The following is a 115,343-nucleotide window of genomic DNA, read 5'->3' as shown; positions in this document are numbered from 1 at the left end:
CGCGAAGATCACCACGCGCGGTACGCGTTTGGCATCAGGATCCTGCAACAGACGGTTATAACGCGTGATCACATGCAATACGTTCAGCAATTGCCGCTTATATTCATGGATCCGTTTGATCTGTACGTCGAACAACGCGTCAGGGTTCACCACCACGTTGAGCTTTTTCGCGATATACCCCGCCAGCCGCTCTTTATTCTGCCGTTTGGCAGCCTGTACGGCCTGCAAGAAGCTCGGGTAATCCGCATTCGCTTTGATTTCGCCAAGCTGGCTGAGATCGGTACGCCAGTTGTGACCAATACTGTCATCCAGCACTTTGGATAATGGCCGGTTAGCCAACCCCAGCCAGCGGCGCGGCGTGACCCCGTTGGTTTTATTGCAGAAGCGATCGGGGAATACGTGAGCAAAATCGGCAAACAGGGACTGTACCATCAGTTCGGAGTGCAGTGCCGAGACGCCATTCACCTTATGGCTGGCGACCACAGCCAACCACGCCATACGCACTCTACGCCCGTTGGTTTCATCAATGATGGAGACCCGTGCCAGCAATTGATTATCGCCCGGCACCACTTGCTGTACCTGCTTGAGGAAATGGTCGTTGATTTCGAAGATCAGTTGCAGGTGGCGCGGCAGGATCTTGCCCAGCATATCAACCGGCCAGGTTTCCAGCGCTTCGCTCATCAAGGTGTGGTTGGTATAGGAGAACACCTTTTCCACCACTTCCCAGGCATCCAGCCAGCTGAATTTGTGCTCATCAATCAGCAGGTGCATCAGCTCAGGGATCGACAACACCGGGTGGGTATCATTGAGGTGGATGGCAATCTTGTCGGCCAGATTGTCGAAGGTTTTGTGCATCGTCCAATGGCGGTTGAGGATGTCCTGGGTAGTGGCTGAAACCAGGAAATACTCCTGCCGCAGGCGCAGTTCACGCCCGGAATAGGTGGAGTCATCGGGATAGAGCACGCGCGAGACGTTCTCGGAGTGGTTTTTATCTTCCACTGCGGCAAAATAATCCCCCTGGTTGAACTTACCCAGGTTGATTTCATTACTGGCCTGAGCGCTCCACAAACGCAGCGTGTTGGTGGCATCGGTATCAAAGCCCGGGATCACCTGATCGTAGGCGATAGCGATAATCTCTTCGGTTTCCACCCAGCGGGCCTTCGCCCCTTCCTGCTGAACGCGGCCACCAAAACGCACTTTATAGCGGGTATTATGGCGCGGGAACTCCCACGGGTTGCCGTATTCCAGCCAATAATCCGGCGACTCCATCTGTTGGCCATCGACGATGTTCTGCTTGAACATGCCATATTCATAGCGAATACCGTAGCCCCGGCCAGGCAGCGCCAGCGTGGCCAACGAGTCCAGGAAGCAGGCAGCCAAACGCCCCAGGCCGCCATTGCCCAAGCCAGGATCGTTCTCTTCCTCAAGCAGCTCACTCAGGTTCAGACCCATCTCATCGAGTGCGTCCTCAATATCCTGGTAAATCCCCATCGATAACAGCGCATTCGACAGCGTACGGCCAAGCAGAAACTCCATCGACAGGTAATACACCTGCCGGACATCTTGTGAAAGCTGGGCGCGATTGGATCGCAACCAACGTTCCACCATCCTGTCGCGCACCGCAAACAACACGGCATTAAGCCAGTCGTGCTGGGTGGCGATAGCCGGATCCTTACCGACAATAAACATCAGTTTATAGGCGATGGAATGTTTCAGCGCTTCGACACTGACCGTGGGTGAGGTGTAACTAAACGGTGAAGTCATAGTAATTCAATCCCAAGTACGTGATTACAACAAGCGTTGATAAAGCGACAGATATTCCTTTGCCGCGACTTGCCAGCCAAAATCCAGACTCATGGCATGGCGTTGTACGTGATGCCAATGTCTCGGCCTGCTCCACAACACCAGAGCACGCCGAATGGCATTGCCTAGGGCAACAGCATTACAATCATCAAACATAAACCCGCTGGCAGTACCGTCAGCCAGGTTCTCCAGCGCACAGTCCACCACCGTATCTGCCAACCCACCGGTGCGGCGCACCAGCGGCAACGTGCCATATTTCAGGCCATAAAGCTGTGTTAACCCGCAAGGCTCAAAGCGGCTGGGTACCAGGATCACGTCCGCTCCGCCGATAATGCGGTGCGAGAAGGCATCGTGGTAGCCAATCTGCACACCGACCTGTTCCGGATAATCGGCCGCAGCCGCCAGGAAAGCCTGCTGTAATACTGCGTCACCGGCCCCCAGCACGACCAACTGCCCCCCTTGTTCCAGCAACGCTGGCAGGGCTTCCAGCACCAGATCCAACCCTTTCTGGTTGGTCAAACGGCTGACCACCGCAAACAGTGGCAACGATTCATCCACCTGCAGCCCCATGGCTTTTTGCAGATGAACCTTGTTCTTGGCCTTGTTTTTCAAGCTGTTGGCATCATAGCGTGCCGCCAGGCGCGCATCGTGTGACGGGTCCCAAATCTTGTCATCAACACCGTTGAGAATACCGCTCAATCTCCCCTGCCGCTGCCGCTCCTGGAGTAACCCTTCCATCCCGTAACCAAACTCCGGCTGGGTAATTTCACGCGCATAGGTCGGGCTGACGGCGGTGATATGGTCTGCGTAGTACAGGCCTGCTTTCAGGAAAGACATCTGGCCGTAAAACTCCAGGCCATAGATATTCAAGAATGACGATGGCAACCACAGCTCCGCCATATGGTGGGCGGAGAATAGCCCCTGATAGGCCAGATTGTGTACGGTAAAGATCGAGCGTGCCGGGTGGCCATTCGCCGCCAGATAAGCGCAGGCCAAGCCAGCATGCCAGTCATGAGCATGGACCAGTTTTGGCCGCCAGTAATGATCCAGCCCCTTCGCCAGCTCACAGGCCATCCAGCCCAGCAAGGCAAAACGGCGGTGGTTGTCCGGGTAGGCATACATCGACTGATCGTGGTACGGGCTGCCCGGCCGGTCATACAACCAGGGGGCATCGATCAGGTAAACACCTACGCCATGATAGGTACCATAACGTAGGCCTACGCGCCCGGCAAAAGAGTCGATCTCGGCAACCAGTACCGTGTCCGGGATACCGTTGCGCACGTCAGGAAAAGCCGGTAATAGCACCCGAACATCAGCTCCTGCGGCAATCTGCGCCGTCGGTAATGCGCCAACCACGTCTGCAAGCCCGCCGGTTTTAAGCAGAGGGAACATCTCGGAACATACGTGTAAAACCTGCATTATCACTCCTGAAATTCGGTAAAAACGTCTTTACGGAGATAAGGGGCGCGGCTTGCCACGCCCAAGGTTCCGGCCGGAATGGCTACAGTTTTGCCAACATTTCGCGCGTCACCAGCACGATGCCCTCTTCCGAACGGTAAAAACGCTTGCTGTCTTCCTCGGCGTTTTCACCAATCACCATGCCTTCGGGAATATGACAGGCGCGATCGATAATGCAGCGGCGCAGGCGGCAGGAGCGGCCAACGTTGACATCGGGCAGTAATACAGAAGAGTCGATAGTGCAGAAGGAGTTCACCCGCACCCTCGAGAACAGCACTGAATGCACCACCACCGAACCGGAGACAATGCACCCACCGGCCACCAGCGAGTTCATGGTCATGCCATGGCTGCCGGAACGGTCTTGCACAAATTTGGCCGGTGGCAGTGGCTCCATGTAGGTACGGATCGGCCAGGAACGGTCGTACATATCCAGCTCAGGCGTTACCGAAGCCAGATCGAGGTTGGCGCGCCAGTAGGCTTCCAAGGTCCCGACATCACGCCAATACGGCGGTAGATTCGGACCACATCCCACACAGGAAAGAGTAAACGGATGCGCCCAGGCAGCGCCCTGCGCGGTAATTTTGGGGATCAGATCCTTACCGAAATCGTGGGTGGAGTCAGGGGTCGACATATCCTCTTCCAGCAGTTGGAAGAGGTAGCTGGCGTTGAAAATATAGATGCCCATGCTGGCCAGTGACATATCCGGGTTGCCAGGCATGGCTGGCGGATTGTCTGGCTTCTCCAGGAATTCGAGGATCAGGTCGTTATCGTCCACCTTCATTACGCCAAACTCGCTGGCTTCCTTGCGCGGTACCGGAATACAGGCCACCGTGCACTGCGCCCCTTTCTCGACGTGATCGATCAGCATGCGAGAGTAGTCCATTTTATAAATATGGTCGCCCGCCAGGATCACCACGTATTCCGCTTCATAGCGGCGAATGATGTCGAGGTTCTGGTAAACCGCATCCGCGGTGCCTTTGTACCAATGTTCGGTGCTGAGGCGCTGCTGGGCAGGCAGCAGATCGACAAACTCATTCATCTCTTCGTTGAGGAACGACCAGCCCCGCTGAATATGCTGCACCAACGTATGGGAATGATACTGAGTGATCACCCCCATACGGCGGATCCCTGAGTTCAGGCAGTTGGACATGGCAAAATCGATGATGCGGTACTTGCCACCGAAGTGAACGGCTGGCTTGGCGCGGGTAGAGGTTAAATCTTTCAAACGCGAGCCACGGCCGCCTGCCAATATCAGGGCAACGGATTTATTCGGCAGTTGGCGCGCCAACATCAGAGGGTCTTTATTTTCGTGCTTAACCATAACTGACTCCTTTTAATTTTTCTCTACCAGCACGCAAAGCGAATGCGCAACCTGGCACCAGGCGGGTAAAACCGCCCGCGAATCTTCCTGAGTAAAGGGGGCGACAACCTGCCAATCACCCTCGGGTAACGTCATCTCAACGGTCTGCTGGGTGGCGTTGATCACCATCAGCCAGCGTTGCGACAGGCGGATCTGCAAGCAGCGATCGCCCTGTTCCCACTGTTGCGCACTGAGCGGCTGCCCCTGCGCGTTTAACCACTGCACGCTGCCGTCTCCCTCCTGCCACCAGCGGTCTGCCTGCAAAGCAGGAATTTGCTGGCGCAAGCGGATCAGCGCGGCGGTGTATGCGGTCAGTGACTCATCCGCATTGGCCCAATCGAGCCAGGTGGTTGCGTTATCCTGACAGTAAGCATTGTTGTTGCCTTGCTGGCTATTTCCGTGCTCATCACCGGCCAGCAGCATCGGTGTCCCCTGTGCCAGAAGCAGCGTGGCAAGCAGTGCTCGCTGGCTGGCCTGGCGGCGTTGCAAAACGGTTTCGTCGGCAATCAGGCCTTCAACTCCGTGGTTACAGCTAAAGTTTTGGTCGCTGCCATCACGGTTTCCCTCTCCGTTAGGCTGGTTATGTTTCTCCTTGAAACTCACTACGTCCTGCAAGGTAAAGCCGTCGTGGGCCGTCAGCATATTGATGCTGACATAAGGCGCACGCCCACGTTGGTTGAATACCTCGCTGGAGGCAGCAAAACGCTGGGCAAACTGACCCAGTGACAGATCTCCCCACAGCCAGAAACGGCGGATATCGTCACGAAAATGGTCATTCCACTCAGCAAAACGGCCTGGAAACGCGCCAACCTGATAGCCCCCTGGGCCTATGTCCCAGGGCTCGGCGATCAGTTTGCAGCGCCCCAGCGTATCGTCCGCCAGCATCGCCTGAAACAGCGGTGCATCGCGGTCAAACGCTGGTGTACGGCCTAACACGGTGCCAAGATCGAAGCGGAAACCGTCGACATGGCACTCCCGAACCCAAAAGCGCAGGCAATCCATCACCCACGCCACGCCCGCTGGCTGATCCAAGCGCAGCGTATTGCCACAGCCGGTGAGGTTATCGTAGCCACCGTCAGGGGTTAGCCAGTAGTAACTGGGGTTATCGATACCACGCAGCGACAACGTTGGCCCATCCACATCCAGCTCTGCACTGTGGTTGAACACCACGTCCAGGATCACTTCGATCCCCGCCCGGTGCAGTGCTTTCACCGCATCGCGGAGCTCACGGAGCGGCGTCGTCCCGGTGCTCAAACTGCTGTAACGGTTGTCTGGCGCGAAAGGAGCCAGCACGTTGTATCCCCAGTAATTGATCAGCCCCAGGCGCTGCAAACGCGGCTCCGTGGTGTGCTGCTGCACCGGCAAAAGCTCGAGCGCCGTGATCCCCAACCGCTTGAAGTAGGCAATCATCGCCGGGTGGCCAAGAGCCGCAAAGCTGCCACGCAATACGGCCGGGATCTCCGGGTGCGTTAATGTCAGCCCCCGGACGTGGGCTTCGTAGATCACCGTTTTACCCCAAGGGGTGGCTGGCGGGCGATCGTCTTGCCAATCGTAGCTTTCATCGATCACTACACATTTGGGCATCAACGGGGCGCTGTCTTGCTGGTCCGGTTGATCGTACCCCCCATGCAAATTCACATGGTCGGCAACCGGCCCTTCGACTGCCCGCGCCGCCGGATCGAGCAACAGCTTGTTGGCGTTAAAACGCAACCCAAGATGCGGCTCAAACGGGCCATGCACCCGAAAACCATAACGCTGCCCCAACTCGCCCCCTGGCAGATATCCATGCCAGATATCACCGCTGCGGGCAGGCAACGGCAGGCGTGTTTCACGATATTGCACATCGAACAGGCACAGCTCAACCCGCGTGGCATGCGCAGAAAACAGGGTAAAGTTGATGCCATTACCGTCGTAATAAGCTCCTAAAGGCGCGGCAAGACCCGGCGTCAGCTCTACCATCAAGCCTCCCGCCGTAGATAAACGGTGGCCAGCGGTGGCACCATCACGCTGATCGAATGTTCACGACCGTGGCTGCCGATCGGCTGCGAAATCACCCGCCCCTGATTACCCGCGTTACTGCCGTGATAATGGTGTGAATCGGTATTGAGGATTTCCTGATATTCGCCAGCGCGCGCAATGCCGATGCGGTAATGAGGGCGCGGCACCGGGGTAAAGTTGCTGATGGCTATCAGCTCATTGCCCTGCGAGTCGTAGCGTGCGAAAGCAAATACCGAGTTTTCGTGATCGTCGACCACCAGCCATTCAAAGCCATCTGGACGATAATCGCGCTCATACAGCGGCGCATTCTCCTGGTAGCAGTGGTTGAGATCGCGTACCAACCGTTGCACGCCGTGGTGCCAACCGTCCAATCCATCCAGCAGATGCCAGTCCAGGCTGTTATCGAAATTCCACTCACGCCCTTGAGCAAATTCGCTGCCCATAAACAGCAGTTTTTTGCCCGGGTGCGCCCACATAAAGCCGTAATAGGCCCGCAGGTTGGCGAATTTCTGCCAGGCATCTCCCGGCATCCGATCCAGCACGGAGCCTTTGCCATGTACCACTTCGTCGTGCGAGATCGGCAGCACGAAGTTTTCGGTATAGGCGTAGAGCATGCCGAAGGTCATCAGGTTGTGGTGGTATTTACGGTGCACCGGATCGCACTTCATATAATCCAGCGTGTCGTGCATCCAGCCGAGATCCCACTTGTAGTGGAAACCTAAGCCGTTGGCATCCGGCGGCAGCGTAACCCCCGGATAGTCGGTGGATTCTTCCGCCAGCGTCACCGCCCCTGGCCGCTCTTTGCCCAGCGTCTGGTTGGTGTAACGCAGGAAGGAAATCGCTTCCAGGTTCTCATTGCCGCCATAGTAGTTTGGCACCCACTCACCGTCGGCACGGCTGTAATCACGGTAAATCATCGACGCCACCGCATCGACACGCAGGGCGTCGATACCAAAGCGCTCCAGCCAGTAAAACGCATTGCCCGCCAGATAGTTACGCACCTCGTGGCGGCCATAGTTGTAGATCAGCGTGTTCCAGTCCTGGTGGAATCCTTCACGAGGATCGGCATATTCATACAGCGCGGTGCCGTCGAAGTTGGCCAGGCCATGGGCATCGCTGGGGAAATGCCCCGGCACCCAATCCAGGATCACGTTGATCCCGGCATCATGAGCCGCGGCGACAAAAGCCTTGAACTCCGCTGGCGTGCCAAAACGCCGGGTTGGCGCATACATTCCCAACGGCTGATAGCCCCAGCTGCCGTCGAACGGATGCTCGTTGATCGGCAACAGTTCAATATGGGTGAAGCCCATATATTTAACGTAGGGGATCAGTTGCTCGGCCAGTTCTTGATAGCTGAGCCAGAAATTATTGTCGGTATGGCGACGCCAGGAGCCCAGGTGCACTTCATAGATGGAAATCGGACGGTCAAAGTCATTGGCCCGCTGCCTTTCCGGCGTGTTTTCCACCACAGCAGGCAACGGTGTGATCAACGAGGCCGTTTCCGGCCGCATCTGCGCTTCGAAAGCATAAGGATCGGCTTTCAGCTGCACGTTGCCGTAACAATCGATAATCTCGTATTTATACAGCTGCCCGGCCTTCACGCCCGGTAAAAACAGCTCCCAAATCCCGTTCTCTCTACGCAGGCGCATGGGATGACGCCGTCCATCCCAAAAGTTGAACTCCCCCACGACCGACACGCGCTGGGCATTCGGTGCCCAAACGGCAAAGCTGACCCCATCCACATTATCCAACGAGCCAGGATGCGCCCCCAGCCGCTCATAAGGCCGCAGATGGGTGCCCTCGGCCAGCAGCCAGCTGTCAATATCCTGCAGCAGGGTGCCAAAACGGTATGGGTCTTCAAGCAGTTGTTGATGGTCGCGCCAGCTGACTTCAAGCTGATAGCGGAAAGGGGTTTTACGACGCGGTACGAGAGCGCTGAAAAAACCACGAGCGTCATCGCAATTGAGCTGAACCAGACGGTTTCCGGTTTTACTCTCTACCAGCCACACGGTGCCCGCATCCGGCAACAGCGCACAAATCTGTAGGCCGTTTTCGGTTACATGCATGCCGAGCAAGGAAAAGGGATCGGCATAGTGACCGGAGATGAGCTGATTGATCACGTCACGTTCGGGAAGTACAGGCATAGCATTCTTCCTTTGATTAAGAGCATGACTTTTAAAAGGCTACGCTGAACAAAAAGCAGCCGTTGCACCTATCATGCAATTCATTTGCTACCTAAAGCGTGATTTCAGTCGGTTATTGATTAATCGATCGCCTTCATGCTCGCAGTTTCGCTCTTTATGCTTAATTTTTAGGCGAATTTTCACCATTGATGGAAAACTTTTCATCCACCTAATAAGCATAGTCATGTCTGCTAAAAACACGGTGACATTACCAAGGAAAATTTTTAGCCGGAAAACCGGCAGAGTGGGCAACCTTCGCTGGCTGCGTCTGATATACGACAGGCATGACGTCACCTTGCCTGCATCACCTTGACTACTTCTGCAATCGAGACCAGAAACGTGAAAAACAGGGCATTGGTGGGCTGAAAGAGATCAGCCCTCGGGAAGTTCAAGGTTATAGCAGCCACATGCAGTTCATGGGGATGCACTCACCTTCATAATGTGACCCTCCCCCTACTCAGTAAAAACACCTAGCCAAGTAGGTAATCAAGACAATAGATTACGTCAATGACACCCTCTATTCTCTTTGTTACAACAAGGGTTTATTCAGGAGCAAGCCAAGATGAAACGTATAATCTCATGCGCCATTTTATTTAGCAGTATGCTGTCATTCACCAGTACAGCCAGTGGCATTCTGACCGAAAAGAATCTCTCCCTAGAATTGGCTGATAAGTTGGCGCAAAGTGCTATCCAGGCCTGTAGCGCCAATAACTACAATGTTGCCGTTACCGTTGTAGACCGTGCCGGAATTCCTCTGGTTATCAAGAGAATGGATAACGCTGGTCCTCATACCGTGGAAGCCAGCCAGATGAAAGCATTTACCGCACTGACCACCAAAAACCCTACCGAAAATGTAATGAAAAATGCCCAGGCAAATGCTGGAGCAGCAAATCTACGTGATATCCCTGGATTTTTATTACTGGCCGGTGGAGTACCAGTGAAAAGCGGTGAAGAAGTCGTTGGCGCTATTGGTGTCGGCGGCGCACCAGGTGGACACCTTGATCAGCAATGCGCACTTACCGCATTAGAAAAGGTGCTGACGAAATAACACGGCGGGCTTGAATCGGTACCCTGTTTCAATGACATACCGCCAGGCAGGTGCCACACAGCCCCCGCATTACGTTGCCCCCTATCGACCTGTCCCCAAAGTACGGCCTTGGGGATAACCAACATGTGCGTTTTGGTAATGCTATCCACATAAAAAAGCCCGCTTTTCAGCGGGCTATCGGGATTTTTGCAGCTTAGTGATTCTTCATGCCACGCAACTAAATATCCTACAGCAAGATACGCAACATGCGACGTAGCGGTTCGGCCGCGCCCCATAACAGCTGATCGCCAACGGTGAAGGCGGAGAGGTATTCCGGCCCCATATTCAGCTTGCGCAGACGACCAACTGGCGTGTTCAAAGTACCGGTTACGGCAGCAGGCGTCAGCTCACGCATGGTCAGTTCGCGGTCGTTAGGGATCACCCGTACCCAATCGTTGTGCGTGGCCAACAGTTGCTCGATTTCCGGCAGCGGGATGTCTTTCTTCAGCTTCAGGGTAAATGCCTGGCTGTGGCAGCGCAGAGCGCCGACGCGCACACACAAACCATCAACCGGGATGATGCTTGACGTGCTGAGGATCTTGTTGGTTTCCGCCTGGCCTTTCCACTCTTCGCGGCTTTGGCCGTTATCCAGTTGCTTGTCGATCCAAGGGATCAGGCTGCCCGCCAGAGGAACGCCAAAGTTATCGGTTGGCAGCTTACCGGAACGGGTGGCCTCCGTGACTTTACGTTCGATGTCCAGGATCGCCGAGGCCGGGTCCTGCAACTCCTTCGCCACATCCGCATGCAGCATGCCCATCTGAGTCAACAGCTCACGCATATGGCGCGCACCGCCGCCAGAGGCAGCCTGATAGGTGGCAACAGAGGCCCACTCCACCAAGTCGTTGGCAAACAGACCGCCCAGCGACATCAGCATCAGGCTGACGGTGCAGTTACCGCCAACAAAGGTCTTGATGCCTTTGTTCAGCCCTTCCTGGATCACCGCATGGTTGACCGGGTCGAGGATGATAATCGCATCGTCTTTCATACGCAGAGAAGAGGCCGCATCGATCCAATAGCCCTGCCAGCCGGTAGCCCGCAGCTTTGGATAGATTTCATTGGTGTAATCGCCGCCCTGGCAGGTAATAATAATATCGAGAGCGCTTAATGCTTCGACATCATACGCATCTTGCAGTGTGCCTTGCTGCTGACCACCGAAAGCCGGGGCGGCAGCACCGAGCTGCGAAGTGGAGAAGAATACCGGGCGAATGGCGTCAAAATCGCGCTCTTCAGTCATGCGTTGCATGAGAACCGAGCCGACCATACCACGCCAACCAATGAAACCAACGTTTTTCATATTTACTGTCCTGCCTTGGAGGATGACTATGCTCTATACCCTTTCAGGAAGGATATGAGATAGAGTTAAGTTATATGTTGTGTGCAATATCTACCCACCTTACAAAAAGTCGGCGCGAGCGCAAAGTGAATTTATTCGATGAACAAACAATTCTCAGCAATGCCGCTTATACCCGTCGTCTTTCAAGCTGCAGCGTTGTTACCTGCACTTACTCACCCCAGCCACTTACTAAACGTAAGCTCCTGGGGATGAGTAAGCTTGTCGCCTAGCTGCAGCTTGAAATCCATAGGGTAAATATCGGTCGTTTTTTCTGATTTTGAGGCCTTAAATGACAGAAATGATTGCGGCAACGGTGTTGCTGTTTTTAATTATGGATCCGCTGGGTAACCTGCCGATTTTCATGTCAGTGCTGAAACACCTGGAACCGCGCCGTCGCCGGGCGGTGGTGATCCGCGAGTTACTGATAGCTTTGGTATTGATGCTGATCTTCCTGTTCGCGGGCGAACACATTTTGGCGTTCCTTAACCTGCGCACCGAAACCGTGTCGATCTCCGGCGGGATTATCCTGTTCCTGATCGCCATCAAGATGATTTTCCCTTCTCAGGAGGGCAGCGGTAGCGATCTTTCCGCCGGAGAGGAGCCTTTCCTGGTGCCGCTCGCCATTCCGTTAGTCGCCGGGCCGTCGATTCTGGCAACCTTGATGTTGCTTTCACACCAGTACCCCAACCAGATTTCGCATCTGGTCGTGGCCTTGCTGATTGCTTGGGGATTGTCGGCGGCGATCCTGCTGATGTCGAACGTGTTCCTGCGGTTACTGGGGAGCAAAGGGGTGAGTGCACTGGAACGACTGATGGGGTTGATTCTGGTGATGCTGTCCACCCAAATGTTCCTGGACGGCGTTCGGGCCTATCTGAACCTTTAGCAGCCAGGGCGCAGCAGAGACTGCTGCGCCCCACCGTTAAAACTTAAACCACCATCGCCAACAGCAGGCAGCCAATCAGGCCGCAGACTGAAATGATGGTTTCCAACACGGACCAGGACCTAATGGTTTCCATAATGGTCAGGTTGAAATACTCCTTGAACAGCCAGAAGCCCGGATCGTTAACGTGAGAGAAAATCACGCTGCCTGAACCGACGGCGATAACCATCAGCTCCGGGCTAGCCCCGGTGGTAGCAATCAGCGGAGCCACAATGCCCCCGGCGGTGATCGCCGCTACGGTCGCGGAACCCAGTGCGATACGCAGCACTGCGGCAATCGACCAGGCCATCAGGATCGGTGACACGTCGCTGCCATGCATGATGCCAGCAATGTATTGCTCAATGCCGCTGTCCACCAGCACCTGTTTGAACGCCCCGCCACCGCCGATGATTAACAGCATCATGGCGATGATTTTGATGGAGTCGCTGACGGTGCCCATCACTTCGTCCATGGTGCGGCCACGGTTCAGGCCGAAGGTAAAGATGGCAATCAGCACCGCGATCAACGTTGCCATTACCGGGTCACCAAAGAACTCGGCGTAGGACAGGAATGGATGGCCTTTAGGCAACACCATTTCCGCCACGGCACGCAACGCCATCAGGATCACCGGAACCAGTGCAGTCGCTACGCTGACGCCAAACCCAGGCATTTCTTCTTCGGTAAAGGTTTTTGGGTTATATAAACCGACCGGAACCGGCTTATCGATTCCTTTCAGGAAACGGGCATACACCGGGCCTGCCAGGATCACGGTTGGGATCGCCAGCAAGGTGCCATACAGCAGGGTTTTACCCATGTCCGCATGGAAAATGGTAGCAATGGCCGTTGGGCCTGGGTGCGGCGGCAGGAAACCGTGGGTAACGGACAGCGCCGCAGCCATTGGCACGCCGACATACAACAGCGGGATACGCGCAGAGGCAGCAATGGTAAACACCAAAGGCAGTAACAGCACGAAGCCCACTTCGTAGAACAGGGCAAAACCGACGGTAAAACCGGTCAGCACGATGGCCCATTGGATATGCTGTTTACCGAACTTGTCGATCAGCGTGGTAGCAATCCGCTGTGCACCGCCACAGTCCGCCAGCAGCTTACCGAGCATGGCACCAAAGCCCATGATCAGCGCCAGACCACCCAGCGTTCCGCCCACGCCGGCCTTGATGGAACCAATCACTTTGTCTACCGGCATTCCCTGCATGATACCAACCGCCAGAGCGACCAGAATCAACGAGATAAAGCCGTTCAGCTTAAAGCGGATCATCAGCAGCAGCAGCATGGCTACGCCGATGGCAACAATCACTAGTGGCATAATTTTTCTCCAACCCTTTTATCACTTGGCCTCTTTACGCAATGGCAGCGAAAGAAGGTGCTTTGTTTTATTGTACGACCCGATCCTGGTGGTCTAAATAGGCAGCTGAGTACAGTGGTATAACCAATGGATGCAGATTGCAGCCCGCCACGTGGCGACATGAAAACGCCGGGCATGTTCCCTGTTCTATGCTGTGTGATGACAATCACATCTCCATTTGTTACCCGTATCATGATACCGGTAACATGATAAGATCCGGAACCAGGTAACCCAGCAAAATTCGCATTCTGAGATAGAGATCAAACTTATGGCGGGAAAAAGCATCATCCTGATGGGCGTCTCCGGCAGCGGCAAATCCACGATTGGCGCGGCGGTAGCACGGGAAATCAAGGCAAAATTTATTGATGGCGACGATCTGCATCCACGCGCCAATATCCAGAAGATGGCCAGCGGCCAGCCGTTGAATGACGAAGACCGCGCGCCTTGGCTGCAACGCCTCAATGACGCGGCGTACAGCCTTAATCACAAGAACGAAAGTGGGATTATTGTCTGCTCGGCGTTAAAGCGCCGCTACCGCGATCTGCTACGCAAAGACAATGACAATATGGTGTTTATCTATCTGAAAGGTAGCTTCGAGGTGATCCTGGCCCGTCTGCAAGCCCGCTCCGGGCATTTTATGCCCACCGAACTGCTAAAAAGTCAGTTTGAAGCATTAGAAGAGCCAGGGGCCGACGAAAAAGATGTGATTTGCGTGGATATCGATACAGACGTTGAAGGCGTAGTTGGCCGCTGTGTCGCAGCGCTGAAGCAATAAACCAGCCGTGCTGGGCGCTGGCTATTGCGCCCAGGTTCAGATGCTGCCACCGGGTGCCACGGTGAAACCCACGTCTACCATACGTGGGGAAACAACTTCTCCACGCAGCCGTGCCAACAGGCGCTCAGCGGCGAGCTGGCCCATATGTTCACGCGGTGTCAATACGCTCGCCAGTTTTGGCACCATCACCTGGCCGATATCGTGGCCGTGGAAACCGGCAATCGCCATATCCTGCGGGATAGATAACCCCTGGCGCTGACACTCGAAGGCCGCACCGATCGCCAGGTCATCGTTGGTACAGAAGATACTGTCAACCTGCGGATAATCGCGCTGTGCCTCGCGCAACATCTCACCACCGGCCGAATAGGAAGAAGAACGTGCGGTCATGATGCTGTAGGCTTCAAGACCAGACTCACGCATGGCCTGTTCGTAGCCCTGCTGTTTGATAATGGTGCGTTCATCCTGGCGCGCGCCAAAGTACACCACATGACGATGGCCGCGAGCGATGATCTGCTGGGTCATTTGGCGGGCCGCTTCAAAGTTGTTGAACCCGACCGCCAGATCGATACAGGGTGAGACACAGTCCATCAACTCCACCACCGGGATGCCTGCAACTTCAATCATCTTCAGGGTACGTGCGGTATGGTGGCGTTCGGACAGGATCAGCCCATCGATATTATAAGAAAACAGCGATGTCAGACGCTCTTCCTCACGCTCCGGCAAATAGCCGTAGTGCGCCAGCATGGTTTGATAATTGTGGGCATCGGTAACGCTTTCGATACCCCGCAACACTTCGGCAAATACCTGGTTGGTCAGCGACGGCAGCAACACGCCGATCGCCCGGCTGGTCGCATTGGAAAGGATATCCGGGGCGCGATTGGGAATGTAGCCAAGTTCGTCCAGCGCTACCGCAATTTTTTGCTGTAAAGCGGCAGAAACCTGATCGGGATTGCGCAAATAGCGGCTCACCGTCATTTTGGTGACGCCAACCTGATCTGCAACATCTTGAAGCACCGGCCGTTTTTTCTTCATTATCACTGAACTGGCTAACCGTGAATGGGCGGCCATTTTAGCAAATAAAACGCCTTTCCGATATTGTTGGTTATCCGGCCAGCAGACACAAAAAAGGCCCGGTATTGCACCGAGCCCTCGCCATTACTCTGTCATCACACCGGTGGCAGATCGAACAGTAAAATCTCGCTGTCTTCATCGGCATGAATAGACAGCGCTGTCTCATCCCAGATGGCAAAAGCATCGCTAATACCCGCTTTGTGGCCATTGATAGAGACATTGCCATGCACCACCTGGATCCAAACGCGGCGTTCTGCCTGGATTGGATAAACGGATTGCTCGTCTTTCTTCAGCGCCCAGCGAGACAAAGTCATATCCTGGAACACCTTCAGCGAACCTTCGCGAGCGTCTGGCGACAGCACCAACTGGCGGCCCTGAGGCGCATCAAACATCCGTTGCTCATAACGTGGCTCCAGCCCAACCTGATCCGGAATAATCCAGATCTGGTAGAGATGCAATGGCCGATCGCTATTGGCATTGTACTCGGAGTGACGCACACCGGTCCCTGCACTCATAATCTGGAACTCACCGGCATTGATCTGTTCTTTGTTGCCCATGCTGTCCTGATGCTCCACCGTGCCGCTCAGCACGTAGGTCAGGATTTCCATGTCTTTATGGGGATGAGTACCGAATCCCTGGCCTGCATCAATCACATCTTCGTTGATCACCCGCAGCGCCGAGAATCCCATAAAGTCGGGATCGTAATAGTCGGCAAATGAGAAAGTGTGCCAGCTGTCGAGCCAACCATGATTGGCATGACCGCGATCTTGTGCCTTACGTAAATCAATCATATTCAACTCTCCTCAACGTTTTCTACAGTCTAGACCTGACGGAGGAATATGAAAGCGCAAAAATCTCACCCCTCTGTTCAAAAAATTAGGTGGAGTTTGGCAGCCAGTAGCAAAGGGTTTGTGGGATGGGTTAGCCGCTGAATTTGGGCAAAAAAAAAGCCAGCACCCGAGCTGGCTAAGTAAACACTGGAAGCAATGTGAGCAATGTCGTGCCTTCAGCAAACAGTATCAAAGGTTGATACTCTCTCTGAACGCATGACAATAATAATCATTATCATTCGCACCTGTAAAGCGTTTTTTTGACCAATGGGAAATTATATTGACTCAGGGGAGTAAACGGATAATTTGGGAGGTTATTCAAACGGTAAACGCGAAAGAGAGGAAAAAATGAGCGAGATTGTAGTTCGTCACGTGGAAAGTAACGATGCTGAAGCCTTGCACCAGCTATATTCCCACCCGACCGTTTACCGTGACACGCTACAACTACCGCTACCGTCAAAAGCCATGTGGCAGCAGCGTATTGCTAACGTGCAGCCCGGAACCTACAACATGGTGGCCTGCATTGACGATCGCGTGGTGGGGCAGCTGTTCGTGGAACTCAACCAGCGGATACGCCGCCGCCATGTGGCCACTATTGGCATTAGCGTGGATGCCGGTTACCACGGCAAAGGCGTTGGCAGCGCGCTGATGAAGGCGATGATCGATATTTGCGACAACTGGGCCGGTATTGAGCGCATTGAGCTCACGGTGTACACCGACAATCAGGGTGCCATAGCGCTGTATCGTAAGTTCGGTTTTGAAATTGAAGGCACCAGCCGCCGCTTTGCCATGCGCGATGGCGAGTTAGTGGATGCCTACCATATGGCCCGGTTTAAAACCCCATAATCAGAACTGCTTTGTCGGTGGGGCGCTCATACCAACGCCCCACCCGTTAGACTCAGCAAACCAATAACTGACTTAAAGCCCGGCCGTTTCGCGAATATAACGGCGCGCTTTCACTGCGTATTCAAAAGGGTTGGCCAACGCCGGATCCTGCTCTGCTTCCACCACCATCCATCCCTTATAGCCACGCTCATCCAGCAGCTTGAATACCGGCCGGAAATCGATCACGCCATCCCCCGGCACGGTGAAGGTGCCTTTTTTCACCCCGTCCAGGAAGCTCAGGTGCTTGGCCTTAACCTCTGCCACCACCTCGTCACGCACGTCTTTCAGGTGCACATGGTTGATGCGCGGCAGGTATTTCTCCAGGATTGCCAACATTGCCTGTTGGCTGCCTTCGGAGTAATAGGCATGCCCGGTATCAAACAGCAGGTAAACATCGTCGTTCACCATGCTCATATAGCGATCTATCTCTTCGGTGGTCTGGATACCCGTGCCCATATGATGGTGCAGGCAGACCTGCATCCCCTTCCCGGCGGCAATTTTCGCCAGCTCGTTATATCCCTGCGCCACCCGCTGCCACTCTTCATCGCTAAAATAGGGCTTCTCTTCAAATACCGCCTTGGTGGTGCCCTGAATGCTCTTGCTCTGCTCGGAGCAGCCAATCACTTTGGCCCCCATCGCATGCAGGAAATTCATGTGGTTAACAAACTCATCGATGGTCTTTTCCTTCAGCCCATCGGCAAAGAACGTGCTGAACCAGGCATTACAGATCTGGATCCCGCGGATGTCCAGCATCGGTTTCAGCACCTCGGGATCGCGCGGGTATTTACTGCCTACTTCGCTGCCAGTGAACCCGGCAAGCGCCATTTCGCTGACGCACTGCTGGAACGTATTCTCGTCCCCTAACTCAGGCATATCGTCATTCGTCCAACCAATCGGGGCGATTGCCAGCTTTACGTGGTCTTTGTTCATTTTCAGCCTCAGTCATGTAGGCACTTACCGGCTATCTTTCCCACCGGCGTGGCCTGGAAAGTTATTTGCCATAGAAGCCAGGGCGAGCGGGCAAGGTCACTGGCACCACTTCACCGCTGTTCTGCGCGGCGATACAGGCATCTGCCGCCACCGCAGCCGCAAAGCCATCCCAAGCAGAAGGCCCGGTGAGCTTGCCGGCCTGGACGTCATTGATAAAGGCTTGCAGCTCAACGTCATAAGCACCGATAAAGCGGTCTTTCCAGTCAACCAGGATCTCGGTGGACAGTTTGGCACCGCTACGCATTTGCACCGCGGAAGGTTCTGGCAGCTTGGCGATGCCGGTTTCCCCCACCACCTCACACTGAATGTCGTAGCCGTATTGGCAGTTAACAAAGATTTCGACGTCAATACGGGTGCCCTTGGCCGTTTCCATCAGCACAATTTGCGGGTCTCTCAAATGTGGCAAGGCTTTGCTGCTCTTACGTGGGAAAACCACCTGTACCGAAACGTAATCATCGTCCAGCAGCCAACGCAGGACGTCTAACTCGTGAATGAGCGTATCGGTTATGGCCATATCCGTGGTGTAGGCTTCACCGACCCTTGGGTTGCGGTGGGCACAGTGCAGCATCAGCGGCTCGCCAATCTGACCGCTGGTCAGCACCTGTTTCAGCGCCCGGTAGCCCTGATCGTAAGGACGCATAAAGCCCACCTGTACCAGGCGTTTGCCATGCTTGGCTTCGGCATCCACGATGTTCTTGCAGCCCTGTGCCGTAACCGCCAGCGGTTTCTCGCAAAATACCGGTTTGCCTGCGGCAATGGCGGCCAGCACAAACTCTTCATGGCTCGGCCCCCATGACGTGACCAGCACCGCCTGTACGTCTGAAGAGTTGATCAGATCGTGGGCATTGTCATAAACCTTGGCGTCCAGTTTCAGTTCACTGACCACCTTGGCCGCACTGTCTCGATTGATGTCATTCACCGCAACCACGCGGCTACCCTGCAACACCTGGCTACAACGGCGAATATGATCCCTACCGATAGCGCCGGTACCAATAACCCCAATGTTCAATGTCATTTTCGTTATCCTCATGGACTGTAAACGGCAGACGCAAGGTCTGAGGTAGATCCGATTGTTTATGTGAGCGCGGCGTTCTCAGCCGCACCTACGATTGCCAAGGCATTGTGTTATCAGTAGTCGCGGGCTTTATCGATGTTCTCTTGCAGCTTGCGGGCGACGGCGATAATTTTTTCACTTTCGGCCACCTGGGCACCGCCCACGCGCCACCAACTGAGATATTTGTGCACCATGGTTTTTGGCAGCACTTTGATATCCAGCAGGGTAGAAACCTGTTGCTTGCGGGCATCTGCCAGCGCTTCGATTAGCTGTTGTTCGGTAGTTATGCTGTAGGTTTTGCAACCATAGGCCGCTGCCAACATCGCAAAGTTGACCGGAACGAGCTTGCCATCCAGTTTGCCGCCTTGCGGATTACGGAAGCGGAACTCGGTGGTATAGCTCCCCATGCCGTGCTCTATCTGCAGGTTGTTGATGCAGCCGTTGGTCATGTTATCGAACAGCACCACGTTGATCTTGCAACCTTCCTGGATCGAGGTGACCAGCTCAGAATGCAGCATCATGAACGCCCCATCCCCTACCATGGCGTAAACTTCGCGTTGTGGCTCCGCAAGCTTGACGCCTAACGCGGCGTTAACCTCATAGCCCATACAGGAGTAGCCGTATTCGACGTGATAGCCGTGCTCACCCCGGTTTTGCCAGACACGCTGCAGATCGCCTGGCAAACTGCCAGCAGCGGCAACGATGACGCTATCCTGCGGTAAATGCTCATTCAGCACCCCCAGCACTCGGCTTTGGGTTAATACGGAGTCGGTTTTTTCGATAAACTCGGCAAACACCTGTTCACGATCGAGGCTATCGTCGATTTCCGGCACAAAGCCTTCGCCGCTATAGGTCACTTGGTAGACACGCTCGGTCTCTTTTTGCTGTTCGCCAAGCGCCTTGCTGATAGCGTCTTGCCAATTGGCACGATAATCCGCCTGAGCCAACAATGGGCTGAGAGAGGCCAGCGCCGTACGGGCATCCGCCAAGACTTGCAGACCGTCCAGCTTGCCAGCATCAAACGTGCTGACGTTGATATTAAGGAATTCCACATCCGGATTTTGGAATAACCATTTGGACGAGGTGGTGAAATCGCTGTAACGGGTGCCGATGCCGATCACCAGGTCTGCCTGCTTCGCCAGCGTGTTGGCCGCCAGACAGCCGGTTTCACCGATGCCACCCACGTTATAAGGATGAGCGGAAAGCACCGTACCTTTACCTGCCTGAGTTTCGGCAAATGGAATATGGAAGCGTTCAGCAAACTGCTGCAACGCCTGCCCAGCCTGCGAATATTTCACCCCACCACCGCAGATTATCAACGGCTTGCGTTTACCCACCAGCAACGCCAAAGCATCAACCAGTGATTCTTGGCTGGCCGGACGACGTTCAAGGCGATGCAGCCGTTTATGGAAGAAATAGTCTGGGTAATCGTAGGCTTCGCCCTGAACGTCCTGTGGGAGGCATAGCGTGACGGCACCGGTTTCTGCCGGATCGGTCAGCACGCGCATGGCATTAATGCAGGCGCTCATCAGCTGTTCCGGGCGCACAATGCGATCCCAATATTTACTGACGGCGCGAAATGCGTCGTTGGTGCTGATGCTTAAATCGTAGGGTTGTTCGATCTGTTGCAATACCGGATCGGGCTGGCGAGAGGCGTACACATCGCCCGGCAGCAGTAGTAGAGGAATGCGGTTAGCCGTGGCAGTGGCCGCAGCGGTGATCATATTGGCCGCACCGGGGCCGATGGAAGAAGTACAGGCGTAGATCTGCTGGCGCAGCTTCTGCTTGGCAAACCCGGTAGCAGCATGCGCCATCCCCTGTTCGTTGCGCCCCTGATGCACCACCAGATCGCCACAGTCTTGCTCCAGAGCCTGCCCCAGGCCGAGGACGTTACCGTGGCCGAAAATGGCGAAGATACCCTTTACGAATTTGGTTTCGACACCGTCTACCAACAGGTACTGGTTGTCGAGAAATCTGACCAATGCCTGTGCCATGGTCAACTTGATCTTACCCATTTTACTCACCCTTTCATTTGGCGTTATCCCGAGCCTGCTGCAGATGGTGATTTGCAAGCAGGCAGGTGTATCCGAGTGGCGTAGCGCTGACTTTCGTTACACAAAAGCAGTGATAATCTTGTCTGGGTTGTTACACACTGCTCATGCAATAAGCGGTTTGAAACGTGCATTGATTATAAACAAATATATTTTTCATAAAATATCAATACAGAAAAAACATTTCATTTTGCGATAAAGATCGCATATTACCAAACCACCCAGGTTACAGTTATTTATATAATTCAATTGATTAAGTAATAAGTCGTCATAACTCTCTTTCGAACGATGCGCTCACTCGACGATCGAGCCTGCAGCCATCAAGATGGCGCTCGCTTGTGCAGAAATTTCATCAAGTCACTGTTATATAAATAATAATACACCAGATCGGCAGACCATCCGTTGTAGGCTGCTTTTAAATGCATCACATTTACGGGGCGTAAATTTCATTTCATATTGAAATTGAAATTTTTATTCCTCATACTTCGAACTATGCTTCCTACATAGCTCCTTTACCGGGTCGCAATCGGTTTTGCTTAATGACAGAAGGAAACGGGTATGGCCACACAACAAAAACAGCTTGATGTCATTTGCCTCGGGCGCATCGCTGTCGATTTCTATGCTCAACAAATCGGCGCACGCCTGGAAGATGCCAGCTCATTCGCCAAATACCTCGGCGGCTCCTCTGGCAACGTGGCCTATGGCACCGCGATCCAAGGGTTAAAATCCGGCATGCTGGCTCGCGTAGGGGATGAACACATGGGCCGCTTTCTGCGTGAAGAACTCCAGCGCGTCGGCGCGGACACGCAGAGCCTGATCACCGATAAACAGCGTCTCACCGGCCTGGTGATCCTGGGCATCAAGGATCAGGAAACCTTCCCGCTGATTTTCTACCGTGAAAACTGTGCCGACATGGCGCTGACACCTGAGGATATCGATGAAAACTACATCGCATCATCACGGGCTTTGGCGATCACCGGCACCCACCTTTCCCACCCCAAAACGCGCGCAGCGGTGCTTAAAGCGTTGGAATACGCCCACCGCCACGGGCTGCGTACCGCATTGGATATCGATTATCGGCCAGTGCTGTGGGGATTGACCTCGTTAGGCGATGGCGAGACCCGCTTTATCGAATCGGAAAAGGTGACCCGCGAGTTGCAGGAAGTACTGCACCATTTCAATCTCATCGTGGGGACTGAAGAAGAGTTCCATATCGCTGGCGGCAGCACCGATACGCTGATCGCGTTGCAAAACGTCCGTAAGGTCACCCAGGCAACGTTGGTGTGCAAGCGAGGGGCGCAGGGGTGCTCGGTATTTGAAGGAGATATCCCCACCGATTGGCAGCAAGTCAAACTGTATTCTGGCGTTCGCGTTGACGTTTTGAACGTGCTCGGCGCGGGTGATGCCTTTATGTCTGGCCTGCTACGTGGCTATCTGAACGATGAGGGTTGGGAGCAGGCTTGCCGTTACGCCAATGCCTGCGGTGCACTTGTGGTGTCACGCCACGGCTGCGCCCCGGCAATGCCGACCAAGCTGGAGCTGGACGATTACCTGCAACGCGAACAAGAGGTGAAACGCCCGGATCTGGATGCACGGCTGAACCACCTGCACCGCGTTACCACACGAAAACAGCAATGGCCTGAACTGTGCGTATTTGCTTTTGATCACCGCAAGCAGTTGGCAGAGATGGCGCGAGAGGCGGGAGTGAGTACAGAGCGGATCCCACAGTTAAAAACGTTGTTGTTGGCCGCCGCACAGGCTGCCGCTGCCGAAGCGGGGTTACACGGCAACAGCGGCATTCTGGCAGATACTACCTACGGCCAGGCGGCATTGAATGCCATTACTGGCCAGGGCTGGTGGATTGGCCGCCCGGTAGAGCTGCCAAGCTCCCGCCCTTTGCGGTTGGAGCACGGTAATATTGGCTCGCAGCTGATCGACTGGCCCCAAGAGCACGTGGTCAAATGCCTGGTGTTTTATCATCCACAGGATGCCGAAGCGCTGCGCCGTGAGCAGGATGAGCTGATCGTTGACGTGTATCGTGGCTGCTGCAAATCGGGCCATGAGCTGTTGCTGGAAGTCATTTTGCCAGAAGGTCATGCCGACAAAGACGAGAGCAACTATCTACAGGTGATGGAACATTTCTACCGGTTGGGCGTTCTGCCAGACTGGTGGAAATTGCCGCCGCTTAGTGCCGCCAACTGGCAAAAAGTGGGTGAATTGATTGAAACTCACGACCCATTCTGCCGCGGGGTGCTAATCCTCGGGCTAGACTCTCCACAGGAAACGCTGAAAGCCGGGTTCGCCGCAGCCGCAGATGCCCACTGGGTAAAAGGCTTCGCGGTTGGCCGCACCATTTTTGGCACTTCTTCACGCCTTTGGCTACAAGGTGAGATCGATGACGCCGGGCTGATCGAACAGGTGAAACAGAAATACCTGACGCTGATCGGTTTCTGGCGGCAATATCGCCCGCAGCCTGCGAGTAAAACCAGCCGTAGTTAAGCTGGCGTGGTTAACGAACCTACCCCTTAAAGTGATTTTCGCTGCTTTAAGGGGATTTTTTTGCCCATTTTCTGTGAAGTAACGCAACTGGCGACGAAATAAATCGCTTTTTGTAGAAATGAAATGTCCACTCCATCTGTTAGAATAACCAGACAATATTTTCAGCGTATAAACCAATACGCCTCAGCCAATACTGCGAGCCGAATGGATGACTAACCCAACTCAACTTTCGCTGTTACAGGACGAGATCCGCCGCCGTTATGAAACGCTGAGCAAGCGCTTGAAACAGGTGGCACGCTACATCCTGGATAACAGTAACAGCATTGCTTTCGATACCGTTGCCTCCATCGCCGCACAGGCCAGCGTGCCACCTTCTACCCTGATCCGTTTCGCCAACGCCTTTGGCTTCAGCGGCTTCAACGAAATGAAGCAGGTCTTCCGCCAGCATCTGATGGAAGAAACGGTGAACTATACCGAGCGCGCACGCCTGTTCCGCCAAACCTCTACCGACGACAGCGTTGCCCCGGAAAAGCCGGCAGAAATCCTTAACGTGTTTACGATGGTCAACTCGCAGGCGCTGCAACAGTTGGCGATGCAAACCAGCGCCGAGCAGTTGGATCGGGCGGTAGAGCTGTTGAATAATGCAGAAAATATCTACGTGATTGGCCTGCGCCGCTCATTCAGCGTGGCTTCCTATCTCACCTATGCCCTGCGCCACCTGGAAAGGTGCGCCTTCCTGATCGACGGGCTAGGCGGGATGTTTACCGAACAGCTCAGCATGGTGAAGCCCAAGGACGTGGTGATCGCCATCAGCTATTCGCCTTATGCCAAAGAAGCGGTAGAACTGGTGGAGTTGGGCGCCAAGCAGGGCGCACAGCTTATCGCCATTACCGACAGCCAGGTCAGCCCGCTGGCCGCCTTCAGCGATGTCTGTTTTGTAGTACGCGAAGCACAGGTAGATGGGTTCCGCTCGCAGGTGGCCTCCATGTGTTTGGCACAAACGCTGGCGGTATCATTGGCACTGAATAACGCCAAAGAGCTGTAACTTTCGACAAGGCACGGTTAAAAGGGGCGCAGGTTTGCGGAGCGCCCCCACCTTGTCAGTATCAATAGCTTTCGCTGTTGATCCAGGCGTGATCTTTTTCCCAAGTGAACTTCCACAGGCGTACCGGCCCCGCCATCACATTGAGATAGTAATTGTCGTACCCGGCCAGGGTAGCCACCGGATGGTAACCGCGCGGCACTTTTACCACATCGCGGTTATAGACCGGCATACACTCATCCAGCGAACGATCGTCGGTATAGACACGTTGCAGGCAGAACCCCTGTTCAGGGTTAAGACGGTGGTAATAGGTTTCTTCCAGGTAGGTTTCGTCCGGCGAGTTTTCCTGGTCGTGCTTATGGCTTGGGTAGGAGCTGGTATTGCCTTCGTCGGTATAGACCTCAACCACCAGCAGGCTATCGGCCGGTTGGCTATCCGGCAGAATATTGTGTACCAGCCGTTGGTTACGGCCTTTACCCCGCCGCTCCACGCCGACGTCTGCCGGGGTGATCAAGCGTGAAGGTAGATGCCCGTTACCCGGCGCGCTGCATACCGCCAGTTCCAGATCGGTCTCTGCCCGGACTTCAACATGGTCGTGATGGGGTACATAAACGGAATAAGGTGGCGTGCGCTCAAACGGGCTCATCCGCTTACCAATATGTGGATACTCCGCTCGTTGCGTTGCCACAGAGGCAATACCTGCCACCAGCACCAGGCAAAGCTCCTTGTCGCCACTCTCCAACCGCAACGACTGCCCGGCCGCTAACCGATAGACCTCAAACCCGACAAAACGCCAACCGGCATTTTCCGGGGTGACGGACTGAATACGCCCCTGCGCATCCGGTTGCTGACATTTCGCAAGTAATGATGACATGACAATGCTCCTTAAATCCCGTGCTTATGAGTGTGGCTGCAATGCATTGATACCAGCGACAGCGGCCGTTATCCCGGTGGAATAACGGCCTCGGCATGCCTGGCTGCGGTTTAGCCCAGCGTTGGCATACTGTATTCGGATACCGTTTGCTGGCCGGTTGGCCAACGTGCGGTGGCCGTCTTCATGCGGGTGTAGAATCGCACGCCGTCCGTGCCATGTACGTTAAGTGCACCGAATACTGAACGTTTCCAGCCGCCAAAGCTGTGGAAGGCCATCGGTACCGGTACCGGCACGTTAACCCCCACCATCCCTGCCTGAACCTCATGCACAAACTGGCGAGCATAGTGACCATTATTGGTAAAAATGGCGCTGCCGTTACCAAACTCGTGGCTGTTCACCGTATCGATGGCCGTTTGGTAATCAGCCACACGCACAATGCCCAATACCGGCCCGAAGATCTCCTCGCGGTAGATACGCATATCAGGTTGTACGTTATCGAACAGGGTGCCACCCACGTAGTAACCCTCCGGATAACCCGGCACCTGATAATCACGACCATCGACCACCAGCGTTGCTCCCTCTTTAACGCCAATATCAATGTACCCCAATACTTTTTTCTGATGGGCGGATGAGACCAACGGCCCCATTTCATTTTCCTCACCACCTTGCTGCATACCGGGGCCAACCCGCAGCTGGGCGATCAGCGGTTTGAGTTTGGCAATCAGTTTATCTGCGGTGCTATCACCAACCACGACGGCCACCGGCAGAGCCATGCAACGTTCACCGGCCGAGCCAAATGCCCCTCCCATCAGCGCATTGACCGTGGCATCCAGATCCGCATCCGGCATAACGATAGCCTGATTTTTGGCGGCCCCAAAGGCCTGTACACGTTTGCCATGTGCGCTGGCGGTGGTGTAAATATGCTCTGCAACGGTGGAGGAGCCAACGAAGCTCACCGCCTGAATGCGTGGATCGGTGCACAGCTGCGAGGCTTCTTCATTGCCGCAATGCACGACGTTGAACACCCCATCTGGCAGGCCCGCCTCTTTCAGCAGTTCTGCCAGGCGCACGGAGGCCGAAGGCACCAACGCCGGAGGCTTGAGGACGAAGGTATTGCCGCAGGCCAGCGCGATAGGGAACATCCACATCGGCACCATGGCCGGGAAGTTAAACGGCGTGATCCCGGCCACTACGCCCAGCGGCTGCATCAGCGAGAAACTGTCCACGCCGGTGCCTACGTCCGGTGAGTATTCCCCTTTGATCAGGTGCGGAATACCGCAGGCAAACTCCACCACCTCCATGCCTCGGGTCAATTCACCCAGCGCATCGGAATAGACTTTGCCATGTTCACTGACGATCAGTTGCGCCAACTCTTCGCGGTGCTGCTCTAGCAATGCTTTGAAATTGAACATGATACGCGCCCGGCGCAGCGGCGTGGTACGCGCCCAGTCGGTAAATGCCTGATGGGCGACATCAATAGCCTGTTTCACCTCGGCGGCGGTGCTCTGCGTCACACGGCGTTCAACCTGACCGCTGGCCGGATTGTGCACGTCGACGGTTTGGTTACTGCTGCTCAGGCAAACCTGCCCACCAATAAAGTTACCCACGGTTTTCATGTTTCACCCTCTCTTAAGTCCGCTATCGCCACCGGATTGAAGCATTGCCGCATACCGTGACGTTCATCGTGCCACCTGCAAGAGTACGGCCCACAGGCAGATTAAATCCTGACCAGATGAATCAAACTCTATTCTATTGAAAAAAAAGTTTCAAATAAAAGTTTTTAGAAAATTTATTTTTAGTGCCGCCGATCGCAAATTTGCCATGCCCGTAGGCAGAGCGGGTGGTGGCAAACGACGCTATCTGCGATCCGCTAGCTGCGCGGCCTTACGCAGTAATCCCTATTTTTTATACAGATACGTTTTCCCGCCTGGACGAGTCAATTTTCCAATCTGCTATGCAAATCGGGGAGAACATTTGCCCTATTTATGCTCAATTTTTTGAACTGGATCTAAAAATCAATATTTCATTATTCACTAAATATGAAATAAATGTTCTTGTCTGCCAAAGGCCCACTGAAAAATACCGCCTTGATGACAGGCACGGTTCACCCTTCTGCCTCCCTACCCCCTACAAGTCACTTAAGTAGGCAGAAGCCAGGATAAAAATCGGAGCAACATATGTCACATCAGCGTAAACACAATACTGGGTATATTCTGCGTATCTGCGGAATTGCAGCACTCGGCGGCATTCTGTTTGGTTATGACACCGCCGTGATTTCTGGTGCGATCGAAGCCCTAAAAGCCTACTTTGACCTCAGCCCGGCAGAAACCGGCTGGGCAGTATCCAACGTGGTGATCGGCTGCGTGGTCGGTGCCTTCGGCGCTGGGCCGCTGGCCGGGCGCTATGGGCGTAAAAAGGCCCTGGTGGTAGCCGCCTTCCTGTTTACCGTCTCTGCAGTCGGTGCCGCTCTGGCCAGCACCTTCACCTGGTTTGTTATCTATCGCATCATTGGGGGGTTGGCCGTCGGGCTGGCCGCAACGGTATCCCCCATGTACATGTCAGAAGTCTCACCGAAGGATATGCGGGGCCGGGCGCTCAGCATGCAGCAGTTCGCCATCGTGTTCGGTCAGATCGTGATTTTTTACGTTAACTTCAAGATTGCCAGCTATGCCAGCGAAGCCTGGCTGATTGAAATGGGCTGGCGCTGGATGATTGGCTCAGAGGTTATTCCCTGCCTGTTGTTCACCGCCTTGGTCTTTGTCATCCCCGAATCACCACGCTGGAGCGTGATGGTAGGCCGCGACGATCAGGCTTTAGCCATGCTGACCCGCGTTTCAAATGCTGAACATGCTAAAAGCGTTTTAAGAGAAATCAAGGAGTCGCTTCGCCAGGACGAGCAGCACCGTAAGCAAAAGCTGAATTATGGCGACGTGCGCGTGCGCTTCATCCTGTTTGTCGGCTGTATGATCGCCATGCTGCAACAGGTGACGGGGGTTAACGTCATGATGTATTACGCCCCGGTGGTGCTGAAAACCGTGACCGAAAATGCGCAAGAAGCCCTGTTCCAGACCATCTGGATCGGCGTGTTACAGCTGGTCGGTTCGGTGATCGGTGCCATGCTGATGGATCGTTTAGGCCGTATCCCACTGATGCGCTGGGGCACCCTGGGCACCATTGTTGGCCTGCTGATCACCTCTTACGCCTTGTATACCCAGGCAACCGGCTACTTTGCGCTGTTTGGCATGCTGTTCTTTATGGTGTTCTACGCCATGTCATGGGGCGTAGGTGCATGGGTACTGGTCTCCGAAATCTTCCCCAACCGTATGCGTTCGCAAGGGATGAGCATTGCCGTTGGCTGTATGTGGCTGGCCAACTTCGTCGTGGCCCAGAGCTTCCCGATGATCAATGACCAGCCTTATCTGTTCTCCACCTTCCACGGGGCGTTCCCAATGTGGGTCTTTGCCGCCTGCTGCCTGTTCAGCTATTGGTTTATCGCCCGCTTTATTCCAGAAACCAAGGGCATTTCACTGGAAAGAATGGAAGACGTCGTGATGGCAAAACGCTATCGCCAACCGCTATCTGAAATCGTCACGGTAGAAGATGGCAAAGCCTAAAGCCAGCAAACCCAGGAGTGATGCATCATGGCCATTTCATTGGAACGTTTTTGTATCAACCGTAAGATCGCCCCCAATCTCACGCTGGAGAACTTCTTCCGCCTGGTGAAAAGATGTGGGTTAAGCAAGGTCGAACTGCGCAACGATATGTCGGGTGGCAAAGTAACCGACAACCTGAGCAATGAGCAGTTAAACGCGCTGGCCGAAGAGTTCGGCATTGAGATCGTCACCATCAACGCGCTGGGAATGTTCAACCTGCTGGAAAATCAAGCAGCACTGCTTAAAAACGCTGAAGCGTTGCTGATTCAGGCGAAAGCCATCCATAGCAAGGCGGTGGTGATGTGCCCACATTGCAACGCGAGTGACCGGCGTAGTGAGTCGCAAAAGAGGGAAGATACGCTGGCTGCACTACGACTACTCGCTCCGCTGTTCAAACAGTACGGCGTTGAGGGCTACGTGGAACCATTAGGGTTTGGCATGAGCTCACTGCGCTCTTCCTTGTTGGCACAGGCAATCATTCGTGATTCTGGCGCACCCTATAAGATAGTGCTGGATACGTTCCACCACTATCTGAGCGACGTAGTACAACCAGAGTTTGATGCTCAGATCCGGGTTGAGCAGATTGGTTTGGTGCATCTCTCTGGTGTTGAGGATCCGCTCATCAAAGGCGCATTGAGCGATGAAGAACGCATTATGCTGAGCGATAAAGATCGGTTGGCAAGCGTAGCCCAGGTACAGAACCTGGAACGCTTGGGCTACCGGGGGATCTATGCCTTCGAGCCGTTCTCTTCACAGCTAAACTCCTGGACAGAAGGCGATATCGAACGCGAGATCCGCCACAGTATTGCATTACTGCAAGGATAAACGCATAAGCTGCCCGTAGGCACAGGGAGCCTTGCTTTACACATACTGCGTAGGGCGAAAAGTGCCTATTTGAGCGTATGAACCACCAGTTGCTCACGCTGGTTGTAAAACTTCCGATAAGCCAGATAGCAGGCGATGATGGTTGACAGGCTGGCGGTAGAAAGCAGCATAAATGTCACCATGATCTGATACTTGATGGCTTTTACCGGATCGATACCGGCAAAGATCAAACCGGACATCATTCCTGGCAGGCTTACCAACCCAACCGTTTTAGCGGAGTCTATCGTCGGGATCAGCGAGGCACGAATACTGTCACGGATCAGAGCTGCAGAAGCGAATTTGGGGGAAGCTCCCAGGCTGAGCATCTCCTGGATCTTCTGCTGTTGGTCTTTAAAACGTTGCCCAAGGTTGTTGTAGCACAGACCCACCGCCACCATCGCGTTGCCAGCAATCATGCCGGAAATGGGGATCACCTGCATTGGCGTAAAGGCAATCGAACCGCTCAGTATCAGCACTACCAGCGTCAACGTCGCCCCTGCAGTAATGGCAATAAACGAAATGGTAAACGCGTTATCGATATACTTACTGCGTTTTTTCGCGTTATATGCTGCATTGAAGCAGATAAACAGCACCATCAACACCGTTAATATTCCATTATCCAAATCAAAGATATATTTTAAAACGTAGCCGACGATAACCAACTGCACCACCGCACGGCAAATGCTCCAGATAATGTCTTTTTCCAGCGCCAGTTTCTCTTTGTGGCTGATCAGAATGGCGACAATCACCAGGAGCATCGACAGGCCTAATGACTCGTTGGTGATATTATGCTGGTTCATGGACTTTCTCCTGGCTATTGACGCGGCTCAGCGGCAGGGTGATCACCTCGTCCGCATGCGCAATTTCATCCTTATCGTGTGTAACCCATAGCACTCCCAGACCTTGCTCGGCTACCAGACGGCAGATCAACTCGTTGACGTTACGTTTGTTGTCTTCATCCAGAGCACTGGTGATCTCATCAAGCAGCAGTACCTTTGGCATAAATTGCAGATTCCGAATCAAGGAAATACGCTGTTTCTCACCGCCGGAGAGCTCATTGATACCTTTTTTCAACATGCTATCCGGCAAGGCCAACAGCGCCAGATCCTGGCGTATTTTCTTCTCATCGGGTTTCAGTTTGCGAATTTGATAGGGTAACGCGAGGTTATCGTAGACGGTGTCACCAAACAGGGCTGGAGTTTGGAAGCAGTAAGAAACCTGCTTGCGGTATTCTTCTGGGGCAACGTCATCAATATTTTTACCGTTGAAGGTGATGTTGCCACGAGTTGGGCTAAGCAATGAGGAAACGATCTTCAACAAAGTACTCTTGCCACACCCCGAAGGCCCGGTGATCAACTTAAATTCGCCCGACTTCAGGGTGAAAGAAACGGCATCCAGAATAACCTGCTCGTCAATTTGATAATGGATGCCTTCCAATACCAATAATTCATTACTGCCCTTCATGCTCACTCCGGCCTGTTGCGCGACACTCCTCTTTCAGCGGCGAACTGCTGGCAGCCAGCTGAAATCCATGAAGGTATTTTCTGCCAGTAAAAACATTCAGGCAAGTTGTTAATCGGTCTGCGAACCGGCCAGCTCAGCGCATGGGGAGAGCGGTTGATGCAGTGTAGAGCCAAGCTGAACAAAATGTTGCTGAGCCGAAAGGAGTCGAGGTCACTGTTGGCACATTATTAATAATGTAGTATTAGTTTATCCCCTCAACGGCACGACAATAGGTATACGTGTAGAAGCAATTAATAAAACTTCCGGCGAAAATAGAATTATATCGATAAAATACCCGGGCGCTCCACCCTATATTGGCCCGCCCCCCTTATCCAACACGTCAATGACTGCATAAGTTCAAAATACGGTGAAATAAATAGCTCGTTAATAATGAGCCGGTACCGTACGCACCAAAAAGCAACCCCTCGCTAAAATAGAGGGGTACTGATGGAACTGTCAGGGTTCGATTTGCGCACGTAAATACGCCAGTGCACTTTGACTGTAGCTCTCCCCTTGAGTCAATTTCTTGATCAGGCCTTGGGCCTCCAGCACCATACCAAGACGATGTAATTCCTGATGCTGCGGAAGTACATCCGCAAACGCATTAAGCAGGATAATCGATGGCATGATTTTTTCTGCGCAAGTACCTACTGCGCCAGGTTCATCCCCCCTGGCAGGACAGGGCAGGCTGTCCGAATGGCGATGTTGGCATGCCTGTAACAAGGTAATTGCCTGTTGAATTTCATGACTCCATGGCATAACCACTTTCCTCTAAGACTGATTGCCTTGCCTAGATATGATTAATAATCAGCACGTTAACATGTATTAACGACTCACAACAAACCACAAGCGCCCCTAACCAAGCTGGCCCTATACAAGATAGGTTTTTCCAGCCGTGGTTTATTGATATAGGTCACATTGCGTAAAGATCGCCAAATTTTTATATCCCACCAATGACTAGGATAATTCGCACAATTTCTATGGTGCAACATTTTTTACTTAAAAAAAGATAAAATTCCTACTGCGAATTGTATCTATCCCTAAGCTAAATTGGGTAAAAAAAACCAGATTTTCCGGTAAATTACCCGCTAAAAACAATAAAAAAGGCGTTCGCAAGATATAGAAGCATAATCTGAAAAAGCACGATAGTTGTAAACGTAAAGTTATTACCAACCAGATTATTCCTGCACACCATTTATTATCTCGAAAACTGCCAATAGCAAAGTCTTCCTGGCCGAAAGGTAAGCGTTCACCCTGCGATGAAGCGATAGCAGCTACGGGGGTCAGGAGATGCCGGTGTGTTTAGGATGTCTGAGGATACTGGAAACAGGCCCGAAGCCTGAACATGGCCTCAGATTTTGAGGCCATGTTCACGCAATTACGGTTTCTTGCAGGGAGCAGGGGCGTATTTAGTATCCCCAGGAAACGCCTGCGGTTGGCAATCAGGCAGGCCCGGCAGCGCCATTTCATAAACCGCCACGCCAATCACGCCGGTATTCTCTTTTTCGCCCGCCAGTGAACTCGCAGCGTAGGAGTCATCCGGTTTTGCAAAACGGAATGCGGCAACGGACGAGTCACTTTTACGGAAGCCCTCAATCACCAGAGTTCCTTTTGGTGAAACCAGATAGCCAGAATTGCGCAGTGAGCCACTGCGGCCAGAAATCACGTCAAGGCCGTCAACAGCGGTTACCACCTCATAGGTTTTGTTTGGGCTGGTGTTATAGAAGAACAGTTGGTAGCGCTCGCCATCATTGGCAGAGAATGAAAACTCGCCATTTTTATAGCGATTGAGCGCGAAATCCCGATTATTTTCGGTCTGCACCCGCATTCTGACGGAAGACAACACGATCTCATTGGTGTACTGCCCATTACTGGACGCTGCCGCGCTGTAAAACACTTTGGCGACACTGTCTGGAGAGGAATGCATACGCTTCGCGTCAACGGTGGTCACTTTAGAGTAAATATCCTCACCCCATGCCGTTCCCAGTTTATTTTCCTGAGCTACAGGAGCCGGAGCAGAGGCGGATTCAGCCACCGCGCGTGAAGAGGAAATCTTTTGGCTACAGCCGGAAACCAGCACCAGAGAAGCCAGTAATGCTAAACCGCATTTGATTTTCATCAGCAGAACTTTCCTTGTTATTATTTGAATAAGAGTGCGCTTGTCTCAACGCACGAGCCGAGCCCATTATTCTGAATTACGTCCGATGTTCCTATCTCTAAAGTTCTTAAATTAGACGATTGATTATCTGAATGGGCGCAGCATACCGCGCCTCTTCATGGCGAGCCGTTTTCAGAAATGCCTGCCATCTCTTTAAGATTTCTGCGCAGCCAAAGCCTGTGCACAAGCCCACGCCGAACTCCAGGCCCACTGGAAGTTATACCCCCCCAGCCAGCCTGTCACGTCCACCACCTCACCGATAAAGTACAGGCCCGGTACCTTACTCGCCTCCATGGTTTTGGAAGAAAGCTCTTTGGTGTCCACACCGCCCAGGGTCACTTCCGCAGTACGATAACCCTCGGTGCCATTGGGTTGTACGCGCCAGTCTTGCAAACTATCAACCAACGCTGCCTGCTGCGTTGGAGTGAGTTGCTTCAACGTGGCCTCCGGCAGTTGCCCCAACTCTTGCAGCAATTCCACCAGGCGCTTCGGCAAGTGCAAAGCCAGGGTGTTTTTCAGGCTCTGGTTAGGATGTGCCTGGCGCTGTTCGTTAAGGAAGCCCACCAGGTCTAACGTCGGAAGTAAGTTAATGCTCACAAACTCACCAGGCTGCCAGTAGCTGGAGATCTGCAAGATAGCCGGACCAGAAAGCCCCCGATGCGTAAACAGGATGCTTTCACGAAAGCTGGTACCATCTTCCGCCGTGACCACTGCGGGAACCGAAACGCCAGACAACGCCTGGGATTGCTCCAACAGCGGCTTATGCAGCGTAAAGGGCACCAAACCGGCCCGGGTCGGTAACACTTTCAGGCCAAACTGTTCCGCCAGCTTATAACCAAAGGGAGTGGCCCCCAGGCCCGGCATGGAAAGCCCACCGCTCGCCACCACAAGTGAGCGAGCACTCACACTCTCGCCGTTAAGTGCTAATTCAAAGCCTTGGTCGGTTTTTTCGACGCTCAGGACCTCGCTGCGCAGGCGCGTTACCACCTGACCCAGTTCGCACTCTTGCACCAACAGATCGACGACCTGCTGCGCAGAATCATCACAAAACAGCTGCCCCAAGGTTTTTTCGTGATAGGCGATGCCGTAGCGGTTAATCAGATCGATAAAATCCCATTGGGTATAGCGTGCCAATGCCGATTTGCAGAAATGGGGGTTATGCGAGAGGTAGGCCGCCGGTTCAACGGACATGTTGGTGAAGTTACAGCGCCCACCGCCAGACATCAGGATCTTGCGGCCCGGTTTTTTGCCGTTGTCGAGTAATAGCACCCGGCAACCCAGTTGCCCTGCCTGCGCAGCACAAAACATCCCTGCGGCACCCGCGCCAATGACGACAACATCAAACTGTTCCACCCAAACCTCTCTTTGCAATAACCACAACAATCGCGGCAACAAGAGCGTATTTTACGCCTTTTACCTGCCTGTATACCGCTAAATCCGCGGTGAGGGATTGTAAAGGCATCGGCAGGACAACGCCAACGTAAGAAAATGTAACGGGCATAAACGGCAGTAACATGCTGAAATTGCATCGATTCAGCCGTGACGCAACTCTCTCGGCAACAGGTAAATTCAAAAAACGTCATATTTTCCTTTTCCCGGACACCGGTTGTCGCCGATAATGCGCGGCGTTCATGTCCACAAACCTGGCGTAACGCTTATGCTGCATTTGTTCACTGGCCTGGATTTCCATACCGGCCTGATGTTAATTCTCGCATTGTTGTTCGTGCTGTTTTATGAGGCCATTAACGGCTTCCATGATACGGCCAATGCGGTCGCTACTGTAATTTACACCCGTGCTATGCGCTCGCAACTTGCGGTCGTTATGGCGGGCCTGTTCAACTTTCTTGGCGTGATGCTCGGCGGTTTGAGTGTTGCCTACGCCATTGTGCACCTGCTACCAACCGATCTGTTGTTGAACGTCAGTTCAGCACACGGGTTAGCCATGGTCTTCTCCATGTTGTTGGCGGCAATTATCTGGAACCTCGGTACCTGGTATCTTGGGCTACCGGCCTCCAGTTCCCACACCCTGATTGGCGCCATTATCGGTGTCGGCTTGACCAATGCGTTGGTGACCAACACTTCCGTGGTCGACGCGCTGAACGTGCCAAAAATGATCAGCATCTTCCTGTCGTTAATCTTCTCCCCGTTGATCGGGATGATAATTGCCGGGCTGATGGTGTTTATGCTGCGCCGCTATTGGAGCAATACCAAAAAACGTCAGCGTATTCATATGACACCGGCGGAACGCGAAAAGGTCGATGGCAAACGCAAGCCACCATTCTGGACACGTATCGCTCTGATTCTGTCGGCTATCGGCGTGAGCTTCTCACACGGTGCCAATGACGGTCAGAAAGGTATCGGCCTGATTATGCTGGTACTGATCGGTGTTGCCCCTGCAGGCTTCGTCCTCAACATGAGCGCGACCGGTTATGACATCACCCGTACCCGTGATGCCGTGAGCCACCTGCAGCAGTTTTACCAACAGCATGGCGACTCTCTGGCACATGTGGCCACACAGACGCCGTTGGTTCCTGCGCCTCAGAATACGGCTCCAACGCCTGATCAACCGGTTGAGTTCCACTGCGACAGTTCACGTGCCCTGATCGCCGTTGAGCGCTCTCTGGACCTGCTGAACAATCTGCAAAGCTACGATCAGCTGACGGTAGAACAGCGCAGCCATCTGCGCCGCCTGCTGATGTGCGTGACCGAGACTGCAGACAAGGTGGCCAAACTGCCGGAAACCTCAGTGGACGATCAACGCTTCCTGAAGAATCTGCGTTCAGATCTGTTGGAAACCGTTGAATATGCACCAACCTGGATTATCGTCGCGGTAGCCCTGGCGCTGTCTCTCGGTACCATGGTGGGCTGGCGACGCGTTGCTACCACTATCGGTGAGAAAATCGGTAAGAAAGGCATGACCTACGCCCAGGGGGTGTCGGCACAGATGACGGCCGCCCTGTCGATTGGCGTGGCCAGCTATACCGGTATGCCGGTTTCCACTACCCAAGTACTGTCTTCGGCGGTTGCCGGAACGATGCTCGTGGATGGCGGTGGCGTGCAGAGCAAAACCATCAAGAACATCTTGCTGGCCTGGGTTCTGACCCTGCCAGTCTCGATTTTGCTTTCCGGTGGCCTATATTGGCTGGCGCTGAAGGTGATTTGACGATTGCCCGATACAACAATGGCGGCCAAAGTGGCCGCCATTTTTTTGCCTTGCTATCGCCGGGCTAATACCAGATCGCCAACGCCACCAGGCTGATCACCACTAGCCCACACAGCGATGAAGTCAGCACAAACTGGCTGCGGACACGCTGACAGCGGCGAATGAATTCCGGGTCGTGGTGCTCCATATAGCGTTGCGTAAAGATATAGCGCACCAGCCGTATCTGCTTGCTCGGCTGGCCGTGCGAAGTAAAGAACCCTCCGCCATCGACGTATTGGTAAAGTAACGGGTCGCAGCCGCGTAAAACAAATAGCAGCGCACGCAGAGAAGAAAAATACCGGGCCATGTTAATCACACAGACCACACACAATGCCCAAAACAGCGCGACGGTACTAATCATGATAGCCCCCTCAAGGCGTTGTTATCCCGGACACCCGCCGGGCCAACGGCCCTACTTCATACCTTATGCTGCCGGAGCCTTGGCTCCCATCCCCCTAGCACCTTACGGACCCGAATCTACCCACAACCTCTGACCGCTTGATGAACAGGCCTTACAGCGATCAGAGGAAATAAGTGGGGTCCACATTCACTAGTGTAGAATAATGAAACGCAAACAGATCCCGGTGGCGTATAAAATTTACAGTCAGGGCCAAATTCTTCATCTACCCGCTCTCCGCTCGGATAACCGTCATAAGCTATACTTTGAGCAACAATGCTTATAATTCAATCGGTCAAACGGCGGATAGCCGTATAAGCCATAGGATTTTTTGCCCCGGCGGTGTAAAACGGATGGGGTAAACGTATAAACAAGGGTGATTGATGCGGTGCAGTGTGATCGCCCCAACATATCATTATGTTATCTGGATGGTACTATGCAGGTAAGGCGAAAGCGCCAAGCTGGAACACTGAATGCCTGCCCCCTTTAATCGGCATTATATGGAAGGAGTATTCTCATGGCTTACAAACACATACTGATTGCGGTTGACCTATCACCGGAAAGTAAAATCCTGGTCGAGAAAGCGGTATCAATGGCGCGGCCGTACAATGCCAAAGTCTCTCTGATCCACGTTGATGTAAACTATTCCGATCTGTATACCGGCCTGATCGACGTCAATCTTGGCGATATGCAAAAGCGTATTTCCGAAGAAACCCACCATGCGTTAACCGAGCTGTCGCAAAATGCGGGCTATCCCATCACCGAAACCCTGAGCGGCAGCGGCGATCTGGCGCAGGTACTGGTTGATGCGATTAAAAAATACGATATGGACCTGGTATTGTGTGGACACCACCAGGATTTCTGGAGCAAATTGATGTCCTCTGCGCGCCAGTTAATCAATACGGTACACATTGATATGCTGATTGTGCCGCTGCGCGACGAAGAAAAGTAAGTATTCGCTAACCTGTTTGGCCAACGCCCGCCCTGCGCGGGCGTTTTTCATGGTTTCCTGTTATTTATTGCTTGTTAATCAGCCACCCCACAGTGATATAGTCGAGGGAGACACAACATCCTCCCCAACTGTGAGACACATCATAAAAACAGGGGAACCAATATGCTAAACAGGAGCTATCCATGGAACAGGCTGTATCGCTAGAATCCTTTCTAAAATCCTTACAACGTCATAACTCGCATCAACCGGAATATCTGCAGGCAGTGCGTGAAGTCTTTACCTCTCTGTGGCCATTCATCGAGCGTAACCCCCATTATCGTGACCACGCCCTGTTAGAGCGCCTGGTAGAACCTGAGCGTATCATTCAGTTTCGCGTCAGTTGGGTCGACGATCAGGGCAAAGTACGGGTAAACCGCGCCTACCGTATCCAGTTCAACTCCGCCATTGGGCCGTACAAAGGGGGGATGCGTTTCCACCCTTCGGTTAACACCTCCATTCTGAAGTTCCTCGGTTTTGAACAGACCTTCAAGAATGCCCTGACCACGCTGCCTATGGGCGGCGGCAAGGGGGGGGCAGACTTTGATCCCAAAGGCAAAAGCCAGGGCGAAATCATGCGTTTCTGCCAATCGCTGATGACCGAGCTTTATCGTCACCTGGGCCCAGATACCGACGTGCCAGCCGGGGATATCGGCGTAGGTGGCCGCGAAGTGGGCTTTATGGCCGGCATGATGAAAAAACTGTCCAACAACACCAGTTGCGTATTCACCGGCAAAGGCCTGTCGTTCGGCGGCAGCCTGATCCGCCCGGAAGCTACCGGTTACGGCCTGGTGTACTTCACCGATTCAATGCTGCAGCGTCATGGCCTGGGCTTTGAAGGGATGCGTGTCGCGGTTTCCGGCTCCGGTAACGTGGCGCAATACACCATTGAGAAAGCGTTGGAGCTGGACGCGCGAGTGATCACCGTTTCCGATTCCGGCGGTACCGTAGTGGATGAAGCTGGCTTCACCACTGAAAAACTGGCACATCTGGCCGAAATCAAAAACCAGCGCTATGGCCGGGTTGCCGATTACGCCCGCGAGCGTGGCCTGACCTATCTGGCCGGTGAAAGCCCGTGGAACGTGCCGGTGGATATCGCCCTGCCTTGTGCCACCCAGAACGAGCTGGATCTGGAGGCCGCACAGGTGCTGATCCGCAACGGGGTCAAAGCCGTGGCAGAAGGCGCTAATATGCCAACCACCATCCAGGCTACCGATGCCTTCCTGGAAGCGGGCGTGCTGTTCGCACCGGGCAAAGCCGCCAACGCAGGTGGTGTTGCCACTTCCGGGCTGGAGATGGCGCAAAACGCCGCACGCCTTAACTGGCGGGCAGAGAAGGTCGATATCCGTTTACGTCACATCATGGCGGATATCCATCAGTCCTGCGTCGAGTACGGCGGTGAAGGCAAGCAAACGCATTACGTTCACGGCGCCAACATTGCCGGGTTCGTCAAGATTGCCGATGCGATGCTGGCTCAAGGCGTGCTCTAACCTTACCCTCTGTGACTATGCCGGTTTACCACCGGCATTTATCCTCTTTCGCCTTCGTGCCCGTCATTCCATCCTGTGAGTGAAGTACGCCCCCATTTCTCTCTACCGCTATTGATCATAGACTGGCTACATCCCCCTGCCGAGATCGCGCCATGAAGAAAAAAGAGTTTGTTATCCAGGATTTGCTGAGCAAAATTTATCAACACAGCACCCTGGAAAATCGCAAACTGCCGCCGGAGCGCCAATTGGCGCAAGAGTATGGCGTCTCACGATTTACCATTCGCCAAGCGCTGGAAAAACTGGTCAGCATTGGCGTGATTGAAGTGATCCAGGGGTCGGGGATTTATATTAACGAACGTGCACGCACTAACCCGCTGGTGTACAACTCCATCACCGAAAAGCGCTTTGCACGCATTGCTTTCCTGATGCTCAGCCTGCATAAGAAATTGCCCGACAATAACGATCGGGTGGTCTTTGGCCTGGCGGCAGAGGAGTATATTTGGCAATTCAGCCGGTTGCGTTACGTGGATGGAGTGGCCGTGCAGATCGAACACTCCAAACTGCCCGCCAGCACCTTCCCCGATCTGAACCGGCGGGCGATCGAAAGCTCTATCCAAAACTATGTGCTGGGCAAAGGCCTGACTATCTCACATATGCTTACCCGCTATCAGGCCATTGTCATTGATCGCCAGCAGGCGGCCCTGCTGGGCTGCAAGAAAGGTATTCCGGCCATGCTGATCCACAATCGTGGCATCCTCGAAGGTGGCAAGGTATTCGAAATCAGTGAAGTTATTGATATCGACTACGCCTGCACCTACGTGATCCCGTTTAACCGCAATCATCTGGAATTTCGCCAAACGCCTCCTCAAGGGGTATGAATGGCACCGTTCGGCAGGCGACTTTGCGTCCATTCATGCGGGCGATACTCCACCGGGAAGGCATCCGCCGCCTGCGGGTTAAAGCCAACCCCGATGCCGGGCCGATCGATAGGATACATGTAACCCGCCTCAGCCTGCGGAGCGCCTGGGAAGACCCCAAGGGTGTTCTCCTGTGCCGGAATATATTCCTGGATGGCCGCATTATGCAGATGAATATTCAGATGGGTATTCACCGCCACGCCGATAGGCGTCATATCTGGTGGCCCATGCCAGGCCAGCCTGACCCCGAAGGCCTGGCACAGCACTGCCAGTTTCAGCGCCGGGGTAATGCCCCCCAGCTGCGAGACATGGCAACGAATAAAATCAATACGCCGCTGCACGATCAAATCCTGCCATTCCGCCGGGTTATTGAACAGCTCGCCCAACGCCAGCGGCACCGTGGAGTGCGCCCGAACCTGTTCCAACCAGGCGCTTTGCTGCGGTGGAAGAATATCTTCAATAAAATAGGGTTGATAAGGTTCCAGCGCTTTGGCCAACTGCACGGCCTGCTGGGGGAACAACCGTTCATGAACGTCGTGCAGAATATGGAAAGCCTGACCGTATTTTTCCCGCAGCGCTTTGAACATGGCGACAGTGTTAGCCATGTACTCATCCTGATCGTAATACGCGCCAGGGGTGGGCTGACGGGTGGTGTGCATCTGCTGTGACGTACCGCCATAAAAACCAAGCTGACAGCGGATATGGCGATAGCCAGCCTGCAAGAGCGGATCAATCTGCGTGTACAGCGCCTCCAGGCTTTCACCCGCCACATGGGTATACACGGCAATGGCATCCTTCGACTTACCGCCAAACAGTTGGTACAGCGGCATCTTCGCCAGCTGGGCCTTGATATCCCATAGCGCCATGTCTACGCCCGCAATGGCGTTATTAATCACCGGGCCGTTGCGCCAGTACGCGTTGACCATCATCATCTGCCACAGATCTTCGATGTGGTTGGCATCCCGCCCCAGCAACAGCGGCTTGAGGTATTCATCAACCATGGTTTTGACCGCCAGCGGCCTTTGCTGGAAGGTGGCACAACCGTGGCCGATCGCGCCCTGGTCCGTGGTCACCCGCACCACAATCAGATTATGGCGATCTGGTTTGGTAATAAAGCATTCAATGTCTTTGATCAGCGTTGGTAACATTCTTTCTCCTGCACGGAGGCAACCCGTAAATATATAACTCCAGTGATACTCTCTTTTTACTATTGCCTTATTTTAAGGTTCTCTGCAATTCACTTTTACTATTAATTTTTTTGGTTCAAAAAACACGTTTAATTCCGCATAAAAACCAGACCAATTTACAAAATCCCCCAACACAGCCCGCTTTAAATGCAATTATGTGATTATCATCAAGCTTTATTGGTTTGTTTTTTACTTAGTGATTCCCTACCATCCAATGCTATCTTCCCGCTAACAGACAACATAAAACCAGGACCATTTCATGGTGAATACCTCAGTGGTAAATAACATCATTCACTTGGTGGGTGGCTCAGAAAATATCAATAAAGTCTGGCACTGTATGACGCGCCTGCGCTTTGACGTTATCGATGAGAATAAAATTGATCAGCAGAGCATTAAATCGCTGCCGGGTATTTTGGGTGCACAAATCCAAAGCGAGCAGTTCCAGATTATTATTGGCCCGCAGGTGAATCACTGGTACCAAGCCCTGACTCAGGTACTGGCACCGCGCGAGCCAACGGATGGCGATACGCTAGCTGCACGCAAGCCGAAGAAAGGCCTGATTTCGCTGTTTATGGATACCGTTTCCGGCGTGTTCGGCCCCATAGTCCCGGCCATCGCCGGGGCCGGGATGATCAAGGGGCTTTTGGCTGGGCTGATTGCGTTAAAACTGGTTTCCGCCAAGAGTGACACGGTGATCGTTATCGATCTGATCGCCAGCGGCGTCTTCTATTTTCTGCCCTTTTTCCTGGCGGTTTCTGCCGCGCGAATTTTCAAAACCAACGAATACCTGGCCGCCGCCGTTGCGGCCAGCCTGATGTATCCTTCGCTGATCGAAGCGGCAAAAGCGCTCGCCAACCATACGCCGGATGCGGTGAGCGCCTTCTATTTTCTCAACCTGATCCCGGTATCGGTGTTCAACTATGCCTCCAGCGTGATCCCGGTCATTTTCTCCGTGCTGGCACTGAGCTATATCCACCGTTGGGTCGATAAGCTGATGCCTGCGGTGCTGAAAACGGTCTTTACCCCCACGTTTTCGCTGTTCTTTGCCGCACTGGTGGCGCTGGTGATCATCGGCCCGGTGGGAATCTGGCTGGGCAAGGGACTGGCGCTTTTTATCGAGGGCTTGTTCAGTATCTCTGCCAGTTTTGCCGGTCTGGTGGTCGGTGCCATTCGCCCAATCGCGATCCTGACCGGAATGCACCACGCCATGACGCCCATCGCCCTGCAAAACTTTACCGACCGTGGCTACGACATGCTGATGCCGATGATGTTTATGGCCAATATGGCGATTGCAGGTTCAACGTTTGCAATCTGGTTGCGCAGCAATACCCGTGAAGAGAAATCGGTGGTTGTTTCGGCCGCCATCTCCGCCCTGCTGGGGATCACCGAACCTGCGCTGTTCGGGGTGCTGACGCGTTATAAAAAAGCATTTATCGCTACCACGCTGGCCAGTTCATTGGCCTCGGCCTTTATTGCCTTCTTCGGCGTGCGTATATACGGCTATATTCTGTCCAGCATTTTCAGCCTGCCTGCCTATATCGGCCCATACTTTATCTTCACCGTTGTGGGCATCGCCCTGGCCATAGGCATCTCTTTCTTCCTGACGTTGTTCCTGGTGGATAAACAGACCATCCAGTGAGCCACACTCCCCCTCCTGTTTTATTGGGAGGGGGAAACCCAGCTTTGGTTAGTTAAGCGCCTCGATAATCACCACGCGTTCCTTCAAGCGCTGTTTGATGACTGGATCGGTCGCCTCTTGCGCCTGTTTTTGCAGCGCCGCAACCTGTTGCTTCATCATTTGCGGATCGCTAAATAGCAGTTCTTTGACGTTGATGGAGGCCACGTTGGTATAGCGCCCATCATCGGTGGTTGGCACGCTGATTTTGCCGTCATTGAGCAACTTGTCCACAATCTTGCGCTCACGTTCATACCCTTCCAGCCCCACCAGCTTCCAGCGGTGCATCGCTTTGCCCTGGTATTCGCCCTTCTTCACCTCGGTCAGATAGCGAATAGTGAGATTACGGATAGTCCCTGCCTCCTCGCCGAACTCCGCTTTGGTATCTGACAGCACCGGAAACTGCATACCCTCCAGTACGCCACCTTTCTGCGTCAGGTGACCCATGCGATAGCTGTTCATCCCCAACTGGATCGGCGTGCTGTCGGTCACCGGGGTGCCATCGTTCAATTTCAACTCGGTAATGCGCTGCCCAACGGGTTTACGCAGATCGATGGTATAGGTCACGCCGTCAAAGAAGTCATTGGTTGAGTATTTGGACGATCGGCGCTGTGGGTTAAAGCTGTAGGTGACATCGCCATCATGCTGCTGGTTGAAGTAGTCCGCTGACCACTCCATGTACTTTTTCAGCTCTTTACCGGTCAACTTGTAGACGGTAATTTCGCCACCGGCATATTGATAGTTGAAGGCGATATCCTTGGCGGTGATAGTGCCTACGTTCAGTTTCGGCCTGTCGTTATCAATCTGCAACGCGATCACCTGGGCCTTAGGCGCATAGTGACGGGCAGCCTCCTGATACAGGGCGCTGATGCCGGTATCCTGAATATGTACCTGTGGAATACCTTTCACCGCATCCGGCGGCACCAGATCCTGGCCGGTCAGTTGTGCAATCGGCCGGTTGGCGTTGGCACGCAGGATGGTATGGAACGGCTGGTAGATCTCCTCGAGCTTTTTGTCGGAGCTGACGCCTTTGATCGGGTAGGTGTAGCTGTCTTTATTGATCAGCACGTATTTGCCGTTTTGCTGCTCAAATTGCAGATCGATTCGCGACAGCGCACGGCCGTATTTGTCCGGCTCGGTGACGATCACGCCGTTGATCACCTCTTTATCCACCTTGACGTGCATATGCCCGGCAACGATCGCCGCCAGCTCTGGGTTGGCCCGCGCGATATCGCCCACGCCGGTACCCGGCCGCTGGTTCTCATTATCGATCCCCATATGGGCCACCAGCACGATGGCGTCCACCTGGCCGTGGATCTGCTGGATCACCTTTTTCACCGCCTGCACCGGATCGGTAAACGTCAGGCCGTCGATGCGATCGGTGCCCTTGGCAAATTCGGCGGTCATCGGCGTATCCATACCGATAATGCCAATCTTCACCCCCTGGCGCTCAACGATCTTATAGGCAGGCAGGTAAGGCTTGCCGCTGTCCCAGAAGATATTCCCCGCCAGCGCGGTGCCTTTGAACTGGCTGAGTGGGGTTGCCAGCGCCTTCAGGCCAAAATCGAACTCGTGGTTACCCATCACCCATACGTCGTAGTCCAACGCGTTAAAGCCGAGGATCATCGGGCTGGTTTTGTCATTCTTGAAGGTTTCAACAAAGTTGCCCTGAATGGTATCCCCGGCGTCTACCAGGATCACGTTCGGCTGTTGGGCACGGACTTTATGCACCTGGGTGGCAATCTGGCTGAGGCTGCCCGCCAGGTTCTCGGTGTCGGTAGAGTAATCCCAAGGCACGAAGGTGCCATGCAGATCGGAGGTGCCCAGAATGGTGATATTTACCGGTTCAGCGGCCATGGCAGAGGTACTCAAGCAAAGCAGCAGGGAAAGCAGCGTCTTTTTCATCATGTCGTTTCATTATAGTTGATTGTAATTAAACAGGATTATGCGACGCACATCTCAGCGTTACCAGTGACATTGCAGAATGAGCATAGGAAATGTGAGGAGGGTCGATGAATTCCACCTCACGTTTAGCTTACAGCGGCATATAAATATCAAAACGGTGATTCTTGGTGGTCGTGGCTGCATGAGCAGGAACGTCGGCCAGCGGAGGGGCATAATCCGGTCGTTTCACCACGACCCTTTTGGTAGCCAGCCTTCGGGCTGGCTCCAGCAAGCCATCGGCATCATCATCACTGCCCACCAGCGACTGAAATACCCGCATCTCTTTTTTCACCAACGCGCTCTTCTGCTTATGCGGAAACATTGGATCGAGATACACCACTTCCGGGCGTGGATCGAGATCGCTCAGCGCCGTCAGGCTGGAGGCATGAAGCAACGTCATGCGTTCACGTAGCCAAGGGCCGATCTCCGCGTCCTGATAGCCCCGTTGCAGGCCGTCTTCCAGCAACGCAGCTACGACTGGATCACGCTCCAACATGCGAACCTGGCAACCCAGCGATGCCAAAACAAACGCGTCACGCCCTAACCCGGCAGTGGCATCCACCACGCTAGGCACATAGCTGCCTTTGATGCCTACCGCTTTGGCCACAGCTTCGCCACGGCCGCCGCCGAAACGCCGCCGATGGGCCATCGGGCCAGCGATAAAATCGACGTAGATAGCGCCAAGCTTTGGCTCGTCGCGCTTGCGCAGTTCCAACCGTTCTGGCGTTAGCACCAGCGCCATCGTCGCATCTTCGTCGCTGGTTAGCTGCCAACGATCGGCCAAAATAGACAAGGCGCCGGGGTCGGCGCCTGCTTCACACAATAAAAACACGCTCACTTGGCGGGTTACCCTTTAATACCGTAATGGCGCAGCATAGCATCCAGCTTCGGTTCACGGCCACGGAAGCGTTTGAACAATTCCATCGGCTCTTCGGACCCCCCGCGTGACAGGATGTTATCGAGGAAGGATTGACCGGTTTCAGCGTTGAAAATCCCTTCGTCTTCAAAGCGCGAGTAGGCATCTGCCGACAACACTTCCGCCCACAGGTAGCTGTAGTAACCCGCCGCATAGCCACCAGCAAAGATATGGCTGAATGCGTGTGGGAAACGGCCCCAGCTTGGTGAAGGCACCACCGCCACCATTTTCTTCACTTCGGCCAGGGTTGGCAGGATCTGCGCCCCTTTTTCCGGGCTGTATTCGGCGTGCATACGGAAATCGAACAGGCCAAACTCCAGCTGACGCAGGATAAACAGCGCTGCCTGATAGTTTTTCGCTTCCAGCATTTTGTCCAGCAGGGCTTTCGGCAGTGGTTCGCCAGTCTGGAAGTGACCAGAGATAAATGCCAACGCCTCCGGCTCCCAGCACCAGTTTTCCATAAACTGGCTTGGCAGCTCTACCGCATCCCAAGGCACACCGTTGATACCAGAAACCCCGGCGGTATCGATCTGCGTCAGCATATGGTGCAGACCGTGGCCAAACTCATGGAACAGCGTGGTGACTTCGTTATGAGTAAACAGCGCCGGCTGGTCGCCCAGCGGGCGGTTAAAGTTACAGGTCAGATAAGCCACCGGCTTTTGCAATTCGCCATTGGCTTTGCGCAGGCTGCCGACGCAGTCATCCATCCATGCACCACCGCGCTTGTTCTCGCGGGCATACAAGTCCAGATAGAAGCTGCCACGCAGTTCACCTTTGGCATCGAACAGATCGAAGAAACGCACCTCCGGATGCCAGGTATCGACACCCTGACGCTCTTTGGCGGTGATGCCGTAAATACGGTTAACCACTTCGAACAGCCCTTCCAGCACGCGCTGTTCCGGGAAGTATGGGCGCAGTTGCTCATCACTGATGGAGAACAGATGTTGCTTCTGTTTTTCTCCGTAATAACTGATATCCCAAGCCTCTAGCTCATCCACACCATAGTGCTGCTTGGCAAAGGCACGTAGCTGTGCCAGTTCCTGTTCTGCCTGAGGACGAGCGCGCTTGGCCAGATCGCTCAGGAAACCGAGCACCTGCTCCGGGCTTTCTGCCATCTTGGTCGCCAGTGATTTATCCGCATAGCTGGCAAAACCCAGCAGCTGTGCCAGTTCGTGGCGCAGAGCTAGCGTTTCCGCCATCACTTCGCTGTTATCCCACTTACCGGCATTTGGCCCCTGATCGGAGGCGCGGGTGGTGAAGGCACGATACATCTCTTCACGCAGCGCCTGGTTATCGGCATAGGTCATCACCGGCAAATAGCTCGGCATGTCCAGCGTCAGCAACCAGCCTTCCTGCTCCTTAGCCTGTGCCATCGCCTGGGCTTGGGCCAGTGCGCTTTCCGGCAGGCCGCTCAGCTCATTCACATCGGTGATCAATTTGCTCCAACCCATGGTGGCATCGAGCACATTGTTGCTGTAGGTCGAACCCAGTTCGGACAGACGCGCCACGATCTCGCCGTAACGCTTTTGTTTTTCCTTTGGCAGGCCAATGCCCGACAGCTCAAAATCACGCAGCGCGTTTTCTACCGACTTGCGCTGTGGCGCAGTCAGTTTGGTAAAACCTTCGCCCTCTTTCAGATTACGATAGGCCTGGTACAGCCCTTCATGCTGACCCACCCAAGTACCGTATTCGGAAAGCAGCGGCAGCGCCTGTTCGTAAGCTTCGCGCAGTTCCGGGCTGTTTTTTACCGAGTTTAGGTGACCAATAGGTGACCAGATGCGTGACAGGCGATCGTCAGATTCGGCCAGCGGCTGACATAGATTTTCCCAGGTAAACGGCCCCGGTTGTGCCACGACGCGCTCAACCGCAGCACGGCAGTCGGCCAGTGCGGATGTCACCGCGGGGACGATATCTTCAGGGCGAATGGCAGAAAACGGCGGTAAGGCAAACGGTGTCAGCAACGCATTGGTCATAGAGGAAGTCCTGATTAGGGTGGTGGACCCGATGCGCACATCAGGCCAGACAAAGATAAACTTCTATCTAACATGGTGCCAACTGACGGGAAAATCAATGGTCAAGCGTGTGATTGCATCCGTTTCTTCACTAACGCGGATCGTTTAGTGAAGAAGATAAGCCACGATTGCATTAAGTAGGAAGGCGACCCCGCTAAGGACATATAAAACACTCTCATTTTCATTAATACCCATTTCGAGACACGTGCATATGCATACAATGCACTTGATAAATCATTTTTATTTATTGATAAAGCTTATATTCTGAGTTAAAAAAATCAAGTCTATGCGCTAAAAACCATGTTAATTAAGCTTAATTTGATACAGAATGGTTTGGCGTTCTTTTTAACCGATCTCAGTCAATTACATTACAAGGAGTTTATGATGGCAAATAATATTTACGTGGCGATTAACGGAAAACAGCAAGGGTTGATATCGGCAGGGTGTTCTACAGCGGATTCAATCGGCAACAAGCACCAGTTAGGCCACGAAAACCAGATACTGGTTCTTAAGCTCGCGCATAACATCAGCCGGGGCGAAAATGTGATGCATAACCCAGTGATTTTTGTTAAGCCTCAGGATAAATCATCCCCTTTGTTTTTGCTGGCTATTTCTAATAACGAGTTGCTTAACCTTAAGTTTGATTTTTACCGCACATCGCAAAATGGTGCTCAAGAGTTGTACTACACGATCGAACTCAGAGAGGCGACCATCGTAGATTTCAACATAAACTATCCCCACTGCTTAACGCATTCTAGTGCACAACCCGAAGAAATTATCTCTGTACGTTATAAAGATATTATTTGCCAGCACCATATCGCTGGCACATCAGGTTATAGCGTATGGGACGACAGAGTTTATTAACGTCTAGTTGGGTCTCTATTACCAAGAGACCCTAACGTCTATAAACTGCTCAGGGTCTTTTAAGCACTTGGGTTCCTCTTTTTTTACATTCGCTGACATCTTTGATATAGAGTGTCTCCCCATATATACTTTTTTTCCAACAGATACCATAACCATGTTGATCCAATGCGGTGGTAAAATGCCAATTAAATAGAGTCGCAACAATCATACCAAGCATGGTGATTCGACAAGACCATATCGTTATCATTTTAAATCTAATGAAATCCTTATCACCAGTAAAAAAAGAATACCCTCCTATAATGATAAGCAAGACACTGACTGGCCACGCAGAGATAATATAAGTGCCGAGTCTATTGAACGACACGACTGAGGGAAAACTAAAGCTAACCATGTAGTTACCTACCAGCGGGAAAATCAATAGAATACCCATAACACCGATGAACAAAACTAATAATGCACTTAGTCTTTCTTGCATTGTGGCCTTTATCGTATTTTTCCTTTGTGATTTTTTCATATTTTATTATAAATCAATTGATTATTGATTGCTTACTCACCACATTTATTACATCACCCACTATATTCGCAGTAGACAAAAGAGACAAAAAATCTATTTTATTCCTATGATCAAGACCCTACTACCACCTGCACAATTTGCATATTTTTTAGTAAGCTGATCTTGGTTTTCTAAGTACCTCTGACCCTCTTTTTTTACATTCCTCGGCATCTTTAATATAGACCGTCTCCGAATACAAGCTTCTTTTCCAACAGGTGCCATAGCCATGCTGATCCAACACTGTGGTAAAATGCCAATTAAAAATAAAGGCGACAACAAGCAAAAAAGCGGTAAGGCGCAAAGAGTATATAAGTATAGGCTTGAATTTAGCTAGATAATTTTTGCCGGTAATAGACAAATGGAAGAACATAAGGAAATATACGGCACTTGCAGGAATGATTGCTAAAATGAAAGTTTCTAACCTGTTAAATGAAATAACATCAGGATAGGTAAAGCTGATGATATAGTTGCTAATAATACTTGGTGCAAAAATGCAACCTAAAGAAAAAATCCCGGCGACAAGCAAAGAACTTAAACGCTCTTTTATTGTAACTGTCTCGCCCACGTTGGCTATTAATTTATTCTTCATGGTTTATTGTATAAAATTTGGCTATTTGTTCCTAACACACTTGAAACTCTTGGTGTCTGCGCTTCCATTTCCTTTATTTTTTCTATAATTTTATTAGTGATTCCATATTCCCGATCTAAATACTCTAGACCCATCGTAATAAAAAATGCCACAATGGCGACACCAATAATAGCACCACCTAAGGAAACAGCCGCTCCTATTAACAACGCGGACGATGTTGCTCTCATGATAACAGTAACGACAACCGCTTTGACAATATCACTAGTTACATTTCCTAAAAAACTAGCCGCAGTGCTTTCATCCTTTAGTATAAACTCCAGGCTACGGTAGGCCAAAGAGACATATATACTCCATTTCATACCCTGTATAGCAGTATGATTAAGCCCTTTTACCCCGACCCCAATCTGCACAATTTGCATATTATTTAACGAATAACGCGTTCCATTTAAGATCCGTCTAATACCTGGGTAGCCGGTGATCTTGATTAGCTTCTCACCGTTTCTTCCGACATAAATGATAGCGGCTATCCCAAAGCCCCCCAACTTCCTGACCAGATCCGCCGCAGAATAAAAATCCTTCGCGTTACCGCTATAGGTGGCAGCATATCCCAGATAGTCCAGGCCTTCATCACGGTTGATATTGAGAAAGCCCTCATCAAGCTGCCGATCGCCTCGGCCAAACTCTCCAAAGCACTCCAGAACATCATAGGCTTCTTCTTTGGTAAGCAGCATGATGTGACGCTGTTCGGCATTCATGCAAGCCTGGAATTTTTCTTCCGCAATTCGTCGGGCATAGGCACCATGATCGGGTGGTGTGGGGAAAAGAGTGGAATTATTTCCCGTGAGATAGTTGGGGTATATTCTATCTTTCATCGCGGCCTCCGGTTGCCTTATAAGAAAGTATCTCCATTTACTCATCCACTAATATAATTGAAATTCAGCATTGTATAAAGAACAATCAAAATAATTCCCTTATAGCTATCGCCCATTTTTGCCTATACCGGCGTAGATCCCTCCAGGCTGCAACGCTTTTCGCTTTTTACCAGCAAGGCGGTTTATACTTGGTAGCTTAAATTCGTTGATCTACGAGTTTGCAGTAAACACGCAGAACTCTTTTGCATTTAATGAGTTGATTTTATTGAAAATAACTCGAAAATCAGGAAGCACAAAACGCCATGTTAAGTTACCGCCACAGTTTTCACGCCGGCAACCACGCCGACGTGCTCAAGCACACCGTTCAGAGCCTGATCATTGAGGCGCTGAAAGAAAAAGATAAGCCGCTGCTGTACCTGGATACCCACTCCGGTGCCGGGCGCTATCAGCTGAGCGGTGAGCATGCCGAGCGTACCGGGGAATACCTGGAAGGCATCGGCCTACTGTGGCAACGTGACGATCTGCCAGAAGAGCTGGCGGCCTACATGAGCGTGGTGCACAACTTCAACCGTTCTGGCACCCTGCGTTACTACCCTGGCTCTCCGTTGATCGCCCGTCAGTTACTGCGCCCGCAGGATAAAATCCATCTGACAGAGCTGCACCCAAGCGATTTCCCGCTGCTGCGTAACGAATTCCAGAAAGACGAGCGCGCCAAAGTGCAACGTGCCGATGGTTACCAGCAGTTAAAATCCCAGTTACCGCCTCCGTCACGCCGTGGCCTGATCCTGATGGACCCGCCGTATGAGATGAAAACCGATTATCAAGACGTGGTGAAAGGCATTCAGGAAGGCTACAAGCGTTTTGCCACCGGCACCTATGCCCTGTGGTATCCCGTAGTGATGCGCCAGCAGATCAAACGCATGCTCAAAGAGCTGGAAGCGACCGGCATCCGCCGTATCCTGCAAATCGAGCTGGCGGTGAAGCCCGACAGCGATCAACGCGGGATGACGGCTTCAGGCATGATCGTGATTAACCCACCTTGGAAGCTGGAACAGCAAATGAACAACGTGCTGCCGTGGCTACACAAGGTACTGGTGCCGTCCGGTATCGGTCACCACCTGGTGAACTGGGTCGTACCAGAATAAGTTCGATGATGGTCGCCTGCCTGGGCGGCCATCCGCTTTTCCCTTCGCTATCCCACCCTGCTTGCTCCTTATTTTGCCTCGATCTTTTGCCGATCCTCATCACAACCGCAAAATAACTGTTTGCTTATTTTAACTTTCGATTAGATGATGATAACCGAAAGATAACGTAACAAAAAAACAGGAGGCAGGCGGTGTACATCATTTCGACCAACAATATGCTGCAGAAGGCACAACAACAGGGCTATGCCGTACCAGCCTTCAACATTCATAACCTGGAAACCATGCAGGTGGTGGCTGAAACCGCCGCGCACATGCGCTCACCGGTGATCCTGGCCGGTACGCTCGGCACCTATCTCTATGCGGGAACGGCTAACGTAGTCGCCATTGTCAAACAGTTGGCCACCGAATACCGCATCCCGCTGGCGGTGCATCTGGATCACCATGAGGCCCTGCAAGATATTCAAACCAAAGTACATGCAGGGATCCGCTCGGCCATGATTGATGGCTCGCACCTGCCCTTTGCGGAAAATATCGCGCTGGTGCGGCAGGTGACCGAGTTTTGCCATCGTTATGATGTCAGCGTTGAGGCAGAGCTGGGGCGGCTTGGGGGCGTTGAGGATGGCATCAGCGTCGATGCCAAGGATGCCCGCTATACCTCGCCGCAGCAGGCCGAGGAGTTTGTGCGTTCCACCGGCATCGATTCACTGGCGGTGGCGATTGGTACGGCACATGGGCTTTATCAGGGCAAGCCAGAGCTGGATTTCATCCGCCTGGGGCAGATCCGCGACAGGGTCAGCGTGCCATTGGTGCTGCATGGTGCGTCGGGTTTGCCAGACGCTGATATTCAGCAGGCGATTCGGCTGGGGGTCTGCAAGGTGAACGTGGCGACGGAGCTTAAAATCGCCTTTTCCGATGCGCTGAAACAGCATCTGGCGGAGCATCCGCAGGCCAACGACCCGCGCCACTATATGCAGCCCGCCAAGCTGGCCATGCAGCAGGTGGTGCAAAAGGTGATTCAGGTTTGTGGCTGTGAAGGCAAGCTGTGACCTGCGCCAACACAGTGATTGCCCCCCCCTCTCCCACAGGGTGAGGGGACCGATCGAGAGTGTCTGAAAACTCAGTGACGCACCTTGAATAAGGGGACGATCGCGTTAATGAGATGACCTCTTTACTTCCAAAAGAGCAGGGGCTAACAGCTCCCTCTCACTAAAGGAGAGGGTTGGGGTGAAGGGCATCCTCTCGTCACAATAACCGCTTTCACTTTATTGCGCATGCCGACTCCTCCTTTCACCATTATTCTGTAATAAACTGATTTTAAATAACTAAATCTACCCTACCCGTTAACTGACCCCCTCACACTGAAAGCACCGGCACGGAAAAATAGCGGTAAAGTTTTCGATCTTGATCACGAATAATAGAAAAGTGCATTGCTAACCTTTCGAAACATTACGATTATATTCGTAAGAAAACGGAGGGTAGAATGAAAAATATAATCGCACGACATAAAGCAGGGGAGCCGATCGGGATCTGCTCTGTCTGTTCGGCACACCCATTAGTCATTGAAGCCGCATTACGCCTGGATCTGCACAGCGATCGCCAGGTGCTGATCGAGGCCACATCCAACCAGGTTAATCAGTTTGGCGGTTACACCGGCATGAAACCGGCGGATTTCCGGCAGTTTGTCTGCGATATTGCGGCAACCGTCGGCTTTCCGCTCTCCCGGCTGCTGTTAGGGGGCGACCATCTAGGCCCGAACTGTTGGCAAAATGAACCCGCCGCCAGCGCAATGGCGAAAGCGGAAGTGTTGATCGCCGACTACGTCATCGCCGGATTCAGCAAGATCCATCTGGATGCGTCCATGTCCTGCGCCGACGATCCGACCCCGTTAGATCCCCACGTGGTGGCAGAACGCGCCGCCCGCCTGTGCCAGGTCGCCGAACGGGTCGCTACCCCAGAGCAAAAACAGCAGCTGACCTATGTGATTGGGACCGAGGTGCCAGTTCCTGGAGGAGAATCTTCCGCCATTGGCAGCGTACATATCACTCACGCGACGGATGCCGCCGCCACGCTGGACACTCACTATCAGGCGTTCCGCCAGGCCGGGTTGGCAGCGGCGCTCCCGAGGATCATCGCCGTAGTAGTGCAGCCAGGAGTGGAGTTCGACCATTCACAGGTGATCGCTTACCAACCACAGCTAGCCCGCAAGCTCTCCCAGTTTATTACCACCACGCCGCTGGTCTATGAGGCGCACTCTACCGATTACCAAACGCGTGAAGCCTATCAGCAGCTGGTGCGCGATCACTTCGCCATTCTCAAAGTTGGCCCGGCCCTGACGTTCGCCCTGCGCGAAGCGGTGTTTGCTCTGGCCAATATCGAACAGGCCCTGATTGCCCCGGAAAAACGTAGCCAGATCCTGGCGGTGATTGACGCCGTCATGCTCGACGAACCGGATTACTGGAAAAAGTATTATCACCCGACGTTCAGCCGCTCGCTGATCGACCTGCATTTCAGCCTGTCGGACCGTATCCGCTACTACTGGCCCCACCCGCGTATCGCCCAAAGTATGACGACGCTGCTCAATAACCTCGACCAGCAAGAGATCCCCGCTGGCCTGCTGAGCCAATACTTCCCGCTGCAGTATCAGCGCGTGATGGAACGCAAGCTGGCGAAACAGCCCCACGCACTGATGATCGACAAAATTCAGGATGTGCTGCGCGCTTATCGCTTCGGCTGTTCCCCCGCAGAGCAAGCCAAAAACGCCGAGGAGATGGCCCATGCATAACAGCCAACTGTTCGTTCGCACTGGCATCAGCTTTGCCGACGCGCAGCAGGCGCTGGAGCACATTGGCGTCACCATGCTCAACGCCGGGGTCGTTCACAACAGCTACCCGCAGGCATTGCTGGTGCGTGAGAGCGCTTATCCCACCGGCATCGCCCTTGAGCAGCACGCGGTCGCCATCCCCCATTGTGAAGCGGAGCATGCACGTGCCCCGGCTATTTATCTGATCCGCCCTGACCAGGCCGTGCCCTTCGCTCAGGCGGATGATGACGGCACGATCGACGTTGCCCTGATTATCGCGCTGATCGTCACCGACCCGGCGGCGCAGTTGGTTTTACTGCGCACGCTGTTTGGCCAGTTGCAGCACCCCGAGTTTATCGCTGCACTTCTGACCGCCCCCGAGGACCAATTGGGCGAAATTTTTGCCCAGCGGGTTTTCACTTCGCCCTCCCGACCACAACAAAAAACAGAATATGAAGGAGCCACACTGTGAAACGTAAAATTATCGTTGCCTGCGGCGGTGCCGTTGCCACCTCGACCATGGCCGCAGAAGAGATCAAAGAGCTGTGCGCGGAGCACAACATCGAGCTGGACTTGGTGCAGTGCCGCGTGACCGAGATTGAAACCTATATGGACGATGCCGACCTGATCTGCACCACCGCCCGCGTCGACCGGCAGTTTGGCGATATACCGTTGGTGCACGGCATGCCGTTTATTTCCGGTGTCGGCATCGAGGCGCTGAAACAAAAAATACTGACCATTCTGACGGAGTAGCCCATGTTTACCGACATCATGCGTTATATCCTCGATCTCGGCCCTACAGTGATGCTGCCTATCGTGATCATCATCTTCTCGCTGATTTTAGGGATGAAATTAGGGGATTCATTTAAATCCGGCATTCATATCGGCATCGGCTTTGTCGGTATCGGGCTGGTTATCGGCCTGATGCTGGACTCGATCGGCCCGGCGGCAAAATCGATGGCCGAGCAGTTCCAGATCAACCTACACGTGGTGGATATCGGTTGGCCAGGCTCATCACCGATGACCTGGGCCTCGCAGATTGCCCTGATCGCCATCCCGGTAGCGATTGCGGTCAACATCGTGATGTTGCTGACGCGTATGACCCGAGTGGTTAACGTGGATATCTGGAACATCTGGCACATGACCTTTACCGGTGCCATGGTGCATCTGGCTACCGGTTCATACTGGCTGGGTATGCTGAGCGTGGTGGTGCATGCCGCTTTTGTCTACAAGCTGGGGGACTGGTTCGCCAAAGACACCCGCGACTTCTTCGGGCTGGAAGGGATTGCCATTCCGCACGGCACCTCCGCCTATATGGGGCCGATCGCCGTACTGGTGGACACCATTATCGAGAAGATCCCCGGCCTGAACCGTATTCACTTCAGCGCAGACGACGTACAGAAACGCTTTGGCCCATTCGGCGAGCCGGTGACCGTCGGCTTTGTGATGGGGCTGATTATCGGTGCTCTGGCCGGTTATGACCTGAAGGGCATTCTGCAACTGGCGGTGAAAACCGCTGCCGTGATGCTGCTGATGCCACGGGTGATCAAACCGATCATGGATGGCCTGACGCCCATCGCCAAGCATGCCCGTAAACGCCTGCAAGCACGCTTTGGTGGCCAGGAGTTCCTTATCGGCCTCGACCCGGCGCTGCTGCTGGGCCATACCGCCGTGGTCTCCGCCAGCCTGATCTTTATCCCGCTGACCATTCTGATCGCCGTGATCGTCCCAGGTAACCAGGTGCTGCCGTTTGGCGATCTGGCAACCATCGGCTTCTTTGTGGCCCTCGCCGTGGCGGTGCATCAGGGCAACCTGTTCCGCACGCTGATCTCGGGTTTTATCATCATGAGCATCACGCTGTGGATCGCCACCCAAACCATCGGGCTGCATACCCAACTGGCTGCCAATGCTGGTGCGCTGAAAGCGGGCGGCGTGGTGGCCTCGATGGACCAAGGCGGCTCACCGATCACCTACCTGCTGATCCAACTGCTCACCTGGCAAAACGTGGTGGGCCTGGTCGTTATCGGCGTCATTTACGCCATTGGAGTGTTCCTCACCTGGCGCCGTGCCCGTCAATTTGCCCAGGCTGAAGCCACCGCCAAGCAACAGGCCAGCCAAAGCCTCAACGCCATGTCCTAATCCTTCGGGGGAGCCCGCCTCCCCCAATCTATTCTCTACGGAGTTCAAGCTATGCAATCAGTCGTGATCCACACGGAGGGAGAAGTGCGCGTTGAAGAACGCCCTACTCCTGCTATTGAGGCCGCCGATGAGGTGTTGGTTCGGGTGGCGTATTCCGGGCTATGCGGTTCGGATATCCCCCGCATCTTTGCCAAAGGCGCGCATTTCTACCCGATTACCCTGGGGCATGAGTTCAGTGGCCGGGTCGTGGCCTGTGGCGAGCGGGTTACCGATCTGCAACAGCATGATGCCGTGGCCTGCGTCCCTTTGTTACCGTGCTTTAACTGCCCGGAATGCCAGCGCCATTACTATTCTCTGTGCAAGCATTACCAGTTCGTCGGTTCACGCAGCCACGGTGGCAACGCCGAGTTTATCGTGGTCAAACGCGCCAATCTGGTGAAATTACCTGCCAACGTCAGCTTATTGCAGGGGGCGTTTATTGAGCCCATCACCGTCGGCCTGCATGCCATTCAGTTGGCTGGGGGCTGCCAAGGCAAAGAGGTGATCATCATTGGTGCCGGCACCATCGGCCAACTGGCGATCCAATGTGCCCGCGCAATGGGCGCACGCAGCGTCACGGCGATCGATATCAATGACGACCGGCTCAAGCTGGCACGGCAGATCGGTGCAGAAAGCGCGTTTAACAGCGCGGAACTTAGCCCCTCCGAGATAGCCGAACGCTTGCAGGAAAAGCGCTTTGATCAGTTGATTCTGGAAACCGCTGGCACGCCACAAACGGTCGGACTGGCGCTAGATATCGCCGGACCACGGGCACAAATCGCGCTAGTGGGGACGCTCCATAAGGACCTCCATCTGTCTTACAGCACTTTCAGCCAGATCCTGCGCAAGGAGCTGACGCTGCTGGGCAGTTGGATGAACTATTCGGCCCCGTGGCCAGGGGAAGAATGGCAACAGGCCATGAAGCTGTTCCAATCGGCGGATCTGGCTCTGGAGCCGTTGATTGCCAGCATCGATCGCCCGCAGCAATACGCCGCCAGCGTTGCAGCCCTGGCCGGTAAGCCGATGCAGGGAAAAATCATGCTCAAGCTTGGCGAAGGGTGATATTTAGCCAATGGCTGCACGGGTGCAGCCATTATTTTGCCTCAAATCCCATCTCCTTGATCTTTATGCTCCCCTTTCATATCCCTTTCGCATAAAATAAAAGCAAAACATTTCGATAGGTCAGGATGATGAACTCTTTTGAAAGACGAAATAAAATTGTCGACCTGGTTCAGCAGAACGGCAGCATCTTGGTTAGCGATCTTTCGAATTCCTTCGGAATTTCTGAGGTTACCATCCGCGCTGACCTGCGCCTGCTGGAAGAAAAAGGTCTGCTGATCCGCTTCCACGGCGGTGCAGCCAGGCCGGGCAGCCAGTTGGAGCAGGAGGCCGAGGTGCCGAAAACCACCGGTGAGGTCATCCTGGAGGAACGCTACCAGCTGGCTAAAGACCCGAAAAAGCGCATTGCCTTAAAGGCAGCAGCCATGGTCAATCCCGGTGATACGGTGATCCTCGACAGCGGCAGCACCACCATGCTGATCGCCGAAGAACTGGTGAAGATGGGCAATATCACGGTGATCACCAATAACCTGCCCGCTGCCTTTGCGCTTTCCGACAATAAAGACATCACGCTGGTGCTGTGTGGCGGCACGCTGCGCCATAAGACGCGCTCCATGCACGGCTCCATCGCGGAGCTCTCCCTACAGGGCATTGCCGGTGACGTGATGTTCGTCGGGGCCGACGGATTGGACGCCACCAACGGCATCACCACCTTTAATGAAGGCTACTCGATCAGCGGCGTGATGGCTCAGGCAGCCAAGCGCGTGGTCGCGGTGGTCGATTCCACCAAGTTCGGCCGCAGGGGGTTCAACCTGGTGCTGTCGATGAGCCAGATTGACATGATCATTACCGATACCGGCATCAGCAGTGCCGATCGCCAAGCGCTCGATCGGGCAAAACCCGAACTGGTTATCGTGTAAAATCAACCGGGCAGAGGATCAAGCCTCTGCCTATTACAGCCATCGACGCAATCTTTGCGACAACCCCCAGTCAGGCGTTAAACTCTTACCCTTCTCGAATCACACAACTCATGGAAAACCCAGATGACGAAACATTACGATTATCTAGCAATTGGCGGCGGCAGCGGCGGTATCGCATCGATCAACCGGGCAGCCATGTATGGTCAGAAATGCGCACTGATTGAAGCCAAAGAACTTGGCGGCACCTGCGTTAACGTGGGTTGTGTCCCGAAAAAAGTCATGTGGCATGCGGCGCAGATCGCCGAGGCCATCCACCAGTACGGCCCGGATTACGGCTTCGATACCACCGTCAACGCCTTTGACTGGAAACGCCTGATCGCCAACCGTACTGCCTACATCGATCGTATTCATACTTCCTACGACAACGTGCTGGGCAAAAACAAGGTCGACGTGATCAAAGGTTTTGCCCGTTTTATTGACGCGCATACCGTAGAAGTTAACGGCGAGAAAATCACCGCCGACCATATTCTGATCGCTACCGGTGGCCGCCCGAGCCATCCGTCGATCCCTGGTGCCGAATACGGCATCGACTCCGACGGCTTCTTTGAGCTGGATGCCATGCCAAAACGCGTGGCAGTGGTAGGTGCTGGCTACATCGCGGTAGAAATTGCCGGTGTGATGAACGCGCTGGGAGCGGAAACGCATCTGTTCGTGCGTAAACACGCCCCGCTGCGTACCTTCGATCCGATGATTGTAGAAACCCTGGTTGAGGTGATGAACACCGAAGGGCCAACCCTGCACACCGAATCCATTCCAAAATCCATCGTCAAAAACGCCGACGGCAGCCTGACGCTGGCGTTGGAAAACGGCAAAGAGTTCACCGTGGACAGCCTGGTCTGGGCCATCGGCCGCGAACCAGCGACCGATAATCTGAACCTGGCAGTGACCGGCGTGAAAACCAATGCCAAAGGTTACATCGAAGTCGACAAATTCCAGAACACCAACGTGAAAGGCATCTACGCGGTAGGTGACAACACCGGTGCGGTTGAGCTGACCCCGGTTGCCGTTGCCGCTGGCCGCCGCCTGTCCGAGCGCCTGTTCAACAACAAGCCGGACGAACATCTGGACTACAGCAACATCGCCACCGTGGTGTTCAGCCACCCGCCAATTGGCACCATTGGCCTGACCGAACCGCAGGCGAAAGAGCAGTTTGGCGAGGATAAGGTGAAGGTTTATAAATCCTCCTTCACCGCCATGTACAGCGCCGTGACTCAGCATCGCCAGCCGTGCCGCATGAAGCTGGTATGTGTGGGTGAAGAAGAGAAGATTGTTGGCCTGCACGGGATTGGCTTTGGTATGGATGAAATCCTGCAGGGCTTCGCCGTGGCAATCAAGATGGGCGCGACCAAGAAAGACTTCGACAACACCGTGGCGATCCACCCAACCGCCGCAGAAGAGTTCGTTACCATGCGGTAATGGTGCATTCCTAACTGTAAAACCGACTGTAAAAGGTCGGTTTTTGCTTTTATTCAGCTTATAAATGCTGATTTAGGCAAATGAATATCCCCGCCATAGTGTTTATATCACTGCAAAATTAACGTTCATTAAGATAAATCGTTCGTTTAAATATAACTTCTTAAATATCACCTCAACGAGTTGCCGATTTTCGAGCACTATCGCTCCCAGCACGCCTATAATCACCGCGTAGTTATATGCAGTATCTCGTTTGGCGAGGCTCCTATACAAACACAGGTTACTGATCTGACGACATCGAGAGATGCCCAAGGTTAAGACAGGCTTTATCGGATTAAGGTTCAGCCCAAGGTAACTTCTGAAATTTTTCAGATACGTTGTATAGTGCTAAAACCTGGACGCGGAGATAGGCTTTCTGCACTCCCCCTCTTTGGTTTACTCCCCTATGCGATGCACTGTTGAAGTTTAAACAGCAATAGGGTCAATGACTTCCAGACTCCTCAGCGATGACCGCTACCGCGCCAGCAGCACAGGCGGGCCAGCCATTGCTAACTCTTTGAACGCTGACTTTTTCACCGCCGCAGATACCCTGACGGTGAATGAAGCCAGAGACTACGTTGCACACTTACTTTTAACCACAGAGGTCGTTATCGATTACAGTTAACCGAGGATAAAATTATGGGAAATATGATGTTTTTTATGGGATTTTTGTTTTTCATCAGCTCAATGGGGCTGATCGCAGCCTATCTGAGCACCAAATGGGATGACTAATGAACGAAAAAGATCCGCCTAGCATCATCCTCCCCGTAGCCTCATCAATCATTGCGGGGAGGATGAATAACCGCAATAAACTGACGGTATTTACCGCGCGTGATAATGATGATGATTTTTATTCTTGGGTTGCTGTACGCTATTTTTATGATCTCGGCAGGTATTAATGAGATTTATTTACATTCCACCGGTCAAACTGCATTTCTTTCCTGTTTATTGCTGACAGCTACCGCAAGCTTCCTGCTCGTTGCTTTTGTCTGGCAATGTTCCGTAAAAACCAAACGCTGATTTTTTTAATTCAACTATGAGCTGTGCTATGCAAAATCAAAAACAGGCCGTCGCCCGAAACTCGATGATTATCAGCGGATTGTTGGCGTTAGGTAAATTTATCGCAGGTATATTTACCGGCAGTATTGGCCTGATATCCGAAGGTATCCATTCATTTACCGATTTTATTGCCACCAGCATCACCTGGTGGGCGGTGAGCGTCAGCGATAAGCCTGCTGATGATGACCATCACTTCGGCCATGGTAAGGTTGAGAATCTGGCAGCACTGTTTGAGGTACTCCTCCTGTTGGCGGCAGGCGGCTGGATCGTCTTTGAAGCAGTAAGCAGCCTGATAGGTGAGGCAAACCAGATTGTGGCTGCACCGGTAGTGATTGCGGTACTACTGGTGTCCATTGTGGTTGACTTCTTCCGCGTCCGGGCCTTGAACCGCGTGGCCAAGGCCACCAACAGCGCGGCTCTGGAAGCCGATGCTCTGCATTTCTTCTCCGATATGTTGTCTTCTGGCGTGGTGCTGTTGGGCATGGTTTTTGTGCTATTTGGTTTTGCCCGTGCAGATGCGCTGGCAGCCCTGATCGTCGCCTGCTTTATCCTGACTGCCGCCTTGAAGCTAGGGAAACGCTCCTTTGATTCCCTGATTGATACTGCACCGGCTGGCACGCGGGAAGATATCGCTACCCTGCTTAACGATTTCCCAGCGGTGTTGTCTACGGAGAATATTCGCCTGCGCAGTGGCGGAGCCACGCTGTTTATCGAGGTAAGCGTCGGGGTATGCCGGACGCTACCGCTTGAGCGGATCAAGGAGTTGAAGCAGACCGTTACCGCCAAACTTGAACAGCAATACGCCAACTCGGAAGTGAGGGTGATTGCCATCCCTCAAGCCAGAAGTGATGAAGATCTGGCAACCCGTATTCGCATGCTGGCCGCCAACCATGGGGCCGTGGTGCAGAGCCTTTCGCTACAACAATTGGCAGACCGAGTGGCGATCGGTATGGATCTGTTGGTTCCGGCCAATGCCAGCGTAGAGCAGGCGCATGATATTGCCAGCGAGGTGGAGGAGGCTCTACGCCAGACGTTGGGCGAAAATACGGAGATCGAAACCCACCTGGAGCCCCAGATGCTGGATTGGCTGGCTAGCCAGGATGTGGAACACGGCGAACTGGCGAAGATTGAACAAGCATTGACGGTTTCAGCGCAAAACAGCGGATTGGTGCAAGACATCCATGATATCCGGGCGCGAGAAACGCCACAGGGCGTGATTGTGAATTTTCACTGTCGGGCCCTTCCGGCCTTGTCGATTTCTGCGGTGCACGATGCGGTGGACCATATTGAACGGCAATTGAGAATGCAATTCCCGATGGTATCGCGGGTGGTTGGGCATGTTGAACCGCTGTGATCCCTCACAGCGGAATGATTTGTCAAAACGCGGAAAGGGCTAATTCAATTAACCCTTTCTTTGCCTTATAAGAAAACTCACTTCGCCACCAGCTGGTTTTTTACTATCTGGCCGCCTTTCATAATGACAGTCAGGTTTTTGCCAGGATCGGCCAGCAGGCCGATATCAGCTATCGGATCGCCGTTGACCAGTAATAAGTCGGCTAAAGCGCCGACTTCGATAACGCCCAGTTTTCCTGGATAGGGGTTGCGTCGATCTGATAGTGCCAACAATTTTGCATTATCAGCCGTCGCCATTTGGAGCACTTCGGCTGGGGTGTACCACCGCGTCATGGTAGAAAGCTGAGAGCCTTGCCTGGCTGCCAAATTGGCATCAAATAACACGTCCGTGCCAAATGCGACTTTCACACCGTATTTTTTTGCCAAGCGATAGGCATTATCCGTTCCGGCAAACACTTGTGCTGCCCTGGCTTGTCCGGCTGCATCGGGCAGTTGATTGGCGTTTTCATCAGCCAAAAAAGGTTGCAGACTCCACCATGTTCCCGTATCTGCCATCAGCTTTGCCGTTGCATCATCGGCTAGTTGACCATGTTCAATCACTTTTGCACCAGCCTGAATGGCATTACGAATGGCTTCCGGGGTATATGCATGGACTGTCACATAGGTCCCCCAATTCGCCGCTGCCTCAACTGCGGCGTGAATTTCATCGACGCTAAGCTGTACCGTATCTATCGGGCCATAGGGAGAAGATACGCCCCCGCCCCCGGTCAGCTTGATCTGGCTGGCTCCTTGCAATAATTGCTCTCTGGTACGCTTGCGAACCTCATCGGGTGAATCCGCTATCGCTGATATGCCAACTCGCTCTGGATAGCTCAATTGATCAGGGGTAGACGGTATCTCTGAAAGCATACGAAAATCACCATGCCCCCCCGTTTGTGAAATCATTGCCCCCGATGGCCAGATGCGTGGCCCTTTGATGACGCCATTATCAATAGCGAGTTTTAAGCCAAACGCTGGACCACCCAAATCGCGAACGCTGGTAAATCCACGCATAAGTGTTGACTCTGCTTCAGCACCGGCCAGCAAAGTAATAAAAGTTAACGGAGCCATTGATGCCTGTGCCATGGTAGGGCGCACCATAAAGGTATGCCAGTGAGCATCGATAAGGCCAGGCATCAATGTTTGACCATTACCAGCGATATGCACTGCATCAGTGGGTGAACTAATCGCTTGGGAAGAAATTTGAGTAATTTTATTGCCTTCAACGGCCACATTCATCTTGGCAGTTAAACTTGTGCCGTCAAAGATCCGCACATCCTCGAAGATGGTCATTGTCGATTGAGCAACGGATAATGAGGGTTGGAGCAGGAGGCCGGTCAGACATGTGGCCAAGAATGTTCTTTTGATTGGATCTAACATCAGTAATGCCCTCTCGGATCCCTGTACCAGATAGTGTTTATTATTCATAACCGATAGATTCTTCCTCTGAGATCCAAAGAGAGCACGGGAAGACTTTAGTCTCGATAGAGTTTAGAACTTTTTTATCTGGTGAGTGAAAAACCCCCCATTAAAATGCAATGTATTAATTCTTTTCAGACAAAACTAATCGCTTTCTCGGGAGAGGAAAATAGCTGGCAGCGATAGAATACTGGAAGTGATAATCAGAGCCGAGGAGGTTGTTGCAACCGCTCCACCCAGCTCACAGACAACACTCACCATTTTCTATACTCTCAGCTATCCGACTCCAGACCAGACGTTGAGATGCCTTGGTGAACAGTTTTGACCTGTCATTGTTGAAATATATTCAGGAACACAGCCCGGTGTTAATCGAGGATGTCACCTCCAGGTTTGGCAAAACCACGTCGACGCTGAAGCGCTCCATGAAGGAGATCAACGAGTTCCTGGAACCAGATTGCCACCTGCATATCGATGGGCTGTGGATCGTCACAGCGATCGGCTACCGGGAATACATCGCCTTTCTGGAGCAGATCCCGTTTAACCGCTACATCACCACCGCCGATGAACGCATTAAAGATCTCAGCGTGGCGCTCTGCCTGCAGGACGTGGTAAACAAAAGCGAGTATTACCGCAAGTTTAACGTCAGCCCAACCACGCTCAAAAACGATAACCAGGCGCTGTCGGCATTTTTACAGGCCAATCATCTCACCGTTACCGCCATTCCCAAACAGGGCTCGCGGCTGGATGGCGACGAGATCCTGCTGCGCATCGCCATTTGCCTGACGATCCTGAAAACCATCGAGATCGGCGAAGATCACCTGCTGGTGCCGCACAAAGCCAACGAGCCGATTAACCGCTCCATTGCCACGCAGTTCTTAAAGGTGTGCCAACAAGAAATCAGCGCCGCCGCAGAGCTGTACCAACAGCGGCTGAGCCAGCGGATCACGCTGGGCTATAACAGCAAAAAATACTTCCTGGTGTATATGAGCATTGCGCTACACCGCATGCGGCGCGGGCATTTCATCACCCACAGCGATAACCTGAGCTTTATTCAATCCTCTGACTTTGGGCTGCTGGATGGCGAGCACGAAAATCGCTTCCTCGACCTGCTGATTTCATCGCTGACCTACACCTGGCGGCCGTTCGATATCTACGATCCCACGCTGATTACACTCGTTGGCCGCCTTTGTGAAACCCTGACCCCGTTGCTGCGGGCAGAAATCCACAACCGTTCGCCCTTCTTCGCCGAGATCTACCAGTTCGTCTATTCGACCATCGTACAAAACAAGTTCAATCTCTACTTTGACGATAAAAAGCTGCATCAGGTGCAGACCCGGCACGCGCTGCTCTATCAGGGCGTCACCCAGGCTACCGCGCCGATCGCGCAGCACTATCAAACCACCTTTTCGCCGGTGCATCTGTCCACGCTGGTGTTGATCCTGAAGAAATACGAGCTGCAAAACCGAGTCCACAGCGAGGAGAAAAAACGCGTCATTATCGTGACCAACTCTTCGGAAAGTAAGGTGGGCTATTTCAAGGAGGTGTTGAAGTCGCACTTCCATATTGAGATTGTTGGCTACGTGAATATCAATGAGATACACACGCTCAAGCAGATCCCCTTTGATTTGCTGATCACCTTCACCAATAAAATCTCGAGCTATCTGAAGTATTATCAGTGGGATTACATCAATGTGAATTTCTATCTCAGCCGCGATGATATCTCGCTGCTCAGCCAGCACGGGCTTTCCCGGGCGAAGAAGAAGATCCCGGCAGAGGGGTTTATTCAGGAGATTGAAGGATTGGATCGGCAGCAGCTGCGCGCCGTGCTAGAACAGAGATATCCTGACTTTTTCATTTGATCGGGAACAACCACCAGCCTTGGCCAGTGGTTGTTTTATCGCGTTATAACTCTAGAAATCGATTTTTAACTTGGCGTAAAAGCCGTTTGAAGTGATATCGCTATTATAGGCACCGGTGTATGACAGACCGAAGGTGGTTGCTTTACCGAGCTTGGTTTCAATACCTAACCCCACGCCAACCAGGTTAGATAATTTGCCACCCTGGATCCTGGCTACTCCGCTATCTGCAAGAGACATTGTCGCTTCTGGAGTGGTGTCACCGAAGAAGTGGGTACCATACAGATCGCCTTTCACTGCCATATCCAGGTTAGCCAAGGTAAATGGCACCGCGGTACGCACGCCAAGGGTGGTGACCTGCAGATCCTGGTTATCAACGTTGGTGGTAAACACCATATTGTTAACCGTTTCCACATAGCCGTCGGATTTGATATGCATCCAGCTGATACCGAAATAAGGCTCAACGGAATAGCTATCGGTATTGAATCCTGAATAGGCCGCTTCTGCAAACAGCTGGGTAATATCCACATTTGGGGAAACAGAATTTGTGCCAACCTGATCGAGGACACCCAAAGTACGATTAGCATCACGATCCTGCTTGGTGTACATCGCACCATAATTCAGCGAAGCCGCATCAGCGATTTTGGATACGCCGTAAACCCCGAAGTGCAGGTCGTCACTGTCGATTTTACCGCTGCTTCCCCCTTTGAAATCGGTGCTACCCGCCCCGAAGTACAGCCCGAGTTTAGTGCTGCTGCTCACATCGATTTCACTGCCGATTAAGGCCGCGAAGAAATCGACGTCCATGCTGGATTGGCCGTAATCCACATTAGACCAGCTACCTATAGGTGCCATCCAGAAGCGGCCCGAACCATCGGCCGTTTCGACATAACGCCCTCCACCTATGCCAACCGCCTGATCCTTGATAACACGGGACATAGTCATTGAATTAACGATGCTGGCATTTTGCGTATTGAGGTACATATCATTGCCGAGTGAGTTGTAGGTATTACTAACCTCCTCGCCAGATGCCATAAGCAGGGAGTTGAAAAGTATCCCCCTACCCGTGCCCTCAATCGTATTGGCAATAGAGCGGCCATTGTGGTTTGAAGCGTAAGAGGCAAACGTCACATCATCATTGCGGCCAAAACTGGCGGTGAGGGCATTACCAGAAACCTCGACCTGGGTGTTGAAGAACGCGTACTGAGGTGTGGCAATGGCCTTATCAACACCGGTTAAGGCATCAGCGGTGACCGTGCCAACAGCGACGGTGCCATTATTAAACACGTCTGCGTACACGTCCCTGTCGTTGGAGCCCACAGTAATCATCGAACCATCGTTAAAGGTCAACTGACCCACATTGACATGTTCATCCGTGCTGACGACGTAAGTGCCCCCGGCATTGACGTCAATATTAGCCTTATGGCTTGCTGTCGATGTCAGTGGCCCCTTCAGCGTAAACGTATCGTTATAGTGGCCAATGACCCCGAACTTACCGCCATTCACCGCCACGGTGCCGCTACCAAAGGATTCAGTGAAGCCATACAGGGCGCCGTTCTCCACGGTGGTATTCCCCTGATAGCTGTTATCACCGGTCATGATCAACGTACCCGTACCGAGTTTAACCAGGGAACCGGTATAGAGATCGGCGTCAATTTTGGCCTCAATAGCAGCAGCACGCGCAGCGTAATAATCCTGCCGCCATTTCTCTGCATCCTCCTGGCTAACGATATGATCCGTCGGATCGCTGTTACCGTCATTGACTACGAAGCTATTACCCAGCTCATAGGCTCCACCTGCCGCAATACCCTGATCTTTATAGTTCTGTATCCAGGCCAAATCTTCTTGTTTACGCGCATCCAGCGCTTGCTGGCTGATGTTATTACTCCAGACATCAAGCGGTGTTGTGGCCATGTTGTATTCAACCTTGCCAAGGAACTGACCGGGCCCATACATACCTTTATCAAGATCGGGCACTCCCCAGCCGTAGCGAACATCGGGAACGCCGTCAGCCGCAGTCCAGTTGGCCAACGTACTACCGTCTGGGTTCTGGTGGCTGGCGGTGGTGAACATCACATCACGAACCTGAAGAGCGCTCATATCCTGATAGCGTGAAAGCAGTACGCCCATGGCACCAGCCACATGGGGAGCCGACATGGAGGTACCTGATGAGTTCCCCCAGCCCGGAGCCCCGGTTGTCGCATTCACCGTGGTTGAGTAGATGCCATTTCCCGGCGCAGCCACGGTCCACCATTTGGCCTCACCAGCCTCATTCCAGGTATAAGAGAGAGAGTATTTATCGGTACCGGTTACCCGTTGCAACCCGGCAACAGCAATCCAGTGCTGCTCGGCTTCAGGGTGATAATAAGGGTAAAGTGCACGATAGAATGGATTGGCAAAATCGCGGTTGCCCGTGGTAAATATCTGCACCACCGTAGTGTCTTTCACGGCATCATAGGCAGCATCAACAAAGGACGGATTATCTTCGTAGACTTTATTGAAATAAAAGTACTCATATTCTGACTGGGTCATGTTATTGGCCGGTATATGCACACCGGTATTGCCACCGTCACTGCCGGTTGACCCGTTGTCGACAATACGAATGTTGGTGCCCCAGCTGTTGTTAATCACCTCTGCACCGGAATCAACCAGCGCTTTCCAACCGGTATAGAAGTACTGATAATCCTGGAACGGGCCATAGTTATTGCTATCTGTGCCACCGGTATTAGCGACATAAATATTGGCGCCCCAGGCAACACCGTGCATGCCTTCACCATCACGATTAGCCCCAACGGTGCCGGTTACGTGGGTTCCATGGCCATCGTTAACACCGGCTACCCATTGGCCGCTGATATCAAATGCTTCACCCTCGATATATTCGCCCTGTAACCCCGGAGCCGATTGTGGGTAACGCAAACCGGACGAACCGTAGATGCCATTAGCCTGGACGGCATGGAAGCGATCGCCGTTAAGATCTTGATGAATAAATAACAAAGCACCAGAATCCATTACGCCAACGTTAACCCCTTGCCCAGAGTACCCCAGCGCATAGGCGCTGGATGCTTTCATCGCAGTTATGCCCCAATCCTTGCTGTATTCCTCTGTTTCCCAACTGGCTTTATCGCCAATTTGCCCTGTTTCCACATAAGCTGCGGTGGCCACACCGGCCATCGGCGAGATTGCGGCGGAAATAGTCAAGGCAATGAGTGACTTGTTAAGCGTTACTTTTTTCCCCTGTTTTTGATTTATTTTGTTGGGTTGTTGACAAGCCTTGTGAAAAAATACCTTTGAAATCAAATTCATGTTGATATTCCTTTCAATAATGCTCACAGAGATATTTCTTTGTGCCAAGTTGGCCACACCTTTTTTATTGATTTGTATACCATTTCAAACGAGCACCCGCAGTTTGCTCACTTTTTGAACTGACACATATTGATAAATATCAACATATTTTTTTACAGTCCCTCAAATAATTAGATTATGTGACGGCCTTCATCAATAAAATCGCCGAAATTTTTTGAGGTTGTACCGCTGGGAGTTTTGGCTAGGAGGGATTGGAGGGCACAACGGCCAACCAACGTTGGCCGTGCATTAGGTAAGGTTACAGTGTCTGACGAACGCCCCGGCAGTAGACCTCCACCAGATCCAACCCTTCATTCAGCACCAGAATATCGGCATCTTTCCCCGGGCAAAGTGACCCTTTCCGGCTCTGCGCGCCCGCCAGAAACGCCGGGTTTTCGCAAGCGATACTGGCGACGGACATCAGACCATTATCCAGACGATCGACGATGTTCTTCACTGAATCGAGAAAGTTCATCTCCAGTTGCTGGACCGCACCGTAGTCACAGGGGCAAACGTGGCGCGTATCGCCACCGTCTGAGGTAATCTCTAACTGCCCCTGTTTAATACGGAAGGTCTCTTTGCGCAGGTAATGGTGAAACTCATAGCCTTCCGGGAAATCAACATAGCCCATACAGTCACTCATCAGCACCATGCGCCGATCGCGTTTCAGGCGATAAAGCAGATCAAATGCCTCCGGTTTGATGGTGATACCGCTCTGTTTCGCAACTTCCGCATAGGTATCCTGATAGTACATCAGCGCACCAACCACCCCGAGCTCACGGTGATGGAAGCCACGCATCCCGCTATAAGCGTGGGTGAAGTGATTTAATCCCGCCTCTATCGCTGCCGTAACCTCAGCAAAGGTGGCATCGGTATGCCCTGCCGACGCGGTGATCCCCTGCGCCCGCAGATGGCGAATCAAATCCAACGCCCCTTCCAGCTCTGGCGCTAGCGTCATCAGGCGGATGTTACGGCCCGCCAGATGGTTAAAACGCTCGAATCCCTCAACGCTTGGCCGTTGCAGGCAGTCGGCTCGCTGCATACCGAGATGTTTTTCACTGATGTAAGGGCCTTCCATATGGATACCGATGGCTTCGGCTCCGTTCGCTGGCGTTGCCGTGGCAATATAGTCGGCTGCCTCCATTAACGACGTCTCAAGGAAATCATTTGGCATCGTGCCGGAGGTGGGCAGGTAAGAAGTGACACCAGCCTTGATCAAATCGTGGCTCATCCACTTCAGCGACGCCTTATTGCCCTTGTAGCCGAACGAACCCCGCCCCCAACCGTGCACATGGATATCGACAAAGCCGGGCATGATGATCCGCTCGCTATGGTCGATGCAGCTACCGGAAAAGTGGCTTACAAACCCGCTGATTTGCCCTTGCTGCACCAATAGATAACCGGCCTTGATACCGTCGGGGAACACGATCCGGTTGGATTTGATAACTCCGGAGCGCTGGTCATCCATGGCTTCTCTCCAAGACCCGGTCTGCCAGTTCATCGGCCAAGACGGCGCAAAGGCCAGTATAAGCACCGGGATCCAGCAGCTCCGCAATCTCCTGCGCCGTGAAGTTTTCGGCCATGACCGGATCCTGGCTTAGTATTTCACCGTATTCGAGGTGTTCATGGGTACTGCGCATCGCCATGGTGTAAACCAGCTCATGGGCCGGATCCTTACCCAGCTTATCCACCAGCTTCATCATGATTTTCTCGCTGTTGATCAGCCCGTGCGTCAGCATCACGTTTTCATGCATCCGCTCAGGGTTAATCACCAGCGTGCGCGTCAGCTCCTCCGCACGCAGGATAATCTCGGCCATCAGCTCAATGCTTTCCTGTAGGCTGGCATCAAAGATAAAATAAGCCGAGCTGTCTGCCTCAAACGGCCTTGGACAGACGTAGAGCACCGCCGTCATCACCGAATACAGCTTCTGGGCGTTGGCAATGATGCCCTTTGCCAGCTTGGGATTGACCTTCTGCGGCATGGTGCTGCTACCCACGGTGCCTTTGGTGAACGCCTCGGAGACTTCGCCAAACTCCTCGCTGGAAGTCTGATAAACCTCTTCGGCAATTTTATGCAGGGTGGTTGCCAGCAAACACAGGTTGCTGATGTACTCGGCGCGGAACACTCTGGCGTTACGTGAAGGCACCAGCATCGAATGCATCCCGAGCTGTTCGGCGACCAGATCCTGCACCGTCCTGCCCGCTTCCCCCGTGGCGTGAAAGGCCCCCACGGCACCGCCCATCATCACGGTGAAGACGCGCTTTTCTGCCTCTTGCATACGCTCCACCGCCGCCAGCAACTCATAAATCCACACGGAAACCTTATAACCATAGGTGATGGGCAAGGCATGTTTGCCATGGGTCCGCCCCGCCATCAGGGTATTTTTATGTGCCTTTGCCAGGCGGGCCAGATTGACCAGCGTGTCATCGACAAACTTCATAAGATGACGGTGGAATTTCTGCACGATCAGCAGATGGGCCGTCTGTTGGATGTTTTGGGTCGTCACGCCGTAGTGCACGTACTTGCCGCTTTCTGCATCACAAGCCTTGACCAACACCTTGATCACCGGCACAAACCCGTGGCCAATCTGGCGCATCAAACGGTCGATCTCCGCCAGATCGATCCGCTCCAACTGGCAGTTGGCGGCGATATTTTCTGCCGCAGCAACAGGGATCATACCGACCTTAGCCTGCGCCATCGCCAGAGCGCCTTCCACATCAAGCCATGATTGTACTCTGGCTTCATGAGTAAACAGGTCTTTCATACCCTGATGGTCGATGGTTTTACTTTTGGAATCATAAAGTGCGCGCATGCTGTGTTCCTCTTAACGTTGCTGGATGCCAGCAAGATTGTCATCTACCGCGTTACGGACAAACTCGACGTGTGGCCCGAAGACAACGTGAATATGGTTGCTGGAGGGAATAAAGGTCCCCAATGAGCCCGCCTCTTTCAGCAACTCCATGTTCATCAGCTTCTGGTCGCCAAGGTCGATACGCAGCCGCGACACGCAGTTTTCTACCCGCTTGATGTTCTGCCTGCCGCCCAGTCCTTCTACGACCAGCTCCGCCACCTTGTCGTACTCTTTGTTATTGAGCAGTGCACTGTCCGCCATCTCTTTCTCGCGGCCTGGCGTTTTGATATCAAACTTGCCAATGGCGTAGCGGAACACGCCATAGAACACCACAAAGTTAATCGCGCCCAGCAGCAGCAGGTTCGGCCAATGGGTGTTTTCGTACATCAGCCCAAAGATGCCGAAGTCAAAGATGGTGCCGCGAATATAGCCAATCGAGACGTCCAACATTTGCAGAGGAATGGTTAACAGGCCGCACAAGATCGCATAGATAACAAAGAGCTGCGGCGCAATAAACAGGAAGGAGAATTCAAGCGGCTCGGTGATATTGCCGAGGAATGCCGTCAGCACTACGGTCAGGATCATCCCTTTGGCGAATTTCTTGTTTTTGAAATAGGCCATGTGGTACATCGCCAGCCCGATAGCCGGGACGCGGAACAACGTGGTCAGCATCTGCGACGAAGCCAGGTAGCTGGACAGCGTTGGCATGAACTCATTCCATGCCGGATGGTTAGGCCCCAGTTCAAACAGGATCTTGTTCATGGCGGGAAGAATGCCAACGTAGGTTTGCCCATCAATCAGGTAGGTGCCACCCGCTTCGGTAAAGCGCACCGTCGAACTCAGGACATGGTGCAAGCCAAACGGGATCAGCAAACGGTTCAGGGTCATGTAGATCCCGGCACCGATGTTCGGCGCCATCATCACGGTCGAGATACTCCGCATCCCATAGGTAAACACATCCCACACGAATGGGATCAGCAGGCCGACCGGAATGGTGAAGGCAATCGATAGAATGGCGACCGATTTCTTCCCGCTAAAGAAGGCAAAGGCCAACGGCAGTTGCAGCCGATAGAACCGGTCTGTCACCTTGGCGGCAAGCAAACCGGCAATGATCCCTCCCAGCGCCTCTATTTTCAGCGTGTGGATGCCGAGCACCATGCCCTGCCCGACCAACGCCATATTCTCCGTCACCAATTGGTCCATCACTTTCAGATGCACGTGCATGGAGATCAGTAAGGTTAGATAGGCGATGACCGAAGCGAAGACCGCAATGCCCTTTTCCTTCTTCGACATGCCATAAGCGACCCCCATGGCGAACAGCAATGGAATATTCTGGAACACCACGCTGCTGATTAATCCCACCGAAGAGAGGATCGCCTTGCAGTAGGCATTGCCCAAAAACGGCAGTTTATCGATCATATACGCCTGGCCCAGCGCGCTACAGATCCCCATTAGCATCCCCACCGGGGCTAACACGGCGATAGGCAATAATAGGGAACGCCCAAACGTCTGTATTTCGTTTTTAAAGTTGGATTTCATTATCTGGCCCCTGGTTTACTTTACCGCTCTATCAAACAATGCCGACGCTCCCGCCATCAAGGCCAAATACTGGCCGATTCAAGGCTCATTTTTTGCCCGTCAAAAAACAGGGCGAAGGCCGAAAACAGGAGCTCACCTGACCACCATACTGCATATGTATGGCTACCAGCCTTCTGGCCTAGCCCTTATCCCCTGTTTTTTGCACAGTCTTCTGCATCTGGCATCGTTGATTTCTGGGTACCGGTGCTATGATCGGCATAACTCAACCCGACAATGAGAGTTGGCTCTTGATCAGATCGCTCAAACCGGATTGAGTTCCTCAATTGAGCTACTATTGTGAAAAGCTATTGAGAGAAAATGAGCCTGGCATATAAGAAGAATTTAGGGGTGATGATATGGATAGCGAGTTTGTTTCTAATAATATAGCCAGCGTTAGCGTATTGGCAGTTTGTATTGTTGCTATTATTGGATTGACTATCTATGACCGTGAAAGAGAAAAGGGGAAATTTGGCGTTATCGTTCACGCTGCTCAATTTATTATTTGGGTATGTATTATTACCATACTCGGTGGCTACGCAGAAATTGCCGTTGCTGCGTATAAAATCTCATTTATTTCATCCCGTACCATCAATTTTTTCTGCACCACTCTCATTTCTTTGATTTTGCTTAGAAAACTGTTTTTAATGATCAATCGTCTGGAAAAGAATCAAATCCAAAAAGGGCGAGACATCACGACTACGCACATTATTTCCCGCATATTAAAAGCCACGATTGTCGTTATCATGATACTGCTGTATGGCGAGCATTTTGGCATGAGCGTGTCGGGGTTGGTGACGTTCGGCGGGATTGGCGGCATTGCCATCGGTATGGCCGGAAAGGACATCCTAAGTAACTTTTTCTCTGGCATCATGCTGTACTTTGATCGTCCCTTTTCAATTGGTGACTGGATACGCTCACCGGATAGAAACATCGAGGGTACGGTTGTCGAGGTGGGTTGGCGAATGACCAAGATAACCACCTTCGATCAGCGGCCATTATATGTTCCAAACTCTGTGTTTTCATCGATCAGCGTTGAAAACCCGAGCAGAATGACCAATCGCCGTATCGAAGCCTCTATCGGCCTGCGCTATGAAGATGCGGACAAGATAGCAGGCATTACCCAGGATATATTGGCTATGCTAAAATCGGACGGTAATATCGATCAGAGCAAAACCCTGTTGGTTAATTTTAATTTATTTGGTGATTCATCATTAAATATCATGATTTACTGCTTTACCAAGACAACCGCTTGGGGTGAGTGGCTGACGGTACAACAGGCGGTTTACCTAAAGATCATTGATATCGTCCATCAGCATGGCGCTGACTTTGCTTTCCCAAGCAGCACGCTTTACTTCGACAACCAGAAGAACGAGATACCCGCAGGTAAGGAAGAAGCGAACGACAAATCGCCACCCCGGTCGCTTTCGGACATGCGGTGATTTGTCATTTATTACAGGTGGCCTTCAAGTAGGCAACTTACGGATTTGAGACAGCGGGTACCGGGATCTCCAATCCATAAAGGCGCAGCATGGCTGGCGTATCTTCAACGCCGGCAAAAACATAACGCGCCCGGATTGCCGCATTTTCCGGGATGGTAATATCCGCGTCTCCTGGCACCAATGCGGTTTTTAGCGGTGAAACAAAACCTTCCTTGTCTAACAGCATCAATGATTTACTTTCGTTCAGATTACTCAGGCGTACGATTTTGTCGGTTTTATTGCGTAGGGAAAGAGTCACTTTATATTCTTGAGCCGCAACTTTCTCAATGGAGGAAACCGAGGCGGTGACATTTTTAACCAGATTGTCTTTGTCGGTCACAATGATGGCTCCATCAACGCTGCTACCTGACTGACGGCCATCATCCACGCCATCTTTCAGGCCGCTGAGCGCATCTTTACCTGAAGCAATAACGCCAGAGACCACGCTTTTCACGCTGTCTTTCACCACGGCGGTTTCTTCGGCCCTAACGCCAGGGGTAGTAATCATCACCAAAACCAATGCCAGTACGCTCTTTTTCATCTCATTATCCTGCTTATCATTATCCATTGAAGACAATCTAGCGGAAAAAAACATGGTTGGCATCTTATCTATTGATTTGAGAGGCTTTCTTGCTGTTATTCGGATAAAGTTCACACTCCAGTCTTTTTAATGCTATTTAGCTTATTCTGACCTGCAAAGTGCGGCATTTTCTGCCATTCTTTTGCCTATTCCTCCAAGCCTTAGCCGCGCCTTCGTAGACAGGACAAATAATGGAAGTGTTAACAAAGGATGAAGTGTTATATCACCGGGGAAGTTTGCTGACAGCAGACGGCGTCATGGTCGCCTCATGGGATCTTGAGCAGCAGGAGAGTTTTTCCGGTGATTATTTTAGCCTGGCTGGCTACCGCGGTATCCGCAACGCCGCTGCGGCTCCTTTCAGCGTGGATTATTGTAATGAATCTGTCGTGCACATCATTAATGGCATGGGCGTAACGCTGGGCGATTCCATTATTGGCCTGACCGCGCTTGAGGCGCTGCGCGAGTTTAATTCCAACCTGCACACTATTATCTACCGGCCAGGGCGCGCGCCCCACTATGTCGATCAGCTTTATCATCTGGCGGCAGGCGTGGTGGCGGATCTCCGTTGGCTGCCGTGGAAGGCAGAGCATATTCCAGAGCAAGAACTGTGTATCGATGCCGGTAATCAGCTGTTCTGGCCAGCCTTCACCACGTTGCCGATGATTGATTTCTTCCTGCAGGCGCTGGGCGTTGAACCTGCCGCTATTCCTGCCGCGGCGAAAGCCAACCGCTGGATGCAAAAACTGTGTCTGCCGCCATTACCTGAGCGCTGGCAGAATAAGCCCTACGTGCTGTTTTGCCCCACCGCCAGTACGCCGTTACGCAGCATCCCGGCCAGTGCCCATGTGCCATTGGTGAACACCCTGTGGGAGAAATTTGCCTGCCCGGTGCTGGGGTTCGGCGCGGTGGATCATCCGCATTATGTGGATATTCAACCGCTTTCCACCGCTACTGCTGATTTCCTGGCCTGGGTGAAGCATGCCCGCTATGTTCTGACATCGGATACCGCTGCGGTGCATATTGCCGCTGGCTACGATGTCCCAACCACCGCCTTCTTTACCTCAATCGCTCCCGAATTGCGGGTGCGAGACTATCCTTTATGTCAGCCTGTCTATTTTGCCATCCCCGAGCTGAACAACGTGCAGGCCAGCGCCAGAAAGCATGACCTGGAGCAGGTCGAACTAGCCTTTACTACCCTGATGCTAAACGAATTGCCGTGGGCCTGATCCCCGGTCTGGAGAACTACCGATGCTGTTGACCGCAATAAGAAATACCGCGTTTGCCCTGCTGGCTTTGGTCATTACCCAAACCAGCGCTCTCAGTTTCACCCTGGAAGTCGGCGGCAAGATTAAAAACACCACCGACGCCGAGAATAAAACCTATGTCTTTACCGATAAAGAGCTGTTTGCCATGCCGGTCCACAGCATCACGACCACCACTTCGTGGACGCCCAGAGTAAAATTCGATGGCGTATTGCTGGCTGATATTTTGGCTAAAGTGGGTGCCGAAGGCACCATGATGACGCTCTACGCGCTGAACGATTATTATATTGATGTGCCCATCTCGGACGTGGCTAAATACAATATGATCCTGGCCTATAAAATGGGCGGGGAAATGTTAAAGGTGCGCGATTTCGGGCCGCTGTTTCTGATCTATCCTCGCGATGCCGGGGGTGCGGAGCTCAACTCTCCGCTGTATAACTCGCGCTTTATCTGGCAGATCAACAGGATCGTCATTAAATGAAGTTAGTCAGGTTCAAAGACAGTGGCAGATTGGCTATTCCGGCCATTTTTGCCGCCTTATTCCTGCTCGCCTCGACGGTGACGCTGTATTACTACAGTGCCACCTTGTCCAAAAAAGGGCTGTATGCCGTTGCCGGTACGCAGGAAAACTACTCTTGGTCGATCGCCAAGTTCGCCATCAAGCTGGCGGAATTTGAAACCCTGGTGGAACAGCAAAAAAGCACCAATCAGGTGGATATCGATAACCTGAGGCTAAGGTTCGATATTCTCTATTCTCGCTATTCGGTGCTCGCCCGCCCGTCAGAATCGACCCTGCCGCTGTACCACGAACCTGGATATCCCGAGCTCGTTGAACGGATGCGCGAAGAAATAACTCAGCTGGATCAGTTGGTCAACAGCCCTCAGGTAGATCTGGGGCTGATTTCGCAGGCCATGCAACAGATCAAACCCTCCGCGATTATGATGGCCAACCTGGCGGACCACGCTGAAGTGAAGCAGCGTACCGGGGCTTACGAAGATTTTATCGAGAAAAGGCACATCATCTTTTATGGCCTGGTGATCATCATGTTCTCGGTGATCGCGCTGATTGCCATCACGCTGATCGTCATCCGCCAGCAGCGTCAAACCATCAGCCAACAGTCGAAGGCCATTCGCGCAGAGCAAAAGGCTATCCGCACCAAAAACGCCTTCCTCGGGGCCATCGGGCATGAACTTCGCACCTCGCTGCAAAGCATTATGTCCGCCATTGATGTGCTGACCAATACCCGCGTATCCCATGAGCACAAGGATACCTTCCACCGGTTGGAAACTGCCGCCGAGCAGATAGAAAGCCAGATGAAGGATCTCACCGATTATGCACGCCTGGACAGCGGCATGATGGAGCTGCGCATTGTTCCCTTTAATGCCCAACAGGTGATCGACGAAACGACGGATGAAATCGCCATGCTGACCCATAAACCAGGGGTCAAACTGGTACGTGAAGTGGAGTTTACCCATGCGCAGGTCTATTCCGACCCGCAGCGGCTAAGGCAAATCGTGGTTAACCTGCTGACCAACGCCTTTAAATATACCGAAAGCGGTACCATCACGCTGCACAGCTGCCTGCGTAGCCAACCTGCGGGGAGTTCGTTAATCATTGAAGTTACGGATACTGGCATCGGTATCGACAATGCCCTGCTACCGCAGATTTTTGAGCCCTTTACCCAACTCGATCAGTCAAATACTCGCCAATACAGCGGGGTTGGCATGGGGTTGGCGATCGTCCACGGCCTGGTTGAATTGCTCGATGGCACGATCACGGTGTACAGCGAAGTAGGAGAAGGCAGCACCTTTATCGTCAGCATCCCTGTTGAGATCAGTGAAGAACAGTTGCCAGAGCAAAGCCCACGCCCGGTAGCGACGCTGTTGAAAAAAGAGCAGCACATCCTGGTGGTGGACGACAATCCTGCCGCAGGCATGGCCTTTATCGCCCTGCTCGACAAATTGGGCTATCAATATGAGCTGTGTGACTCGTCGGAACGTGCGCTGCAAAAGCTGTTGCGGCGGCCTTACGATGCCTTGCTGCTCGATCTGCAAATGCCCGGCATCGATGGTGTGGCAGTGGCACAACAGCTGCGTGACCAGCGTGGCCCGAACCGTAATATCCCGATTATCGGTATCAGCGCCTATACGCCTGAGCTGCTGCCTAGCGAGCAACGCGCCATGTTTGACGATTATCTGATGAAACCGGTACGCATGGAGGCGCTATCCACCTCACTCACGTCGCTGTTTGTCGCTACAGATTAAAGCACCGTTGCAGTGCGGCTTCGATCACATGGAGCCGCACCGGCTTTTCATACGGGCCTAGCACGTCATAATCGCGCATCGCTCTGGCAATCTCTGACTCACGCAAATCGGTGCCCAACTGGCCGGTCAGCACCAGGATCGGCGCATCTGCATGATCGGAAGTGCGAATGGTTTCAATGCATCTCTGCGCCGTCTCATGGCCTATCAACCAATCCACCACGTAGCCATCAAACGGGTTTTTGGCCAGCGCCTGGCAGAAACTGCTGACGTCATAGAAAGCCACGGCGTTGAATCCTTGACTATTGAGATACTTGGTTAGCTCATCAGCGGCCTGATGTGCATCATCCAATACCGCAATGCTCAGGCGATCGTCTTCGATATGGCCGGGACGGATCTCGATCAGTTCGACAACAAAACGCTTGCCCTGTGGAGCCTCGCTGGCTCGATAAACGATCCACTGCCCATCCTGCTGCAAGCCAACAAATTCGGCCTGCTTGCTGCCCAATAGCTCGCTGCTAATGTGCGCCACACAAGGTAACGCCACCCCGGCCACAGAAAAGATGGCACCCTGTGCCACAGTGGACCCAACAGGCTCGCTTTCGGGGAGAATGTCGACGATGGACGCCGGCGTTTCTCCCAAGGCCAGTGCCACGCTGTTGATTTGTTCCAGCGTCCATGGGCTCTGGCCTTTCAGCTTGCGGTGAGCATGGGAAAAACTCAGATCCAAAATGCGGCTGAGCTCCTTGGCATGTTGTCGCTTGCCGATCCCATGCTGCAAAAAGAGTTCCCTGACCTTGCCTGCAATCGACTGCGAATCGAATTTTTGATGATTGTTAAACATTTTATCCTTCGATATATCTCGCTGATTTTTCAGTCGCTTTGACACCCATACGTACAAAAACGTTATCGAAATCTCGCATACTATACAATCTTAGCCTAATAGCTTGCTTGACATACCATCTTTTATGGTCAAACATGGTATCAGAAGTGATGTATTATAAAAACGATAGTAGAACGATAAGTCAGTAATAACCATACCGACACCAGGGAAATTATAAGCCGGCCACAACACCTGATTAAAGTATCGACAGGGAGTTGCAAGCTGAGCAAGTTTAACCGCAGAGTTAATTGCTTCACCCCTCGTTAAGCCGGGGCCCGCAAGGGTTCCGGTTTTTTATTTGCCCAAAACCCAATGAAAAGGCCGGAGAACACTCCCCGGCCCGTCAGCATGGCCAACCTCGATCGGCAGATTACCCTCCAGCGTTGGCATCTTCCTCAGCCTGGCGAATGATGGCTTTGGCCATCCACTGGGTCACATCTTGAATATCATCGAGCTCTAAACCCCAAATGTCCTTCAGCACCAGGAACACCTCGGAACCATAAATCAGCGAAAAGGCGTGGATCACGCGTTGCAGGGCTTCAGCAGGGAGTTTGTTCTGCAAGGGCTCCACCGCCAGCTTCAACAGCCGCTTGCGATTGCCACGCACAAACTTTTCGCCGGGCGTCGCGTTAGCCCATTGCTGGAGCGATAGTTGTAACGCCGCACGTAGCGCGCCTTCATGCTGCTCCATCTGTGGATAGGCAAACGCCAACAGTTGATGAATGCGCTTGAGCGCATCGTTATCCTGCGGTTGCCATTCAAGGATCGGCCCCAGGCTTTTCGCCACAACGGCGGAGATCAGGGCGCTTTGGGTGGGAAAATAGCGATAAGCGGTGGCACGGGAGACCTGCGCATGCGCCGCTAGCTCTGTAATCGAAGGGAAGACACCACCATCGTAGAGCTCCATCGCACAGGCCAGCAGCAAGCTGCGGGTTTTGGCACGAGTATGTGTCAAAGATTCATCCCGCGGAGCGGGAAATGCGGATATTGGCACGTTTTCCTCGAACTTCCTCGTATCTTCCAGCCTTGGAGTCAATACGATAGACAGCCTCACCGACAGATCCTGGCCCATCGGCAGCGTAAAAAATCATAGCTAAGATAGCCAAAAACGGGACACAAGTCTCACTTTAAACAAATTAATGCTTGCAAAAATGATACGGCAGTCTCATTATGACCAACAAATAAACGATAGTACCTTATTGTCCGACACCAGGGTTCACAACCTACAATAAAAAATAGCATTAAAATCAATTTGTTCAGACTTTTGTCTGAACCTTTTTCAGGAAAAGATGATGAGCAGCACCCCAGGTTTTGTCTATATTGCTACCACAGCAGATACTAAAGGACAAGAACTGGAATATGTCCGTCATCTGATCGCCAATCTCGATTTACCCGTCATCACCCTCGATCTCTCCACTTCCGGTAAGCCTTCTCTGTATCACGCGGACGTTTCTGCACATGAGATCGCGGGTTACCATCCGGAAGGTGAACAAGCCGTTTTTTGTGCTAATCGCGGGCAGGCGATTGCGGCCATGGCTATCGCTTTTGAGCGCTTCATGCTCTCACGCCGTGATATTGCTGCACTACTCGGTTTGGGCGGGTCTGGTGGCACCGCAATCATCACGCCCGCCATGCAACAGTTGCCCATCGGCCTGCCAAAGCTGATGGTATCGAGTATGGCTGCGGGTGATGTCGCCGGCTATGTCGGCTCCAGCGATATTGCCATGCTGTATTCCGTCACCGATATCGCCGGGCTAAATCGCATTTCACGCAAGGTATTGTGCAATGCCGCCAACCAGATAGCCGGGGCCATCCGCTTTCATATCGATGATGATGCCGACAGCAAACCCGCCACCGGCCTGACCATGTTTGGCGTCACTACGCCTTGTATCAAGGCCGTGACCAGCGCCATTGAGCACGACTGGGATTGCCTGGTGTTTCACGCTACCGGCAGTGGTGGCCAGGCTATGGAAAAGCTGATCGACAGCCGCTTGCTCAACGCCGTATTGGATCTGACCACCACCGAGGTGTGCGACTATCTGTTTGATGGCGTGTTGGCCTGCAACGAAGATCGCTTTGGGGCCATTGCCCGCACTGAGATCCCTGGTGTGATGTCATGCGGAGGGCTGGATATGATCAACTTCGGTCACCCGAAAACCATTCCGGCCCGCTACGCCAATCGTCAATTTTATTGCCACAACAGCCAGGTAACGCTGATGCGCACCACGGCGCAGGAGAATACCCAGTTGGGGCGATGGATTGGCAGCAAGCTGAACGCCTGTGCCGGGGAGGTATGCTTTGTAGTACCGCTGGGGGGCTTTTCAACCTTGGATGCGCCAGGGCAGCCCTTCTGGGATCCACAGGCGCTGGGCGCTTTCGTTCACTCGCTGGAACGGACGCTGGTACAGACCGCAAAACGCCGGTTGCTCAAAGTGCCGTACCATATCAACGATCCCCTGTTCGCCGCGGTTATTATCGAACAATTTAATGCCATTGCTGCTACGTCTAAATAATCCTGTCAGAAAATAAAATAAAAAAAGCCGGGCAAATAACCCGGCATTTTTATTTTGACAGCAATGTTAATTATTCAGCAGCAGGGACATGATCGCGCATTTTTTTCATATGCTCCATCATCTTCTGCTCACGTTTCTGATAATTCTCATTGTATTGTTTTTTCTGCTCTGGCGTTAGCAGGTTATACATTTTGTTTTCCGCTTTGGCGCGTTCCAGCATGTGCTCAGATTGCGCTTTACCGATCGCATCGATCTGGGCTTTTGCCTTGGCTTCGTCGAAGCTTTCCGAAGCGATCATGCTGTGCAGTGCCTGGCGCTCGTCTTTAGCACCCGGGCCGCGTTTTTGATGCGACTCTTTCATGATATCGCGCATCTGCTGGCGCTGCTCTTTGGTCAGGTTCAAGCCAGCAAAAGGACTGTCTCTTTTTGCGTCTTTATAGTGCATCATTTTCACCGGGGCGGCGGTTGTGGCCGATGCGGTTGCCGGGGCGGTAGTTGTGTCGGCTGCGAAGGCGGCAGAAGCAGAACCCAGAGCTAACGTTGAAGCGACAAATAAAGCAGTCAGTTTACGCATAATTATTTCCTTAAAAGTTATTCTTCATCAGGAGCGCTGTACGTTAACAGGCTCACTATCTCGTCGTCGGAAATAATAGTATGCGCATGAATATATAGTAATGCGATGGAGTGTAAATTTTTTAAAATCAAAAATGGTAATATTCGTCAATTATGAATAAATTATGGAGAAGGCGTCTGTTATTTGGAAGATTACATTGCCCAAGCGTAATTATTAGTGTGGCTTTTGTCCACCTCCAGCCAGGGATTAATTTAGCATCCCTAGCCACAACCCTGGCTCAACGAAGCCAAAAACTGATTTTCGCACACTGCGCGGTTCTCTTTTACACTCTATACAGACGTCGTTCACGCGATCCCCATCGTCTTTCAGGTTGCAGCGTAGGGTCCGGCTGTCCCTTTTTGAGGAATGAACATGTTCGCAGACCAAGGCCCGATACTCCTAAACACCCATTTTGGCACCAGCAGCCCTTACTGGCATCTGGCGTTTGACAGTAATGCCCTGCAGTTGACGGCAATCAAAGGCAAAACACACCTTGCCGTGGCCCTCGACGAAATGCAGGCAGCGAAAATCCGCCGTCTGAGCGGGGTCACCGCCAGCCTGGATCTAACCATTCTGCTCAGCGGCCAACCCATCCACCTGCATTTGGTCGGCCGCCGGGTCAATAAATTAGAGTGGGCGGGTACCGCCTCTGCCTATACCGATACCGAGGCCGTGGCACGTGATTTGGTGCACGGCCTATCGTTTGCCGAACAGGTGGTGTCAGAGGCTAATTCCGTCATTGTCATCGTTGACCAACACGGCCGCGTCCAGCGCTTTAACCGCCTGAGCGAAGAGTATACCGGCCTGCAGGAACAGGATGTGATCGGCAAAAACGTCTTCAAGATGTTTATGAGCCCCGAAGAGGCCGCTGCATCCCGGCGCAATATTGCCACCTTCTTTCGCAACGGGGCCTCCTATGAGGTGGAGCGCTGGATCAAAACGGTCAAAGGCGAGCGGTTATTCCTGTTCCGCAACAAGTTCGTCCACAGCGGCAGCGGCAAAAAAGAGGTGTTCCTGATCTGTTCCGGCACGGATATCACCGAAGAACGCCGCGCCCAGGAACGCCTGCGGCTATTGGCCAATACCGATACCATCACCGGCCTGCCAAACCGCAACGCCATTCAGGATGATATTAACCGGGCGATTAGCGAACGCGGTGACAGCCACATTGGGCTGGTCTATCTCGATCTGGATAACTTCAAAAAAGTGAACGACGCCTATGGGCATATGTTTGGCGATCGCTTGTTGATCGAGGTGTCCCACGCCATTCTCAGTTGCCTGGATCATGGAGAAAAACTTGCCCGTCTGGGAGGCGATGAATTTCTGGTGCTGGTTACCCAGGCCGACCGGATCATGCTGCAAGAGCTGGCACAGCGCATTATCGATCGCTTGCAAATGCCCTTCCGCATCGGCCTGATCGAGGTCTACACCGGCTGTTCGATTGGCATTGCCCTGTGCCCGCAACATGGCCACGATCTGGACAGCCTGATCCGCAGCGCCGATACCGCCATGTACGTTGCCAAGGAACACGGCAAACGCACCTTTATCGTCTTCTCGCCGGAAATGAACCGCCGCGTTGCCGAATACATGTGGCTGGATACCAACCTGCGTAAGGGGCTGGAACAGGAGCAACTGGTGGTGTATTACCAACCCAAGATCACAACGCTCAACGGCGCCGTGCACAGCGTAGAGGCGCTGGTCCGCTGGGATTCGCCGGAGCGCGGGCTGATCCCACCATTACAGTTTATCTCCTACGCCGAAGAGTCCGGGCTGATTGCCCCACTTGGCCGCTGGGTGCTGCAAACCGCCGCTAAACAGGCAGCCATTTGGCAACAGCAAGGGCTGAATCTGCGCATCGCGGTTAACCTTTCCGCCAGGCAGTTAGTGGATGACAGCGTGGTAAACGATCTGGTTGAGGTACTGCGAGAAAATCAACTTTCTCACTGCACGCTGGATTTTGAACTGACCGAAAGCAGCCTGATAGAAGATGAAAACCGGGCGCGTGAGGTGATCGCCCGACTACGGGCCTTGGGTGCACAGGTACATCTGGATGATTTTGGCACCGGCTACTCCTCTCTGGCCCAGTTGGCACGTATCCCGCTGGACGCCATCAAGCTGGATCAAAGCTTTGTTCGCGGCGTCAATCTGGCCCCGGTATCACAATCACTGATACGCGCCATCGTCGCGGTCGCCGCAGCGCTACAGTTCAAGGTGATTGCCGAAGGGGTTGAGACAGACAGTGAAAATCGCTTCCTGGACTGCGTAGGAGTCGATGAAAAACAAGGATTCCTGTTCGCCCGGCCGATGCTGCCCGAGCAATTGGAACAGTGGCTGAAAACCTATAGCCCGCAATCACCAAAGTGATGCGGGCGGGAATTAACGCTTAGCCAGCGTGACGCTGATTAAGCGTGTGCCGATCCTGCAAGATCACCAACCGCTCAATGTACAGGCGATCCTTCTCCTCGATGGTAAAGGCCGAATGCACCCAATCCTCGGTAATATCCATCAGCTCGGAGCGGGTTAACTGCAATACCCGCTGACGAGCGCGCAACATGGCACGCATACCGTTCAGCTTGGGCCTGATGGTGTCGATAAAGGTACGAGTCGCCATATAGGCATCCCCCGGTTGAAACAGCTTATCCACCAGCCCATAGCTTTCGAACCATTCGGCAGTATGAGATTCCCCGCTCCAGATCAGTTCTTCTGCCAAGCGCATGCCTGCCTTGCGGGCTACCAGTGAATAACCCCCCATACCGGGAAACAGATTGAAGGCGATTTCTGGGAATCCCATCCGCACATTGTTCTGCGCCAAAACAAAATGGTGCGCCAATGCCGCCTCAAAACCGCCCCCTAGCGCGCTGCCCTCCACCATGGCAATGCTGATGGCTCCGGTATCAAAGCCTCGTGCTGCGGCATGCACACAGTCGATACAGGCCCGGGCATACGCCATCATCGCCTCACGCTTGCGGTTTTTGATCGCTTCGGCAAAAAAGCTCAGATCCCCGCCGACGTTAAACATGTTTTGCACCAGCGAGCCGGTGACCCAAAAGTCGAACTGCAACGTCGACTCTTTCGCCGCCTGCGCCAGCGTCATGATGTCTTCGATCAGTGCCTGATTGAAGCAAGGGCGAGGCTCTGCACGCATTAGCATCCACATAATGTGGCGATCTTCCTCGTAATAAGCGGAAAGTTGCGACAGGTTGCCCGCTTCGGTAAATGGGCGACAGGTGGGATGATTGAATAATTTCATAAGACCTTCCATTTTATCTATTGATTCAGGAGATAACCGTTCCAGCCCCTACGGCTGCAGTAGGCGCAAACCGGGTAAAAAAGCGCGCGCCATAAGATGAGTAAAAGCCTTCCTGGCGCTGAGATAGATAAAATTGCAGGGATCCGGCAGAAAAACAGACGTGTGGTGAAGAGGACAAAATCGAACGTTCTTGCTCGCAGCGGTTGGTAGGAGCCATCATCAGAATTAACCCAATCTCGTCCATTAGCGACCAAATCGAGGGCATATTTGGCTATAATCAAGCACATGCCCATTGATTTACCTGAAGGATACCGTGACGTAATGCAGAATAAAGCCGCTCCAGAGCAGCCTGAGGCCATTGAGAAACCGACGATCGCCATCAAAACCGGCAACCAAAAACTGGATAAAGGCCTTTCGGGGTTCGCTCGCCTGATAGAGCGCGTTAAAGCCTGGCCCACCATCGCTCACCTGCTGCGAGCCACCGAACGCTTCAACGACCGTCTTGGCAGCCAGTTTGGCGCCGCCATTACTTACTTCTCGTTTCTCTCTCTGATCCCGATCCTGATGGTGTCGTTTGCCGCCGTGGGCTTTGTGCTGGCATCTAACCCGGATTTGCTGGCCGAATTGATCAACAAGATCGTCAATAGCATCAGCGATCCCACGTTGGCCAGTACCTTGAAGAACACGGTGAACACCGCCATTCAGCAACGTACCACCGTCGGCCTGACCGGCCTGGCGCTGGCGCTGTACTCCGGCATCAGTTGGATGGGTAACCTGCGTGAGGCGATCCGCGCCCAGTCCCGTGACGTTTGGGAACGTAATCCGCAGGATCAGGAGAAAATCTATTTTCGCTACACCCGCGATTTTATTTCATTAACCGGACTGGTGGTGGCACTGATCGTCACGCTGTCGTTAACCTCGATTGCGGGTTCTGCCCAGGCGGCCATCGTGCATGCGTTGGGGCTGGATGGCATTGAATGGCTACGGCCGGCGATGACGCTGATCGCGCTGTCGATCTCCATCTTTGCCAACTACCTGCTGTTTCTGTGGATCTTCTGGATGCTGCCGCGCCATAAGCCGAAGAAAAAAGCGCTGCTGCGCGGTACGCTAATCGCCGCAATTGGCTTTGAGGCGATCAAGTTTGTGATGACCATGACGCTGCCGCAGGTCGCCAAATCGCCTTCCGGTGCCGCCTTTGGCTCGGTGATCGGGCTGATGGCGTTCTTCTACTTTTTTGCCCGCCTGACGCTGTTTTGCGCCGCCTGGATCGCCACGGCACAGTATAAAGAGGACAAAACCCTGCCGCAGGGCAAGTGAATATCCGCCATCAGCATTGCATTCATGCCAGTCGCAAGGTTGCGACTGGTTTTTTATTTCGATAATCAAACCAAAAAGCAGTCAATAGCTCTAAAACCAGACTAACCAACCGGCCAAAACCAGCATAACAAACTACCCTATAACTTTTCTTTGCACCTTTTCCAGTCATTCTCTCTGCTTATAGCTCACTTCACCACGTTAACGACCATAGAACATCAACTCGTTAAAACATTAGTCTTTTTAACAGTTTATTTGCCAGATAGTACAAAATCTCCCCGTTGAAAAGCCATTTTGCTATGACTAAGATGAATTTTTCCCTAGTCAAAATATAAGAAATAACTATGCAAGCCACCATCGCAACCCCCTTGGACGCCGATGCCGCGTCCACACCGGTTAACTCCCGGGGAAAAGTCATCGTCGCCTCTCTGGTCGGTACCGCCATCGAGTTCTTTGATTTCTATATTTATGCCACCGCTGCGGTGATCGTGTTCCCGCATATCTTCTTCCCACAGGGTGACCCGGCTGCTGCAACGCTACAATCGCTGGCCACCTTCGCCATCGCCTTTGTGGCGCGGCCAATCGGTTCTGCCCTGTTCGGCCACTTCGGCGATCGCGTCGGGCGGAAGGTAACTTTGGTGGCTTCACTGCTGACCATGGGGATTTCCACCGTGCTGATCGGCCTGCTGCCAAGCTATGCAACCATTGGCATCTTTGCACCGATCCTGCTGGCGCTGGCACGCTTTGGCCAAGGCCTGGGTTTGGGTGGCGAATGGGGTGGTGCCGCGTTGCTGGCCACCGAGAATGCGCCTGCCAATAAGCGGGCGCTGTACGGCTCGTTCCCACAGTTAGGGGCACCGATAGGCTTCTTCTTCGCCAACGGCACCTTCCTGCTGCTCTCCTGGTTGCTGACCGATGAACAGTTCATGACCTGGGGCTGGCGCGTACCGTTTATCCTCTCTGCCGCGCTGGTGCTGGTGGGTCTGTATGTGCGTATTTCGCTGCACGAGACTCCGGTTTTTGCCAAGGTGGCCAAAGCGGGCAAACAGGTGAAGGTCCCGCTCGGGACGCTGCTGAGCAAGCACAAAAAGGCCACCATCCTGGGTACCTTCATCATGCTGGCTACCTATACGCTGTTCTACCTGATGACCGTTTACTCCATGACCTACGGCACGGCCGCAGAGCCGCTGGGGCTGGGCTATTCGCGTAACAGCTTCCTGTGGATGCTGATGGTGGCAGTGATTGGTTTTGGCGTGATGGTGCCGATCGCCGGTTTGCTGGCCGATGCCTTTGGCCGCCGCAAGACCATGATTGTCATCACCCTGTTGATGATCGGCTTTGCCTTCCTGTTCCCGAGCATGCTGGGTTCCGGCAACCAGCTGTTGGTGATGGCTTTCCTGCTGCTTGGGCTGAGCATTATGGGCCTGACCTTTGGCCCGATGGGCGCACTGCTGCCTGAACTGTTCCCAACCGAAGTGCGCTACACCGGGGCCTCGTTCTCGTATAACGTGGCCTCGATCCTGGGGGCTTCGGTAGCGCCTTATATTGCGACCTGGTTAGCTAACAACTACGGGCTGTTCTACGTTGGTATGTACCTGGCGGCCATGGCCAGCCTGACGCTGATCGCGCTGTTGCTGATGAAAGAAACCCGCCACACGTCGCTGTAATCCTCTCCCGGCCCCCTACCTATGGGGGCCTGTTTGTCTGTTGTCACAAATCCCGGCTATGCTATCCCCCCATTTGCTGAGGAAACCCGCCCATGTCGTTGCGCCGTTGGCTCTGTTTGTCTGTTACGTTGCTGATTATTATCGCCATTGCCGCCTATTTCTGGCTGAAATCGGCCCACCCGGATGCACTGTGGCATATCGTCAACCAGCAATGCCTGCCAAATCAGCAACAAAACCATAATCCGGCCCCCTGCGCACAGGTAGATGAGCAGGCCGGGTTCGTAGTGCTGAAAGACCGCAATGGGCCCTTGCAATACCTGTTGATGCCAACGGCCAAAATCACCGGCATTGAAAGCCCGCAGGTATTACAGCCCGACACCGCCAACTTCTTCGCCTTAGCCTGGCAGGCCCGGCATTTTATGGCAGATAAACTCGGTAAACCGATCGACGATGCCGTCATCTCACTGGCGATCAACTCTGAATACGGCCGTACGCAAAATCAGCTGCATATTCATATTTCCTGCCTGCAACCGGCGGTAAAAACCCGGCTGGCGCAGCTGCAAGGGGATTTCAGCGAAAGCTGGCAGCCGCTACCCGGTGGATTGCTGGGGCATGATTATTTGACTCGCCGCGCCAGCGCTGCTGAACTCAAGCAGCTTGGGGCATTCCGTTTGCTGGCTCAGGGCGTTGAGGGCGCACGTGAAAGCATGGGGAGCTACGGCATGGCGATGACGGCCTTGCCGGGAGGGGATTTCCTGCTGTTGGCTGTGAAACGTAACCTGTGGCAGCTGAATCTGGCCTCCGCCGAAGAGATCCAGGATCACAGCTGCCAGGTACTACAGTAATCTTGGATCACTTCTTGTTCTTCATCTGCTGCAGGATCTTGCCACACTGGTTTTCTTCGCCACCGTCACTCGGTGAAACCAGGGCCAGCAATGCCGCTGCCGGAGCAACGACAACGCCTAACGCCACAGCAGCCACCCCGCGGGCAATCAACGGCCCGGCCTTCACGCCCGCGTCCGGTTTTTTGAATGTCCCTTTAACATACAGCGGCGAACGCAGGGTCAGCACCCGCATCCCTTTGCTCTCCGGGTCGATGGACAGATCCAGCCGCTCGGTGGCGAAATTGATGTTGCCGGTGATGTTGATAATGGCGTTTTCCGTATCAAACACGAACAGCCGCGGCGTCGCCAACCCGCTGCGAATGCCGACATCCGCCGCCGCACAGTTGATCCCCACCTCGTCATCGCCAAACAGTTGAGCTACCAGGTAGTTGCCTACGTTCAGGCCCAGAATTTCCATCAGGCTGCGGCTGATCACGCCGTCATTGATCAGCAGGCGCAGGTCGCCGCTGCTGGTTGCCAGCAAGTCGGCTACCGAGTTGCCGCTGCCTGTCAATTTGGCATCGCCGTTCAATTCTCCCAGGCTACGCTTCATCGACTCCACGTTCGGCAGCAGCTGTTTCAGCTGGAACTTACGCGCATGCATATCCACCCGGCCCTGCATCGGGCTCTTGCTACCATCAAGACGGACGGTGGCATTCAGGTTCCCCCCGGCCACGCCGAAGCGCAGCGGGTCCATCAGGATCACCGCGTTATCCAGCTTAAGGTGGGTATTCAGATCGCTCAGCGGCAGCGAACTGCCATGCTCAATACGTTTGGCGGTAAATTTGACGTCGGCATCCATTACCCCCCAGCTTTTGGTTTCGAACTTCTCAACCGGCAGCACTTTGTCGCTCGGCTGGCGGGTCTTCTCGCCGCGATTGGCTTTCTGCTGATTGGAGTCCGCACCGATCAATGGCGCAAGATCGGCAAAACGCAGCTGTTTGGAAAGCACTTCACCACTCAACTTGGGCCGAGGGTGGCTCGCAACGTACTTCAAATCCCCATGGATATCGCTGTCACCGATCTTGCCGTCAAAGCCCTGATACTGGAATACCGCGCCGCCCGGTTGATGCAGCTGGGCGATCAGATGACCATCGGTAGAATAAGGAGGGGTATTAGGTAACAACACGCCGGTCAGCGCATACAGGTTTCCCAGGCTGTCACCGGAGAATTTCAGCCGTAGATCCAGACCGCCAAGGTTCAGCGGATCGGATAACGTCCCCGCGACCTGCACTCTGGTATTGCCGGAACGGACATCGGCCTGCAGTGGGAACGGTATATCAGCGCTTTGCAGTGACAGCATGCCACCCATCTTGCCGCTGCCTGACAGCGCTTCACCGTGGTATTTTCCTTTAACCTTCCAGCCGAAAACATAATCCGGCGTCGTCACTTTATCCCCCGGCTGTTTACCCGCAACTTCACTAAAGGGCAGAGGCTTGCCAAGCGGGTCGATCAACGCCTGGAAATCGGCCTTGAGCGTGGCGTCTTTAAAATCAATCTGGCCGCGATCGAACACGATATCGTGAATGCTGACCGACCAGTCTGACTGTGGTTGGTTGGGGTCTTTATCGGCGCTGTTGGCCAGGTTGAAGGTCCAGTTATTGTCACCGTTCGCCAGGCGCTGTAGCGAGGCATTTGGCTGCTTCAACCAGATACGCGGGATCAGTACCTCTTTGCCCAGCAGCGCCAATGGCGCGATCGAGGCATCGACACGTTGCAGTGTGACCATCTCGTCGCCCGGTATTTTGGCCGGGTTGCCCAGCATAATATCTGCGGCGTGGATATGAGGCCACGGTACCCAGGCACGCCAGCCCCCCTCATCCTGGTGACGTTCCCAGTTAACGCCCAGATCGCCACGAATAGCAAACGGGCGCTGCAGCTCGGCAGAGACTTTGCTATTGATGGTGGGTTTGAGACGGTTCCAATCGAAGGTGGCAATGAACACCACCAAAACCACGACGATCAGCAGCACGATGCCGCCAATCCAGCTAAACGTTTTGCCTGTTCTTGTCATAACGGTTCCCTCGAGGCGATAGCAGACTGCTCAAATTGATAAGCAGCCTTACTGAAAGCCTAGTAGAGGATAGGCTAGAGTTCACGCTTTGGGAACTAATGGATCAGGGAGTAGGGGCAATAAACCGCATAGGCAGGGTTTTAAGCTGGTCAAAATGTGCAGGGCGGCTAAGGTAATACCCTTGGGCGGCAAACGCGCCAGAGCGCTGTACCAGTCGCCATTCCTGCTCTGTTTCTACCCCTTCGACAATCACCCCGTCGCTGTGCTGGCTCATCAGGCGCACCAGAGTAAAAAACAGCTGGATGCCCTCATCGCTCTGCTTGAGCAACATAAACAGCTCGCGCGCCACCTTGATATACTGATAACGCCAACTGCTGACCGCGGAGAAATTCGCCAGCCCGCTACCGAAATCATCCAGCCACAGGCGCTCCGCCCCAGGGATATGCTGCAGCGGCCCATTCAACGCCCTGTCTGCCTGCTCCACCAGCTCAAAACGCAGGTAAGGCATGACGCTGATTTGCCGCTGCATCGCCGGGTGCAGTTGCAGTGCCTGCAATGCCTTACCGTCGATATTGATGGAGACCATTAGCGCATGACGGGTAAACAGGGGCTGCCATTGCTGCAGTAAATCGAGCTGTTCCTGAATAACCGCCAGGCGCTGGCGTAGCCCCAGCGCAGCAAAGTAATGTTCTGGGGATACCGGCTTGCCCGGTGACGCCGGATGATGTACCGCCGTGAGCAACTCCACCGCCAGCAGTTTGCCGCAGGTGCGGTAAATAGGTTGAAAAGTATACAAACGCCGACACTGCCGCCAGTAATGGAAGACCTTGGCACGCTGCCAGGCGGCAAACAATGGCGTCAGTAAACCAGAGATCATGTTGGTTATCATCGGTACTATCGCCATTAGGGAATGGGAACGATAACGTTGCCGGAAATTTGTCGATCTTGTTATCGGCAACGCACAATAAAACTTTAAGCTTGGGTAAAAGGTCCCTACATTAAGCCATTACCTACATGCAACGTTTCTATAACAAGAGGAAATTTTAATGCCCTACGTAAATATCAAAATTACCCGCGAGGGTGCAACCGCGGAGCAGAAAAAACAGCTAATCGCAGGCGTAACCCAACTGTTGGTCGATACGCTCGGCAAAAACCCCGCCACTACCGTGGTGGTGATCGATGAAGTGGAGACCGATAACTGGGGGATTGGTGGTCAATGCGTCACCGATCTGCGCGCGGCAGCCAAGTAGTTTTTCTTCCTCAACGGCGGGAAACTTCGCGTTTCCCGATCGCGATCATAAACTAATTAAAACGCTGTTTTATTCCTATTGACTCATTTCGCCCTTGCGTTGAGACTGGACGTATTCGCAGCAACCAGACTCATTATCAAGCCAGGGATTATCATGAACAGCAAAAACCTCGCCGTGATCGGCGAATGCATGATCGAACTGTCGCAGAAAGGCGCCGATCTCAGCCGTGGATTCGGTGGCGACACTCTCAACACTGCCGTCTATATCGCCCGCCAAGTGCCGCAACAGGCTCTGAACGTGCATTATGTCACCGCGCTGGGCACCGACAGCTTCAGCCGGGAAATGCTGCAAACCTGGCAGCAGGAGCAGGTGAAAACCGATCTGATCCAGCAATTGGACAACAAGCTGCCGGGGCTGTACGTGATCGAAACCGACGATACCGGCGAGCGCACCTTCTATTATTGGCGTAACGATGCTGCCGCCCGCTACTGGCTGGATGGCCCACAGGCAGAGAGCCTGTGCGCGCAGCTGGCGCAGTTTGATTACCTGTATCTGAGCGGTATCAGCGTAGCGATCCTCAACCCTGCCAGCCGGGCCAAATTGCTGACCCTGCTGCGCCAATGCCGGGCCAACGGCGGCAAAGTGATCTTCGATAACAACTATCGGCCACGGCTGTGGCAAAGCCAGCAAGAGACTCAGCAGGCCTATCGCGAGATCCTGGCCTGTACCGACATCGCCTTCCTGACGCTGGATGATGAAGATTTACTGTGGGGCAAGCAGCCGGTTGAGCAGGTGGTGAGCCGTACCCGCGACTTTGGCGTAAGTGAGATTGTGATTAAGCGTGGTGCAGATTCCTGCCTGGTCTTCTGTGCCGATGGGGAAACCCACGACGTACCAGCAGTCAAACTGCCAAAAGAGAAAGTGATTGATACCACCGCCGCTGGGGACTCCTTCAGCGCGGGCTATCTGGCAGTGCGCCTGACCGGCGGTGATGCCGTTAGCGCGGCCAAACGTGGCCACCTGACCGCCAGCACGGTGATCCAGTATCGCGGGGCCATTATCCCACGCGAGGCGATGCCGCAGTAATTTCCGTCGTCTAGATAGGCGAAAGGCCAGCAACGATGCTGGCCTTTTTAGTTGGCCCGATAAATCGGGCCGCTACAATCTTGGTGCTTAACCAGCTACTGCGATACGTTTCATATCGGTCATGTAGCCACGCAGTTTACGGCCTACGGATTCGATTGGGTGGTTGCGCACCGCTTCGTTCACGTCACGCAGCTGCGCGTTGTCAACGGTGGTACCAGCAACAGATTTACCCAGATCGCCCGCCTGCAGAGTGGTCATGAAGTCTTTCAGCAACGGTACCGCCGCATAAGAGAACAGGTAGTTACCGTATTCTGCAGTATCGGAGATCACCACGTTCATTTCATACAGACGCTTACGCGCGATGGTGTTGGCGATCAACGGCAACTCGTGCAGTGATTCGTAGTAAGCAGACTCTTCGATGATGCCTGAATCCACCATGGTTTCGAAGGCCAGCTCAACGCCCGCTTTTACCATTGCTACCATCAGTACGCCGTTGTCGAAGTATTCCTGCTCGCTGATTTTGCCTTCAAACTGCGGCGCGGTTTCGAAAGCGGTTTTGCCGGTCTCTTCACGCCAGGTCAGCAGTTTCACATCGTCTGCGGCCCAGTCTGCCATCATACCGCTGGAGAACTCACCAGAGATGATGTCGTCCATGTGCTTCTGGAACAGCGGAGCCATGATGCCTTTCAGTTGCTCAGACAGCGCATAGGCACGCAGTTTCGCCGGGTTGGACAGGCGATCCATCATCAGGGTGATACCGCCCTGCTTCAGCGCTTCGGTGATGGTTTCCCAGCCGAACTGGATCAGTTTTTCTGCGTACGCCGGGTCGGTACCTTCAGACACCAGCTTGTCGAAGCACAGCAGAGAACCCGCTTGCAGCATACCGCACAGGATGGTCTGCTCGCCCATCAGGTCAGATTTCACTTCTGCCACGAAGGAGGATTCCAGCACGCCTGCACGGTGGCCGCCGGTGGCTGCCGCCCATGCCTTGGCAATCGCCATGCCTTCGCCTTTTGGATCGTTTTCCGGGTGAACCGCGATCAGCGTTGGTACACCGAAACCACGTTTGTATTCTTCACGTACTTCGGTACCTGGGCACTTAGGCGCAACCATCACTACGGTGATGTCTTTACGAACCTGCTCGCCCACTTCAACGATGTTGAAGCCGTGGGAGTAGCCCAGCGCAGCACCGTCTTTCATCAGCGGCTGTACGGCACGAACTACTGAGGTGTGCTGCTTGTCTGGCGTCAGGTTAACTACCAGATCGGCCTGCGGGATCAGATCTTCGTAGGTGCCAACCTTGAAGCCGTTCTCGGTGGCTTTGCGCCATGAGGCACGCTTCTCGGCAATCGCTTCTTTACGCAGCGCATAAGCCACGTCCAGGCCGGAATCACGCATGTTCAGCCCCTGGTTCAGACCCTGAGCACCACAGCCGACAATCACCACTTTTTTCCCTTTCAGGTAGCCAGCTTCATCCGCAAATTCGTCACGCGCCATGAAACGGCACTTACCCAATTGCGCCAACTGCTGACGCAGGTTCAATGTGTTGAAATAGTTAGCCATGGTGATGCTCCAGTTAGATGTTGTGTCGTGCAATATTATTCTCATCCCCACCCTGTCGGTACGGGATCCGTTGAAACCAATGTATAACAGGAATTGCGTTGCTTAAATTGATATATTACGAACGTGACGTTGCAATTTCTGCAACACCCCGCTGCGAGCGTACTGATTATGGACTTACGTGATCTCAAGCTGTTCCTGCACCTGGCGGAAAGCCATCACTTTGGCCGTACCGCCAAGGCGATGCACGTCAGCCCCTCCACGCTTTCCCGCCAGATCCAACGGCTGGAAGAAACGCTTGGACAACCGCTGTTTCTGCGTGATAACCGCACCGTAGAGCTGACCGATGCGGGTGAACAGCTGAAAGTGTTCGCACAACAAACGCTGCTGCAGTATCAGCAGTTGAAACATTCGCTTGGCCAGCACGGCCCATCGCTGAGCGGCGAACTGCGCTTGTTCTGCTCGGTCACCGCCGCTTACAGCCATCTGCCGCCGATCCTCGATCGCTTCCGTGCTCAGCATCCCCTGGTTGAAATCAAATTGACCACCGGTGATGCCGCCGATGCGGTGGACAAAGTGCAGTCCAACGAGGCCGACCTTGGTATCGCCGGGCGGCCTGAAACCCTCCCCACCAGCGTCGCTTTCACCCAAATCGGTGAGATCCCGCTGGTGCTGATTGCTCCCGCTCTGCCGTGCGCGGTTCGAACGCAGGCTTTTGCCGAGCAGCCGGACTGGGCCAATATGCCGTTTATCCTACCGGAGCATGGCCCGTCACGAAAACGCATCGAGCTGTGGTTCCGCCGCCAGCACATCACCAATCCGCTGATTTACGCCACCGTCGGTGGGCATGAGGCGATTGTTTCGATGGTGGCATTAGGCTGCGGTATCGCGCTGATCCCCAGCGTGGTGGTAGACAATAGCCCAGAGCCAGTTCGCAACCGCATTTCTCAGTTGGAGAATATCTCGATGGTCGAACCGTTCGAACTGGGGGTCTGCGTGCCGAAAAAACGCCTCAACGAACCGCTGATTGAGGCGTTCTGGCAACTTTTGTGAATAGCAGTGCGATCCCCACTCAAAACTCAATGAGGTTGTTTATCACAACTTAATAATACCCTATGGATTTCAAATCACAGCTAGGCGGCCAGCTCGCTCATCCCCAGGAGCTTACTTTTGGGTAAGTGACTGGGGTGAGTGCAGCCAACAACGCTGTGGCTTGAAAGACGACGGGTATTCATAGGTCTTGGGGATCGACCTGCTTCATCGCTTCTACCTGCATCAGCCACTGGTACAGCGGCTCCAACTGCTGGAAACTCTGGGTCAAGGTTGCGACCAGATCGGCGCTGAACAGCTTTTCCACCTGATTATCTGTGGCCATCACCGCAAAGGACTTACGGTTGTACCAGGTGGCAATCTCCGGTGCCTGCTCCAACACTCGCGGGCGCTTATAGCTTTCCCCCACCAGCTCGAACGGCGCGCGGCAGCACTCGGCCACCTCCAAAAACGCCTGTGGCCTGCGCAGCAAGGTATGGCGAAACAGATCCATGGTGGCTTTGTCGGCGCTGTAATAGCCCAGGCCATAACGCAGCATGTCCGGCCCCAGCTCAAAGAAATACACCGGTGCCAGCTTCCAGTCTTTGCTTGGCCGCTTGAAGGTCAGCCACATACGGCTACGATAGCGGGATTTATCATGGGAAAAACGCGTGTCGCGATGAATGCGCGACAGCGTTTTGCCAATGGCCGGACGGGTTTCAAACTGCGGGTCAATCATCAGCATCGCAGGACTCAGCGCATCCACCAGCGAACGAAACGGCGTTAACAGCTCACGGTCATACACGCCCCGATTGGCATCAAACCACTCCTTGTCGTTCTCGATCCGCACCTGTTGCAGGAAGTCCAGCCCTTGTTGGCTGAACCCGGTGAACTCATTACTCATACGCTATCCTTGTCGCCGATGTTAGCCTTGCAGGAAGAACCGGAAGGCCGGGTTGTCGGTCTCATCATGGCAGTCGTAACCCAACGCCTGCAGGTGCTGCTCAAACTCTGGCTCGGTCTGCGAAAGCTCAAACCCTGCCAACACGCGACCAAAATCGGTGCCGTGGCTGCGGTAGTGGAACAGCGAAATATTCCAGTGCGTGCCCAGCGTTTGCAAGAACTTGAGCAGAGCACCCGGTGACTCTGGGAACTCAAAGCTGTACAGACGCTCACGCAGCGGTTTCGAAGGCCGCCCGCCAACCATGTAACGCACGTGCAGTTTCGCCATCTCATCGTCGGACAGGTCCACTACCTGATAGCCATCACGGTTGAGCTCATCGATGATTTCCAGCCGCTCGGTATGGCCTCGGGTCAGGCGGACACCGACAAAGATGCAGGCGTTGTCGGCATCGGCATAGCGGTAGTTGAACTCGGTAACCGCACGGCCGCCCAACAGTTGGCAGAACTTCAGGAAGCTGCCCTTCTGTTCTGGAATGGTCACCGCCAGCAGCGCTTCGCGTTGTTCGCCCAGTTCGCAGCGTTCGGAAACGTAGCGCAGGCCGTGGAAATTCACATTGGCACCGGAAAGCACGTGGGCCAGCCGCTCACCCTGAATATTGTGCTGCTGCACGTATTTTTTCAGCCCTGCCAACGCCAGCGCGCCGGAAGGTTCAGCGATGGCCCGCACGTCTTCGAACAGGTCTTTCACCGCTGCGCAGATCGCATCGCTATCAACGGTGATCACGTCATCAAGGTATTCACGGCACAAACGGAAGGTTTCATCACCGATGCGCTTTACCGCCACGCCTTCGGCAAACAGCCCAACGCGCGCCAGATCGACCGGCTGCCCGGCATCCAGCGCCGCACGCAGGCAGGCCGAATCCTCGGCTTCCACGCCAATCACTTTGATTTGTGGCATCAACTGCTTGATCAGCACCGCCACACCGGCCGCCAGGCCACCACCGCCAACCGGGACAAACACCCGGTCCAGGTGCGCGTCCTGCTGCAACAGCTCCATCGCCAAAGTGCCCTGCCCGGCAATCACTGCCGGGTGATCGAACGGTGGCACGAAGGTCATGCCCTGCTGCTGCGAGAGCTCAATCGCCTTGACCTTGGCTTCGTCGAAGTTGGCACCGTGCAGTAACACTTCACCGCCGAAACCGCGCACCGCATCAACCTTGATATCCGCCGTCGACACCGGCATCACGATCAGGGTTTTGATCCCCAAACGGTTGCCGGAAAAGGCGACGCCCTGCGCATGGTTGCCCGCAGAGGCCGTGACCACGCCACGTGCCCTCTGCTCTTCATCCAGGCTGGCAATCATCGCGTAAGCCCCGCGTAGCTTAAAGCTGTGCACCGGCTGGCGATCTTCGCGCTTCACCAGAATGGTATTGCCGAGGCGCGCAGAGATCTTGCCCATTGTCTGTAACGGGGTGACCTGAGCCACCTCGTAAACTGGCGAGCGGAGTACCGCTCGCAAATATTCGGCGCCGCAGGGGGCGTCGGGTAGGGGTTGTGATACCGCCATGGTGGTTAGCCTCCCAGCTTGCTCTTGTCCCGCACTGCGCCTTTGTCTGCACTGGTAGCCAGCGTAGCGTAAGCACGTAACGCATAAGATACCTGGCGCTCACGCGCTTTCGGTGTCCAGGCCGCATCACCGCGTGCCAGTTCCGCCTCACGGCGTGCAGCCAGTACGCTCTCCGGCACATCCAGCACCATGCTGCGTTTCGGGATATCGATATCGATCATGTCCCCTTCTTCCACCAGCGCAATCAGGCCACCGCTGGCCGCTTCCGGCGAAACGTGACCAATGGATAAACCGGAAGTGCCGCCAGAGAAGCGGCCATCGGTGATCAGCGCACAGGCCTTGCCCAGCCCCATCGATTTCAGATAGGTAGTTGGGTAAAGCATTTCCTGCATGCCAGGACCGCCTTTTGGCCCTTCATAGCGGATAACAACCACGTCGCCCGCGACCACTTTACCGCCCAGGATCGCCTCAACGGCCGTATCCTGGCTCTCATAAACTTTGGCTGGCCCACGGAAGGTCAGGTTGTCTTTATCCACGCCGGCGGTTTTAACGATGCTGCCGTCTTCGGCCATGTTGCCATACAGCACCGCCAGCCCCCCCTCCAGGCTGAAGGCGTTTTCCAAGGAGCGGATACAGCCATCGGCACGATCGTTGTCCAGGGTGTCCCAACGGCAGTCTTGAGAGAATGCCTGGGTGGTACGGATACCTGCCGGGCCTGCGCGGAACATTTTCTTCACGGCCTCATCCTGAGTCAGCATGATGTCGTACTTTTCCAGGGTCTCTGGCAGCTTCATCCCCAGGATGTTATCCACATCGCGGTTCATCAGCCCGGCGCGATCCAGCTCGCCAAGAATGGCCAGCACGCCACCGGCACGGTGTACGTCTTCCATATGGTATTTCTGAGTGCTTGGCGCCACCTTGCAAAGGTGTGGCACTTTGCGGGATAGACGATCGATATCCGCCATGGCGAAGTCGATCTCGCCTTCCTGCGCTGCCGCCAACAGGTGCAGCACGGTATTGGTGGAGCCACCCATCGCAATGTCCAGCGTCATGGCGTTTTCGAACGCGGCCTTGTTGGCGATGCTGCGTGGCAGTGCGCTCTCATCGTCCTGCTCGTAGTAACGCTTGGTCAGTTCAACGATGCGCTTACCGGCGTTCAGGAACAGGTCTTTACGATCGGCGTGGGTCGCCAACAGCGAGCCGTTGCCTGGCTGGGATAGGCCCAACGCTTCGGTGAGGCAGTTCATGGAGTTGGCGGTAAACATCCCGGAGCACGAACCGCAGGTTGGGCAAGCGGAACGTTCGATTTGTGCGCTGTCGGCGTCGCTGACGTTCGGGTTAGCCCCCTGGATCATCGCATCGATCAGGTCCAGCTTGATGATTTTGTCGGAAAGCTTGGTTTTACCGGCTTCCATCGGGCCGCCGGAAACGAAGATCACCGGAATATTCAGGCGCAGTGACGCCATCAGCATCCCTGGGGTGATCTTGTCGCAGTTTGAGATACACACCATCGCATCGGCGCAGTGGGCATTCACCATATACTCCACCGAGTCGGCGATCAGTTCGCGCGACGGCAGAGAATAGAGCATGCCGCCGTGGCCCATGGCGATCCCATCATCCACCGCAATGGTGTTGAACTCTTTGGCAACGCCGCCAGAGGCTTCGATCTGTTCTGCAACCAACTTGCCCAAGTCGCGCAGATGCACATGGCCCGGCACAAACTGGGTGAAGGAGTTGACCACCGCAATAATCGGTTTGCCGAAATCGTCGTCGGTCATCCCGGTCGCGCGCCATAATGCGCGGGCACCCGCCATGTTGCGGCCGTGGGTGGTGGTGGCGGAACGGTACTTAGGCATGCTCTTCACTCCAAAAAATAGTCATTTTACGGATGGCGAACGAACCATCCGTTTAGTGTTGTCTGTCGTTATTGGTTTACCGGATCCAACCAGCCGTACTTGTCTTCGGTTTTGCCGCTGAACAGGCCAAAGAATGCCTGCTGGATCTGCTTGGTAATTGGGCCGCACTTGCCGATCCCCACCTGAATGCCATCCACGCTGCGCACCGGCGTGATTTCCGCCGCGGTGCCGGACATAAACACTTCGTCCGCCAGATACAGAGACTCACGGGAAAGCACTTGCTCACGCACTTCGAAGCCCATGTCTTTTGCCAGCTTGATGATCGCGTCACGCGTGATACCCGGCAGAGCGGAGGAGGTGAACGGTGGAGTAAACAGCACGCCGTCTTTCACTTCAAACAGGTTCTCGCCTGCGCCTTCAGAGATATAGCCGTGAACATCCAGCGCGATACCTTCCTGATAGCCGTGGCGGCGTGCTTCGCTGCCCACCAGCAGTGAGGAAAGGTAGTTGCCCCCGGCTTTCGCCGCGGTAGGAATGGTGTTTGGTGCCACACGGTGCCAGGAAGAGACCATCGCATCGATACCTTGATCCAGCGCTTCTTCACCCAGATACGCGCCCCAAGGAAACGCCGCGATAATCACGTCGGTTTTATAGCCAGCCGGTGGGTTAACGCCCATGCCAACATCACCAACAAACACCAAAGGACGAATATAAGCGCTGACCAAATTGTTTTTACGCAGCGTAGCACGGCAGGCTTCCATCAGCTCATCGACGCTTTGCGTTACCGGCATGCGGTAAATTTTGGCCGAGTCATGCAGACGCTGCATATGTTCACGGTGGCGGAATACCACTGGGCCTTTATGGGAGTCGTAGCAGCGGACCCCTTCAAATACCGACGTCCCGTAGTGTAACGCATGTGACATTACGTGAACCTTGGCATCGGCCCAGGGAACCATCTCACCATTGAACCAGATATAATCAGCTTTCTTCGTCATTGTTCTGTTCCTTTTGCGCAATCAGGCGCGTATTTGTTGTGATGATTGTTGCTGGATCTCAACGCTGGAGACATCCATCAGTTTGCTTAACTGAGATGACAGTAAATCCACAGGGCGCTGGCTGGCAACGGTCAATTCAATATTTATATCGTCGCTATTGCTGCCCGAAGCCATATTCATAGCACAGACCTGGAAGCCACGGTGACGGACAACGCGCAATACGCGCTCTAACATTTCAGGGCGGAAGCGGGCCTGGATCGAGAGTTGATGCTGCATCATGATACTTTCTCCAACATGGTTTCGTTGCCTGCGCCCGGCGGCACCAGCGGCCAGACGTTCTCGAGTTCATCAATGGAAACCTGCAGCAGATAAGGCCCTTCGCTGTTAAGCAAGGTATCGAGCGCGTCTGCGACCTGGTCTTTGCGGGTAATACGTTGGCCGGGGATGCCGAAGGCGCTGGCCAATATCAGGAAATCGGGGTTATCGGAGAGGTTGGTTTCGCTGTAACGACCATCAAAGAACAGTTGCTGCCACTGGCGAACCATCCCTAAACGCTGGTTATCCAGTAACACGATTTTCAGCGGTAACTGTTTGCGTTTGATGGTGCCCAACTCCTGCACGTTCATCATGAAGGAACCATCCCCGGACACGCAGATCACCATGTCCTCCGGGCGTGCCATCTGCGCACCTACCGCAGCGGGGATACCGAAGCCCATCGTCCCCAGCCCGCTGGAGGTAATGAAGTTCTCTGGGCGTTCAAAGCTCATGTGCTGAGCTGTCCACATCTGGTGCTGGCCCACGTCGGTGGTCACTACGGTATTGGCCGGTTTGCGTTCAGACAGTTGCTTGAGCAGCAACGGAGCATAAATCGGTTGGCCCGGGTGGTCGTAACGCCAAGGGTGGGTTTCTTTCAGTTCGGCCACTCTTTGCAGCCAGGGAGCGATCTGCATCGGCTGTTGCAGCGCTGGCAGCAGGGTTCTCAGATCCCCTTGCAGGGCCACATGCGCTTGACGCAGCTTGCTCATTTCCGCCGGGTCGATATCCATGTGGATCACCTTGGCCTGCGGCGCAAAGGCGTTCAGCTTGCCGGTCACCCGGTCGTCAAAACGCGCCCCCACGGCTATCAATAAATCACACTCTTGCACGGCAAAGTTGGCAGCTTTGGTGCCATGCATACCCAACATGCCGAGATAATACGGATGGTTGGCATCCGGTGCGCCCAGGCCTTTCAAGGTCGCCACGGTTGGGATCTGCGTCAGCTCGACAAATTCCCGTAATGCCGGGACGGCCTGCGCCATCCCCACGCCACCGCCCACATACAGCATCGGCTTCTTCGCCTGTGCCAGCAGTTGCGTGGCCATGGCCAACTCTGCTGCGGGATGTTCGAACGGATCTTCTACCGGCATCAGATGGGGAGGCAAATCACCCTGCGCCAGTTGGATGTCTTTCGGGATGTCGATCAGTACCGGGCCTGGGCGGCCGCTGGTGGCAATGGCAAACGCCTCTGCCATGATCCCCGGCAGCGCTTCCAGCGACTCCACCAGGAAACTGTGTTTGGTACAGGCCAGAGACAGGCCCAGAACATCGATCTCCTGAAAAGCATCGGTACCGATAAGCGCAGAACCGACCTGACCGGTGATCGCAACCACTGGCACCGAGTCCAGCAGCGCATCCGCCAACCCGGTGATCAGGTTGGTCGCGCCGGGGCCAGAGGTGGCGATACAGACGCCAACTTTACCGCTGGAACGGGCATAGCCAATAGCCGCAATCGCCGCACCTTGCTCATGACGACACAGCAGATGTTCAACCCCGCCGTCATACAACGCATCGTAGACCGGCATGATCGCACCACCGGGATAGCCGAATACCTTGTCTACCCCCTGCGCACGCAACGCTTGAACTACCCACTGAGCACCATTCATGGTTATTTCCCCGCCTTGTTGCGGGAAGTGCAGGATTTTATTCTGTTGGTCATTCTCTGCTCCTTGTTCACATTTTCTTGGCATAAAAAAACCCCCGGACCTTTTGGGTGCGGGGGTTATCTTGCGATTCCGGCTTGTTTTCTAAGCCTTTCTTCGTCCAAGTGCAGCCCCGCACGGTGGGATAATAATCACCACCACGCTAATCACGACTAGGCTAATCACTTGGGCTAGGGCTTTCATAATCGGTTTGTTCACTATGCTTGTTTCGAACTAATGCCTACAGAGTTACCATAGCAGGCGGTAACCTGACAACACTTTTTTTGCGTTATTATTCGGCTCTGCCGGGTCAAAACTGCAACAAAACGCATGAAATTCAAACGCTAACACCAGCACTAGGCGCTTTACTTTCCACCGCAATCGCTTTGCCGCGCGTATCCTTGCCAAAATACACCAGCACCGCGATCACAATCGCCACCGTCCCGGCGATTATCGCCATCGCCAGGCCGTAGTTTTGCCCATGATGTTCCGCAATCGCGGCCTGCAAGGTTGCATTCACCGAAGCAATCAGGTTACCCAGTTGGTAAACAAACCCTGGCAATACCGCGCGAGTATTCGCTGGCACCAGTTCGTTGAGGTAGGTTGGGATCACCCCCCATGCCCCCTGAACCATGAATTGCATCATGAACGCCCCCAACCCCAGCATCAGCGAACCACTCGCGAAGGCCCACAGCGGGATGACCGGTAACGCCAGCAGGGCAGCAATAATTATGGCTTTCTTGCGGCCAATTTTTTCCGACAGAGTACCAAAGAAAATACCGCCGATAATGGACGCGATATTGTAGCTAATGGCGATGATACTGACGGTTTTAGGATCGAAACCGTGCTGAATTTTCAGGAAGGCCGGATACATGTCCTGCGTGCCGTGGGAGAAGAAATTAAACGCCGCCATCAGCAGCACCAGATAGAGACACAGCTTCCAATGACTCTTGAGAACTGGCAGCAAAGCGGTGCTTTCTTTACGTGCCCGTGCCGCCAGCCACACCGGCGACTCTTCCACGCAGAAGTAGATAAACGGCAGCAACAGGATCGGCGCGGCCCCGATCACGAACATGCCACGCCAGCCGACCACTTCAAACAGCAGGCCATAGGCCACCGCCGCCAACAGATAGCCAAACGGATACCCCGCCTGGAAGATACCGGACATCAGGCCACGCGAACGGTCAGGGATGCTTTCCATCGCCAGCGAAGAGGCCACGCCCCAGATGCCGCCCATCGCCACGCCGTAAAGCACTCGCAGCAACAGGAAGACGGTCAAAGAAGGAGCGGCCGCCGACAACAGCTCAAATACCGAGAAAAACACGATATTCAACATCAGGATCGGTTTACGACCGTACTTTTCCGCCGCACGGCCAAAAATAAGCGCGCCAATCGGGCGTACCGCCAACGTCAGCAGGATCGCCAGGGTGACTTCTTCCATCCCGACCTGAAAAGCCTGAGCTATATCGCTGAGCAGGAAGACCAGCACAAAGAAATCGAAAGCATCGAGCGTCCAGCTTGAAAAGCTGGCAATTGCCGCATTGCGCTGCAGCGGAGTCCAACCAAACATAGTGTTATCCCTACCGTAGAGTACTAGGTCATCAGATTTAGCGGCGGCCGCAGCGGGTGCGGTAGCGGTCGGGGCTTTGTTAAAGAAGTGATTTTTATTTTAACCAATTGTTAAATACACCCATTAACCCTGCTGTTGCAACTTGGTTAGCTTGCTAATTTGTTGCAGCTTTCCCGTAATTGTTAATGGGTATTACAACGAAATGCGTAGCAGCTTGAAAAAAATCACTAACGTGATGAAATAAATTACTTTTAATTTTGTAGCACTACGCAAATTGACGATGAGTAGCGCGCGGCTTTCGGGCTGTTCCCGCATCATGTTGCCTTCAGCGAGGAGAGCAATATGTCACTGGCGGTAATCTATACCCGTGCCACGATCGGCGTGCAGGCGCCTTCGGTCATGGTTGAAGTCCATATCAGCAACGGATTACCCGGCCTTACACTGGTCGGCCTGCCGGAAACCACGGTGAAAGAAGCCCGTGACCGGGTGCGCAGCGCACTGATCAACAACGGCTTCACCTTTCCGGCCAAACGCATCACCGTCAATCTGGCACCGGCCGATTTGCCTAAGGAAGGGGGGCGCTATGATTTACCCATTGCGCTGGCCATTCTGGCGGCCTCAGAGCAGCTGCCAGCAGATAAGTTGGCGCACTATGAGTTCCTGGGTGAATTAGCGCTTTCTGGCGCATTGAGGGCGGTGCACGGCGCCATTCCGGCGGCAATAGCGGCAGCCGAGGCCAAGCGGGAGTTGATCCTGGCTGCGGCCAACGGCAAAGAGGCGGGGTTGCTTCCCAACAGCACGACCCGAGTCGCAGAACATTTACTGGAGGTTTGCGCTTTTTTGCAGGGTAAGGGGGATCTGCCGATCGCCGTAGCGCCTCCTGCGGCTGCCACGTCAACGGAAACTGCCGACTTGCAGGAAGTCATTGGCCAGGAACAGGCAAAGCGAGCGTTGGAAATTGCCGCGGCCGGGGGCCACAACCTGTTGCTGCTTGGCCCTCCGGGCACCGGCAAAACCATGCTGGCCAGCCGCCTCAATGGCTTGCTGCCGCCGTTAAGCGATCGGGAGGCGCTGGAAAGCGTCGCCGTTGCCAGCCTACTGCATCATCCAGATGAAACCCTGCCATGGCGCCAGCGGCCGTTTCGCGCCCCACACCACAGCGCTTCGATGGCTGCCCTGGTTGGGGGAGGTTCCTTGCCACGGCCAGGGGAAATCTCCATGGCGCACAACGGCGTACTGTTTCTGGATGAGTTACCCGAATTTGAACGGCGAGTATTAGATGCGCTGCGTGAGCCACTGGAATCCGGTGAAATCGTCATCTCACGCGCCAGCGCCAAGGTACGCTTCCCTGCCCGAGTGCAGCTGATTGCGGCGATGAACCCCAGCCCAACCGGGCACTATCAGGGCATACACAACCGCACGCCACCGCAGCAGATTTTGCGCTACCTCGGCAGGCTCTCTGGCCCCTTCCTCGATCGATTTGATTTGTCGATTGAGGTGCCGCTGCTGCCACCGGGCGTACTGGCCAAGCAGCACCATGCTGGGGAAAGCAGCCAACAGGTACGTCAACGGGTGCTGGTGGCGCGCGAACAGCAGCTGGCACGGGCAGGTAAAGTGAATGCGCTGTTGAGTAACCGCGAGGTGGATCGGGATTGCCATTTGCCTGCAACTGAAGCGGAGTTTTTAGAGAAAACGCTGAGCCAACTGGGATTATCGGTTCGAGCCTGGCATCGCATCCTGAAAGTGGCACGCACGCTGGCCGATTTGGCAGGGGAACAACAGATTGATAAACGCCATCTCAGCGAAGCGCTCAGCTATCGCAGTATGGATCGCCTGCTGCTGCAGCTACACCGCAGCCTGGAATAAAAAATGGGGCCGAATGGCCCCATGATGATCAATCGTCGCTTTCAGTGTAGTCTTCTACCGCATCAGCCTGCGGCTTGCCACCTGACAGCGTATGGAATTTTTTCGGGCGGCGGGTGCGCGCCAGATATTTAGACCATACTTTTTCTTGCTCGGTTACCGGTTCACGCTCACCGCGACACACTGCAACGAACAACTGTTCTTCTTCAGTGGCTGGCTGGCGTTTGCCGGCATCCAACTCGTTGAACGCATACCCGAAACGCTCTAGCAATTGCGCTTCTTTAATGGTGAAATCGCCGTGACGGGAGAACCCGCGAGGATAGTTTTTATTATCAAAAAAACGACTGTTGGTGGTGAAGCTATCCGCCATCTGACACGCTCCTAATTCTCTCATGGCCGTGCTGTTTATGGCGCGGAGTATTAGATAGGCTTGACATCGTGTAAAACAAAACATTTAAATCTTAACGATAAAAAACTTTGGAGATTGGTGTGGACACCGAATTACTGAAAACCTTTTTGGAGGTCAGTAGAACGCGACACTTTGGCCGCGCAGCGGAATCCCTGTACTTAACGCAGTCTGCGGTGAGTTTCCGTATCCGTCAGCTTGAAACTCAATTAGGGGCGAATTTATTCACTCGCCACCGCAACAACATCCGCCTGACACCTGCAGGAGAGCGGCTGTTGCCCTATGCCGAGAGCCTGATGAACACGTGGCAGTTGGCAAAGAAAGAGGTGGTGCGATCGCTACAGCACAGCGAACTTTCGATCGGTGCCACCGCGTCGCTATGGGAAGCTTACCTCACGCCCTGGCTGCAATCGCTCTACCAGCAGCGGGAGGCCTTGCAGCTCGAAGCCAGGGTAGCCCTGCGCCATTCGTTGGTGAAGCAGTTACATGAAAGACAGCTCGATTTGCTAATCACCACCGAACCGCCAAAGATGGATGAGCTGGCCAGCCAGCTATTGGGTAACTTCTCGCTTCGCCTGTTTTCCTCGTCGCTACGCGATAACCCCGCCCCCATGCCTTACATCAAACTGGAATGGGGTGCCGATTTTCACCAACAGGAAGCCCGCATGCTTGAGGGCGACAGCATGCCCGTGCTGACCACTACTTCGGCGCATCTGACGCGCCAATTGCTGGAGACAACCGGTGGCTGTGCATTTCTCCCCAGCCAGTGGGAAAAAGACTACCCTCAACTGGTCGCTGTTGCTGACGCCCAGCCGATCGTTCGTCCGCTTTATGCCGTCTGGCTGCAAAACAGCGACCAACAGCCGTTAATCCGCCAACTGCTGAAAATACCTTTAAATACCGCAACCTGAGCGGCTATGACGGCTTCAGGCGGGGATGGCGGGGTTTTTGCCCGTCTGGTCTGCCAAAAGGCGCTCATCGCCTTCTGGAGGCCGATAAAGCAGAACAGCAGGATGCCGATGACGATTTTGGTCCACCAGGAGCTGAGGGAGCCATCAAAAGTGATGTAACTCTGGATCAAGCCTTGGATCAGCACGCCAAACAAGGTGCCCAAAATGGTACCGACGCCGCCAGTCAGCAATGTTCCCCCAATCACGACCGCCGCAATGGCATCCAGTTCAACACCACTGGCAGCCAGCGCATAACCGGCAGAAGTGTACAGCGAGAAAATTATGCCGGAGAGGGCCGCCAGCGTACTGGAGAGCATGTAAATCTGGATGGTGGTACGCCGTACCGGCACCCCCATCAGCGCAGCGGAGACCGGATTACCCCCGATGGCATAGACGTTATGGCCAAAACGGGTGCGATGCGCCAGGATCATGCCAATCGCCACGACCAGCAGCATCACCAGCGCCAATAAGGTAAATCGGCCACCACCGGGGACTTTCCAGGCATAGTTTGCCAGCGTGGCATAAAGCGGGTGATCGATCGGCAAAGACTCTTCTGACACGATAAAACTCATGCCGCGCACGAAGAACATCCCCGCAAGCGTGATGATAAAAGCAGGTAATTTCAGCACGTCAATGATCCACCCCATCAGCGCCCCAAATGAGGCCCCCATCAGCAAGGCAATGACAAATGCATAACCTGGAGCAATACCATAAGTGCCAATCAGCTTGGCCAGCAGTACGCCGGTAAAGGCGATCACCGAGCCCACCGAAAGATCTATGCCCCCTGAAAGGATCACAAAGGTCATGCCTACGGCCACAATGCCGAGAAAAGCGTTGTCGGTCAGCAAATCGCACCAGACGCGGGTGGAAGCGAAGCTGGGGAATTGACTGAGGCAAAAGGCGTAACCCAGCAGGAAAACCGCGATCGTGATCAATAGGGGAAGGTTACGCTTCATCATGATTTACGTCTCCGCCACAACCGCTGTAATGACACACTTGGGGATTGCACCAGCAACACGGCTAATACCACCACCGCTTTCAACACCAGGTTAAACTCCGGTTTATAACCCGAAAGCAGAATTCCAGTATTCATGCCCTGAATGATTAATGCCCCCACCACCGAGAGCAGCAGATTAAAACGTCCGCCCAGCAATGACCCACCACCAATCACCACGGCCAGGATCGCATCCAGTTCGAGCCACAGGCCCGCATTGTTGGCATCCGCACCGCGGATATCCGCCGTGACGATAATCCCTGCCACCGCTGCGCACAGGCCGCAAATGATATATACCGCAATAATCACCCAGCGAGTACTGACGCCAGCATTACGTGCTGAGCGCAGATTGATACCGACCGCTTCAATAAACAGCCCCAAAGCGGTTTTGCGTATCAGTAACCAAATCAGCAGCAGCATGATGGTAGCAATGATCACTGGCATCGGCAGATACATCAGCGAACCACTGCCAAGCTTGGCTAACCCTTGACTCTCAAAGGTGACGATTTGTCCTTCGGTAATCAACTGCGCGATACCGCGCCCGGCCACCATCAACATCAAGGTAGCGACGATCGGCTGGATTTGCAGCACCGCAACCAAGAAGCCGTTCCACAGGCCACACAGTGCCCCAACCGCTAATGCGGCCCCCAGGATGTAAGCTAATGGGTAGCCAGCGCTAGTCATGGTGGCCGCTGTCGCCCCGGCAATCGCCATTACCGCACCGACGGAGAGATCGATCCCACCGGTGGCGATCACTAGCGTCATACCCAAAGCAAGCAGCGCGACAGGGGCGCCACGGTTAAAAATATCAATCACGCTGCCGAACAGGCGGCCATCCTGGATATGAATTGAAAAGAAATGGGGAGCGACCAGGCTATCGATAAGTAAAATCACCGCCAGCGCCCCCAGCTGCGTCGCTCCGGCGGGCATTACCCACCTTACTTTGCGCGGTCCACCGGTCATGGGAAAACTCCTGTGGTTCATGCTGCCCCCTGTTGCACGGCAATGGCCTGCATAATGGCGGGAACCGTAATGGCATCATGCTCAAGCTGCGCCACATGTTTTCTATCGCGTAATACCACGATGCGATCGGCATAGCCTGCTAGCTCCTCCAGTTCGGAGGAAATAACCAGCAGTGCCAACCCTTCATCACAGAGCCGTTCAATCAGGCGGATAATTTCCGCATGGGCCCCCACGTCAATGCCACGCGTTGGCTCATCCAGGATCAGGAAACGGGGTTTGGTCGCCAGCCAGCGGGAAAGCAGTACCTTCTGCTGGTTACCGCCGGAAAGGTACTGGATTTGCTGCTCCGGCCCCGGCGTGCGGATCCCCAGCAGTTTAATGAAATCTTCCGCAATTCGGGTTTGCTCACGCAGCGGGATAGGCCGTAACCAGCCACGCTGCGCCTGCAATGCCAGAATGATGTTTTCCCTTACCGTGGCCGCGCCGACAATACCGTCGGTCTTACGATCTTCTGGGCAATAGCCAAATCCCAGGCTGGCCGCTTTACGGGGCGTAGGGATCGCCACCGTTTTGCCCTCAACCTTCGCAATACCTTTATCCCGAGCCTTAATGCCGAAGATCAGTTGTGCCGTCTCAGTACGCCCCGATCCCAGTAAACCAGCCAGGCCGACGATTTCCCCAGGCCGTAGAGCCAGATCAAAGGGCTCAACCATGCCGCGTCGGCCATAACCGCTAAACTCCACTAACGGCGGAGCCTGCACGGCCTGATGTTCGCTGCGTTTGAGCAGCGTCTCATCAAAACTATGGCCAAGCATCATCTGCACCAACTCGAGCCGTGGCAGCTCGGCGGTGACACGAGTCCCGACCAGCTTGCCGTTACGCAACACCGTAATACGATCGCTGATGCGGTAAACCTGTTCGAGAAAATGGGTGACGAAGATCATCCCCATTCCCTGAGATCGCAGTTGGCTAAGAATATCCAGCAGCAGGGTGACTTCCTTGGCATCCAGGCTGGCGGTGGGTTCATCCAGGATCAGTACCTTGGCGGAGAGATCGACGGCGCGAGCAATCGCGACAATTTGCTGAATGGCGATCGAGTAGTTGCCCAGCGGCTGGCTGACATCCAGCGGTAATCCATAGCCTTCCAGCAGCTGACGGGCATTACGCAACATGGTTTTTTGATCGATCAGGCCAAAACGGGTAGGTTCGCGGCCGATAAACAGATTGGCGGCCACCGAGATATTAGGCAGCAGGTTAACTTCCTGATAGACGGTGCCAATCCCCAACGATTGCGCCTGGGCCGTATTCTGTGGCGCAATCGCGGTGCCTTCTAGCCAGATCTCACCGGCGGAGCGTTGGTAAACACCGGTCAATGCCTTAATCAGCGTGGACTTGCCCGCGCCGTTTTCCCCAAGAAGCGCCACCACCTCACCGCGTTGTAGTGTGAAATCAACCTGCTCCAGCGCTTTTACACCTGGAAACTCCACGGATAATCCGCTTATTGCCAATAATGCTGCCTGAGGTGTAGCCATTATCTGCTCCGCCTGTTAACGATCAATATCCCATGCTTTTCTTCATATCGTATTCCTGTCTGGCAGTTTCAGGCTGCAGCAGTTTCGACTCGGTCTGGATAAATTTCTGTGGCTGTGTGCCGTCTTTTTTCAATGCAATCAAGGCATCAAACGCAGGGCCTGCCATATTTGGCGTCAGTTCAACCGTGGCGTTGGCTTCCCCTTCCATCATCGCTTTGAAGATATCCGGCACGCCGTCGATGGAAACAACCTTGATCTGTGAGCCCGGTTTGAGGCCGGCTTCTTTGATCGCCTGGATGGCACCAATGGCCATATCGTCGTTATGTGCATAGACGGCGCAGATATTTTTGCCGTTCTGTTCAGCCTTGATAAAGCTTTCCATCACCTCTTTACCCTTGCTGCGAGTAAAGTCGCCGGACTGCGAACGGATGATTTTGACGTTGTCGGCAGAGGCAATACCGTCCGCAAAGCCTTTCTTGCGGTTAATGGCCACGCTGGACCCAACGGTACCTTGCAGTTCCACCACGTTACAGGGCTTGCCCGCAACGGCTTTCACTAGCCATTCGCCTGCAACTTTCCCTTCATGGACGCTGTCAGAAGCGACGGCAGCGGTATACAGCGAGGGATCGTTCACTTCGATCATGCGATCCAACAGGAAGACCGGAATTTTGGCCTCTTTCGCTTCCTGCAATACCGGGGTCCAACCAGTGGCCACTACCGGCGCAATGAAGATGGCGTCAACGCCTTGAGCAATAAAGGATCTCACCGCCTTGATCTGGTTTTCCTGCTTTTGCTGTGCATCGGCGATTTTCAGCGTAATACCCCGTTTTTCCGCCTCCTGTTTCGCCACTTTGGTTTCTGCCGAACGCCATCCTGATTCAGAACCAATCTGAGAAAAGCCGACAACCAAGGGGGCAGCCTGCACCGCTCCCATCAACACACCGCTTATGGCGGCCGCTAACAGTAAACGCTTAACCATGTTTTTCTCCTCGCTCTACCTGACTCGGTCAGACAGAGATGGTTGTAGGTGTATTCGCTTTCATCGAGTGTGCCCAAAAAACTCGTGGGGCTTATAAGGTGTAGTTGAAATACAGGGAGGAATGATGAGCGATATCACAGCGCGGGATTACAACCATTTTGTGCATAGATACAGCTAGAAATGTCTAAATTGGGAACGATTTCGGCGGGAATTTTGTACGCGTTAGCGGGAGGACTGGCAATTCTAGGCGAGTAGAAAGCAAAAAAAACCCTTCGCTTTCGCAAAGGGTTTCTAATATGGCAGGGGCGGAGAGACTCGAACTCGCGACACCCGGTTTTGGAGACCGGTGCTCTACCAACTGAGCTACGCCCCTAAATTACGCTTAACATTATGCCTGCTAACAGTAGCAGGCATAATTTAAATAAGTGGCGGAACGGACGGGGCTCGAACCCGCGACCCCCTGCGTGACAGGCAGGTATTCTAACCAACTGAACTACCGCTCCACCGATTCTTTTACGTCGCATCTTTCGATGCTGGCAAAACCACCTTGGTGATTTCGCGCATTATCAGGTGTCATACTGATAACGTTTAATTGATGCCTGGCAGTGTCCTACTCTCGCATGGGGAGACCCCACACTACCATCGGCGCTACGGCGTTTCACTTCTGAGTTCGGCATGGGGTCAGGTGGGA

At 53.7% G+C, this 115,343-nt stretch carries 94 protein-coding genes, 2 tRNA genes, 1 rRNA gene, 1 pseudogene and 1 riboswitch (1 of these 99 running past the window's edge); of the genes and pseudogenes, 42 read left to right on the top strand and 56 right to left on the bottom strand.

Translation table 11 applies throughout. The features are described from left to right. The 5 genes from glgP to glgB form a co-directional block, all read right to left on the bottom strand. Positions 1 to 1,764, bottom strand: partial view of a glycogen phosphorylase gene (gene glgP, locus A6U95_RS07205; RefSeq protein ID WP_065683999.1) — the 5' portion only. It extends 684 nt beyond the left edge of the window; the window shows 1,764 of its 2,448 coding nt (coding positions 1-1,764); the start codon lies at positions 1,762 to 1,764; the stop codon falls past the left edge of the window. A 24-nt stretch (positions 1,765 to 1,788) separates the two neighbouring features. Beyond that, entirely contained in the window at positions 1,789 to 3,222 is a 1,434-nt protein-coding gene (glgA, locus tag A6U95_RS07200) for a glycogen synthase GlgA (RefSeq protein WP_065683998.1), read from the bottom strand. 82 nt (positions 3,223 to 3,304) lie between these two features. Further along, positions 3,305 to 4,582, bottom strand: coding sequence for a glucose-1-phosphate adenylyltransferase (gene glgC / locus A6U95_RS07195; protein ID WP_065683997.1), 1,278 nt, complete (start codon positions 4,580 to 4,582; stop codon positions 3,305 to 3,307). A 12-nt stretch (positions 4,583 to 4,594) separates the two neighbouring features. After that, positions 4,595 to 6,580 carry a glycogen debranching protein GlgX gene (glgX, locus tag A6U95_RS07190; RefSeq protein WP_065683996.1) on the bottom strand — a complete coding sequence of 662 codons (1,986 nt, stop codon included), beginning with the start codon at positions 6,578 to 6,580 and terminating at the stop codon, positions 4,595 to 4,597. After that, positions 6,580 to 8,763, bottom strand: coding sequence for a 1,4-alpha-glucan branching protein GlgB (glgB, locus tag A6U95_RS07185; protein ID WP_065683995.1), 2,184 nt, complete (start codon positions 8,761 to 8,763; stop codon positions 6,580 to 6,582). Before glgB ends, glgX begins: the two co-directional genes overlap by 1 nt. A 601-nt stretch (positions 8,764 to 9,364) precedes the next feature. On the opposite strand from glgB, the gene A6U95_RS07180 reads away from it, so the two are divergent. Beyond that, entirely contained in the window at positions 9,365 to 9,850 is a 486-nt protein-coding gene (locus A6U95_RS07180; RefSeq protein WP_065683994.1) for a heme-binding protein, read from the top strand. Positions 9,851 to 10,076: 226 nt separating this feature from the next. On the opposite strand, the gene asd is transcribed toward A6U95_RS07180, so the two are convergent. Continuing rightward, positions 10,077 to 11,183 (bottom strand): aspartate-semialdehyde dehydrogenase, encoded by a 1,107-nt coding sequence (gene asd, locus A6U95_RS07175; RefSeq protein WP_065683993.1) that lies wholly within the window; start codon positions 11,181 to 11,183, stop codon positions 10,077 to 10,079. Between the two features lie 328 nt (positions 11,184 to 11,511). Between asd and A6U95_RS07170 the strand changes: the two genes are divergently transcribed. Continuing rightward, positions 11,512 to 12,105 carry a YhgN family NAAT transporter gene (locus A6U95_RS07170; RefSeq protein WP_021181749.1) on the top strand — a complete coding sequence of 198 codons (594 nt, stop codon included), beginning with the start codon at positions 11,512 to 11,514 and terminating at the stop codon, positions 12,103 to 12,105. Positions 12,106 to 12,148: 43 nt separating this feature from the next. Here the strand turns inward: A6U95_RS07170 and gntT are convergent, their stop codons facing one another. Then, positions 12,149 to 13,465, bottom strand: a complete 1,317-nt coding sequence (gene gntT / locus A6U95_RS07165) for a gluconate transporter (RefSeq protein WP_024482775.1) — start codon at positions 13,463 to 13,465, stop codon at positions 12,149 to 12,151. 307 nt (positions 13,466 to 13,772) lie between these two features. On the opposite strand from gntT, the gene A6U95_RS07160 reads away from it, so the two are divergent. After that, complete coding sequence (locus tag A6U95_RS07160) at positions 13,773 to 14,279, top strand: gluconokinase (RefSeq protein ID WP_024482776.1); 507 nt, start codon at positions 13,773 to 13,775, stop codon at positions 14,277 to 14,279. Positions 14,280 to 14,315: 36 nt separating this feature from the next. Here the strand turns inward: A6U95_RS07160 and gntR are convergent, their stop codons facing one another. Together gntR and A6U95_RS07150 are read right to left on the bottom strand one after the other, a co-directional pair. Continuing rightward, the gene (gene gntR, locus A6U95_RS07155; RefSeq protein WP_065684044.1) at positions 14,316 to 15,311 is read right to left on the bottom strand and encodes a gluconate operon transcriptional repressor GntR; all 996 of its coding nucleotides are present in this window, start codon (positions 15,309 to 15,311) and stop codon (positions 14,316 to 14,318) included. 134 nt (positions 15,312 to 15,445) lie between these two features. Beyond that, positions 15,446 to 16,141 (bottom strand): pirin family protein, encoded by a 696-nt coding sequence (locus A6U95_RS07150; protein WP_065683992.1) that lies wholly within the window; start codon positions 16,139 to 16,141, stop codon positions 15,446 to 15,448. A gap of 387 nt (positions 16,142 to 16,528) precedes the next feature. Between A6U95_RS07150 and A6U95_RS07145 the strand changes: the two genes are divergently transcribed. Beyond that, the gene (locus A6U95_RS07145) at positions 16,529 to 17,026 is read left to right on the top strand and encodes a GNAT family N-acetyltransferase (RefSeq protein WP_065683991.1); all 498 of its coding nucleotides are present in this window, start codon (positions 16,529 to 16,531) and stop codon (positions 17,024 to 17,026) included. Positions 17,027 to 17,098: 72 nt separating this feature from the next. Here A6U95_RS07145 and iolE read toward each other — a convergent pair whose 3' ends face one another. The 3 genes from iolE to iolD all read right to left on the bottom strand — a co-directional run bounded on the left by iolE (position 17,099) and on the right by iolD (position 21,124). After that, a complete protein-coding gene (gene iolE / locus A6U95_RS07140) occupies positions 17,099 to 17,995 on the bottom strand; it encodes a myo-inosose-2 dehydratase (RefSeq protein WP_065683990.1) in 897 nt (298 codons plus the stop codon). A gap of 61 nt (positions 17,996 to 18,056) precedes the next feature. Next, positions 18,057 to 19,070, bottom strand: a complete 1,014-nt coding sequence (locus A6U95_RS07135) for a Gfo/Idh/MocA family oxidoreductase (protein WP_065683989.1) — start codon at positions 19,068 to 19,070, stop codon at positions 18,057 to 18,059. Between the two features lie 113 nt (positions 19,071 to 19,183). Next, on the bottom strand, positions 19,184 to 21,124 hold the full coding sequence (gene iolD / locus A6U95_RS07130) for a 3D-(3,5/4)-trihydroxycyclohexane-1,2-dione acylhydrolase (decyclizing) (protein WP_065683988.1): 1,941 nt from the start codon (positions 21,122 to 21,124) through the stop codon (positions 19,184 to 19,186). Between the two features lie 594 nt (positions 21,125 to 21,718). Here iolD and iolC point away from each other — a divergent pair. Then, complete coding sequence (gene iolC / locus A6U95_RS07125; protein ID WP_065683987.1) at positions 21,719 to 23,659, top strand: 5-dehydro-2-deoxygluconokinase; 1,941 nt, start codon at positions 21,719 to 21,721, stop codon at positions 23,657 to 23,659. 208 nt (positions 23,660 to 23,867) lie between these two features. Beyond that, the gene (locus A6U95_RS07120) at positions 23,868 to 24,704 is read left to right on the top strand and encodes a MurR/RpiR family transcriptional regulator (protein WP_065683986.1); all 837 of its coding nucleotides are present in this window, start codon (positions 23,868 to 23,870) and stop codon (positions 24,702 to 24,704) included. 61 nt (positions 24,705 to 24,765) lie between these two features. On the opposite strand, the gene iolB is transcribed toward A6U95_RS07120, so the two are convergent. Continuing rightward, the gene (iolB, locus tag A6U95_RS07115) at positions 24,766 to 25,575 is read right to left on the bottom strand and encodes a 5-deoxy-glucuronate isomerase (protein ID WP_065683985.1); all 810 of its coding nucleotides are present in this window, start codon (positions 25,573 to 25,575) and stop codon (positions 24,766 to 24,768) included. A 110-nt stretch (positions 25,576 to 25,685) separates the two neighbouring features. Continuing rightward, positions 25,686 to 27,191 carry a CoA-acylating methylmalonate-semialdehyde dehydrogenase gene (locus tag A6U95_RS07110; RefSeq protein WP_024482786.1) on the bottom strand — a complete coding sequence of 502 codons (1,506 nt, stop codon included), beginning with the start codon at positions 27,189 to 27,191 and terminating at the stop codon, positions 25,686 to 25,688. Positions 27,192 to 27,752: 561 nt separating this feature from the next. Here A6U95_RS07110 and A6U95_RS07105 point away from each other — a divergent pair. Together A6U95_RS07105 and A6U95_RS07100 are read left to right on the top strand one after the other, a co-directional pair. After that, positions 27,753 to 29,189, top strand: coding sequence for a sugar porter family MFS transporter (locus A6U95_RS07105; RefSeq protein WP_065683984.1), 1,437 nt, complete (start codon positions 27,753 to 27,755; stop codon positions 29,187 to 29,189). A 27-nt stretch (positions 29,190 to 29,216) separates the two neighbouring features. Further along, positions 29,217 to 30,053 carry a TIM barrel protein gene (locus tag A6U95_RS07100; protein ID WP_065683983.1) on the top strand — a complete coding sequence of 279 codons (837 nt, stop codon included), beginning with the start codon at positions 29,217 to 29,219 and terminating at the stop codon, positions 30,051 to 30,053. A gap of 65 nt (positions 30,054 to 30,118) precedes the next feature. Here the strand turns inward: A6U95_RS07100 and fetB are convergent, their stop codons facing one another. From fetB to A6U95_RS07075, 5 genes are all read right to left on the bottom strand, one after another. Next, the gene (fetB, locus tag A6U95_RS07095) at positions 30,119 to 30,892 is read right to left on the bottom strand and encodes an iron export ABC transporter permease subunit FetB (RefSeq protein WP_065683982.1); all 774 of its coding nucleotides are present in this window, start codon (positions 30,890 to 30,892) and stop codon (positions 30,119 to 30,121) included. Continuing rightward, positions 30,879 to 31,556 carry an iron ABC transporter ATP-binding protein FetA gene (fetA, locus tag A6U95_RS07090; protein WP_065683981.1) on the bottom strand — a complete coding sequence of 226 codons (678 nt, stop codon included), beginning with the start codon at positions 31,554 to 31,556 and terminating at the stop codon, positions 30,879 to 30,881. The genes fetB and fetA overlap by 14 nt, the downstream gene beginning before the upstream one ends. Positions 31,557 to 32,051: 495 nt before the next feature. Then, positions 32,052 to 32,354 (bottom strand): hypothetical protein, encoded by a 303-nt coding sequence (locus tag A6U95_RS07085; RefSeq protein ID WP_021181767.1) that lies wholly within the window; start codon positions 32,352 to 32,354, stop codon positions 32,052 to 32,054. Between the two features lie 619 nt (positions 32,355 to 32,973). Then, complete coding sequence (locus A6U95_RS07080) at positions 32,974 to 33,714, bottom strand: hypothetical protein (protein WP_065683980.1); 741 nt, start codon at positions 33,712 to 33,714, stop codon at positions 32,974 to 32,976. Positions 33,715 to 33,906: 192 nt separating this feature from the next. Further along, a complete protein-coding gene (locus tag A6U95_RS07075) occupies positions 33,907 to 35,106 on the bottom strand; it encodes an NAD(P)/FAD-dependent oxidoreductase (RefSeq protein WP_065683979.1) in 1,200 nt (399 codons plus the stop codon). Between the two features lie 304 nt (positions 35,107 to 35,410). On the opposite strand from A6U95_RS07075, the gene pitA reads away from it, so the two are divergent. After that, positions 35,411 to 36,916, top strand: coding sequence for an inorganic phosphate transporter PitA (gene pitA, locus A6U95_RS07070; protein ID WP_065683978.1), 1,506 nt, complete (start codon positions 35,411 to 35,413; stop codon positions 36,914 to 36,916). 64 nt (positions 36,917 to 36,980) lie between these two features. On the opposite strand, the gene uspB is transcribed toward pitA, so the two are convergent. Further along, a complete protein-coding gene (gene uspB, locus A6U95_RS07065; RefSeq protein WP_021181771.1) occupies positions 36,981 to 37,316 on the bottom strand; it encodes a universal stress protein UspB in 336 nt (111 codons plus the stop codon). Between the two features lie 553 nt (positions 37,317 to 37,869). On the opposite strand from uspB, the gene uspA reads away from it, so the two are divergent. The 3 genes from uspA (at position 37,870) to A6U95_RS07050 (ending at position 40,708) form a co-directional block, all read left to right on the top strand. After that, entirely contained in the window at positions 37,870 to 38,304 is a 435-nt protein-coding gene (gene uspA / locus A6U95_RS07060; RefSeq protein WP_021181773.1) for a universal stress protein UspA, read from the top strand. A 182-nt stretch (positions 38,305 to 38,486) separates the two neighbouring features. Next, on the top strand, positions 38,487 to 39,830 hold the full coding sequence (gene gdhA, locus A6U95_RS07055; protein ID WP_065683977.1) for an NADP-specific glutamate dehydrogenase: 1,344 nt from the start codon (positions 38,487 to 38,489) through the stop codon (positions 39,828 to 39,830). 152 nt (positions 39,831 to 39,982) lie between these two features. Then, positions 39,983 to 40,708 carry a GntR family transcriptional regulator gene (locus tag A6U95_RS07050; protein ID WP_065683976.1) on the top strand — a complete coding sequence of 242 codons (726 nt, stop codon included), beginning with the start codon at positions 39,983 to 39,985 and terminating at the stop codon, positions 40,706 to 40,708. Here A6U95_RS07050 and A6U95_RS07045 read toward each other — a convergent pair. Continuing rightward, on the bottom strand, positions 40,696 to 41,895 hold the full coding sequence (locus tag A6U95_RS07045) for an enolase C-terminal domain-like protein (protein WP_065683975.1): 1,200 nt from the start codon (positions 41,893 to 41,895) through the stop codon (positions 40,696 to 40,698). The two genes, A6U95_RS07050 and A6U95_RS07045, sit on opposite strands and share 13 nt — an antisense overlap. Positions 41,896 to 42,193: 298 nt before the next feature. On the opposite strand from A6U95_RS07045, the gene A6U95_RS07040 reads away from it, so the two are divergent. Further along, positions 42,194 to 43,573, top strand: coding sequence for a PTS transporter subunit EIIC (locus A6U95_RS07040; protein WP_065683974.1), 1,380 nt, complete (start codon positions 42,194 to 42,196; stop codon positions 43,571 to 43,573). A 48-nt stretch (positions 43,574 to 43,621) separates the two neighbouring features. On the opposite strand, the gene A6U95_RS07035 is transcribed toward A6U95_RS07040, so the two are convergent. From A6U95_RS07035 to prlC, 3 genes are all read right to left on the bottom strand, one after another. Further along, complete coding sequence (locus A6U95_RS07035; protein WP_065684043.1) at positions 43,622 to 45,514, bottom strand: 5'-nucleotidase C-terminal domain-containing protein; 1,893 nt, start codon at positions 45,512 to 45,514, stop codon at positions 43,622 to 43,624. Between the two features lie 130 nt (positions 45,515 to 45,644). Then, on the bottom strand, positions 45,645 to 46,391 hold the full coding sequence (rsmJ, locus tag A6U95_RS07030) for a 16S rRNA (guanine(1516)-N(2))-methyltransferase RsmJ (RefSeq protein WP_065683973.1): 747 nt from the start codon (positions 46,389 to 46,391) through the stop codon (positions 45,645 to 45,647). An 8-nt stretch (positions 46,392 to 46,399) separates the two neighbouring features. After that, the gene (gene prlC, locus A6U95_RS07025; RefSeq protein WP_065683972.1) at positions 46,400 to 48,442 is read right to left on the bottom strand and encodes an oligopeptidase A; all 2,043 of its coding nucleotides are present in this window, start codon (positions 48,440 to 48,442) and stop codon (positions 46,400 to 46,402) included. Positions 48,443 to 48,865: 423 nt separating this feature from the next. Between prlC and A6U95_RS07020 the strand changes: the two genes are divergently transcribed. Further along, positions 48,866 to 49,345 carry an Hcp family type VI secretion system effector gene (locus A6U95_RS07020; RefSeq protein ID WP_065684042.1) on the top strand — a complete coding sequence of 160 codons (480 nt, stop codon included), beginning with the start codon at positions 48,866 to 48,868 and terminating at the stop codon, positions 49,343 to 49,345. A gap of 49 nt (positions 49,346 to 49,394) precedes the next feature. On the opposite strand, the gene A6U95_RS07015 is transcribed toward A6U95_RS07020, so the two are convergent. From A6U95_RS07015 to A6U95_RS07005, 3 genes are all read right to left on the bottom strand, one after another. Then, complete coding sequence (locus A6U95_RS07015; RefSeq protein WP_083196329.1) at positions 49,395 to 49,859, bottom strand: DUF1240 domain-containing protein; 465 nt, start codon at positions 49,857 to 49,859, stop codon at positions 49,395 to 49,397. Between the two features lie 148 nt (positions 49,860 to 50,007). Further along, positions 50,008 to 50,487: a DUF1240 domain-containing protein gene (locus A6U95_RS07010; RefSeq protein WP_065683970.1), complete on the bottom strand. Its 480-nt coding sequence runs from the start codon at positions 50,485 to 50,487 to the stop codon at positions 50,008 to 50,010. Further along, positions 50,484 to 51,359: a hypothetical protein gene (locus tag A6U95_RS07005; RefSeq protein WP_081375788.1), complete on the bottom strand. Its 876-nt coding sequence runs from the start codon at positions 51,357 to 51,359 to the stop codon at positions 50,484 to 50,486. Before A6U95_RS07005 ends, A6U95_RS07010 begins: the two co-directional genes overlap by 4 nt. A 302-nt stretch (positions 51,360 to 51,661) precedes the next feature. Between A6U95_RS07005 and A6U95_RS07000 the strand changes: the two genes are divergently transcribed. The 13 genes from A6U95_RS07000 (at position 51,662) to A6U95_RS06950 (ending at position 63,386) form a co-directional block, all read left to right on the top strand. Next, positions 51,662 to 52,504: a 23S rRNA (adenine(2030)-N(6))-methyltransferase RlmJ gene (locus A6U95_RS07000; RefSeq protein WP_021181782.1), complete on the top strand. Its 843-nt coding sequence runs from the start codon at positions 51,662 to 51,664 to the stop codon at positions 52,502 to 52,504. A gap of 191 nt (positions 52,505 to 52,695) precedes the next feature. Further along, positions 52,696 to 53,550, top strand: coding sequence for a tagatose bisphosphate family class II aldolase (locus A6U95_RS06995; RefSeq protein WP_065683969.1), 855 nt, complete (start codon positions 52,696 to 52,698; stop codon positions 53,548 to 53,550). Positions 53,551 to 53,984: 434 nt separating this feature from the next. Further along, positions 53,985 to 55,286, top strand: coding sequence for a tagatose-bisphosphate aldolase subunit GatZ (gatZ, locus tag A6U95_RS06990; protein WP_065683968.1), 1,302 nt, complete (start codon positions 53,985 to 53,987; stop codon positions 55,284 to 55,286). Further along, positions 55,279 to 55,776, top strand: coding sequence for a PTS galactitol transporter subunit IIA (gatA, locus tag A6U95_RS06985; protein ID WP_065683967.1), 498 nt, complete (start codon positions 55,279 to 55,281; stop codon positions 55,774 to 55,776). The genes gatZ and gatA overlap by 8 nt, the downstream gene beginning before the upstream one ends. Beyond that, complete coding sequence (gene gatB, locus A6U95_RS06980; protein WP_065683966.1) at positions 55,773 to 56,057, top strand: PTS galactitol transporter subunit IIB; 285 nt, start codon at positions 55,773 to 55,775, stop codon at positions 56,055 to 56,057. The genes gatA and gatB overlap by 4 nt, the downstream gene beginning before the upstream one ends. Positions 56,058 to 56,060: 3 nt before the next feature. Beyond that, entirely contained in the window at positions 56,061 to 57,443 is a 1,383-nt protein-coding gene (locus A6U95_RS06975) for a galactitol-specific PTS transporter subunit IIC (RefSeq protein ID WP_065683965.1), read from the top strand. A gap of 51 nt (positions 57,444 to 57,494) precedes the next feature. Further along, the gene (gatD, locus tag A6U95_RS06970; RefSeq protein ID WP_065683964.1) at positions 57,495 to 58,544 is read left to right on the top strand and encodes a galactitol-1-phosphate 5-dehydrogenase; all 1,050 of its coding nucleotides are present in this window, start codon (positions 57,495 to 57,497) and stop codon (positions 58,542 to 58,544) included. Positions 58,545 to 58,672: 128 nt separating this feature from the next. After that, entirely contained in the window at positions 58,673 to 59,461 is a 789-nt protein-coding gene (locus A6U95_RS06965; protein ID WP_024527643.1) for a DeoR/GlpR family DNA-binding transcription regulator, read from the top strand. A gap of 123 nt (positions 59,462 to 59,584) precedes the next feature. Beyond that, on the top strand, positions 59,585 to 60,937 hold the full coding sequence (gorA, locus tag A6U95_RS06960) for a glutathione-disulfide reductase (RefSeq protein ID WP_021181790.1): 1,353 nt from the start codon (positions 59,585 to 59,587) through the stop codon (positions 60,935 to 60,937). Between the two features lie 238 nt (positions 60,938 to 61,175). Then, positions 61,176 to 61,347: riboswitch (M-box (ykoK) riboswitch) on the top strand. 71 nt (positions 61,348 to 61,418) lie between these two features. Next, positions 61,419 to 61,598, top strand: coding sequence for a hypothetical protein (locus A6U95_RS06955; RefSeq protein WP_065683963.1), 180 nt, complete (start codon positions 61,419 to 61,421; stop codon positions 61,596 to 61,598). Positions 61,599 to 61,612: 14 nt separating this feature from the next. Continuing rightward, a complete protein-coding gene (gene mgtS, locus A6U95_RS30610; RefSeq protein ID WP_138106290.1) occupies positions 61,613 to 61,705 on the top strand; it encodes a protein MgtS in 93 nt (30 codons plus the stop codon). After that, positions 61,705 to 61,872: a hypothetical protein gene (locus A6U95_RS30985; protein WP_158006201.1), complete on the top strand. Its 168-nt coding sequence runs from the start codon at positions 61,705 to 61,707 to the stop codon at positions 61,870 to 61,872. The genes mgtS and A6U95_RS30985 overlap by 1 nt, the downstream gene beginning before the upstream one ends. A gap of 149 nt (positions 61,873 to 62,021) precedes the next feature. Next, positions 62,022 to 63,386 (top strand): cation-efflux pump, encoded by a 1,365-nt coding sequence (locus A6U95_RS06950; protein ID WP_065683962.1) that lies wholly within the window; start codon positions 62,022 to 62,024, stop codon positions 63,384 to 63,386. A gap of 77 nt (positions 63,387 to 63,463) precedes the next feature. Here the strand turns inward: A6U95_RS06950 and A6U95_RS06945 are convergent, their stop codons facing one another. Then, positions 63,464 to 64,852 (bottom strand): amidohydrolase family protein, encoded by a 1,389-nt coding sequence (locus A6U95_RS06945; protein ID WP_198927289.1) that lies wholly within the window; start codon positions 64,850 to 64,852, stop codon positions 63,464 to 63,466. A gap of 302 nt (positions 64,853 to 65,154) precedes the next feature. Between A6U95_RS06945 and A6U95_RS06940 the strand changes: the two genes are divergently transcribed. Continuing rightward, positions 65,155 to 66,702: a hypothetical protein gene (locus tag A6U95_RS06940; RefSeq protein WP_065684039.1), complete on the top strand. Its 1,548-nt coding sequence runs from the start codon at positions 65,155 to 65,157 to the stop codon at positions 66,700 to 66,702. 51 nt (positions 66,703 to 66,753) lie between these two features. Here the strand turns inward: A6U95_RS06940 and A6U95_RS06935 are convergent, their stop codons facing one another. From A6U95_RS06935 to A6U95_RS06920, 4 genes are all read right to left on the bottom strand, one after another. Further along, positions 66,754 to 70,002: a S8 family serine peptidase gene (locus tag A6U95_RS06935; RefSeq protein ID WP_065683961.1), complete on the bottom strand. Its 3,249-nt coding sequence runs from the start codon at positions 70,000 to 70,002 to the stop codon at positions 66,754 to 66,756. Positions 70,003 to 70,300: 298 nt separating this feature from the next. Next, a complete protein-coding gene (locus A6U95_RS06930) occupies positions 70,301 to 71,509 on the bottom strand; it encodes an amidohydrolase family protein (protein ID WP_065683960.1) in 1,209 nt (402 codons plus the stop codon). Next, complete coding sequence (locus A6U95_RS06925) at positions 71,502 to 72,854, bottom strand: adenylosuccinate lyase family protein (protein ID WP_024527647.1); 1,353 nt, start codon at positions 72,852 to 72,854, stop codon at positions 71,502 to 71,504. The genes A6U95_RS06930 and A6U95_RS06925 overlap by 8 nt, the downstream gene beginning before the upstream one ends. 12 nt (positions 72,855 to 72,866) lie before the next feature. Then, positions 72,867 to 74,432 carry a PTS transporter subunit EIIC gene (locus tag A6U95_RS06920; protein WP_065683959.1) on the bottom strand — a complete coding sequence of 522 codons (1,566 nt, stop codon included), beginning with the start codon at positions 74,430 to 74,432 and terminating at the stop codon, positions 72,867 to 72,869. A gap of 395 nt (positions 74,433 to 74,827) precedes the next feature. On the opposite strand from A6U95_RS06920, the gene A6U95_RS06915 reads away from it, so the two are divergent. Continuing rightward, on the top strand, positions 74,828 to 75,910 hold the full coding sequence (locus A6U95_RS06915) for a mechanosensitive ion channel family protein (protein WP_065683958.1): 1,083 nt from the start codon (positions 74,828 to 74,830) through the stop codon (positions 75,908 to 75,910). A 37-nt stretch (positions 75,911 to 75,947) separates the two neighbouring features. On the opposite strand, the gene A6U95_RS06910 is transcribed toward A6U95_RS06915, so the two are convergent. Beyond that, positions 75,948 to 76,490, bottom strand: coding sequence for a hypothetical protein (locus A6U95_RS06910; RefSeq protein WP_065684038.1), 543 nt, complete (start codon positions 76,488 to 76,490; stop codon positions 75,948 to 75,950). A gap of 230 nt (positions 76,491 to 76,720) precedes the next feature. On the opposite strand from A6U95_RS06910, the gene A6U95_RS06905 reads away from it, so the two are divergent. The 3 genes from A6U95_RS06905 to A6U95_RS06895 are packed head-to-tail and all read left to right on the top strand — an operon-like array spanning position 76,721 to position 80,056. Beyond that, positions 76,721 to 77,755 carry an ADP-heptose--LPS heptosyltransferase gene (locus A6U95_RS06905; protein WP_065683957.1) on the top strand — a complete coding sequence of 345 codons (1,035 nt, stop codon included), beginning with the start codon at positions 76,721 to 76,723 and terminating at the stop codon, positions 77,753 to 77,755. Between the two features lie 22 nt (positions 77,756 to 77,777). Then, positions 77,778 to 78,272 (top strand): molybdopterin-dependent oxidoreductase, encoded by a 495-nt coding sequence (locus A6U95_RS06900; protein WP_024527650.1) that lies wholly within the window; start codon positions 77,778 to 77,780, stop codon positions 78,270 to 78,272. Then, the gene (locus A6U95_RS06895) at positions 78,269 to 80,056 is read left to right on the top strand and encodes an ATP-binding protein (RefSeq protein ID WP_065683956.1); all 1,788 of its coding nucleotides are present in this window, start codon (positions 78,269 to 78,271) and stop codon (positions 80,054 to 80,056) included. Before A6U95_RS06900 ends, A6U95_RS06895 begins: the two co-directional genes overlap by 4 nt. Here A6U95_RS06895 and A6U95_RS06890 read toward each other — a convergent pair. Together A6U95_RS06890 and A6U95_RS06885 are read right to left on the bottom strand one after the other, a co-directional pair. Next, a complete protein-coding gene (locus tag A6U95_RS06890) occupies positions 80,046 to 80,897 on the bottom strand; it encodes a helix-turn-helix domain-containing protein (protein WP_065683955.1) in 852 nt (283 codons plus the stop codon). The genes A6U95_RS06895 and A6U95_RS06890 overlap by 11 nt on opposite strands. 409 nt (positions 80,898 to 81,306) lie before the next feature. Continuing rightward, on the bottom strand, positions 81,307 to 81,843 hold the full coding sequence (locus A6U95_RS06885) for a TetR/AcrR family transcriptional regulator (protein ID WP_226906696.1): 537 nt from the start codon (positions 81,841 to 81,843) through the stop codon (positions 81,307 to 81,309). Positions 81,844 to 82,228: 385 nt separating this feature from the next. Here A6U95_RS06885 and A6U95_RS06880 point away from each other — a divergent pair, with 385 nt between their 5' ends. Beyond that, complete coding sequence (locus tag A6U95_RS06880; RefSeq protein ID WP_065683954.1) at positions 82,229 to 83,449, top strand: Tm-1-like ATP-binding domain-containing protein; 1,221 nt, start codon at positions 82,229 to 82,231, stop codon at positions 83,447 to 83,449. A 70-nt stretch (positions 83,450 to 83,519) separates the two neighbouring features. Here A6U95_RS06880 and spy read toward each other — a convergent pair whose 3' ends face one another. Continuing rightward, on the bottom strand, positions 83,520 to 84,023 hold the full coding sequence (gene spy, locus A6U95_RS06875) for an ATP-independent periplasmic protein-refolding chaperone Spy (RefSeq protein ID WP_065683953.1): 504 nt from the start codon (positions 84,021 to 84,023) through the stop codon (positions 83,520 to 83,522). Between the two features lie 411 nt (positions 84,024 to 84,434). On the opposite strand from spy, the gene pdeR reads away from it, so the two are divergent. Beyond that, a complete protein-coding gene (gene pdeR, locus A6U95_RS06870) occupies positions 84,435 to 86,426 on the top strand; it encodes a cyclic di-GMP phosphodiesterase (RefSeq protein ID WP_065683952.1) in 1,992 nt (663 codons plus the stop codon). A 19-nt stretch (positions 86,427 to 86,445) separates the two neighbouring features. Here the strand turns inward: pdeR and A6U95_RS06865 are convergent, their stop codons facing one another. Further along, on the bottom strand, positions 86,446 to 87,312 hold the full coding sequence (locus A6U95_RS06865) for a crotonase/enoyl-CoA hydratase family protein (protein WP_065683951.1): 867 nt from the start codon (positions 87,310 to 87,312) through the stop codon (positions 86,446 to 86,448). Between the two features lie 321 nt (positions 87,313 to 87,633). Between A6U95_RS06865 and yhjD the strand changes: the two genes are divergently transcribed. The 3 genes from yhjD to A6U95_RS06850 all read left to right on the top strand — a co-directional run bounded on the left by yhjD (position 87,634) and on the right by A6U95_RS06850 (position 91,138). Further along, positions 87,634 to 88,629 carry an inner membrane protein YhjD gene (gene yhjD / locus A6U95_RS06860; RefSeq protein ID WP_021181810.1) on the top strand — a complete coding sequence of 332 codons (996 nt, stop codon included), beginning with the start codon at positions 87,634 to 87,636 and terminating at the stop codon, positions 88,627 to 88,629. A gap of 341 nt (positions 88,630 to 88,970) precedes the next feature. Beyond that, positions 88,971 to 90,293 carry an MFS transporter gene (locus A6U95_RS06855; protein WP_021807376.1) on the top strand — a complete coding sequence of 441 codons (1,323 nt, stop codon included), beginning with the start codon at positions 88,971 to 88,973 and terminating at the stop codon, positions 90,291 to 90,293. A 92-nt stretch (positions 90,294 to 90,385) separates the two neighbouring features. Further along, positions 90,386 to 91,138, top strand: a complete 753-nt coding sequence (locus A6U95_RS06850; protein ID WP_065683950.1) for a CDP-diacylglycerol diphosphatase — start codon at positions 90,386 to 90,388, stop codon at positions 91,136 to 91,138. A 7-nt stretch (positions 91,139 to 91,145) separates the two neighbouring features. On the opposite strand, the gene A6U95_RS06845 is transcribed toward A6U95_RS06850, so the two are convergent. Together A6U95_RS06845 and pdeH are read right to left on the bottom strand one after the other, a co-directional pair. Beyond that, a complete protein-coding gene (locus A6U95_RS06845) occupies positions 91,146 to 93,191 on the bottom strand; it encodes an AsmA family protein (RefSeq protein ID WP_065683949.1) in 2,046 nt (681 codons plus the stop codon). Positions 93,192 to 93,294: 103 nt separating this feature from the next. Continuing rightward, positions 93,295 to 94,095: a cyclic-guanylate-specific phosphodiesterase gene (pdeH, locus tag A6U95_RS06840; protein WP_186531206.1), complete on the bottom strand. Its 801-nt coding sequence runs from the start codon at positions 94,093 to 94,095 to the stop codon at positions 93,295 to 93,297. A gap of 142 nt (positions 94,096 to 94,237) precedes the next feature. On the opposite strand from pdeH, the gene A6U95_RS06835 reads away from it, so the two are divergent. Then, the gene (locus A6U95_RS06835) at positions 94,238 to 94,441 is read left to right on the top strand and encodes a 4-oxalocrotonate tautomerase family protein (protein ID WP_021181815.1); all 204 of its coding nucleotides are present in this window, start codon (positions 94,238 to 94,240) and stop codon (positions 94,439 to 94,441) included. A 153-nt stretch (positions 94,442 to 94,594) separates the two neighbouring features. Further along, positions 94,595 to 95,527 (top strand): sugar kinase, encoded by a 933-nt coding sequence (locus A6U95_RS06830; protein WP_065683947.1) that lies wholly within the window; start codon positions 94,595 to 94,597, stop codon positions 95,525 to 95,527. Between the two features lie 87 nt (positions 95,528 to 95,614). On the opposite strand, the gene ilvC is transcribed toward A6U95_RS06830, so the two are convergent. Beyond that, positions 95,615 to 97,090: a ketol-acid reductoisomerase gene (ilvC, locus tag A6U95_RS06825; RefSeq protein WP_065683946.1), complete on the bottom strand. Its 1,476-nt coding sequence runs from the start codon at positions 97,088 to 97,090 to the stop codon at positions 95,615 to 95,617. A gap of 168 nt (positions 97,091 to 97,258) precedes the next feature. Between ilvC and ilvY the strand changes: the two genes are divergently transcribed. Beyond that, complete coding sequence (ilvY, locus tag A6U95_RS06820; RefSeq protein ID WP_024527663.1) at positions 97,259 to 98,140, top strand: HTH-type transcriptional activator IlvY; 882 nt, start codon at positions 97,259 to 97,261, stop codon at positions 98,138 to 98,140. A gap of 178 nt (positions 98,141 to 98,318) precedes the next feature. Here the strand turns inward: ilvY and A6U95_RS06815 are convergent, their stop codons facing one another. The 8 genes from A6U95_RS06815 to A6U95_RS06785 form a co-directional block, all read right to left on the bottom strand. Beyond that, the gene (locus A6U95_RS06815; protein ID WP_065683945.1) at positions 98,319 to 99,020 is read right to left on the bottom strand and encodes a DUF2461 domain-containing protein; all 702 of its coding nucleotides are present in this window, start codon (positions 99,018 to 99,020) and stop codon (positions 98,319 to 98,321) included. Positions 99,021 to 99,041: 21 nt separating this feature from the next. After that, positions 99,042 to 100,586, bottom strand: a complete 1,545-nt coding sequence (gene ilvA, locus A6U95_RS06810) for a threonine ammonia-lyase, biosynthetic (RefSeq protein WP_021181821.1) — start codon at positions 100,584 to 100,586, stop codon at positions 99,042 to 99,044. A 5-nt stretch (positions 100,587 to 100,591) separates the two neighbouring features. Beyond that, positions 100,592 to 102,442, bottom strand: coding sequence for a dihydroxy-acid dehydratase (ilvD, locus tag A6U95_RS06805; protein WP_021181822.1), 1,851 nt, complete (start codon positions 102,440 to 102,442; stop codon positions 100,592 to 100,594). Between the two features lie 68 nt (positions 102,443 to 102,510). Then, positions 102,511 to 103,437 (bottom strand): branched-chain-amino-acid transaminase, encoded by a 927-nt coding sequence (gene ilvE / locus A6U95_RS06800; protein ID WP_021181823.1) that lies wholly within the window; start codon positions 103,435 to 103,437, stop codon positions 102,511 to 102,513. A 21-nt stretch (positions 103,438 to 103,458) separates the two neighbouring features. Continuing rightward, the gene (ilvM, locus tag A6U95_RS06795; RefSeq protein ID WP_021181824.1) at positions 103,459 to 103,716 is read right to left on the bottom strand and encodes an acetolactate synthase 2 small subunit; all 258 of its coding nucleotides are present in this window, start codon (positions 103,714 to 103,716) and stop codon (positions 103,459 to 103,461) included. Next, on the bottom strand, positions 103,713 to 105,359 hold the full coding sequence (gene ilvG, locus A6U95_RS06790; RefSeq protein WP_024527666.1) for an acetolactate synthase 2 catalytic subunit: 1,647 nt from the start codon (positions 105,357 to 105,359) through the stop codon (positions 103,713 to 103,715). The genes ilvM and ilvG overlap by 4 nt, the downstream gene beginning before the upstream one ends. 141 nt (positions 105,360 to 105,500) lie before the next feature. Continuing rightward, on the bottom strand, positions 105,501 to 105,599 hold the full coding sequence (gene ilvL, locus A6U95_RS29635; protein WP_071681478.1) for an ilv operon leader peptide: 99 nt from the start codon (positions 105,597 to 105,599) through the stop codon (positions 105,501 to 105,503). A gap of 133 nt (positions 105,600 to 105,732) precedes the next feature. Next, positions 105,733 to 106,965 carry an MFS transporter gene (locus A6U95_RS06785; RefSeq protein WP_065683944.1) on the bottom strand — a complete coding sequence of 411 codons (1,233 nt, stop codon included), beginning with the start codon at positions 106,963 to 106,965 and terminating at the stop codon, positions 105,733 to 105,735. A 342-nt stretch (positions 106,966 to 107,307) separates the two neighbouring features. Here A6U95_RS06785 and A6U95_RS06780 point away from each other — a divergent pair, with 342 nt between their 5' ends. After that, positions 107,308 to 108,831 (top strand): YifB family Mg chelatase-like AAA ATPase, encoded by a 1,524-nt coding sequence (locus A6U95_RS06780; protein WP_065683943.1) that lies wholly within the window; start codon positions 107,308 to 107,310, stop codon positions 108,829 to 108,831. A gap of 28 nt (positions 108,832 to 108,859) precedes the next feature. Here A6U95_RS06780 and A6U95_RS06775 read toward each other — a convergent pair whose 3' ends face one another. After that, positions 108,860 to 109,198 carry a DUF413 domain-containing protein gene (locus A6U95_RS06775; RefSeq protein ID WP_021181829.1) on the bottom strand — a complete coding sequence of 113 codons (339 nt, stop codon included), beginning with the start codon at positions 109,196 to 109,198 and terminating at the stop codon, positions 108,860 to 108,862. Positions 109,199 to 109,317: 119 nt separating this feature from the next. Between A6U95_RS06775 and hdfR the strand changes: the two genes are divergently transcribed. Then, the gene (hdfR, locus tag A6U95_RS06770) at positions 109,318 to 110,145 is read left to right on the top strand and encodes an HTH-type transcriptional regulator HdfR (protein ID WP_065683942.1); all 828 of its coding nucleotides are present in this window, start codon (positions 109,318 to 109,320) and stop codon (positions 110,143 to 110,145) included. Between the two features lie 35 nt (positions 110,146 to 110,180). Here hdfR and yjfF read toward each other — a convergent pair. From yjfF to rrf, 7 genes and pseudogenes are all read right to left on the bottom strand, one after another. After that, positions 110,181 to 111,143, bottom strand: a pseudogene (gene yjfF / locus A6U95_RS06765) (galactofuranose ABC transporter, permease protein YjfF); the annotation flags it as partial. Continuing rightward, positions 111,140 to 112,162, bottom strand: coding sequence for a galactofuranose ABC transporter, ATP-binding protein YtfT (ytfT, locus tag A6U95_RS06760; protein ID WP_139102342.1), 1,023 nt, complete (start codon positions 112,160 to 112,162; stop codon positions 111,140 to 111,142). The gene ytfT and the pseudogene yjfF, both read right to left, overlap by 4 nt. Next, on the bottom strand, positions 112,159 to 113,673 hold the full coding sequence (ytfR, locus tag A6U95_RS06755) for a galactofuranose ABC transporter, ATP-binding protein YtfR (protein ID WP_065683940.1): 1,515 nt from the start codon (positions 113,671 to 113,673) through the stop codon (positions 112,159 to 112,161). The genes ytfT and ytfR overlap by 4 nt, the downstream gene beginning before the upstream one ends. Before the next feature lie 22 nt (positions 113,674 to 113,695). Next, entirely contained in the window at positions 113,696 to 114,652 is a 957-nt protein-coding gene (gene ytfQ, locus A6U95_RS06750) for a galactofuranose ABC transporter, galactofuranose-binding protein YtfQ (RefSeq protein WP_065683939.1), read from the bottom strand. Positions 114,653 to 114,949: 297 nt separating this feature from the next. Then, positions 114,950 to 115,025 (bottom strand) — tRNA-Trp (locus tag A6U95_RS06745). Between the two features lie 53 nt (positions 115,026 to 115,078). Beyond that, positions 115,079 to 115,155: transfer RNA gene (locus tag A6U95_RS06740), tRNA-Asp, on the bottom strand. Positions 115,156 to 115,249: 94 nt separating this feature from the next. After that, positions 115,250 to 115,343 (bottom strand): 5S ribosomal RNA (gene rrf / locus A6U95_RS06735); the annotation flags it as partial.

Source organism: Serratia sp. 14-2641 (genome assembly GCF_001692375.1).
Lineage (GTDB): Bacteria > Pseudomonadota > Gammaproteobacteria > Enterobacterales > Enterobacteriaceae > Chania > Chania fonticola_C.
This window is presented reverse-complemented; position numbering and strand designations above follow the sequence as displayed.

Coding starts and splice junctions, on each gene's coding strand:
- A6U95_RS07110 (WP_024482786.1), bottom strand. CDS start 27,191: ATGAAAACCGTGGGTAACTTTATTGGTGGGCAGGTTTGCCTGAGCAGC.
- ytfQ (WP_065683939.1), bottom strand. CDS start 114,652: ATGGTTAAGCGTTTACTGTTAGCGGCCGCCATAAGCGGTGTGTTGATG.
- A6U95_RS06905 (WP_065683957.1), top strand. CDS start 76,721: ATGGAAGTGTTAACAAAGGATGAAGTGTTATATCACCGGGGAAGTTTG.
- glgA (WP_065683998.1), bottom strand. CDS start 3,222: ATGCAGGTTTTACACGTATGTTCCGAGATGTTCCCTCTGCTTAAAACC.
- ilvD (WP_021181822.1), bottom strand. CDS start 102,442: ATGCCTAAGTACCGTTCCGCCACCACCACCCACGGCCGCAACATGGCG.
- gatD (WP_065683964.1), top strand. CDS start 57,495: ATGCAATCAGTCGTGATCCACACGGAGGGAGAAGTGCGCGTTGAAGAA.
- pitA (WP_065683978.1), top strand. CDS start 35,411: ATGCTGCATTTGTTCACTGGCCTGGATTTCCATACCGGCCTGATGTTA.
- asd (WP_065683993.1), bottom strand. CDS start 11,183: ATGAAAAACGTTGGTTTCATTGGTTGGCGTGGTATGGTCGGCTCGGTT.
- A6U95_RS06775 (WP_021181829.1), bottom strand. CDS start 109,198: ATGGCGGATAGCTTCACCACCAACAGTCGTTTTTTTGATAATAAAAAC.
- gatZ (WP_065683968.1), top strand. CDS start 53,985: ATGAAAAATATAATCGCACGACATAAAGCAGGGGAGCCGATCGGGATC.
- iolD (WP_065683988.1), bottom strand. CDS start 21,124: ATGGGTAAGATCAAGTTGACCATGGCACAGGCATTGGTCAGATTTCTC.
- A6U95_RS07120 (WP_065683986.1), top strand. CDS start 23,868: ATGACTAACCCAACTCAACTTTCGCTGTTACAGGACGAGATCCGCCGC.
- glgB (WP_065683995.1), bottom strand. CDS start 8,763: ATGCCTGTACTTCCCGAACGTGACGTGATCAATCAGCTCATCTCCGGT.
- A6U95_RS06915 (WP_065683958.1), top strand. CDS start 74,828: ATGGATAGCGAGTTTGTTTCTAATAATATAGCCAGCGTTAGCGTATTG.
- ilvY (WP_024527663.1), top strand. CDS start 97,259: ATGGACTTACGTGATCTCAAGCTGTTCCTGCACCTGGCGGAAAGCCAT.
- gdhA (WP_065683977.1), top strand. CDS start 38,487: ATGGAACAGGCTGTATCGCTAGAATCCTTTCTAAAATCCTTACAACGT.
- prlC (WP_065683972.1), bottom strand. CDS start 48,442: ATGACCAATGCGTTGCTGACACCGTTTGCCTTACCGCCGTTTTCTGCC.
- A6U95_RS06895 (WP_065683956.1), top strand. CDS start 78,269: ATGAAGTTAGTCAGGTTCAAAGACAGTGGCAGATTGGCTATTCCGGCC.
- A6U95_RS07100 (WP_065683983.1), top strand. CDS start 29,217: ATGGCCATTTCATTGGAACGTTTTTGTATCAACCGTAAGATCGCCCCC.
- A6U95_RS06920 (WP_065683959.1), bottom strand. CDS start 74,432: ATGAAATCCAACTTTAAAAACGAAATACAGACGTTTGGGCGTTCCCTA.
- A6U95_RS07040 (WP_065683974.1), top strand. CDS start 42,194: ATGGTGAATACCTCAGTGGTAAATAACATCATTCACTTGGTGGGTGGC.
- A6U95_RS06880 (WP_065683954.1), top strand. CDS start 82,229: ATGAGCAGCACCCCAGGTTTTGTCTATATTGCTACCACAGCAGATACT.
- yhjD (WP_021181810.1), top strand. CDS start 87,634: ATGCAGAATAAAGCCGCTCCAGAGCAGCCTGAGGCCATTGAGAAACCG.
- A6U95_RS06890 (WP_065683955.1), bottom strand. CDS start 80,897: ATGTTTAACAATCATCAAAAATTCGATTCGCAGTCGATTGCAGGCAAG.
- fetB (WP_065683982.1), bottom strand. CDS start 30,892: ATGAACCAGCATAATATCACCAACGAGTCATTAGGCCTGTCGATGCTC.
- A6U95_RS07085 (WP_021181767.1), bottom strand. CDS start 32,354: ATGCCATGGAGTCATGAAATTCAACAGGCAATTACCTTGTTACAGGCA.
- A6U95_RS06975 (WP_065683965.1), top strand. CDS start 56,061: ATGTTTACCGACATCATGCGTTATATCCTCGATCTCGGCCCTACAGTG.
- ytfT (WP_139102342.1), bottom strand. CDS start 112,162: ATGAACCACAGGAGTTTTCCCATGACCGGTGGACCGCGCAAAGTAAGG.
- gntT (WP_024482775.1), bottom strand. CDS start 13,465: ATGCCACTAGTGATTGTTGCCATCGGCGTAGCCATGCTGCTGCTGCTG.
- mgtS (WP_138106290.1), top strand. CDS start 61,613: ATGGGAAATATGATGTTTTTTATGGGATTTTTGTTTTTCATCAGCTCA.
- A6U95_RS06850 (WP_065683950.1), top strand. CDS start 90,386: ATGTCGTTGCGCCGTTGGCTCTGTTTGTCTGTTACGTTGCTGATTATT.
- A6U95_RS06910 (WP_065684038.1), bottom strand. CDS start 76,490: ATGAAAAAGAGCGTACTGGCATTGGTTTTGGTGATGATTACTACCCCT.
- ilvG (WP_024527666.1), bottom strand. CDS start 105,359: ATGAATGGTGCTCAGTGGGTAGTTCAAGCGTTGCGTGCGCAGGGGGTA.
- iolE (WP_065683990.1), bottom strand. CDS start 17,995: ATGAACAAAGACCACGTAAAGCTGGCAATCGCCCCGATTGGTTGGACG.
- A6U95_RS06945 (WP_198927289.1), bottom strand. CDS start 64,852: ATGAATAATAAACACTATCTGGTACAGGGATCCGAGAGGGCATTACTG.
- A6U95_RS07145 (WP_065683991.1), top strand. CDS start 16,529: ATGAGCGAGATTGTAGTTCGTCACGTGGAAAGTAACGATGCTGAAGCC.
- A6U95_RS07080 (WP_065683980.1), bottom strand. CDS start 33,714: ATGAAAATCAAATGCGGTTTAGCATTACTGGCTTCTCTGGTGCTGGTT.
- A6U95_RS07005 (WP_081375788.1), bottom strand. CDS start 51,359: ATGAAAGATAGAATATACCCCAACTATCTCACGGGAAATAATTCCACT.
- A6U95_RS07050 (WP_065683976.1), top strand. CDS start 39,983: ATGAAGAAAAAAGAGTTTGTTATCCAGGATTTGCTGAGCAAAATTTAT.
- A6U95_RS07035 (WP_065684043.1), bottom strand. CDS start 45,514: ATGAAAAAGACGCTGCTTTCCCTGCTGCTTTGCTTGAGTACCTCTGCC.
- glgC (WP_065683997.1), bottom strand. CDS start 4,582: ATGGTTAAGCACGAAAATAAAGACCCTCTGATGTTGGCGCGCCAACTG.
- pdeR (WP_065683952.1), top strand. CDS start 84,435: ATGTTCGCAGACCAAGGCCCGATACTCCTAAACACCCATTTTGGCACC.
- A6U95_RS06950 (WP_065683962.1), top strand. CDS start 62,022: ATGCAAAATCAAAAACAGGCCGTCGCCCGAAACTCGATGATTATCAGC.
- gntR (WP_065684044.1), bottom strand. CDS start 15,311: ATGAAGAAAAAACGGCCGGTGCTTCAAGATGTTGCAGATCAGGTTGGC.
- ilvE (WP_021181823.1), bottom strand. CDS start 103,437: ATGACGAAGAAAGCTGATTATATCTGGTTCAATGGTGAGATGGTTCCC.
- A6U95_RS06855 (WP_021807376.1), top strand. CDS start 88,971: ATGCAAGCCACCATCGCAACCCCCTTGGACGCCGATGCCGCGTCCACA.
- A6U95_RS07180 (WP_065683994.1), top strand. CDS start 9,365: ATGAAACGTATAATCTCATGCGCCATTTTATTTAGCAGTATGCTGTCA.
- A6U95_RS07000 (WP_021181782.1), top strand. CDS start 51,662: ATGTTAAGTTACCGCCACAGTTTTCACGCCGGCAACCACGCCGACGTG.
- A6U95_RS06780 (WP_065683943.1), top strand. CDS start 107,308: ATGTCACTGGCGGTAATCTATACCCGTGCCACGATCGGCGTGCAGGCG.
- A6U95_RS06835 (WP_021181815.1), top strand. CDS start 94,238: ATGCCCTACGTAAATATCAAAATTACCCGCGAGGGTGCAACCGCGGAG.
- gorA (WP_021181790.1), top strand. CDS start 59,585: ATGACGAAACATTACGATTATCTAGCAATTGGCGGCGGCAGCGGCGGT.
- uspA (WP_021181773.1), top strand. CDS start 37,870: ATGGCTTACAAACACATACTGATTGCGGTTGACCTATCACCGGAAAGT.
- ilvC (WP_065683946.1), bottom strand. CDS start 97,090: ATGGCTAACTATTTCAACACATTGAACCTGCGTCAGCAGTTGGCGCAA.
- A6U95_RS06965 (WP_024527643.1), top strand. CDS start 58,673: ATGAACTCTTTTGAAAGACGAAATAAAATTGTCGACCTGGTTCAGCAG.
- A6U95_RS07020 (WP_065684042.1), top strand. CDS start 48,866: ATGGCAAATAATATTTACGTGGCGATTAACGGAAAACAGCAAGGGTTG.
- spy (WP_065683953.1), bottom strand. CDS start 84,023: ATGCGTAAACTGACTGCTTTATTTGTCGCTTCAACGTTAGCTCTGGGT.
- A6U95_RS06900 (WP_024527650.1), top strand. CDS start 77,778: ATGCTGTTGACCGCAATAAGAAATACCGCGTTTGCCCTGCTGGCTTTG.
- A6U95_RS07015 (WP_083196329.1), bottom strand. CDS start 49,859: ATGAAAAAATCACAAAGGAAAAATACGATAAAGGCCACAATGCAAGAA.
- iolC (WP_065683987.1), top strand. CDS start 21,719: ATGGCCACACAACAAAAACAGCTTGATGTCATTTGCCTCGGGCGCATC.
- iolB (WP_065683985.1), bottom strand. CDS start 25,575: ATGTCATCATTACTTGCGAAATGTCAGCAACCGGATGCGCAGGGGCGT.
- A6U95_RS06955 (WP_065683963.1), top strand. CDS start 61,419: ATGACTTCCAGACTCCTCAGCGATGACCGCTACCGCGCCAGCAGCACA.
- A6U95_RS06935 (WP_065683961.1), bottom strand. CDS start 70,002: ATGAATTTGATTTCAAAGGTATTTTTTCACAAGGCTTGTCAACAACCC.
- gatA (WP_065683967.1), top strand. CDS start 55,279: ATGCATAACAGCCAACTGTTCGTTCGCACTGGCATCAGCTTTGCCGAC.
- A6U95_RS07045 (WP_065683975.1), bottom strand. CDS start 41,895: ATGTTACCAACGCTGATCAAAGACATTGAATGCTTTATTACCAAACCA.
- A6U95_RS06845 (WP_065683949.1), bottom strand. CDS start 93,191: ATGACAAGAACAGGCAAAACGTTTAGCTGGATTGGCGGCATCGTGCTG.
- A6U95_RS07150 (WP_065683992.1), bottom strand. CDS start 16,141: ATGATTGATTTACGTAAGGCACAAGATCGCGGTCATGCCAATCATGGT.
- A6U95_RS06930 (WP_065683960.1), bottom strand. CDS start 71,509: ATGGATGACCAGCGCTCCGGAGTTATCAAATCCAACCGGATCGTGTTC.
- glgX (WP_065683996.1), bottom strand. CDS start 6,580: ATGGTAGAGCTGACGCCGGGTCTTGCCGCGCCTTTAGGAGCTTATTAC.
- A6U95_RS07010 (WP_065683970.1), bottom strand. CDS start 50,487: ATGAAGAATAAATTAATAGCCAACGTGGGCGAGACAGTTACAATAAAA.
- ytfR (WP_065683940.1), bottom strand. CDS start 113,673: ATGGCTACACCTCAGGCAGCATTATTGGCAATAAGCGGATTATCCGTG.
- uspB (WP_021181771.1), bottom strand. CDS start 37,316: ATGATTAGTACCGTCGCGCTGTTTTGGGCATTGTGTGTGGTCTGTGTG.
- A6U95_RS06885 (WP_226906696.1), bottom strand. CDS start 81,843: ATGGAGCTCTACGATGGTGGTGTCTTCCCTTCGATTACAGAGCTAGCG.
- pdeH (WP_186531206.1), bottom strand. CDS start 94,095: ATGGCGATAGTACCGATGATAACCAACATGATCTCTGGTTTACTGACG.
- A6U95_RS07160 (WP_024482776.1), top strand. CDS start 13,773: ATGGCGGGAAAAAGCATCATCCTGATGGGCGTCTCCGGCAGCGGCAAA.
- A6U95_RS07105 (WP_065683984.1), top strand. CDS start 27,753: ATGTCACATCAGCGTAAACACAATACTGGGTATATTCTGCGTATCTGC.
- ilvM (WP_021181824.1), bottom strand. CDS start 103,716: ATGATGCAGCATCAACTCTCGATCCAGGCCCGCTTCCGCCCTGAAATG.
- A6U95_RS07135 (WP_065683989.1), bottom strand. CDS start 19,070: ATGACATTGAACATTGGGGTTATTGGTACCGGCGCTATCGGTAGGGAT.
- A6U95_RS06925 (WP_024527647.1), bottom strand. CDS start 72,854: ATGCGCGCACTTTATGATTCCAAAAGTAAAACCATCGACCATCAGGGT.
- ilvL (WP_071681478.1), bottom strand. CDS start 105,599: ATGAAAGCCCTAGCCCAAGTGATTAGCCTAGTCGTGATTAGCGTGGTG.
- A6U95_RS07170 (WP_021181749.1), top strand. CDS start 11,512: ATGACAGAAATGATTGCGGCAACGGTGTTGCTGTTTTTAATTATGGAT.
- fetA (WP_065683981.1), bottom strand. CDS start 31,556: ATGAAGGGCAGTAATGAATTATTGGTATTGGAAGGCATCCATTATCAA.
- A6U95_RS06815 (WP_065683945.1), bottom strand. CDS start 99,020: ATGAGTAATGAGTTCACCGGGTTCAGCCAACAAGGGCTGGACTTCCTG.
- ilvA (WP_021181821.1), bottom strand. CDS start 100,586: ATGGCGGTATCACAACCCCTACCCGACGCCCCCTGCGGCGCCGAATAT.
- A6U95_RS06830 (WP_065683947.1), top strand. CDS start 94,595: ATGAACAGCAAAAACCTCGCCGTGATCGGCGAATGCATGATCGAACTG.
- A6U95_RS06865 (WP_065683951.1), bottom strand. CDS start 87,312: ATGAAATTATTCAATCATCCCACCTGTCGCCCATTTACCGAAGCGGGC.
- A6U95_RS30985 (WP_158006201.1), top strand. CDS start 61,705: ATGAACGAAAAAGATCCGCCTAGCATCATCCTCCCCGTAGCCTCATCA.
- A6U95_RS06785 (WP_065683944.1), bottom strand. CDS start 106,965: ATGTTTGGTTGGACTCCGCTGCAGCGCAATGCGGCAATTGCCAGCTTT.